This is a genomic window from Bdellovibrio sp. NC01 (genome assembly GCF_006874625.1).
GTDB lineage: Bacteria > Bdellovibrionota > Bdellovibrionia > Bdellovibrionales > Bdellovibrionaceae > Bdellovibrio.
In genome coordinates this window covers 3,511,040-3,624,380 of record NZ_CP030034.1, presented here as the reverse complement: position 1 = coordinate 3,624,380, position 113,341 = coordinate 3,511,040, and the positions used below count along the sequence as shown (strand labels likewise).

Genomic DNA, 113,341 nt, shown 5'->3' with positions numbered 1-113,341 from the left:
GAATTTGTTCCCCCAATGATTTAAGCAATGTCGATTTGCCCGCGCCGTTCAAACCCACGATGCCAAGGTGATTGCCGCGTTCTAAACGGACATTCACGTCTTTCAAAATAACTTTATCACCGTAACCGCATTGTGCGTTTTCAAGTTCTAAAATCATTTTGCCGGTAGGACTTGCCGGAGGGATTTGAATATGTGAGTGAGTCGGAGCCGCTTTGAGCTCAATCACTTCCATTTTTTCCAAAGCTTTTAAGCGGCTTTGTGCTTGGCGGGCCTTTGTAGCCTTCGCACCAAAGCGTGTAACGAAATCCATAATGGATTTTCGTTTGGCTTGTTGGCTGAGTGCTTGTTTTTGCAAAAGCTCGTTCAACATCGCTTTTTGTTCGAAGTAGTCATCTAAGTTTCCTGCAAACTTCACGATGTCACCAGATTCAACTTCAAGAATATGATCCGTCACGCGTCTTAAAAACTCGCGGTCATGCGAGATCAAAAGAAATGCGCCTTTGAATTCTTGCAGGAAGTTTTCAAGGACTAGAAGCGTCTCAAGATCCAAGAAGTTGGTTGGCTCATCCAGAAGCAGCAGGTTCGGTTCTTGGCCGATCAAGAACAAAAGCTTCACGCGCATGCGGTAACCACCGCTGAGCTGTTTTAGGTGAGATTGAAAGTGTTGCTCTGTCAAACCAAGCTTCAAACCGAATTGTTTCAGTTCCCACAATGGCTTGATGCAATTCTTGGCAAGATATTCTTCAACCTTGTCGTCAACGTTCCAGTCTGATTCTTGTTCTAAGTAACCCAAGCGCAATTGCTGTGATTTTGTAACCAGGCCGCTATCAAGGTGTTCTTGATCGACCAGAATTTTGAACAGAGTTGATTTGCCGGCACCATTGGGACCGATGACACCGACGTGTTCGCCTTCGTTAATTGCGAACGTCGCTTCTTCAAATAGAATTTTCGAGCCAAAGGCTTTGTGGCCATCTTGGACTTGCAGCAGAGTAATTCCCATAGCCCCTGCACTTTCTCTAAGAAGCGTGCTGGGGTCAACTATTTAGGAGTGCGAGAGGCCTTCTCACTCTGAGACTGTTAGATTTGCGAAATCCTGACCTACAGATCTGTCGAGCGTTTTTCAGCTTTGGAACCTTAGTACCCGGGTAGGGTGAAATACGTTGTCTTTTAGAGCGCTATGCATGGCCTCGGCTTTGCTTCTTAGTGCGTAGTACGGAGCGCAAGTCGAAACAAGGAGTAATGATATGAAATCATGTCTCAAAAAGACACTCGTCGTTTTTGCCTTAATCATGGGAGCTTTCAGCACAGCAGGTGCTGCAGATAAAGCTATCAACATGAAAGTGAAATTGGATTTGGCGAAAACAGATCAACAGAACTTGTTGGTTTTCGCTAAACAGCTTCGTGAAAATACTCATGCCGTCCGCAATTTGGTATTTGAATTTACGGATTCCAAAGACATCAGCAGAAATATGGCACCCGCTGCAGATTCACCGAACGCGGCAGAGGTTATTTATCGTAAGAACTATCCTAACGGTGATTTCTATTATCTGATTGGCGATCTAGATGACGATTGGACGAAGAAAGATTTTTCTCGTTATTATTCTGTTGCGAAATGGTTAGCGGCTCGGGGTTTCAGAACGATTATTAATGTGGTTGCATTTACTCCTGATCTTCAAGAGGCGGTAAGTAATCCGCATACGTCAGCAATCGTGTGGAACTCGCACGGTTCGAATGATGGTGCGATTTATGACTCTTCAAAAAAAGCTTTGCCTAAAAGCGTTTTCAATAAGAATCGCAGTAAAAGCTTAAAGTATATTCTTTTCGCCAACTGCTATGGTGCTGTCAGTACGGATTATTACGGCTTAAGAAAGTCTAAGATGCAAGTGATCGGGTGGGATCGTACGGTGTCGAGCGAAGACTTGTTTAAATATTTGTTCTCCGAAGAATTTGATACTGATTTAGCTCAAGCACTGAATGTCAAAATGCTAATTAAACCCAAAGGCGAAATCACGTTGTAATCGCTAGCAAATGATGGGCTGGCACGACTCGATCTTTTGGTTTGATGATAAAAAAAGGGAAGCGGTGAAGCTTCCCTTTTTTATTTTGCGTTTCGCAGAACTATTTATTGTTCTTTCTGCTTTCAGCGCGCTTTTCTTTAACACGATTTTTTTCATCGACGAAGACGACTGTTGGTTTATGTTTTTGCGCTTCTTCGAAGCTCATACCGCAATAAGAGCAAATGATAACTAAGTCACCTTTTTGCACGTGACGGGCCGCTGCGCCGTTTAGGCAGATTTCGCCTTTATTGCCTTTGATTACGTATGTTGAAAAACGTGCGCCGTTGTTGCAGTTGTAAATATCAACGCGTTCGTTGATCAATAAGCCTGAAGCTTTGATCAAGTCAGGGCAGATGCTGATAGATCCTTCATAATTAAGGTCAGCGCCTGAAACTGTTGCACGGTGGATTTTTGTTCTAAGCATTGAAACATTCATTTGCGTATTCCTTTAAGCATTATACTGAAGAGCGATCAACATGCCTTTTAAAACAAGGTCAGGAACAATCGCATCAAAAACTTTTTCTTTTTCAAATAATGACGAGAAGCCACCAGTGCCGATGACGAAAGGCTTTTCATTGTGGAAACATTCTTTCGTTACGCGCTCGATGATCTCTTTCATTGTGCCTAAATGGCCGTAATACAAGCCAGACTGGATGCTTTCGATCGTCGAGCGACCCAAAGCTTCGTGCATCGAGATGATCTCAACCGAAGGCAGTTTTGCCGTTTTGCTCTCTAGCGCTTCCATACACAGGCGAAGTCCCGCCACGATAGAACCACCAAGATAGTCTTTTTCTTTCGTTACCGCGCAGAACGTTGTTGCTGTGCCCAGATCGACGATGATCACATTTTGATTCGGATAAAGGTGAGTCGCCGCAATAGAATTCGCAATACGATCCGCACCAACTTCCAAAGGATTGCGGTACTTCACTTTTAAGCCTGTTTTCACGCCGGCCTGTAAAATGAATGGATTAATATTGAAATACTTCATGCACGCACCACGAAGGGAATAAATCACTTCAGGCACAACACTACAGATCGCAATTTTTGTGATTTTAGAAGGATCGTAGCCGTTTTCGCGGATAGCGGTTCTTAAGAAAATACCCGTTTCGTCAGAAGAAGCACCGCTTTTCGAGTTCTTACGGAATGACAAGACCATTTTATCTTTATCAAAAAGGCCGCCGTAAATTTGCGTGTTGCCGACGTCTAAGCACAGAATCATAAAATATCCTTTGGCACCATGACGCGAATCAATTCACTCGTCAGGCGATCTAAATTTTCACAAACCACAAATCCTTCGTGGTTGTAGAGTGTGAACTTGTGGGTTCTATTAACAATATCGATTTCAGTCAAATCGTTATGAACAACAAAATCAGCGTGTGAATTTGTGAAAAGCTTATTCACCGCAGCTTTGCGCTGTTCTTCGGTTGCATGGCTTGTTAATTTAAATGCCACGACCTTGATGTTTTTATTGCGCGAATAGTCTTTCAGGCGATCTACAATCTTGTGATTGCGTTTCATATGAATTGTCACTTCATCCGCATCCGAGGAAACTTTTTTAACTTCCAAAGGCTTGTGCTTTTCGCCGTTCACTTCGATGTCAGCGACCGAATAGTCGCTGACCGCCGCAGCATGAATAACATGAGTGAAATCTTCCGTGGAAAGATAGTGTTTCATCTTTTGATCAAGGCTGTTGAAAGTGACGAACACATCTTTCTTGGCTACAAGATCCGTCTTAGGAGAAGAATGAGCTTGTAACAGAGTCACATCGAAGCCCATTTGTGTAAGATATTCAGCCAACGCAATGCCAGTACGACCCGAACTTAAATTTGAAATCGAACGAACCGTATCGATCGGTTCTTGTGTGCCACCCGCGGTAATCAAAACTTTTACTTTTGAAAGTGAAGATGATTTTGGCGCGACTGACGTTTCGCTAGCTTCTGTCGTCGCAATCTGCGCAGAAGTCATTTTCAATTTTTCTAGAACAATCTTGATAATCAAATCAGGTTCAAGCAGTTTGCCGTAACCTTCTTCGCCGCAGGCAAGAATTCCTGAGGCGGAATCAAGAATCTCAAGACCCATGTCCTTTAACGCTGCTACTGACTTCTGAGTCACGGGATGCAAGTACATGCTTGTGTTCATGGCCGGAGCTAACATGAATGGTTTCTTAAAGTCGTGAGCTAAGAATAAAGTCGAAAGCAAATCATCGCCAATACCTTGTGCCGCTTTATTGATGAAATTCGCTGTCGCCGGAGCCACCAGAATTAAATCTGCCCAACGCATAAGATGAATATGATCCATCACATTGCCAGTCGCATACATATCGCTGACTACCGGCTTTCCAGAAAGGCCTTCCAATGTTGCAGTTCCCACAAACTTCAATGCCGAGGGAGTTGCGACAACTTGCACTTCACAACCGGCTTGCACCAAGCGCGAAATCACATGGCAGGCTTTGTAACAGGCGATCGAGCCTGTCATCATAAAAAGGATTTTAGATTTGGACATTGTCAATCAATCTCACTTCCCCAAGAAAGGCGGCTACGTAACGGCGATTGTCGATGTCAGTCACATAATCCACTTTAAAACCTTGTGCAGATAAAGCTTGGGCCGCTTCGTCCGCCGTTTTACTTGTGGTAATCGCTTTGTAAATGGCCGGAGCCAATGCACGTTGTTCTTGAGTCAAACGCACATTGCGTGAACTCTTCGCAAGACCGTCGCTTTCACGAACTGTCGCAACCGGTACGATTTCAAGATTCATAAAGAAACTTTCAACCATGCCTTGGATTAAACGCATCTGTTGGAAATCTTTTTCGCCAAAATAGGCTTTCGTTGGAGAAACCACGTTAAACAGTTTCATCACAACTGATAGCACACCATCAAAGTGACCTGGACGATGAGCTCCGTCCAAAGTTTTTGAATATTCATTCTCTGTCACTTTGTAGCGATAATTATCAGGGTACATGTCAGGCGCGTGCGGATAAAAAATCGCATCGACTTTATTATTTTGCGCCATTTTCAAATCAGCGTCCCACGTGATCGGATACTTTTCAAAATCCTTCGGATCGTTGAACTGAGTTGGATTTACAAAAATAGACAAGACAACGATATTATTTTCGGCACGTGCAGTTTTAAGCAACTGCTCGTGTCCCGAATGCAAAGCACCCATTGTTGGTACGAAACCAACGCTGCCGCTTTGTTTTTTGCGCCACTGTTTAAATTCTTGTGGCGAGCGCAAAACTACTGTCATGAGTAGCTCTCTTTCTCGCTTGGGAATTTTCCAGATGTCACTTCTTGGTGATAGCTGTTGAATGCCGCTTTTAAATTGCCGAAGCCGTCATAGAAATTTTTAACGAATTTCGGTTTGAAACCTGGATTCATGCCAAGCAAATCTTGTAAGACCAAAACTTGGCCATCCGTCGCAGAGCCCGCACCGATACCAATTGTCGGAATGTCCAAAGAGTTTGTGATTTCTTCAGCCAAAGCAGAAGGCACACATTCAAGCACGATACAGAATGAACCTGCATCTTGCAGGCGCAAAGCTTCTTCTTTGATTTTCGCTTGAGCTTTTTGATCGCGACCTTGCACTTTGAAGCCACCCAATTGATTGACGGATTGTGGAGTTAAGCCCAAGTGCCCCATGACCGGAACGCCAGAACCGACCATGTGGCGAACGATTTTATAGTTGCCTTCGCCACCTTCAAGTTTCACGGCGTGAGCGCCCGACCGCATGATGATCTCTGCCGAAGTCATGCTGGCAGTAAGACCTTTGCGGTAGCTCATAAATGGCATATCAGCGACAACGAATTTTTTATCGCCAGCACCGCGAACCACTGAACCTGCATACAAAGCCATGATTTCATTCGTGGCATTTAAAGTTGTCGAGTGACCCAGCATTGTATTCGACAAAGAATCGCCAACTAGAAGGCAATCAACATCGCTTTCCGCTAGAATACGCGCGAACGAGTAGTCATAGCACGTGCACATAGTGAATTTTTCTTTTTTGATTTTCTTTTCGTGGAAATCGAGGATGCTTTTCATAAGCCCTCACTTTCTTTGTATTCGGGCCAGTAGTTCTTCAAGAAAGCTTTGTAGATATCCGCCGCGGGATCATTGCCCAAAGCCGTTAAATTTTTTTGCACTGTTTTTGCGTCTTTGCGAATCAGTGGGCCGGTTAAGGCTTTTTCTGGATTTGCAAAAGTGTTTTCCACGACCTTCTCAATATAAACCCTTGCTGCTTCAGAGGGAATTTTCATATCAGCAAAGCCTGACAACATCTTGGCAATCAGCAAAGTTGAAAAGTTTCCGCCGATCACACAGAAGGCGTGATACAAAGCTTTTTGTTCTGCCGGAAGAAGGCTTGAAGGATTTGGAAGACCCGGCAAGGCTTCGCTTAAAGATGCACCGGTCATCGTGAAGTGGATCTGTTTATAAAAATCTAATTCGTAAAGCTCTGGCCCAAAGGTCATAAGTGGGTGAGCCGCGATCATGTCATCGAAATTAAGCGCACCAGAAAAATGCACAACGGTTTTTTCATGACCTGCTAAGTTCTGACGATAAAACGCTGCTAAAGAGTCGTCGCTAATCGCAAGCAGAACATGTGTGGCATTCGCGATCTTTGTGCGTAGCAAATGCGGATCTTGGGCGCGGTCCCATGTTTGATGACTGATGTTTAATAAATGAAAATAGTGGCCAAGGTGTCGGGCGACGCGGCCAGAACCAATGATCAGATAGCTTATGGAAGATAGTGTATTCGTCGCCTTCATATTTTTCGGTACCTGTCTGGTTAAAGATCAAGTCCTCTGTAATGATCGGAACTTAGCACAATTCTAACAGAATACAATGAGTCTTGCCATGATGGGTCAGGGGTGATAGGTCGATAGTCCTATGAAGTATCTTTATTGGTTAGGCGCCATCGCTGTTATCGCTCTAGGTATCTATTTTTCCACGCAAATTTCCGTGCAACCTGACACGCTTCCAAAGATCAAATTTACTCAAGTTGCAGTTCCGGAAGATTTGGGTAAAGAGATCGCAGAAAAGCTGTCTTATGAAATTCAAAAGGCACCCGTAGTATTCTTGGGTGTGACTCCGAATAAGATTGAAGATCTGGAGTTGTGGAGAGGTTTTCTTGAAGCAAATCAAGCTCCAGGTTCCAAGTATGACGTTATCGTCGTTGAAGCGCAGTTGCCGTACGTTGAGATTTTCAATAACAGCATGCACTTGGATTTAAAAGAAGATCTGCCACGCTTGGTAGAGGGCATTCAAAATGCGCGCGCACAGAATCTGCGTGTTGCGATCATCGGTCCAAACATTTACTCAACGCAGCTTGTGAAAGGCAATCCAGTAACGCGTTTGAAGGAAGAATTCAAACTCGACATTACAAGCTTATCAGTTGGCAAATTTCCACTAACGCGCGATCAAGAAAATGTATTTGAGCCGAAGTGCATCGACAGCGGAGAGGTTGATCCTTCAGGCACAAGCGCCTATGGTTGTATGATTCGTCAAATGGCACGCAAAACTTATAAAGAGAAGTTTGAGGCCAATAAATATTCGGGCTTGATGGATCAAACGGGCCCGAAAGACTTTACGATTATTTTTAATAAGAACTAGTTCTTTTTCTTGGGGGAATTATGAAAAAGATTTTCTTGTCAGTAGTAGCGACAGCATTGGCTTTGCCAGCATTCGCAGGTCCACTTGAAGGTTTGTATAGAAATATCGATGGAACTAAAGAGGTTCGTGTGACTCAGTTCGATCGTTCTTTGACGTTAAATACCGTCAGTTACTATTCAACGGGCCAAGCAGTGAATTGGTTTTTTGAATTTATCTTGCCGCAAAACGGAAACGTAGCCGTTGGTCAAAAAGTCACTGGGCGTGTAAGAAGCCTTGATGGATACTACAATTGCGTGTTCGATGAAAAAGCTTTCTTATTAAAAGAAGCCGATGGCACTTTGAAAATTCATCACCCACTTTTGACTTATCACCGCGAAACTCGCTCTGTGCGCTACAATCAAGGTCGTGGCGGTTACTACTACGGTCGCCAAGTTGATTGGACTGGTTGGGGTTGGGTTGAAACGGGTTACTACTTCCCAATTGAAAGATGGAGAGTCGTCTCTTCTGAATGCGTGATCGACCAACGTAATTGGACGACGGCAGTGCTTGTTCCAGTTGGTGGTCAACCACTCCCAATTCCATCTTCAGTTAAAAAATAATTTCAGGAGTATCGGCCATGAAGAAACTTGCCATCGTTACTGGAGCCAGCCGCGGATTAGGACTAGCTACGAGTGAAGCGCTTGCGCAACGAGGCTATAAAGTTGTCATGGCCATGCGTAATCCAGAAAAAGCACAAAAGGTTATTAACAACTTGAAGATGAAAGATCTTGATGTTGTTGCGATGAAACTGGATGTCGCGCAGGAAAAAAGCATCAACGACTTTGTTGAGGCCTTTCGTCGTGAATATGGTTTCGTGGACGTGCTTGTAAATAACGCTGGCATCTTCATCGACAACGAAGAAGGCGGCGATAAATCTGTTTTCAAAACTAAAGCTTCGACTATTCAAAAGACTTTAGCGACTAATACCATTGGTCCATTCTTACTGACGCAGAAATTATTCCCATTGATGAAGCAAGAAGGCTACGGTCGTATCGTGAACGTTTCCTCTGGCATGGGACAGTTGGGCGAAATGGATGGTGCTTATGCCGCTTATCGTATGTCGAAAACAGCATTGAATGTTGTGACTCGTGTATTCGCTGCTGAAGCGGGTGGCGCGGATGTTTTAGTAAATTCGATTTGTCCTGGTTGGGTAAAAACCGATATGGGCGGGCAGGGTGCCAATCGCACCATCGATCAAGGGATTAAAGGCATTCTGTGGGCGGCCACTTTGCCAAAGGGCGGTCCTAATGGTGGCTTCTTCCGCGACGGCGAGCCGATTGAATGGTAGTGCCGTCGGCGCTCGCCGTTTGCTGACTTAGTAAAAGCTCGCAGTTGCTGAAACGTTATTTTCTTTTACTTTAAATTTACCACAACCTGAATAAACGATTTGATAGCTTACGTCTGCGTTCGACAAAGCTAAAATGCCACGGTCAATTCCGCACGCTGACTTATGTAAACTGTAAGTCGCAACATCAAAGTATTTCAAATCCGCTTGGTCTTTCGAAAAATAAACTGTGCTTTCAATGGAAACGTCACCAGCTAACGCATCTTCAGACTCTTCATCAGGCGTGAAGACGTAATTCGAACTGCCACTTAGTTCATATGATTTGCCGTTGGTTTTAAAGACTTCAGAAAAATCTTTATTAATATACTCTGTTTGATCAGCAGAAATTTTTATTGAATAAAAGCTGCTATCTACACGCGATGTGTTCACATCATCCGAATAAGTTAAGTCCGTCGTAATCTCGTAAGTTTTTTCATTATTTGCATTATCCGAAATCACTTCGATGGTGCCTTCGATATTTGTGCAGCCTACACGAAATATTTTATCTTCATGGATGTCTGTTTTTAAATTGTAGTCGACGTTAACACAGGTGCCTTGTTGAATTGCCATCAATGATTGGCGATCTGAAGTAACAACATTTGCCAGGGACTGCGCGATTTGCAGATTCTCTGCTGAGCTATATGTGGTAGTTGTTTTTGCTGAAGACGTTGCAGAAGAGCTTGAAGCTTCCGTGCTTGCACGTTTGCCCGTGCAGTCCATCAGAACTAAGGAGATACCTAGAATAAGTAGAGATGATTTGTGTTTCAAACTAAGACTCCTTTAAAAAGCGGACTCTTCTGTGATGAGAAGTTGCTCGCTTTGTTAAAGTCATCTTAGGGATCAATTATTGAAGCTTGATGCAAGCTTTGAAGATTCTGGTCTCAGTTTGAAGTGTATTCAGCCTATAGACGATTTACGCGTACTTGGCCTGCAAAATTATACTGACCCATTTTCACTTTCTCATAATAGTTCCCGACCCAGTGATCTTTATCGCCCACTGGATAAATCTGGATGTAACCATCATCACCGTAAACATTAATGATAAATGCGTTACTGCCGGGAGCTCGCACGAAATCCTTCAAAGTGTTTGTGCCGGACGAGCGGCTGAAAGTTTTGCCATCGGATTTGTTCGTCAAAGTGATAAGGGCGCGACCACTGGCTGGTTTGTTGTTGCTAGTGCCACCATTAAGGTTCACTTCCCAATAAACGATCCAATCTGTTTTGTGTTTCTTTTTGTCAAAGAAAGAGATTTCACCTTCAAAGCGTCCATCGATATCCACGGCCTCTTTGCGATTCATTACCGTTGTCGATTTTAAAGTATCAAAGATATCTTCGATGGGATTTTTTCTAAGCTGTTCAAGAACTTCGTCCTCATTTGTCATGACTGCGATTTTCTTTTCAGTCTGAATCCATGCAGGGGTCGAAGGCTTTGTTTCAGGTACGGGCGTTGCTGTTGCTTGTGCCACTGACATTTGGCTTTGTTCAGGCGTGGCGACAGGTGTTGGCGTCGTATTCAAACCCGGAATCGCACAAGCACCTTCAAGCATCGCAGGATTGGAAGGCTTGTAAGCAAGTTTAACGCTTAAATCCGCAAGGAAAACAGTCACAATCTTGCCAAGAATCTCGTCCGCTTTTTTGTAGCGATCTTCCATGGTTTTTAGATTCTGATATTCTTCAAAATCCTTCTTCGTCAGATTGATCAAATCTTCTTTCACCTGGGTTTCGATCGACTCAGAAGAATCATTGTGAATCACAGAACGTTGTCCTGCTTTGTACGAAGCAAAACTCGTGACAACCAAAAGCACTAAGCCGATCAGAACAGACTTTTTCATATAGATCTAAACTAACAAACGGTAGAAAAAAGAAAAGCCCCTATTGCTAGGGGCTTGACGCGATTAGTAGATTTCGTGGGCTAGTGGGCGGCGTGGGGCACGGAAATATGTGCGCGGAGATAGTTCGACTAAGTCCGCTAGTTTTTCCATGTACACGCAGGCGTAACGGTCTAACTGGTAAGCGAAGTAGCTTTCTTCGTTACCGGCTCTCATCAATTGGCCCCAGTTTCCGTTGTACATCGACTGTTGCTTTTTGATGTACTGGCTGATCTGCGAATCGATCTCTGAAATAGTTTTTTGCAAAGTTTCGATTTGGGCTTCATTCACGTCACCCGCTTTTTCAATTTTGCGAGTCATGATGTCAGTCAATTCATCTTCAAGAGGTTCTTTTTTCTTCATCAGAACTTCGATCTCTTGATTGATCGGCTCAGCTTTTTTGTTGTTTTCAACTTCAACATCAAGCTCTTCGATCACCATTGCCGTTCTCCAGTTACAATCCTTTTTCAAACGAAGGATGTCGCCGTAGATATGGTCACCGATATAAAGAATATCATCACCCGCAAGATCTAGATCCGCAGTGAATTTCTTAGCATTTCCACCTTGGTAAATACCAGGTGTCAGTTTGCCTTCCATGTTCGTCATCGTGCCGTCTGCTGGGTTCACACGAAGGTACTTCTGATTTTCATAGAAGAACTTCGGTTTTGAAGCGAACGTGATCACGATCTCGAACAAGTCTTGCCAAGATTTGTGTTCTTTCAAGAATGGCTGGATCGCGTAATCCAAAAGCAATTTCGTGTAGTGGTAATCAGAGTTCGTCAAAACGAAAATCTTTTTACCGTGACGACGGAATTTTTCAAGGCTTGCAACCAAACCGGGATCTTTCACGATGTAGTGATCCAAGTTGTTCTTAACAACTTCTTTCAAAGAGCCATCTCTGTGCGCTTCATCCAAAGCATCCAAAACGTCATCCGCGATTTGCACATACTCTGGATATTTGTTGGCAAGATCTGTGTCTTTCAACTCTACGATTTGCGCGATCAAATTCGCCAAAGAGATAGAGAATGACGTATCGACAGCCAAGTAGTCTGTGTTCGAAAGATCGATGTAAGTCGATTTGTACAATTTTTGGTGCGTTTTGAAATCAAGCGGTTTCAAACCATGGTAGCTTGCACGAATCGCCGTGTAGCGATTCAATTTCAAAAGATTTCCCATTTTACGGTCGATCACAAGGCCGCGAATCGCGAAGTTGTAATCGAAAGTCAGCTTACGCAAAGTTTCTGGGTATCCGCGCTTTACCAATTTATCGATCATCGTTGTATGCGACAGACGCTCGAAGTTTTCGCTATTATAGCGAACAAGCGTGTGATCCATATCGACGCCGATATAGCGGATTTTTTTCATATTCAAAGTTCTGTTAACAAATACTTTTCCTGGCATATTTTCTTTTCTTATCTTTCAACCGGCAGCTGAAGTTGGCTCCACGCCATCATGCCGCCGCTCATATTTAAAACGTTCGTAAAGCCATTCATCGTCGCATAAGCAGCCGCTTTAGCAGAGCGCACTCCGCCAAGACAGATGAATACGATTGTTTGGTCCTTCGGAAGGTTATTCAAGTTATCTGGCAAGGTCCCGAGTGAAATTAACTCAGAACCAACAATGTGACCAAGTTCACCAACATATTCATGATGTTCACGAACGTCGATGACCTTCACGTCATTAAGTTTTTGTTGAAGTTCGGTTGGAGCAATGTCGAAGACATTTTCGAAATGTGGGTTTTCTGTCTTCGTAGCGAATTCAACTAGTGCCATAGAGCCCTCCTTAGGTGGAGCCAAGACTCTAAGAATATCAGAAATTGAATTGCGCTTCAATAAAGAGCCCCTCGTATTTCGATGTTCTCGACGAGGGGCGTAGGGTGTTGGACGCGCTAAAAAGGCTCAAACCTACCAGATTTGAACTCGCTCAGAATCAGGCAGGGTCATCTTGTCGCCTGCTTTGCACTGGAAAGTTTCCGCGAACGCTGGCTGCTGCTTCACTTGCTCGTTGATACGGGCTGTTCCGGAAGAGTGCGGGTCGGTTTTTCTCATCAACTTCTCAAAATCCGGGCGAGTCACCGAGCACCACAGACGGCCGTAAGCGATGAAGAATTTCTTTTTATCTTCAACATCACCTTTGCCGCCCGGGAAAGCCGCATTGTAAGCGAAAGTGACGCCTACCAAGTCCGCGGTATTTTCACCAAGAGTTAACTTGCCGTCGTGTTCTGCTTTGTTGAACTGCTCAACCAGTTTGTTTTGGCGAGACGCGAATTCTGTGATGTCTTTTTGGCTCATCCAATCTTTCAGGCGACCTTCAGAGTCATACTTCGCACCGTTGTCATCGATACTGTGACCTAATTCGTGACCGATCACGGCACCAACGGCACCCAAGTTTTCAATCAAAGTTCCGTCTTTGTTGTAGAACGGATATTGCAGAATACCAATTGGCAGAACGAATTTATTTTCGTTTTCGCTGTAGTAAGCGTTCACGGTCAAAGGACCCATGCCCCAAGCGTCTTGATTGGCTGGCTCATGAAGCTCTTTCATCATTTTGCTGAATGAAGCTTCACGGTAAAGGTGTTTATCCACCAAGATATCCGTTTTCGTGTATTTACGAATCGGCATGAAATCCCATTCTTTATCTGTATGAGGTTTCACAAGTTGCAAGCGCGCCGTTTTGATTTTTGCGATCGCACCTTTTCTGCCGTCAGAAGAAAGCCATTTGTTATTTTCTAAGCCTTTCAAGATGCTGGCGCGAATGTTTTCAGCAACTTCAGTGACTTTCTTTTCATCAAAGTTCGGGAACACTTGATCAACCAGTGCCGCATCAAGTTCTTTCATGAAGTAGTTTGTAACTAAATCTGTGCAACGCTCTTGACGATCAGGGCGCTTTTCAGGTCCTCCGAAGTATTTCTTTTCGAAGTCGAAGTTTTCTTGGAAGAACTTCGGATAAGCGTCATCCATTTCGTCAGACAAGTTTCTGACGAGCAAAAGATCTTTCCACGTTTGCAAAGGGCGTTTTGCAAGTTCGTCATTCAAGAATGCAGCCGTTTCAGGGATGGGCATACTGACCAAAGCATCCTTAGGAGTTTTCTTAAACAACATATCCAATTTCAGATTCGGATATTTTTTGATCGTCTCGTCTTGGGGAGTCAAATGACGTTCGCTCCAGCGTTGACGACGAGTCGAAGCGACCGGGTAAACCTTGATAAAGTCTTTTTCCAAATTCACCAAGGCCTGCGCACGAGTATCAGCGTCAGAAGCCTTTATTTTTGGATCAATTGCTTTGAAGAATGAAATCAAAAGCTTTTTGTAATCAGCCATCAATTTTGCATCTTCATAATATTTATGATCAGGCAGACCCATAATGCTTCCGCCCAGTGCAATATTCAATTTTTTAGCGTTATCCAAGTCAGGTGTGTTACCCATCCACATGAACGGACCAAACATTCCTTTAGAGGCTTGGTTGTTATTGAAAGTGATAAGATCGTCGACAGTTTCAATTTTACTAAGATCTTTTTGGAATTTTTTAACTTCGGCTTTTTCTGAAGCAGCACGGGCTTTGGGGTCCATGCATGCCATATAGAAATCACGAAGTTGTTCCGTTCTTTCATTCAAATCTTTTTTTGTGGGAAGTTCCGACATGAATTTCTTTTTTGTCTCTAACAATCTTTCGCGCGAATCGCTAAATGCAAAAAGATGGTGACTGCGATCAGGACGAAGTTTGAAAGACGCTTCTACTTCAGAGCACACGTATTTATGAAAGTCTTCACACGGATTTACTGACGTATTCAGAGGAAATTCACGTTTCTCTGGAATCTCTGAAGAAGGCGCCTTGGCAAAAACTGGTGAAGTGAACAAAGAAGCGGATAAAAGCAATACCGTTAATTTCGGATGAGCCATTGTGTCGAATCCTTTCGAAAGACCCTCCTATTTCATGACTGAAAAAGGCGATTTGCAATAGCTGTCTTGCTTATGGTCTAGGTGAGTGGCATGATCGAACGACTAATGACAAATTCTACTCCTTTCGATCTTTCCCCAGAACAAGCAGGCGCTCTAGATCTTCTAAGATCTGGAGAGAACGTCTTTTTGACGGGCGGTGCGGGTAGTGGCAAAAGTTTTTTGATCCGCCAATACATGAAAGAGATCGATACGAAAGAATTGCCCATTCTTGCGAGCACAGGTGCTGCGGCAGTTTTGCTTGGTGGCAGAACGTTCCACAGTTTCTTCGGCTTAGGAATCATGGACGGTGGTCCCGACGCCACTTATGAACGCGCTTCAAAAGATAATAAGTTGATGGCGCGTTTGCGTAAGGTCGAAGGCGTGATCATCGATGAAATTTCAATGATCCCAGGGCAAGCCTTGATGATTGCAGAAGCTTTGTCACAACGTGCGCGTGAATCGAAGCTTCCATGGGGAGGCATGCGTATTATCGCGGTTGGCGATTTCGCACAGTTGCCGCCAGTCACACAAACCGGTAATCGTGATTGGGCATTCATTAATGGCGTGTGGGAGCAAACAGGCTTTCAAACGGCGATGCTGTCACACAACCAGCGTGTTTCCGATAATTTATTTTTAGATGTGCTAAGTGATGTGCGCCACGGACTTTCGACTCCGCGTGTGCGTGAGTTTTTGAACGAACATATTCAAACTCACGATCCAGATCATCCGGGCACGCGCTTGTTCCCTCGTAAAATCAACGCTGAAAATTTCAATCAAATGAAATTGAAAGAACTGAATGAAGAAGAAGTCACGATTGACTCCATTTATTTTGGTTCGGAAAAGCATATTGAGATTTTGATGAAGTCTGCACCGGTGCCGGTGAAGCTTGTGTTGAAGCTTGGCTGCCGCGTGATGTTCTTACAAAACGATCCACAAAAGCGGTGGGTGAATGGCACTCGTGGTGTTGTGACGGATATTGCTGACGATAAAATTATTGTTAAAAAAGACGGAGGTCGCGAAGTTCAAGTCGATAAGACACAGTTCGCTTTGCAAGACGCCGAAGGCAATGTCATGGCATCCGTCATTCAATTTCCGTTAACACTTGCTTACGCTACGACAATTCATAAAAGCCAAGGTGCGACTTTGGATGATTTGTGGTGTGACCTTAGCAATCTGTGGGAACCAGGACATGCTTACGTAGCACTTAGTCGTTTGCGCAATGCTGAGGGTTTGCATTTGATTGGCTGGAATCCACGCTCTATCATCGTAGATCCTAAGGTGTTGGAGTTTTATAAAAAGCTTGAGGGATAATTTGAGATTTCTTAGCTGCTTACTTCTTTTGATTTCGTCACAAGCTATGGCTTTTATTTATCCGTTCCCCACAGGCAACGAAGAAGCTTTGATGGCGAATACAGGAATCGCATTTGAGGATTCACCGGGCAATGTTTTATATAATCCCGCAGGTCTTGCTTATTATAATTCCCACAAATTAAAACTCAGCGTCAGCGGCAATGCGATCGAACAGCAACGTTTCAAGTTAGATGAAATGTCTGACAGTTCTGATCCTAATATTCGTCCCATGTTGGTGACAGGAATCTATCCATCGGAGCGTGGTACGTTTGCATTGTTCGTTGGAAATCCACTTTCGTACAACGTGATTCAGGGAAGCAATTCTGTTATTTCCGGCTTTGATGTTAAAACTTCTGTGACGGCACAGACGAATGTGATCTTGGCGGGCATCAGTTACGCCATTTTCCTGAATGAAAACTTAAGTGCGGGGATCAGCACCGGAGTAACCAATCAAACTTCATCAGTGCATTCGATTGGTTCTGCATCCAGCGGTGGCGTGGTGAAGTCGTTGGCGGTTTCGCAAAGCCACACAAAAGAAATGCATTACTTTTTGAATCCTGGCGTTCTGTGGAAAGTAAATGATAACTACAAAATCGGATTCACGATTTTTTCACTGCCCTTTAAAATTAGCTCTTCCGGTGATTATTACGCCTCAACGATGAACGCGAATGATCCAACGTTAAACAAACAAGTCACATCAAGTTACGACCCCGATGGCAGAGACGCTTTTTCATTCGGTCTTGGTCAACAGTTCAATGTGAATGATCAGAAATTCTTTTTTGATATCAACTATTCTATGAGCGCCGATCAAAAAGATAGCGACGGCACAACAACACAACTGCCAGAGCAAACCAGCTACGGCGTTGGCTGGAAAGGCTTCAACTCGACATCGTGGCACCCACTAGCAGGCTTCGCCTATCTTGATAACAGAACTTCAGAAACCTACTCAGGCACCGGCGGCATCACACGAGTCGACGGCAACAGCGAACTCAGTCTTGGTCTTTACTACAATAAAGGCCTAACAAAAGGAAACAGCCAAAACTCTCCGTTCGACGCTTACGGAATTATCTTCTCTTCAAACGTCGGCTACTAAAAAAATATTAAACAGAGTACGCCATCTTTAATTTCAAAAAAAATTAAAACAATATCGAAGGCAAAATTTGCGAAAGACTTAGAGATTCGCTGCTACGTAGGCGGCCTTCGTCGGCGCCACGATGGCGCGAACCGCAGCAAAGCTGCGGCGACGATTGAGCCCGGATGGCGTGCCGCCGAAGAAGCAGTGAAGCTCTAAGGCTTTAGCAAATCCCCGCACTACGAAAAACCGTCTTAATAACTTTTTTGGGAAATTAAAGAATCCACATGAGGTCTTTGAGCATTCCGATGCCCAAAAGAATGAAGAGACACTGCAGAACTAACACGAAGTAAAACCAGCCTGGATTTTTTGCTTTGTTTTGTGCTGCCATAACGTGCCCCTCTTAGAAAACTCTTCGGAATAAATGTGACTAAACAACATTTAACTAATGTATTAGTTCGATAATTTAAACTATGTTTACTTGGAATTAATTTTCGCACCTCAAAATGGAACATTGTTTATACCCCTTTGATATGTTTCCTTGTCGAAAGCCACATTAGAGCATCGAAGAGTTTGAATGATTTGTTTAGACTTTGTTCAGCGATTATGAGTACTTATCTCTCCATTTGAATCACAATTGTTGCAAAAGACGAGCGCGATGCTTGCGCGAGCAGTTTCAGCAAAAACCGCAAGAGCAGCGTGAGTTGCGTTCGTGATCCCACAGTTTTAAGATGAGTTCCGCACACTCGATTGATTAAGCAAGGGAGCCCACAGTGGAACAAATCAAATCTCTTCCAATACCTGCGAAGGGAACACCTCTAACCACTGAACAAGCTATGCAACTGGCAATTAGCGAGGCTTACAAAGGTGGGCCTCATGTCAGTCCCAATCCTTTAGTAGGCAGTGTTGTCTTAGATGCAAATGGCAAATTCATTCAAAGTGGTTATCACCAAGTTTATGGGGGCCCGCATGCGGAAGTGAATGCGCTGAAAGGTTTAAGTGCTGAAGATCTTAAAGGCGCTCACGTGATTGTGACACTTGAGCCGTGTGCGCATGAAGGAAAAACTCCGTCTTGCGCAAAGATGATCGCAAAACTTCCAGTGAAAAAAGTGACGTTCGGGTTGATTGATCCAAATCCATTAGTCGCGGGACAAGGCGCGCAGATTCTGAAAGACGTTGGTATTGAAGCGGAAGTATTTTCTTCGCCAGATAAAAAATTAGAACAAGAAATCAAAACGCAACTTGAAGAAGTTTGCGAAGCATTCTTGTGGAATTTCCGTCATAAAAAAGTTTTTGTCGCAGTCAAAATGGCCAGCAGTCTTGACGGTCAAGTGGCTTTGAAGTCGGGCGAAAGCCAATGGATCACGGGACCTGAATCGCGCGAATATGTTCACTATCTGCGCTCTTGTTACGATGGAATTCTTGTCGGTAAGGGTACTGTTGAATTCGACAATCCATCACTCAACATTCGTCATCCAACAATTGAAAAGAAAAATAAAATTGTCGTGATTGATGGTGAAGCCGAATTGCTCAACAAGTTTTCGGATTTAAAACTTTCGCAAGTAAACGAACCCCAAAATATTTTCTGGTGTGTATCTGCCGATATGATGGAAGAAACACAGAAAAAAGCGGCGAAGTTAAAGAATCCTCCGCAATTGGTATTCGTCAAAACGGAAGTGACGGGCGAGTTGGATCTTAAAGATTTACTGGCGCAACTTCACAGCAAAGGTTTACGTTCGGTGATGGTTGAAGGGGGCGCGATGACGGCGAGCTCTTTCATTTCTCATGAGTTGGTGAATCGTTTGTACATGTTCCAAGCTCCGATCATCATGGGTTCGGGTGGCTCGCGCTCCTGGACAGAGACGGTCAGAATTGAGAAGATGGCGAATAAAATTCATGTGAAGAATCCGCGCTATCTTACTTTCGGCGGCGACTTTATGATTACCGGAACTTTGAAATAGGGTTGAAAATGACGACTGAAACGATGAACGAAAATACGACGACGACTCCAAAATCGACTCCACATTATCGTTGGACTCGCGCTTCTGATGGCGCTTTGGCAGGGGTTTGTAAGGGTCTAGGTCAGTCTTTGGGTATCGAAACTTGGATACTGCGCGTCATTTGGATTGTATCTGTTTTATGGTTCGGAACTGGCATCCTCTTATATTTGATCTTGGCGATCTGTCTGCCCCGCGTCGATAGACTAGACCAAGCTCTAGATAGAAAGCTCCTGGGCGTGTGTGCTAGAATTGCTAAGAGATATCAACTTGAGGTCGGTATCGTAAGAACAGGCGCTGTTCTGTTTTTATTTGTGACCTTCGGAGTTGCGATCTTGGTTTATGGGCTTTGCTACTTCTTAGTACCGACTGCCGATGAATCTGCAAAGTCGCTTTGATTAGCGCAGGAGTATTTCACTATATATGGGTGATGACAGTAGTAGGTCGATCGTAAAATCCCTCAAAAAAGAATGGGCCTTGTTCCTTGAAGCATTTCAGGGCGATGACGAGGCAGACAAAAACGACGCTTCTTTCGAAGATTCAAAAGTCGAGGCGATGAGCCTTGATCGTGTCCGTCAAATCACAAAAGGTTTAACGGAAGACCGTAAGAAACTAAATCAGAAACTAGAAACGCTTTCAAAAGAGTTGGATCTAAATTCCGCAAAACTTGAAAGCTTGCGTTTAGTTGGTGGCGACGAAGATGAAACTTTGAACCGCATTCACGAACTGAACGATCTTGGTCAAAGCATGGCCGAGGCACTGGCGAAGTTGGATAAAAAACTTCGCGAGGTTCGAACGAAAGAATTAGAGATTCAAGAAGCATAATGAACAAGGGCGCTGTGAAAGCGCCCTTTGTTTTTCTATCTTAAGAAAAAGAAGCTGATAAAGCAGCCCAGTCCAATAAGACCCGAAGTCGATCCCATATAAAAGAAGAACTTCTTACGAGTTAGTACACCAATCGCAATGACTGCGATGGCAACTTGGAAGAAAGTCACGGCCATCGCTAAACGCTCGTGCCATTTCAGAAGCTTTTCGCTGGCTTCCTCTTTTTCTTTAGCGACTTCTTGGATTTCTTCTTGGTCTTTTTTGTATTTTTCAATGCGCTCTTTGATCTTTTCGATCTTCTCTTCACCTTGAGTCGTGTTCATCTCTAGACGGAACTCTTGAAGAGCGCCTTTGATACCTTTGGCTTGATAGTACGACCATTGGTCTGAAGATTTGATTTGCTCAATCATCGCTTCATTCGAATAGTGACCCGCAAGCAATGCGCAGATCGCAGCGAAAACCGCAAGGATCGCAGACATCACCGCACCTAGATTGATGAGGCTGAATCCGCCACCACCGCCATCATGACTGTGGTGAGCCGCGTGTTGCAGATGTTCTTGTGTTTGCTCTAGGGGGACTTCGATTTCTTCCACGATAACTCCATGCTATTCACTTTTGTTATCACGTTTTTGATATTCTTTCCACTCTCTCAATTTGCGTGTGGCTTGCTGCAAAACGGTTTCTAAAATCACCAACTCTTTTTTAGTCGGCGTGTTTTGCAAAAGCATACGACGAAGTACTGTGAAGACGTTGATCTTGCGTTGGCGAGTCAGATCAAAGCCCATTTCTTCCAACCAGATTTTTAAAGTTTGTTCAGGATTGATGCCTTCAATTCCTTGAGGCGCACGACGAGCTTTGCCACCATCCAAGCGCGTGCGGTTTCCACCCCAAGCGCGACGAAGTGAAAACATCGTAAGCAACGCTGCTTGCGCCAAATTCAAACTCCAGTTTTCACCGTAAGTAGGAAGACATGCGCAGAAATTCGCATGTTCAAGGTCTTCGCCCGATAAGCCCCAGTCTTCAGGACCAAGGATCAAATGCACGACGTAAGCATCATCGCTGGAAATTTGAAATTGCGGGGACTTCGTTGCAACGTCAGCTAAGACTTCATCAATGTCACGAACCTGACGACCTTTACCATCACGTGCGGTCATGGCGATCTTAATACTTTCCGGTTCTTTCGCGAAGAATTCATCCCAGTCTTTATAAGTCGTGCGATTTTGCAAACCCGTTTGACCAGTCGCCGCCGTTTGTTGAGCCTCGTAAGTGATTTCGCATTTAGGGTCGACAAGAATCAACTTATCAACACCCATGTTGCTCATAGCACGTGAAGTGGCACCGATATTTCTTTCATAGATTGTGCGCACTAAAACAATGCGCACTTCAAAAGGACGTTTCATCTACAGAGTTCCTGCTAGTGCAAGTCCATCCTGGATAAGATTTTTAGTTTTTTCATCTTTGGCAGACAAAACTTGAAGATCCTTCTCAAGTTTCGCTTTCAAAGCAGATGTTGCAGCACGCGAGTTCAACAATTCAATCGCTTCCAAACGAAGCAACCAATCTTGTGGGAACTCTTTATCATGAATAGCGATGATGACAGAAAGTTTTTCTTCCAAAGCAGGGCCATTCAGTTTTTGTTCACGAACTTCACGCAATGATCCGTATTGTTTCTGAAGTTTCAATTCAGTTTCAGAATATTTCGGAGCAGGAACGCGTTTCGCAACAAAATCGTCAGTTTCGCCGTAAGCTTCACGATCAGCAGCACCACCAAATACCGATGGGACCGAGCAACCAACAGCCATGTCGAACATGCCCCATTCAGGAGCAAACAACACGCGGTCGCCCAGTTTCGCACTGGCATTTTTCAAAGTCAGAATCAAAGTTTTACCATCACGAGCAAGTAGACCCGTTACTTCGCCAGTAACAACAACCCCTGAAGTGTATTCCAACTTCACAGAGCTGCCTTGTTTTACGCCCAGTGATTCCCACTCAGACGCCGTGAATTCTGAAGGACATTTGCCAGGCAAAGCCTTCAAATGACCGACAGGAGTTCCAAAGCCTTCCGCGTGATAAGATTTGTCATGACCAACAAGCTGTTTATCTTTGTAACAAAGTTGTGTTGGGCCTTGCAGACGAAGATAAGCAATATCGCCTTTGTTATCCGTGATCGCTTCAATGATTTGACCAGAAATTTGAATTCCTGAATTCAGTTCGGCCGTATTCACAGATTGCGCTTCGATCGCTTTATTCAAACCTTTAAGACCGCCAAGACGGAAAGCCATTTGTTCGGCCATGTCTTCAAGCACGCGACTTAAAGTTTTAAAATCTGGAGTTACATACAATTGCGGTTGTGGTTCCGTGATGTCGTACCCTTGTTTGATACAATCAACCGACAACGGAATCTTTTTAACTTTCGCATCCAAGCACCATTTCGCTTCACCGACGCTTGAAAGCAAGCCCGCGCCGAAAAGTTTTGGATTCGATAAAGAGCCAATCAACCCGTATTCCGCTGTCCACCAATTCATACGACCCAATTCAGTCGCTTCAGAAACATGGGAAATACTTTTGCTGACTTTATCCAAGTTTTCTTCCGCCGCTTTAATTTCAGCAGCAGACGATGCTGGATTTTCTTTGATGTCGGAAAGTTCGCGAATCGCTTCGTAAAGATTTAAATCTTCTTTACTGATAATCGCTTTCTTTGCAACTTGGGCGTATTCAGTCAGGTATTTTGCAAATTCAGGATGCACCAAAATCGGCGCATGTCCCGCAGCTTCGTGAACGATGTCAGGAGCTGGCGTATACAACAAGTGTTCAAGTGTGCGCATGTCAGAAGCGATGGGCAATACACCCAACGATTGCAGCTCCATGAAAGCTGCAGGAGGAATAAAGCCACTGACAGGGTAGGCGCGCCATCCGAAAGCTTGTAGCTTTTTGCTGATCTCATCGATTTTTGGAATGCGCTCGACATCAATGCCGGTTTTTTCCAAACCTTCAAGATAGCATTCGTGCGCGTGCTTTCCTAAAAACGCACGCAGTTGGCGCAAGATATAGCGCCACACAGCCTGATCAATCGGAGTGTATTTTTCGTAGTGTTGTTCTACGACGTATTTTCTTAAGTGCGGGGGTAGAAACTCAGTCTCCATAAATTACGCTCTCCTTAAAGAGTTGGGTCCTCTTTTGAGAGATAATTTTGCACATAATCAGTCACTGCTTTTTCAAGCGGCCATTTAGCGGGGCTCATGCCTGCTGCCAACCACTTATCTGTTTTTGCTTCTGTGTAGTACTGATATTGACCACGAATATTTTCTGGCATTTCTAGCCAGTTGATTTTCGTGTCTTTGTTCATGGCTTTGAAAGTTGCATTAGCAAGATCCAACCATGTACGCGGTTGACCGAAGCCCATGTTGTAAACGCCATTCTTAGGCATTTTATCCATCAGCTCTGCCATCCAACCTGTGACATCTTTCACGTAAACGAAGTCGCGCATGAATTCGCCGTCTTTGTATTTTGGATTTGCAGATTTGAATAAGCCCAATGAACCAGATTCTTTGATTTGGTTGAAAGCTTTGAATACCACGGAAGCCATCGCTTCTTTTTTGTGTTCGTTCGGACCAAACACGTTAAAGAATTTCAAGCCATACCAGTGTGGAGGAGTTTTAGTTTGTTTCAAAGCCCAACGATCGAACAAAACTTTCGATTCGCCGTAAAGATTCAACGGTTTCAACAATTCAGGATCTGTTGTGTCGTCAAAGCCAAGTTCGCCAGCGCCGTATGTTGCAGCACTTGAAGCGTAGATCATTGATTTACCGTACTGAGTACACCATTCAAAAATTCTTTGTGTGTAGTAAGTGTTATTTTCCCACAAGAATTCTTTGTTTGTTTCTGTCGTTGAAGAGCATGCACCCATGTGGATGATCCACGTGACTTTAGATTTTGCTTCTTCAGTTTCAAGGAATGGCCACAACTCATCTTTCAAAAGAAATTTTGAGTACTGACGTTTCTTAAGAAGGTCTCTTTCCTTCAAAGAAACAGTGTCCACAGCCACGATGTCGGTAACTCCTTTTTGGTTGAGTTGCCATACCATCACACTTCCAATAAAACCATTCGCGCCAGTTACAATAATCATAGTGAAATCACCCTATCCCAGGCCCCCAAAAACCTCAAGAAATAAGCCCTGTGGAAGCTCTGTCCAAACCTGCATTTTCTTCATAAAACCGCCCTCTAGACCTAACCAGTTCGTTCTGAGACGGTACGACCCTTGCTCAATACCGTCACTATCGGGAGGCGATGAGTGCTACGTTCACCGCGATTGACCATCATTTCATTGTTAATTTTCACCATGGGGATCAGCCTTTCCTTGTCGCGTACGCATAGCGGCTCTTCCAAGGTTAAATCAGTGGATGCCTACTGGGCCGAGACGGGGCTCGGTCCAGCGGCCTTGGAAGATCTTATCCAAGACAACACGTGTGGCAGTTCAGAGCGCTACTTTATCGCGTGTGCAAACTCAGTTCTAAATATCGCAAATCGTTTCAACATGACTGTGACGACAGAAGGCAAAATCGTGCCTGTTGACGTGAACATGTCTGCCGACATGAGCTCGGAAAAAAAGCAGCTTGATGTGTGGAAGGAATATTTCACGGCACACACAGCGCAAGCGGTGAAATTGTCATTCATGAACGTGTGGAAAACTCTGCAAGAAAAATACGTGAAGCCAGAACAAGAAGCGATGATGGTCGGTCTTGGTTTGAATGGTTTCATTTCTGCATTCCGCGACCCACATACTTACTTAATGCCAGTCGCAATGTTCAAAGAGGTCGTTTCTAAAGCAGATAACCAAAGCACGTCTTTGGGAGTCACTTTAGGAAAATCAAATGGCCAATACGTTGTACGTAAAGTTTTAGAAGGCAGCCCTGCGAAAAAAGCTGGTCTGGAAAAAGGCGACATCATCGTAGAAATCAATGGTCAAAAAGTTCGTGGCTTGTTGCAAGCGCGCATTTCTGAGTTGTTGAAAGGTGATGTTGGCACGGAAGCGACCTTGCGTGTGAACCGTAACGGCGAAAAATTGAAATTCAAAATGGTGCGCGCTGAAATTACGGTGGCGACTGTTTCGACGCGAGTTATCGATGGCATTAAACCAATCGGCGTGATCGGTATTAATAAATTTGCCAAAGGTGCATGTGATAAAACTAAAGAAGCTATCTCTATGGTAAAGAAAGCTTCAGTTCGTGGTTTGTTGCTTGATCTGCGTGACAACCCAGGTGGCCAAATGGAAGAAGCGGCGTGTATCGCAAGCTTGTTCGTTGGTGGCGATAAAAAGATCTTTGAACTTCGTTATTTAGATCCAGGTAAAAAATCAGAAGCTTATTTCGGTGGCGAAGACAAAATCTTCGATAAACCGATGGCCGTACTTATCAACGCCGGTTCAGCAAGCGCATCAGAAATCGTAGCAGGTGCCTTGCGTGACTTCGGTCGTGCGGTCCTAGTTGGTGAAAGAACATTCGGTAAAGGTTCATTCCAAGAGGGTGAATACTGGACACAAAATAAGAAAGTCGCTTTGTTTGAAACAAAAGGTTTCTACTATCTTCCATCGGGCCGTTCGCCGCAGATGAAAGGTTTGACTCCTGACGTGGCGGTGACTTTCGATAATATTTCTGTGGGTCGCGAGGAAGATCAATTCATCAATCCTTTGCGTGCACCAGAAAGACAAGTGAAGCCACTTGTGACTGCGATTTCGACTCAAGATTGTTTGGATATGGAAGACGGTTCCAAATCTGAAGACATGCAACTTTCAAAAGCTCGACAAGTTTTATTCTGTAGCAAAACTGTGTCGAAGGTGAACTAAGATGATGATCAGCACTGAACTTTTTAAGCATAAATTTATTCCTGCAAAGAAAAAATCAGAATATCTAATGATCGTGTTGCATGGTCGTGGCGATAGCATCAAGCCGTTCTATGAATTTGACGACGAAATGAAGATGCCTGAAATGAACTACTTGTTGTTAAACGCACCAAGAAAGTTTTTGGACGGTTACACGTGGTATGGAGAGCCTCCGTATCAAGCGAATGGCGTGATGAAAATCCGCGAAAAACTTTTTGATCTTTTAAACGATCTTGAAAACCAAGGTTGGAAGAGTGAAAACATCTTTCTTTTTGGTTTCTCGCAAGGTTGCTTAATCAGTGCCGATATCGGTTTGAACTACCCACGTAAGTTGGGGGGAGTTGTCGGTATCAGTGGCTATTTCAATTTCTACCCACGGTGGAAAAACAATCTTTCGCCGGATGCGAAACAGACGCCATGGTTATTCACGCACGGTCATCAAGACGATATTTTGCCGTTGGAAGAAACTAAATACGGCGTGGAAAAGCTTAAAACCGCTGGCCTTGATGTTGAGTGGGTTGAAATGGATAAAGATCACTCTTTAAAAGAAGAAGAGTATCCCATTATTAGACGCTGGGTTCGCGAGAAACTTTCTGATCTTCGAAAAAACTAAAAACAAAATTTAGAATCATGATTCCCATCATGTAGTCGCTTACATTAAATCCGATGAGTTGGTTGAGACTAACTAGCACCTTCCACAAAAAGGTGCCGACCGACCGAGGTAAAAAATGGGTGACACTTTCTTTAAATGGGACAAAGAGCGTTTAACAACACACGTAGATGCCATGGACAATGAGCATAAAAAGCTTATTGATATCATGAATCGTCTGTACGAACGCCACGAAGCTAAAGCGACAAAGAATGAATTAGGTTCCATTGTTCGCGACCTCGTATCGTGGACAGTGACCCACTTCGATCATGAAGAAAAATTCTTTGATACTTTGGATTATTCACAAGCTTCAGTTCATAAAAAGATCCACAAGGATTTGATTCAGCGCTTGAAAGATCATGGGGCTGAGTTTGAAAAGACCGGTCAGTTGACGCCAGCGTTCTTCCAATTCTTGAAGACGTGGCTAACGGCCCATATCATGGGTATCGATACGAAGTACGGTGTGATCGCAAGTCAAAAAGCGAGCTAATAAAAAAGCCCGGTATAAAACCGGGCTTTTCTTTTTCTGCATTCAATTTTTTTAAAATTCAACTATTGGCAGCGTCTCCATTGCAAGTGGTAGATCAAACCAGAAGAAACGTCAGCGCTATCCACAGTTGCTAGAGTTTGTTCTTTGCGTGCGTTCGTTTGTGCAAGCATAGATGTGTTCACACGAAGATTCACGCTCGCTCCGCATGGAGTCCACACCATTGTGTTCGCAAGCAATGCATCCGTCAGAGTGTAAGCATCGTTGTATGGGCCAGAGAAGATACGAGAAATTCTGAAACCACGGCTGCCTGCCCAGAAGTATTCTGCATCAAAGCGTGCCTGTGCTCCGCGAGGAACCGCAGTGAAGCCGCGATAGTCCACTTGGAAAACAGCAACGCTATATCCATTTGGTACAGCTACTGGGATTGAGATGTTACATGATTTACGATCAATTGTTTTTCCAGTTGTCGCACCCGCTTCAGAGACGTAGCTATCAAACAAGATACTTAGTGCCGACTGATCAGGGCTGACAGTGACGCTTGCAGATCCTGCAGGACATCCTGTTCCACCGTAAGCTGGTTGGCCTAAGCGAAGTGCATCTGCATGAGCAGAGACTGCTGAGAATGTTAAAGCTGCTGCGACAATTTTCAATAGGATACCGGATTTCATCGTTCCCCCTTATAGTAGTTGATGAAGTTTCGTTGTTTTAAAAAATCAAATTTAGTTTCTTATTAATTATGGAAATCTTGGTGGACGCCCTGGGTTGCCTGGTTTGACAGGGCCGGGGTTTGGATTGCCAGGATTTGGTCCGGGCGCAGGCGGTGGAGTGGGATTCGTCGTCGCACATCTACGCCAAGCAAGTTGGTAGCGCTGCGATTGCACAGATCCGTCAACACTGTCTAAAGAAATTTGGGCTTGAATGTTTGAGTTTAAATTGAGATTTCGAGCCATGATGTAAGTCGTTAAGAACAACGTTTGTGTGTCGCTGTTGTTACACGGAGCCCATGGCGCCACTCGAGGATCAAGTTCTTGGTGAATTGTGTAGTTGTTATTATAAGGACCGCGGAATTCTGAAGCGCGGAAAGAATATTTGCCGTTATTTTCGTAACCAGGTCTTTCATTAATTGGTTTGCTACCATCGAAAGAATAAAGAGCTTGATGAACGACTGTCGTATTGGCTTCGGCATAAGCATAGCCACGATAATCCGCAGTGACGACAGTGAATTGCCAACCACGCGGAACGCGGAAGTTCACTCTTAGCTCGCAATTAAGACGAGAAATAGGATTGCGCATGTCAGAAGCTGCGACGTAATTATCCAAAAGAAGAGAGAAGGCTTGACCGTCCGGTGAGATATTCGCTGAATAAGATCCTTGTGGGCATCCTGTTCCATTAGCATTAAGTCCTTGAATTGAAATTCCCGACGGAGTTTCCGCCAGAGCTGAAGTTGATAAAAGAAAAAACGGTGCGAATAGAAAGAAAATACTTCTTCCCATGGGTCCCCCTCCAATATGTGGTGATCAATGATCACTGCTGAAGGAGTAAAGCAAACGTTAGGCCAGGTATTTTTGGATGCGAAATGATTCTGGTGTCAGAAAATTTTCTGCGAGTACAAATAAAAACACCAGCGACCAAAAGGTCACTGGTGCATTTTATTTTTAACTAATTGCGTAACGGTGTTAAATCGACTCTGTTACATCGAGTTCTTAAATAGACTCTTTATTTTCTTCGACAAGACTTAGAAGTTTTGCGAACAAATCCATTTTTACAGCAGCAGTTGATTCTTTCTCTTTATAGAATCTGCTAACTGGAACTTCTGGCATACCGATGTGATCGAAAACCAAACGATCGATGATCTTTTGAATTTGATCGAGCGGCAAACCGCGTTTTTTCTCGGTGATGATTTCATCAACCATTTCGATAAGCGCGTTACCAGTGATGCGACGATCAGAATTTAATTTCTCTGCTCTTTCGCAAATGCCTTTCAATACGCTTTCAGGTTTGTTGCGACCTGCGGCGACAATGACAAGTTCACGGTAAAGCTGTTGGAAGTAAGCGATGTGCAAGCGCTGTTTTTCACCCATGCGGGCATCACGGCTTTTGGCAAAGCTTGAAAGGATCGTTTTAAAGAAGTCTTTTTCAAGCATCCAACGTTTTTCAAATGGCAAAGGGCTTTCCATTAAGAACTTTGGAAACTCTTTAAAGATATGGCGCATATTATAGAGGGCAGGGTGATTTACACCGTCGGCCACTTTTTCTTCGTTGCCGCTGACCTTGGCGCGCTCAAAGAACGAAAACTCGCGGTCGAATTTCAAGAACAATTCTTTTTCTTCAAGGATGTTGCGACGTTGTGTTTCGTTAAAACCCATACGGTACAACAAACGTTGTGCGCGGAACTGATCAAACTGAGTATTGAACTTTTGAATCACTTCATGGTGCGCAAACGAACGAAGAGGTTTTTTCTTTTTCGTTTTTAAGTAGTCAACCATTTGCGCGAAGACTTGCACGATCAAACGAGCCTTTGATTTTTGCTCGTTCAAATTAGTAGAGAATCTTTCAACGTCATCGTAACGATATTTATCGTGACGAATGCCGAACTGACGAACACTACCGTAATCGATGATGCCCGCGTCTGCTAAAACGTTGTCACCATCCCAATCAAGCCATGCAAAGATGTAGTCGATGTCTAACTGGGCTGTGAATTCCGCAAATGATTTGCAGACAGCATCAAGAAGCTCATCATATTTTGCGTTACCTTTGCCTTTGATGTCCCAAACTTTGTTTGAAACCTGGCGGTCGATCAAATAGTCAGTAGCTGCTTTTAATTCAGGGTAACGTTCTTGTTTCAAATACAAAAATAAATGGGCAGGGCGGATTAAGTTCTGACCAGCGCGCACGCCGATGCCATAACCTTTACCTAAATCGATAATGCACAAGACGCGTTCTGTGCGAATCCCTTGAAGATGCATAACTTCCGCAAGAATCGATGCACCCAAAAGTTCATCAATTTCTGCAAGGCCGCAACCGTAACCGAATTCAGTGCCACCTGTTTTTAATGGTTTGTTTGCTTCCACAGATCCCGGTGATAAACGAGTCACGCCAGTGCCACGTGAAGAAACGTCCCACGTTGTGCCCTTATGGTAAACTGTGCCATTCCAAATACCACGACCGTCGCCCGAAGTTTTCCCCTGCTTGTTGGCGTGTTGCAGTTGCAAGTAACGAGTCGCCATAAATTTATTTGGAAGGATGGTTGCGGGATCGATGCGACGATTTGTTAACTCGTCATATTCATTGATAATTTGGATGGAAAAAGTTTCGATGAGTTTTTGTTGAAGCTCTTCAGTCATTTGCTCGGGATGATTTGGAGCGATCAGTCCCATTTCTTTAGCAAGAGCGAAGTTGAAGTAAGCGATGTTGCCGGTATTCAGTTGGCGAACTCTGTAAGCTACAAAACCTTCTTTGACGGCATCCATCCAAGGATGCACTCCATTGAGTTGTTCAAAGCCTGAATAAAAGTTCGTCAATTGCGAATGCTTTTTAGCGCCATTGTGCTTCATGGTCATGTTGCTTCTACGCTCCTTGTAGAAAAATGAGACACTCTCCTCATCGGTAAACAAACTCTGTACTTTAATATTAAGCCCTAAAAATTTTATTCCGAATACTAGACTGGACATAATGAGGGGCACATAAACGATGAAAACATCTGGGATTTTACTTCTTGTACTGCTTTCGACATCATCTTTCGCGGTGAAACGCGATCCTGCAGGCCGTTTGCTGATGCCGGAGTTGCGCTCAGCACCTGTTTGCCAAGATCGTCCCGAATTTCTTACGGAGCTTCGCAGTGACTTGCTTGGAAGTATCGCGCAAATCCCAGAAACCGTGCTGGTAGCGCGAGACGCGGAAGTCTTTGTTGATGGAACAGTGAATGGTGAGGCCTTTAAAATCCACGCGTATCAGTCGTTTTTGAAGCCAGAAGGCAGTTCCGCAGAGATTTTGTGTGCAACGACGCCGGCTGATTTTAAAGAACGCTTCTCGATTTATGCTCCCACGTTGATTGACACGAAAAAGGTGCCAAAGGTCGGGCATAGTTTATGGCAATTCCAGCTCTTAGCGGATTCTGGCAAGTTTGCGTTCTGGAATTTTAAGAGCACTTCGTTGAAACCGAAGCAAAATTTGGAAGATTTTTTGAAGACTTCGGGTGCGACGTACAAGATTTATCAAAAGACACACACGGAATTCGAACTGATGTTAGTTAAGAAAACGGGTGAAACGACAGAGTATCTGTCGATCACGTACGACGCTGTTCCTCGATTAAAATAATTATTTGAATAAAACGCACGCAAAGCCACCGTATGGCGTGCGTAGATTCGTAACCTGTCCTTGATAAAGGCGCGCAACGACAAGCTGTAAGCGCCCTTGATAAGCATAACAACGCAAATCGAATTTGAAATCTTGAGGACCGTCAGGAGTCACGAACTGTTGTTCGCTGGCTGGGACGTATTCCATCGCGATCGTATCTTCTTTCATAAGTTCTTCAAAAGCTTTACGGCTGATAGAAGACCCACGGTACGATTGTTTAGAACCAAAGGCGTTCTTAGGTTTAAAGAATAAGGTTTTACGTTTCGCCCACACTTCTTCGGATGAAGATAAGTTGACGTCGTAAGAAGCAGGAACCGCTTTGCGCAATAAGGCGATCGTCTTTTCATCCAAACCGTGTGCTTCAAAGAAACCTTCTTGGCTCCATTCGATCAAGCGCTGCTTATCTGCCAGCATCAGGTATTCGTAAGGATTCGGTGACAAGCACACATCACGGGAAAGATATTTTTCGCGTAAAACTTGGCTGCTGCTATCGCTTAAGAAGAAATCAGTGTAGCGGTTATAGACAAAGTCCGGATTAAAATCCTGGAACAACTCGCGGTAATCGACGATGCGCGAATCCCAGCCGAACGATTTGAACATTTCGTTATACACCAGGAATTCCACAAACAATCTTTGCTCAGAAGGTTTGTCATCGGTGATCGCCACTTTCAATGGTGCCGGGATGTCTTTCCCTTGCAGTTGCATTTCGTTTAAAATATCCAAACGCACTTCTTCGAAAGAAAAATTAGAAACAGGCAGCGGATGACCTTTGGCGCGATACATCTCGTGACCGAGTGCTAAGAATGAAGCGTTGGTGTTCACTTCGATCAACTTCAAATCTTGATTTTGATCCAAGTGAAAATCATAGCTCATCATGATGGATTTATTGCCCGGGTCTTTAACGCCCTTCATGGCAGCTAATTCCAAATAATGTGTTTGATAGGATTTCTTTTCGCGTAAAGAAAACAGCCCCGCCACGATATCTTGCGCTTGTTTTAAAACGCTTGCAGGCAGAACAACGTCGAACGGTGAAATCAAATTGTCAGCGACAATAGCTTCAAGGGGCTCTTGTTCGAGCCCCTGAAAGGATTTTCTAAGTTGAGAAATAAATGCGGCTTTCTGATCCATCTTACTTCAATGGAATGATGTGAACGTCGCCTTTTTTCCAACCAGCAGCACAAAGTTCGCCAGATTGGCAGCCTTGAAGGACGCGCAAGATTTCTTTGGCATCACGACCTACAGATGTGTTGTGGATGCCCATGTATTGAATTTTACCATCGGGATCGATAATGAATGTACCGCGAGTTGCGATACCACGATCTTCGAACAATACGCCGTAATCACGAGCGATGCGTTTGTTCAAATCCGAAATCAACGGATAACCCAAGTTGCCAAGGTCATCGCGCAACCAACGTTTGTGCGAGTGAACTGAATCCACACTGCAACCCATAACAACCGCGCCAGCCAATGCAAAGTCAGCAAGGTGTTCACGGAATTGAGTTAATTCTGTTGGGCAGACAAAAGTGAAATCAAGAGGGTAGAAGAACAGTACAACCCATTTTCCTTTGTAGTCGGCCAAATTAATATCACGAACTTCACCACCGTCGAAAACGGCTTGGGCAGAGAATTGCGGGGCAGCTTGATTAATCATAGGCATAGACACTGTCTCCTTGTATCTGTTATTGATAGCCTTTTAGAGTCGAAATACAAGGAGAAACTGTGAAAATCATCTCTTGGAATGTGAACGGAATTAGAGCTTGTCACAAAAAAGGTCTGGTTGATTTTGTGAACAAAGAAAATCCTGACATTTTCTGCGTGCAAGAGACGAAAGCTCATATTGATCAAGTTGAGACAGAAGCTCGTCAGCTTCATCGCAATTATGCGTACTGGTCATCAGGCGTGCGTAAGGGTTATTCCGGTGTAGCCACTTTCTGTAACGTCGAGCCAGCGCAAATTGCTCACGGTATGGGAATTGATAGATACGACAGCGAAGGTCGTATCGTTATTACCGATCATGGTCCCTTCGATCTTTATAATATTTATTTTCCAAATGGCGGTTCCGGTGATGAACGTCACGCTTTCAAACAAGAATTTTTAAAAGATCTGAACATGCACTTGCGCGAAAAATTAAATAAAGGCCGCGAGGTGATTGTTGTGGGTGATTACAACGTGGCTCACCAAACGTTCGATGTCTTTGATCCAATTCGTCTTTCAAAAGTCAGCGGTTTTTTCCCAGAAGAAAGAGCGTGGTTTAATTCGTTCCTGGAATTAGGCTTCATCGACACCTTTCGTTATTTTAATCCAATGGCTAAAAACCGCTATACGTGGTGGTCCTATCAAGACTTCGCGCGTGAGAAAAACCGCGGATGGCGTATTGACTATGTTTGTATCTCAAAAGGACTTGAGAAATATCTGACTTCCGCAGATATTCTCGACACGGTTGAAGGCTCGGATCACTGTCCGGTGGTTGCGGAGTTAAGCTTTCCGTAAAGGATATTTATGTTAACGATTCCATTGCCATTCATTATCGCAGAATTTGTGATTTTCTATTTTGCTGTGCAAGAGTGGGGCTTCTTTAACGCTGTTGGAATTTATCTAGCTCCGTGTTTATTGGGAATGCTTATCTTAAGCACGGTCGGTCGCATGGCGATGATGACTTTGCAAAGCACGATGACTCGTGGGCAGGTTCCTGGAAATAAAATCTTGCACTCGGGCGCGATCTTTATTTCAGGTTTCTTGTTCTGTATTCCTTCATTCTTTACTCGTGTGCTTGCGTTGGTTTTATTGTTACCAGGTCTTCGTCACTTGGCTGTATGGAGATTTAAAATCTTTATGGCGAAACAAATCGCCAAAGGCTCGGCCCGCGTTTTCAATTTCGGCGCAGGCGGTCCGTTTGGCTTCGGCACGGGCATGGGTAACGGTCCTGGTGGTATGGGAGGAATGGGCGGTATGGGCCAACAAGGCTTCCGCTATTACGAGTTCCGCAATGACGGCACTGGTTTCCACGATGTCAGCGAAGAGCGTGAAGAGCGCGAGATTCAGGCTGAAGTCGTCGACGTGACACCACTTGAAATTACTCACGAAGAAAAGAAAAAGGACGAATAAAAAAAGCGGAGTCGAAACTCCGCTTTTTTTTATTTTCAAAATTTTTAAGAAGAACTAGCGCGAAGAAACTTTACGCATTTGTTTTTGCTGAGCCACGATCGGCGTAAAATACTTTCTAAACATACTTTGTCCAAGATGCGCTGATTTCACTGTCCAGAATTTTCTGTTCACAGTGATCGCGGCAACTGCGATCTTACGATCTTCATCCAAAGCGTAACCAACGAACCAGTCAACACGGCCACGAGGGTTGTCACCCGTTAAGTGACCTGTCTTACCGCCCATTTCGATCTCTCTAAACTTGCGGTCCTTCATGATCGGACGGAATGAGCGGCGAGAAGTTCCTGCTAAAACCGTTTGTGACATCAACTCACGGATTTTCACAGATGACTCTTTGCTCATCGTTGTACCTTTGTTCATTGTGGCACCTTGATAAAGAGTTTTGCCAGCATCGTCTTGCAAAGAGCTAACAAGGTAAGGAACAACCACTTGGCCATCGTTTGCAACTGAAGCTGCGATCATGGCACCTTGAACGGGGCTCATGCGGTTTGACTTCGTGTAACCTGAAGCGGCCTCGGCCATTTCGAAACCTTTGCCAGGCGGGATGTAAGCAACACCCATCTCAACCGGGAAGTCCGCTGGGATTTCTTGGTTGAACATGAAACGGTTTGAGTACTCGTTCAAATCTTCAGGGTGAAGGTTTTCGATGCTCAAACGACCAAATGCGGTATTGATCGAGCGAGCAAAAGCATCCTTCAATGTGATCACATTCGTCCAACGAGTCACACGTTCAGAAAGAACGTTTTTCTTGTAAAGAGTGTGGGCGCCACCATTGTAGTGAATTTTGTGTTCAGGATTGACCCCAGCCTTATCAACCGCCGCCGTTGCAGTCACAACTTTGAAAACGGAAGCTGCTGGAAACGTCGCTTGCAAGTTCATGTTCGGAGCGTGGGCATCGTCACGTTGGAAGCTCGACATCGCCAAAACTTCACCGGTCGAAGCATCCATCACGAAGATCGCGCCGTAGTCAGGCTTATAAGATTTCAAAAGGCGGTCTGCTTCTTTTTGAAGATCATCATCAAGCGTGTATTTAACCGTAAGATTTTGGTCTTTGCCGTCCCAGTTCAAATTCGTTTTTGAAGGAAGCTCATTTGCCTTAATCTTCTCGCCAAAAAGTTTGGCGATATGTTGGCGTTCTTCCAACTGAGTTGCAGATTTCTTCTGAGCTGTAGTTTCAGTTGTCTCTGAGGCAGTAAAGCCCATAAGAGAGTACAAAGCGACAACTGAAGCGCCAGAAAATACGAATAGTTTTAGTAACTTAGATTTTGTTTTAGACCGCATCTCTAAATGGTAGCATCAACAAATTGGCAGTTTCAAGGCCATTCTCAGAAGAAGTCGCAGGAAACTCGCTCTGGACGAGCGTTTTCAGTTACGGTTAATTCGTGACTCAAGGTGAAACTTAGACTAAAGACTATAAGACATGAAGACTAAAGAACGCATTCTCCTTACTTCAATCGAGCTCTTTAATCGCAGCGGCGTCGTAGCAATCACGACAAATCACATCGCAAAAGCGATGGAGATCAGCCCTGGAAATCTGTATTTTCACTATGACAACAAAGAAGAAATTCTGGTTGAGCTTTTCAAGAGAATGGCGAAAGACACCTACGCTGTTTGGCATCCACGCCGCACTAAAAAGGCGTCACCTTTAGACTTCATCAACGACAACTTCGAACTTTATTGGAAGTACCGTTTCTTCCACCGCGAGATGTATGCTCTTCGTCGTAAAGATCAACAGCTTGCGAAAATGTGGAGAGCCCACATCCAAAAAATGATGAAGTTGATGGTCATCCTTTACCGCCAATGGGTAAAGGACGGCAAAATGGCTAAGATCGACCAAGTCAGCGAAATGCAATACATCGCAGAATCTTTGCTAGCGATGGCGACAACGTTCTTGCAGTTCTTCGAATCAGCGGAAAAGCAACCGGGTAAACGTACAATCGAACGCGGTAAGCACCACGTAGCTCGTCTTCTTTTGCCTTACACATCTGGCGAAACAAAGAACGAGTTTGAAAAATTTCTTAAGGCCTAGCACAAAACGTCACCTCTAGTGTCGATTAATTCGATCTGAGGTGGCAAAGCCCTTGCTTTAGTTCTAACCGAATCTGAAAGGTTGAGAACTATGAAAGCACTTCTTTGCACATTACTTCTGGCTACGGCAACAACGGCGCACGCCTCTACAAACTGCGCTGAACTTAAAAAAGAACTGTCTGCTATGCAGGAAGCTCAAGCGCAAATCATGCGCAGCCTTGTCAGCAATCACGAAACATTCGCTTCAACGATGGAAGAATATTCTGAAGTTCTTAGCGATTCTAAAGACTCAAAATCCGTTTCTAAATCTATGGATCAATCAGCAAAGGCCTTTCGTGCGCGCGGGGTTCAGGGCAAGCGCATGTCAGACCGTTTAAACAACGCGACCGAAGATCTTTTCGCTCGCGTGTCTGCCTGTCTTAAATAGTTATTCCGCTGGGGATCTGACGTAGAAACGGGGATCAAGGGTTACGGGGCGTCTTTCGGGGGAGAGAGCATCGTGACCAGGCTCGAGGCGACCGAAGTAAAGTAGGTCGCCTGTCTTTTTATAAATACCAAATCTTTGTGAACCGACGTCTGCCATCTTCATGGCTTTAGCGCCTGTGATGATCGCACACCACATGCCGGTTACGATCTTCTCTTTATATAATGTCCAATCTTTGAATCCGCACACTTCGCGTCCGTTGAAGTCGTCGATCATCATTTGATCCTTCAGCGTGATACCCACTTCTTGGAACGTGAAATCCATATGCTCTTCCGTAATCACGACATCGCCCGAATTGCGAATCGACATCAATGGCTGCGAGCAGTCCTTCTTATAATAGTAGTTTTCCGTCAATACGGCCGTCGTGGCGGCGAAAACCTCTTCCCGTTGGGTTTGGAGCTGGCAGGGCTGAACCCAGCGCCCAGCAAGGCTTTGCGAGCTTTCAGAAGCCCATAAAATTTGGCTCAAAAAGAGAAAGATAAGCATCCAAGTGGCGTAACAGTTTCCTTTTCAATCGCCAAGGTCTAGAATTTAACGCTACGCATGTTTAGTTGCGGAAGGCCCAAGAGCGGCGAGTTAGAATTTAAGAAACGTGTAAGATCCCGACATTTGCATCGATTTTAGAGTCATTAGCCTAACCGCAGCATTGTCCACGGTCATGAATTTGTCAGGATTTTCACTAGTTTAGTTACTTTTAAGTTAATGTAAGAATATTTACTTGCAATATTTACATGCATAGAACTTAATAGGTCAGTTCCAAATTGGCACTTAAGCTCGGAAGGAACGAGGGGGCAATTATGGCTATCTCTGAAAAGCTTGTCGGCGAATGCAGACAAAGACTTTTGCAAACGAAGCAAGAAATCCTCAATAGAGTGAAGGAAGCTCGTTTGAATCTAGACCAGAATGAGGAAAAGGGCGGCGACGAGGGCGATCAAACAATTCGCGTCTTGGCTGAACAAGAATTCCTAAGCATGCACGAAAGACTTCGTGGTCAGCTTATGGAAATCGAAAGCGCTCTAGCTCGCATCGAAAATGGTTCTTTCGGTTACTGTGAAGAAACTGAAGAAGAAATCGAACCAGAAAGATTGCGCGCGATTCCTTGGACACGTTTGAGCATTGAAGGCGCGGAAATCCGCGAATCAGTGAACAAACGCTACGCACGCGGCTAGATCACAGTTTGATTTGAATATATCTCGAGGGGTTTAAAGGGGATGGGCTGAAGGGCTTCGTCCCCTTTGTTATTTAAGGCTGCATGTGTGAAGTCACATAATATTTGTTCAGACTATCACGATGCTCTTTCATCAAGAACACTTCGGCACAACTGATCAGGCTCAGTAACGTCATGAAATAGATCAGGATCCTCATTGCACCCTCCCTGGGCTTCGTGACAGCAACGTCGGTGCCATTCCAAACTGACACTGATTTATAGACGATCTTTTTACTTTCCGCGGTTCAATCTTTACGAAGTCTTAATGCTCAAAAATTTATAACAGTCTCAAAGAACGTGGTGGTTCGCCGCCCGAAACAGGAGACAGTTATATGATCAGCAAAAGATCATGGCTTGCGCTTGCGTGCGCGTGCCTTATCGCGCCTTACTCTGCAAAGGCTGAAGATGCAGAGCCGTTTAGTTTTGCCGACTTCACTTGGATGAACGGGAATAACCGTCAGCATTCTTCTTTGCTCGACACAAAATATTTCACCGGTTCATTCATGGCCGACACGAATTACGTTTACGATTTCAATCGTCCTCAAGATCACACCCTGGTTGGTTCGACTTCTTCGGGTCGTACTAGTGAGTTTCAAGTTACACAATTAGGTGTCGGTGGAGATTTCCACTATAAGAACGTGCGTGGTCGTTTGATGACTCAGTTTGGAATGTATTCAAGCATGACTCCGCGAAATGATGCTTCAACGGCGCGTGGGCAGTGGGATATGAACACCGCTTATCGTTATGTCAGTGAAGCGTATGGTGGTTATCACTGGGATAAAATGAACGGCATCAATTTGGATGCTGGTATTTTCATGTCGTATATTGGTTTATTCAGTTACTACAATTTTGAAAACTGGGCTTATCAAGCGTCATACACTTCAGCGAACACACCGTGGTTCTTTAATGGTTTGCGTTTGCAGGTGTTTCCAACAGATCGTCTGAAAATGGAATTTTGGTTGATCAACGGTTGGCAATCATACGGCATGTTTAACGAAGCACCAGGTGTAGGTTATCAATTCGCCGGTCGTCCCACAGGCGATTTTTCGTGGGTGACGAATGGTTATGTCGGTTCTGATACTTTGGGTACGCCAGGCAGAACTCGTTATCACAGTGACTCTTCTGTGCAGTATAAATACTTAGACACGCCTTCGAAGTTTTTAAGCAAAGCTGCGTTTTCTATCACAGCTGACATCGGTTGCGAAAGCGGCGGTGGAGTGAAGTGTTCCGGTGGTGATGCAAATACTCCAAGTCAGTATTTCTTAGGCTTGATGGCATACAACCGTTTCTGGTTCGATCACGACACGTTTGCGTTGACGTTAGGTGCGGGTATGATCAACAACCCAGGTCGTTACTTGGTTTTGATTCCACCAATTCAAACATCACAAACAGGCGCCAGTGGCGGAGCCAGTGCCACAAATCCAGCATTGGATAGCAATGGCAATCCCTACTTCTCACAAAACCCAGGTGATGATTTCCGCGCATGGGATGCATCCGTTACGTTCGACTATATGCCTGAAGAGTTCATCACGTTCCGCACAGAATTTATCCACCGCGAAGCCAACGTAAACTATTTCGCAGGAGCAGGCGGCGTAACCTCACCAGATAACTTGAATACAACAGCGCACCCAACAAGCTGGGAACCGGATCTTCGCAAACACGAAGACCGCATCAACCTAGCAATGATGGTCCGTTTCTAGGGGTGCCTGCCACTTTCTCCGCAAAAGTGCCTGGCACTTTTTTGGGCCCATGGTGCGTTAGAAAAAAGGTGTCTGTCGTTTTTTTGGTAACGCAATGTAGACCCAAAAAAATGACAGACACTTTTTATGTGAAGTTTGGTGGCCAGATTGTTTTTTCTAGAAGGATGTCGACGATTTTTTTTAGGCCGTCGGCATCTGCTTGGTCGAAACGGTTCAAGATGGGTGAGTCGATGTCTAGGACGCCGATCACTTTGTTGTCGCGAATAATTGGCAGAACGATTTCCGAGCGTGAGGCGCTGTCGCACACGATGTGACCAGGGAATTGATCGACATCTGGAACAATTTGAATTTCGCGAGTGGCAGCGGCTGTTCCACAGACTCCTTTGCCGAAACGAATTCTGGTGCAGGCAGGAAGTCCCTGGAACGAACTTAGGACAAGTTCTTCTTTGTGATTTAAATAGAATCCAACCCAATTAATTTGCGGTAAGTGCTGCTTCAAAAGTGCAGACACGTTGGCAAGATTCGCAAACCATTCTGGTTCGCACATACCGATCACCTCGGATTGAAGTTCGCGGTAGAATTTAGATTTGTCTGAATAAGAAATTGCGCGTGTCGATGCTTCCATAACATTTGTATGTATAGCACATTCTTTAGACCAGATCCGAATTTTATTCATGTGACCCTGAGAACAGGACTGATTAGCATCAAAGCATGATCAAACCACTGTTATTTTGGAGCGTTTTGGCACTGAGCTTTTGTCTATCTGCGTGTGGAGACATGCAGTCGCTTATTTCAAATTTAGGCGAAAATAATCAGAATCAAGAAGTCATCGCTAAATCCATTCCCGACAATTTCTTTTATCACACTGAAGGCACATGTAATGACGGCACTTTGGTTTTCGCAAATCTAAGTGGTGCAGGTTTGATGTTGTGGGATGATCCAGCCGCCGTGCTAACGGGGCAGATCGAGTTGTATTTGAAAAAAGACGACGGCAGTTATCAATTCCGTTATCGCGAATTTGATTTCGACGGCAACACGATGTTCGATCAATATTATAGCGGCCACTACGCCATGGATTCAGACACTGGAAAAATTCAGATGGATGATCTGGGATATGCGTACGTAAAAACGACTCCGAAAAGAAGTTACTACGACATCACCTTCGATAAGATTTTGAACGATAGCAAAATCAAAAACCAAACTCTGCGCTTCAGAGTTTTCAAAGGACATAAAGGTCTGCACACAGATATGCCGACCTATTGTAATTTATAATTAGAATTTACGAATAAGACCGACGACGATACCGCGGATTTCTACCTCGTCAGGGGAGAACCACATTGATTTCATTGTCGAGTTTGCGGGACGAAGCTCTACTTGCTTTGTGGAATCGCCAGAGTCCGGGCGCGCGCGCAAGTAGAAACGTTTTACTGTTGCTTCGTTGTCGACAGTCGCAACGATAATGTCTCCGTTCGTTGCGGCTTTTTGTTCCTGAATCAAAATAATGTCTTCATCAAAGATTCCATCTTCAATCATCGAATCACCTTGAACCTTTAAGGCAAACGACTTTGAAGGATTTCTGACCATAGAAGGAGGAACGTCGACGTATTCGTCGTGTTTGATATTTTCAATCGGCTGTCCCGCTGCCACCTTACCGAGAAGGGGAAGGGACAGGATCTCATCACGAGCCTGGAGGAGCTTAGTGCGGTGAGATCCCGTCGTCGTCGAGACTTTTGCTTGTAGATGCTCCTGCACTGCCGAAGCAGAGTGAAGAATCTGAATGGCCCGCTTCTGGTTTTGCGGATTCGAGATGTATCCTTTGTTCGTCAATTGCTTCAGATAATTCTGAACCGAATTGAAAGAAGCCAACCCGAAGTGGTCCTTAATTTCCTGATATGACGGAGAAACTCCTGAACTTAAGAGTTGCGCCTCGATATACTCGAGGACCGATTTTTCTTTAGGTGTCAGTGGGGGGAGGGGCAATTTCTTTGTCATAACTTACATATGAACTTACAGTGTAAATAATATGTAAGTCAAACAGGAAAATGCACGGTCCAGAAAGATTTTTTTGAAGCTGCGCGCGACTTTCAAGGAGTTCAGGCGATTCGCATACTTACAAGCTGGGGTCTGGCGTCACACGCGACAAAAACAAAAGGGGCTTCCGAAATGGAGCCCCTTTTTTATCTCTTCTTTTTCTATTTAAACTTGGTCAGTCTGACTATTGAAACTTTTGAAGGCAAGATGCGATCGCTGATTGAGCGTAAGGCGCAACGTGCACAGTTTTATCTGCAGAAGTTGTGATCAAGTCCGATGAATCCATCACACGATCAACTACACATGCGTTAGAGTTTGAATCCATTGTTAACTTCACGATGCACAAGCGGCTACGGCCTGAGCAGTGCACGCCAGTGAATGTTACGCCATCGTCAGCGCTCAATTTATTCAAAGCAGTTACAAACGCAGATTCCTCTTGCGGAGTCAGAAAAGCAAATGCTGATGGAGAGAAAATTGTAAGAAGAGTGATGAGAGAAAGAACCTTACTTTTCATAGAAGCCTCCTTGTAACGAACTATGCTTCAGGCATTAGTTCTACAAGGGGATCTATGATTAGTAAAAGGCATATAAAGAATTCAGATATTCGCAAAACGAATAACGACTACTCGGCTTTAGAGCAGTCTTTCTTATTTTCTTCGCACGCGGGCTTAATCGTAGCTACCACTGGTTTTGATTCAGAAGCGACTTGACGAATAGCTGGGGTGATATTCTTAGCTTGGCTAACAGGTGCCATTGAGCAGTTCTGATAAAAAAGTATCACGATGGGATTGATCACCAACATCGCCACAAAACTAAAACCACCTCTATTGATCATACGTCCCTCCTACACTGAGTCTGAAAATCCACACCCAATGTCTAACGGACGAAAATCAGCAAGACTTTAGTCGTTTTGTAAGTATTCTCAGCTTGATTCAAAAAAAGGCGATTTCTCATCTTGAGAGATTTGTCAGGTGCGGTGATAATAGACATGTGATGATGACAATTCGCCAACTTATAACAAGTTTTGCTTTAGTGTGTGCTGCCACGACGGCGCATGCTGAGTTTTCCAATCTACAAGAAACTTGCGTGAACGATCTCAGAAAATTTCCAGGCGTTTTAGATGAGAAGCTTTTAAGGCAAGCATGTGAAAAGGCTATCGTGGATGCTCAATGTGTCAGCGTTGAGGGTCGGCCTATATATCACTACGAAAAATTAGCTCCAGAGCCAGGTGCGAAAAGAGTTTTGGTGTTCAGTCTTATCCATGGTGACGAAACTCCAGCGGGAGCTGTGGGTCGTTATTGGATGGAAAGACTTGAAGCTATTGCGCCAAGAAATTCTTGGCGTGTGGTTCCGGTGTTGAATCCTGATGGTGTGAAATATAAAACTCGCACGAACGCGAACAAGATCGACGTGAATCGTAATTTTCCAACAAGAGATTGGGATACAGCTGCGATTCCAAATTGGAAGCGTACGACAGGCGCAAACATTCGCAGATTCCCAGGTAAAGAAGGTGGTAGTGAGCCAGAAACAAAATGTGCTCTTCACCACATCGAGGATTTCAAGCCTGACTTCATCGTTTCAGTTCATACGCCGCTTAAAGTTTTAGACTTTGACGGACCGAAAATGATGGCGCCACCGAAATTTGATTATTTGCCGTGGAAGAGTTTGGGAAGTTATCCAGGAAGTTTAGGTCGTTATATGTGGGTGGAAAGAAGTACACCTGTATTGACGATGGAGTTAAAAGAAAATCTTCCACCGAACTACGGCCCGTTTGAAAAACTTCAAGATATCATCGGAACACTGGTGAAACTTGAAGCGAAGAAATCAACGGCTGATACCAGTAAAACGAAATTTCTTCCTCTCGCATTAGATATCAATAAATAAAGAAAAAGCCGCTGTTCCCAGCGGCTTTTTTATTTGTTGCTGACGTGGAAGTGTAGACAGATTTACTTCGTTATCGACTCATCGTTGCTAGCTTCTTTGGGGCTCTTATTTAAATCAGCCATTGGTTTCCCAAGGGGAGTGACTTGTCGTGGCTCTACAGGCGTCACCAGATTGAAGGCGCCATCGAAATTATCAAGTGTCGCGACCAAATCTGAAATGGCTCCACGGTCGCCAGAAATTTTTAACGAATCTGAATTTTGCATTTCGCCTGCCTTTGCAGTGCCACCAAAAAGTTTCCCCAATTGCGCAGAGTTGCCTTCAATCATCGTGTCAAATTTTTCTTTTTCGCCCGCAGGGACTGCGACCAGAACGGAATTTTCAACAACAACATTCATACGCTCTTTTGTATCCGTGTTCATCACGCCAAAATTCATTTTCTTATTTTTTGATTTATCTGGATTCATACGCAACGCCGTATAGTCCATCAACATCGCAAGCGGTAAGCTTGTTGGATCGACAAGGGGTGGTGCATAAGTCGCTTTGTTTTCACGAAGTTCTTTTGCGCCCATCAAATACACGTCACGCCATGGACCTGATTCAGCCTGGAAGCCCATTTGTTCCAGAGCAGCGGCTTGCAACATGCGTGCATCTTTATTTTTTGGTTCAGCATACACTAAGTGATTTACGACTTCTGCAGCCCAACGATAGTCACCGGAATTAAAGGCTTCACGACCAATTTTTAGAACCTTTGCAGATCCGCCCATTGCCTTAACATATCGTTGTGCGACCTCAACCCGAGGATGTTCATGCAAAGTCGCTGGATTGCCATTGTAGAAACCTAAGTACAGCTGATACGTCGCTTTCACGTCATGATTTAACGAGCCGTAGTAACCGCGGTTGTAAAACTTTTTGCCCAACGAATCGGGAAGTTTAATTTTTTCTGCAATTTCTTCAGCGTCATAACCCATGTTCGCTAAGCGCAAAGTTTGATCGTTGATAAACTTATACATGTCACGTTGATCTTTGATGTGCTGAGTGATCTTAGCATTTGTCCAACGTGGCCAGTGATGGGAAGCGAAGGAAACTTCTGCATCTTTGCCGAACATTTGCAAAGTTGTTGTTAGTGCGTTTGACCAAACCAAAGGACTACGTACTTTGGCACCACGTAATGTGTATAAGTTATGCATTGTTGACGTGGCATCTTCAGACAAGCACAAAGCTTTCATTTGCGGGAAGTAGAAAATCATTTCAGATGGCGCTTCGGTTCCTGGCGCCATTTGGAAAACAATATCGACACCATCAATCGTCATTTTTTCGCCAGTTTTTGTAATGAGCTTATTCGGCTCTGCGATTGAACGAGTGCCGACAGAAAGTCCCGAACCTAAACCCGTTCCTAGGTTTCCTTTAGGATTATTATCCAAGCCCACGCCATACATATAAGTGGCCCTGCGGTTCATCGCGTTGCCTGCGTAAAGGTTTTCACTGACAGCCTCTTCCATGAAGCCTTCAGGTGCAATGATCGGAATCTTTTTATCTTTAACTTCTTGTGGAGTCAGTACACCCATAACGCCGCCGAAATGATCGACGTGACTGTGGGTGTAGATGACAGCTGAAACTTTGCGTGCGCCGAGTTTTTCATTTGCAAGTTTTAAACCAGCGGCTGCGGTTTCGACTGAGGTCAGTGGATCAATAATGATCCAACCGTTTTTTCCTTCAATCAAAGTCATGTTCGCAAGGTCAAAGCCGCGAATTTGATAAATTTTGTCGGCGACTTTAAATAATCCGTTCAGGGATGTCAGTTGTGATTGGCGCCACAAGCTTGGATTGGTAGTGTCGGGTGCTTTTTTTCCATGAGTGAATTCAAAAGCCTTGGTGTCGTAATTATAGGGAGTCGCTTTGATAACGCCATCTGGAAGCGTTGCAATCAACCCTTTTGTCGCATCATCGAAGGACTCTTTATCGTTAAAATTAAGTTCTTGATAAACGGCGTCGTTCGCTTTGCGTGTAAATGATGTTGCAGTACCTTCTGGAAGTTTATCTGCGGCATTCGCAAGCGTACTTACAGAAAGCAGTGTGATCACCGCTGTAGAGAGTGTTTTCATGTTTTTCCTCCTGAAGCCCTATTGTTTACCAAACAATGCTTCAAGAGGATCTGAAGGTCATAACACTGAGCAAATACATGCAGGGTTGCTTTAAATAAACGCTTAGTAGGCAAACAGTCTTTTAAGCTCTTTATCAACTTCCGGATTCATTTGCACTTTCAATGCACCTAGATTTTCTTGTAATTGCTCAATATTAGTTGCACCAAGAATGACACTTGTCATTCCCGGCTGAGCTGCAAGCCACGCTAATGCGAGTTGAGTGCGCGAACAATCAAGCTCGTCAGCAATTTTCTTCATGGAACGAACACGTTCGATATTTTTTTCGGTGTAAAGAGTTTCCTTCAGCCATTCCATTTTTGCCAAGCGACCTTCGCTAACGCCATTGTCGTATTTGCCGGTCAGCATACCGGAAGCTAACGGAGACCATGTGACCAAGCCCATTCCATGTTGCGAAGCTTTCGGCTGAACGTAGCGTTCCACCTTTTCACGTGCAATCAGTGAATACTGCGGTTGTTCGACTTGGGGTTTGTAGTAACCACCTTTGTTGCAAATATCGATGGCTTCTTGAATTTCTTCAGCAGTCCATTCGCTGGTGCCCCAATACAAAATTTTTCCGTGATGAATCAAATCATCCATGATGCGCACGGTTTCTTCGACAGGAGTTTCCGGATCGTAGCGATGGCAGAAATAAATATCCAAATAATCGGTGCCGATGCGTTGCAGACTTTTGTTGACCGATTCGATGATGTGCTTGCGAGAAAGACCGCGATCATTGACATCTTCACTCATCGGCCAAAAAACTTTGGAAGAGATGACCAGCTCGTGACGAGGAAAATCCTTAAGTGCTGCACCCATAATTTTTTCCGACTCACCTTTGGCGTAAACATCGGCGATATCAAAAAAATTAATTCCGGCTTCATACGCCAGACGCAAAATGCTTTTGACTGTTGTGAAGTCACTGACAGATCCACCGTACGTGGTCCATCCGCCTAAAGAGTATTGTGAAAGCTTAAGGCCGCAACGACCCATGTTGCGGTAGGGCATATTAGGATTGGACATGGAAAGCTCCTTATTGGAAAAGCTTCCCTCGTGAAGCACTCCATGTCCAGTTTCTGATTAATGCAATGTCGAGTTCTGCATGACGTGGTTGATCTCGATGATTCGGTCTTGTTGGCTAATGACAGAATCTTGAATCTCAACCAATTTTTTTAGAAGGTTATCTTTGGCCATGCGAATGGCGTCATAGATATCCTCACTGACTCCTTCGGCCTCTACCTTCGCGTCGGCTTCGGTCAGAACAATCGCGATGCGGTATAGCTTTTTGAGATCAGCTTTATTGAAATCTCGGCCTTCCGTTTCATACTGGAGCGCGAGTTTTCTTGGATCTCTGGCCACGACGGCCACGACTGTTTCCGGTGTTACGAAACCATCAAATTCCGCGATTTGCTGGTAGATGAAGGACTTAACATCCGGGTTTTGCTCGATAAGTTCTATTGTGGGGTTTGGAAGGTTCGTCATAGGCGTCCTCCTTTTCCTCTTAGTATTAGTCTAACAATGAGGCTTAAATTTGTCTGGTCAAGTTGAGGTCGGCATGAAAAATAAATTGAAAACCAATACGCTTGATTTAGAATCCCGGTCCTAGACCAATGTCATGTATCAGGATGAGATGGAACAAATCAAAAGCGAAGTAAAATTACATTCTTCTTGGAAACAAAAACTGCAACCGGAATTCGACAAAGATTCAATGGTGAAGTTGAATGCATTTCTCAAAAAAGAAAATGCAGCAGGTAAAGTTATTTATCCAAGTCATGACGATTATTTCGCAGCGTTGAATTTAACTCCGCTTGATAGGGTGAAAGTTGTTATCGTAGGGCAAGATCCTTATCATGGCCCTGGTCAAGCGCATGGACTTTGTTTTTCTGTGCAAGATGGCGTGCGTTTCCCTCCGTCGCTGAAAAATATATTTAAAGAACTGCATTCGGATCTTGGCATCGAGATTCCAAAATCAGGTTCATTAAAAAAGTGGGCCGAGCATGGCGTGTTGTTGTTGAATGCAGTTCTGACTGTTGAGGACGGCAAAGCAGCTTCGCACCAAGGTAAAGGCTGGGAAGAGTTCACTGACAAAGTGATTCACATCGTGAATGAAGAAAAAGAACATGTGGTGTTTATTTTGTGGGGCTCGTACGCGCAAAAGAAAGCAGCGTTCGTTGATCGCAAGAAACATTTTGTTATCGAGTCGGTGCATCCGTCACCACTGTCTGCGCATCGCGGATTCTTCGGTACCAAACCATTTTCACGAGCGAATGCTTACTTAAGATCCCAAGGCATTTCAGAAGTGGATTGGTCTCTTTAATTCTCAACAAAAGACATTTAAGTTAGGCAATTTGCTCTAGCAGCAGTCGACAGCGGCCGATAAGAACTATACTCTGATTAAAGAAGGAGTTGTTATGAAGGCCGTTTTGTCAGCTTTGCTTTTAGTGACCTCCGCATTTCTGAGTGTTCCAGTGCACGCCGGTATGTCGATTCGAGTGATCGCGTCTGATGGCGTTGAAGATACCGTTAAAAATATTAGCGAGGACAAAGAGGGAGCGAGCATCGCCTTCGCGCGCACTGCTGGTAATTACCGTTTGCGTCGCACAGTGGCTGGCTATGATGCTAAGAAGAAAACTCTGCAAAACAGCCTGAGCAATAAAAAGCCTGTAAGCGTCACAGTTGATTCTTCGCAGCTCAATATTCTTGATGTGAAATAAGCCCGTAAGATAAACTGGTTTCCTTAGAAGGAGACCAGCTATGAAGGCTATTTTAATTGCATTGATCGCATTGTCATTCTCACCAGTTTCGTTCGCGACAACGAAAGAAGAAGTTCAGCAAAAAACATCTGAGGCAGCATCCGCAGCTGCCAGTTACACAAAAGAACAAAAAGAGCAGTTTGAAAAAGACATGCAAGCAAAGTATGACTCTTTGAAAACTGAAATCGCTGAAATGAAAGCAGAAGCTGCTAAAGAAACTGGCGAAGCTAAAAAAGCGATGAACGAACAAATCGCTATCCTTGAAAAGAAACAAGCAGAAATGAAAAAAGATATGGCGAAGCTTAGCAAAAGCTCTGGCGCTGCTTGGGCTGAAATGAAAACAGGCGTAAGCAACGCTTGGAATTCATTGTCTGCGTCTTATGAAAAAGCGAAAGCTCATTTCAACGAAGATAATAAATAATGAAACAAAGTATGGTGCGCTTTGCGCAGAATTTTCCGAAGCCTCGCGATTTGGGTGAAGAGCTCTTGCTTATTCACGACAAAGTTCTTGCGCAAAAATCACCAGCGTTTCGTACCTGGAGCAAACAAATTAAACTTCGCTACGCCGTTGATGCGGGCGAAGGTTTAAAAAGTGTCGACATGTTTCCTGAACACATCGCAAAGATTATGGCGTTGTGTGAAAATACTTCCGTGAAAAAACTGACTGTGGTTGTCGTCGGCGGTGGCAGTGTCGGGGACTTCGGCGGATTCGTTGCAAGTATCTTGAAGCGTGGTGTGCGTTTGGTGCACTTGCCAAGTACATGGCTTGCGGCAATCGACTCCGCGCACGGTGGTAAGACGGCACTGAATGTCGGTGGTGCGAAAAACCAAATCGGTACTTTCTATCCGGCATCTGAAATCGTCTTGGTAAAACCATTGTTGTTCGCACAACCCCCGGCGCGCACTTTTGAAGCGTTCGGTGAGTTGTTAAAAATTGCATTACTTCACGGCGGCCCGTTGTGGGCTGAGCTTTCAAAAGAATTCGAAGTCAATGCCGACACATTGTGGAAATATCTTTCGGCCGCGATCAACGCGAAATACAAAATCGTCAATAAAGATCCGGAAGAAAAGTCTGGCGTTCGTCATGCCTTGAACTTGGGTCACACCTTAGGGCACGTGCTTGAAAGTTATTACGAACTTCCGCACGGTATCGCCATCAATTACGGCTTAGAGTTCGCGTTACGCTGGTCGGTTGAAAAGAAAATCATGGCCGTCGGGGAGTTTGATAAATTCCAACGTCAGCCGGTTGCTGCGTACTTGTTATCGGCATCTGCCGATCAATTACTTGACGTTAAAGCGAATGCTTTAAAAGAATTCCGTCGTCTGTTGTTAAATGATAAGAAGAAAACGAAATCCGAAACTTTGCGTTTTGTGTTTTTGAAAAAGCCAGGACAAGTTTCAATTCAAGAAGTTCATGTCGATGACGTCCTTGTCGAAATCATTCGCCAAAGAGAAGAAGAACTGAATGGCTAATTTTCACTTCCGCGGGGATATCCCTTCATCCAAATCTGTTTTTAACCGTGCACTGATTGTGCAAAGTTATTTTCCTGCTTTGGATCTAAAGGGCTTCGCGGGTTGTGATGACGTTAAGTACATGCGCGAAGGCTTAACAAAAATTCGTGATCGCAGCCGCATTTATTGTGGTGAAGGTGGAACTACATTCCGCTTTATGGCATTACGTGCTTCACGTCATCGTGGCGTTCACATTTTGGAAGCAGAGCCACGTTTGTTAGAACGTCCACAAAAAGGATTGCAAGATTTGCTTCTACAGGTGGGCGTACAAAGTACCATCAAAAGAAATGAAATGTATGTGATCAGCGAAGGGTGGAAAACTCCACGCGTTCCTATTCGTGTCGATACATCTGAATCAAGTCAGTATGCTTCGGCGTTGATTCTAAATGCGTGGTTACTTGATCACGATATGGAATTTGAATTGGTCGGCGATAAAGTTTCCGAGTCGTATTTCGATCTGACAATGCAGATGGTGAAATACATGGGCATGCGTTTTCAAAAAACTGCGAAAGGTTATTTGATTCCTGCAGGTCAACGCATTGAAAAGCTTTTTTATGAAGTTGAAGCTGACGTCAGCTCGACTTTCACCATGGCTGCGGCCGGGGCTTTGGCTGGAAAATCTGAAATTACAAATTTCCCCCCGCAAACCGAACAGCCCGATAAAGTTTTTGTCGATATTTTTAAACGCATGAATATTCCTGTTCAGCTGGAAGGAAATACTCTGACGGTAGCTAAAGCAGAATCCATGAAATCTGTGGATTGTGATTTATTTCAATCGCCAGATTTGTTTCCGGTGCTTGCCGTGGTGTGTTCGTGGGCTGAAGGCATTTCGAAACTGCACAATGCTCCACACTTGGTGAAAAAGGAATCGAATCGTATTCAAAAGATTGCGGATCTTTTCGATCTTTTGGGTATCAAGTACGAGATCCTGCCAGATGGCATGATCATTCATGGAAATCCTCGACAAAGTCTGAAACAAAATGTTCGCTTTAATCCTGATAAGGATCACCGTATGGTGATGGCGGCGATGTTGATGAAACTTAAAGGTCACGGCATCACGATCGAAGAGCCGCAAGTCATTAATAAAAGTTTCCCCGAGTTTTGGGATATGATTGGAATTCGTCCATGATCACAGTTTTGATTGGTCACCGTGGCACAGGTAAAACGGAACTTGTAAAGCGTTTACAAGTATCATTGCCACAGCAATCAACTGCCTTTGTTGATTTAGATTACGAGATCGAACAAAAAATCGACAAAAGCATCATGGAGCTTTTCCTTGAACATGGAGAAGCTTACTTTCGAGATTTAGAACGTCAGCTTTTTCTAGAGACTCTGCAAAAGCCCTATCAAGATATTTACCTGGTAGTAGGCGCTGGCTTCGACGTTTCGATAATTCCTGAAAACGTACGTACATTGTGGGTGCGCAGAAAATCGGATCTTGATGGGCGCATTTTTTTAGATCGTCCGCGTTTAAATCCAGAAATGGCACCGATTGATGAGTTCTTAAAACGTGCTGTCATTCGCGAAGAAAATTATTCGAAAGCGGCCGACGAAATTTATCTGATGCCAGAAGGTCTTTTTGAAAACCATCACTTTGTCTTGGGGATCGAAAAAGCAATTTTGACCCATACCTTGCAGGATATTGGTGGCTTCATCACGGTGATGCCGTCAGTGCAAGATAAAGAATTGCGCTGGCAAATCTTTAAAGACCGCTTCTTTAAAAAAGGCGTTCAGGGATTTGAACTTCGTGACGATTATCTAACTTCTGATTTCATTCAAAAGATCTTGCCTGACCTGGAAGGCGAAACTGTTTTGTATTCTTTCCGCGAAGTGAAAGATCGCAGCGAATTCTGGCAGTCTGAACAATGGAAAAACATCTTGGCGCATTGCCAGTTGTTTGATTGGCCAATAGAGCTTGGGCCTTTACCAGAAGAAGTTCAGGTGCGAATTCCCAAAGCGAAGCTGATCATTTCGTGTCATGAGCGCTATCAATTCGACGATTTGCAGTCCTATGAAAACTATGCGGGACATTTAAAGTTTGCACCGCTAGTTGAAAACTTCAGCGACATCCTTGCGTTTCATGAATGGCAACGCTCTGATGAATCACGCCGCAGTTTCTTGCCACGTTCGAATCAACAGCGTTGGGCGTGGTATCGTCTTTTACAAAAGGGTCAGCAGAAAATTAACTTCATCAAAGAAGGAGAAGGCAGTTCTGGTGATCAACCAAGTTTGTTCCAATGGATGATGTGCCCAACAAAGCCCGCACATTTCGCGGCTGTTTTGGGCGCACCAGTAGCACACAGCTTTACCCCGATTGAACATGCAGAATTCTTCCATAAGCGTGGTTTGCCGGTTTTTGCAATTCACATCGAACGTGAAGAATGGGATCAAGCAATGCCGGTTCTGCAGGTGCTGGGTTTGAAATACGCAGCCGTCACAGCTCCGCATAAAGAAGCTGCGGCGAAGTGGTGTGGTCATCCGGAATTGCATGCTTTAAACACGTTGTATTTCGATTCACAGAAATGGCATGGCACTTCGACGGACGATGCTGGTTTTTTGGAATTGATTGATGGTGTCGGTATGATTGCTCCGTTACAGAAAGAAATTTTTGTATGGGGCGGCGGCGGCACTTTAGGCATGATTCAAAAAGCATTGCCGCACGCAAGTTACTTTTCGTCACGTCAGGGCTCGGCTCGTCCCGGCACTGAAGATCTTGAAGGTGTGAAACCTAAGATCGTGATTTGGGCTGCGCCACGCACACCAGATACCGTGTTGCCTCCAGCAGAATGGCAGCCGGTTATGGTTTACGATTTAAATTATAAAGAAGATTCGATGGGCCGTGAATATGCGCAGAAATGTGCAGCGAACTATCAATCGGGTCTAACAATGTTTATTGCCCAAGCACAGTTGCAAAGAAAATTCTGGCTCGAGTGTGAGGAGAAGAAATAATGAGTGCTAATTCCTTCGGTTCCAGATTTACAATCACATCGTTTGGCGAAAGTCATGGCACCGCTTTAGGTGTCTTGATTGACGGTTGCCCAGCAGGTGTTCAATTCAATGAAAGTCTTTTGACGAAAAATCTTGAACGTCGTAGACCTGGTAAACACTCTTCAAATCAAGTCGTGTCTGGCCGTAACGAAGCGGATCAAGCGGAAGTATTAAGCGGTGTTTTCGAAGGTAAAACTTTAGGTACGCCGATTGCGATGATCGTGCGCAATCAAGATGCACGTTCACAAGACTATGCGACGATTAAGGCGGCACCACGCGCAGGGCATGCCGACGACATGTGGAAGAATAAATTTGGTCACAGCGATCATCGCGGTGGCGGCAGATCTTCGGGTCGTGAAACGGTATCGCGTGTGATGGCGGGATCAATCGCGCAGATGATGATGGCGCATGTGAGTGCACCAACAAAAGTCATCGGTTATGCTTCGCAAATTGGTTCTTACGAATTAACTCCCGATGAACGTGCGCAAGTTACTTCGCAAGACATTGATTCTTTCCAAGCGCGTTTTCCTTCTTCACGCGATAAAGATATCGCAGCAATGTTGTTAAAAGCCCAAGAGGCCGGCGAAAGTTACGGTGGCGTTGCCGAAATTCTTATTCAGAATCCTCCGGCTTCATTAGGTCAGCCCGTATTTCATAAATTGAAATCGGATTTAGCAATGGCCTTTCTAAGTGTTGGCGCAACCAATGGTTTTGAACTGGGTTTAGGCTTTGATTCGGCTGGCGTGCAAGGCACAAGCTTTCATCAAGGTGGTCAAGATGCTTACGGCGGCATTCGCGGTGGCATCTCGACAGGAGAAAGCATTTTATTAAGAGTATCATTCAAACCAACAAGCTCCATTTTAGATGTTGCGAAAAAAGGTCGTCATGATCCTTGCATTGTGACTCGCGCAATCCCAGTACTTGAAGCCATGACATGGCTCGTGTTGGCAGATCATTACCTATGGGCTAAGACAGATAGAGTTTAAAAGGGGACAACATGGTTTCAGATATTTTCAATCCAGAGTGGTGGACAGAAGTAGAAGGCTTTAAATTTAAAGACATCACTTATCACCGCGCCAAAGATCAAGGCACTGTACGTATCGCATTCAATCGCCCAGAAGTGCGCAATGCATTCCGTCCTCAAACGGTCGATGAACTTTACACAGCTCTTGAACACGCACGCATCACTCCAGATGTCGGCGTTGTATTGATCACAGGGAACGGTCCTTCACCAAAAGATGGTGGCTGGGCATTCTGTTCTGGTGGTGACCAACGTATTCGCGGTAAAGACGGTTATAAATACGAAGACAAAGTTGCTGCTGGCAAAGTCGATCTTGCTCGCCTAGGTCGTTTGCATATTCTTGAAGTACAACGTTTGATTCGCTTCATGCCTAAAGTGGTTGTTGCGGTTGTTCCAGGTTGGTCTGTTGGTGGTGGTCACTCATTGCACGTGGTATGTGATCTTACGATTGCCAGCCAAGAACATGCGATCTTTAAACAGACGGATCCAGACGTTGCATCGTTCGATAGCGGTTACGGTTCGGCTTACCTTGCACGCATGGTTGGACAAAAACGTGCGCGTGAAATCTTCTTCTTGGGACGTAACTATTCGGCGCAAGAAGCTTTCGATATGGGTATGGTTAACGCCGTTGTGCCTCATAAAGATTTAGAAAAAGTCGCACTTGAGTGGGCAAAAGAAATGAATTCGAAAAGCCCGACAGCGATGCGCATGTTGAAGTTCGGTTTCAACATGATTGATGATGGTTTGGTAGGCCAACAATTGTTCGCCGGTGAAGCCACTCGTCTTGCCTATGGTACTGAAGAAGCAGTCGAAGGTCGCAATTCTTTCGTAGAGAAACGCCCGAAAGACTTCACGAAGTTCCCTTGGCACTATTAGCACTTCGGCTCCGCCGAAGTATTTCCTAAAGCCGCCTGCAGTAGCGGGCGGAGGCAGACTGTAACAAAACATCTAGGCGGAAGCCTTTCTAAGAGAGAAAATAAGAGCCATGAAAAGGCAGTCTTGTTTTCTCCTTTTTATTGCGGTCCTCTTCCTCTCAGGTTGTCCTGAGAAACAGAAAGTACCGCCTCCTCAAAAACCGCCTGAACCGCAAGTTGAAAAAGTAAAGGTTCAAGGTGAGATGGCTTATGAGATGGATGACGTCGTAGAGATTTTAAAAGGAATGGCGCCTCTGGTTGGTCCAGCCCCTTATTTCTATCGCATGTTGGCCTAGTATCCTTTAGACTTGAGCAGTGAACGAAGAATTTCAGCAACAATTCAAACAGAATCTAAGCACGGTCATGGAAGCAATGCCCATCGACTTAAGCTTCAGCGTTTGGGCCATCGTTGCTGGCATTTTATTTAGCACCGTCGGCTGGTATCTGTATCGTCACGGCAAAAAAAATGTCAATCCCCGCAACGTCTATTCTGGCTTAGCTTTGATGATCTATCCCTATTTCGTTTCGGGTGCGCTTTACACTTGGGTAATCGGCCTTTTGATCTGCGGCTACGTGTTTTACTGGTGGGATTAAATAAAAAAAGCCGAACGTTCAGTTCGGCTTTCTCATTATCGAAATTTTAAATTTCAAAATTATTTTACAGTGCCTTTGTAGATATAAGCGATTCCGCCAGTCAAAGAGATGTATTCCATCTTCGAGAACTGACCGCTTTCTTTCATCAAATCGATGAAACCTTCGCGGCATGGGAATGCTGCTGAAGATTTTTGTAGATACTCGTAAGCATCTTTTTGACCTGTCACCAAGCCACCGATCTTCGGCAAAATATTTTGTGAATAGAAATTGTAAAGTGGACCGAACACAGGAATGTTCACTTGGCCGAATTCAAGAACCATCACATGGCCACCTGATTTCGTAACACGTCCCATTTCTTGAAGAGCCTTCACAGGATTGCCAACGTTACGAATACCAAAAGAGATGCTTGTGATATCGAAGTTTTTGTCAGCGTATTGAAGTTGTGTCACGTCAGCTTGTTCAAACTGAATCTCAAGACCGCGCTCTTTGGCTTTGCCTGGAGCAGGGATCAACATCTCTGCACAGAAATCAGTACCGATAACCGCGCCATCAGCACCCACAGTTTTTTTGAATTCAATCGCAAGGTCACCAGTACCAGTGGCGCAATCCAAAACTTTTTGACCTGGCTTTGTGCCAGCGTATTTCACAAGTTTTTTTCTCCACAAGTGATGAACACCCATAGAAAGAACGTTGTTCCCTTTGTCGTAGTTCGCTGCGACTTTAGAGAACATATTGCGAATGATTTCTGGATTTGGAGAATGCTTAGTGTGCATGAACAGTTACTCCAGCAGTCTGGTGTAGAGGTCTATCGATTGCCGTCAGAATTTTATCAAGCTTCTTCATCATTGTGCTGAAGTCACCCAAAGTCAGAGCCTGCATACCATCAGAAAGAGCTTCTGCAGGACGAGGATGAACTTCAACGATGATACCGTCAGCGCCAACAGCGGCAGCGGCATAAGCAAGATCCGGAACAAGAGCGCGAATACCTACCGCATGAGAAGGATCCACGATCACAGGAAGATTTGTATTTTTCTTAGCAAAAGCAACGGCGTTCAAATCCAAAGTGTTGCGAGTTGCAGTTTCGAAAGTACGAATACCACGTTCACACAAAATAACATTCGGATTGCCACCGTTTGTAACGTACTCTGCCGCTTTGATCCATTCGTTGATGTAAGCAGCCAGGCCGCGCTTCAACAAAACAGGTTTGCGTTGTTTACCAAGCTCACGAAGAAGCTCGTAATTTTGCATGCTGCGCGAACCGACTTGGAAGCACTCAACAACGTCATAAACTTCAGCGATCTGACGAGCGTCAGTCACTTCAGAAACCAAAGACATATTCACTTCTTTGCAGATATCTTTGACGAAATCGAATGCCGAAGGACCCAAGCCTTGGAAATCTTTAGAAGACGTACGCATTTTCCAGATGCCACCACGAAGAAGGTGAGCGCCCGCGGCTTTCACTCCTTGTGCTGTTTCCAAAAATTGCGAAGGACTTTCGATAGAGCAAGGACCTGCAATCACCGTGAAGTTAGGACCACCGATATCAAACCCGCCGATATTGACTATTTGGGTTGAGGGACTTGTTTGCATAGTTTGAATTTCCATAATACGAACTTCTTCTGTTCACCCATGAAAGAGGGGCCTTATTGTGGATCGGCAGAATAGCATAACGCTTCCAAGCTTTACAAACTTTTTGCAGTCAGGGGCACTCTTGCGACACAAAGGCCTATGGACTGTCATTGAGGGCCCTTTCGAGCCTGTAAAAAATGCCAATACCCAAGGAATTTCAGTATTTTGGCCCGATTTCTACGATCTCGACAGCAAACCACTTTATCAAGGCGTTTGCACCTATGAGTTGAACACATCACAAATCGTCGCAGTATGTGAGAGCTTTTTGCAGAAAAACAGCAGTGAAGGTCTCCTAAGTAAAGCGCCGTGGAACGAGCCAAGCAAAGACGATTTTGCCGTAGCATTGAACTCGATGCAGGAGAAAATTCGTCACGGTGAAATTCAAAAAGCAGTTCCTGTGATTTTCGCTCGCAGCAAGCAAACCGTGGCAGCTGTTGATCGCGCGCGCATGTTGCTGACATTAACAAAAGCACCAGACACTTTGTTTGTGTATGGATTTTGGCAAAACGGTGAAGGCGTGTTGGGTGCAACTCCAGAAACTTTATTTGATTTTGAAAATGATCAGTTGAACACGATGGCGTTAGCGGGCACTTGCCCAAAAAGCGAAAGCACAGAACGTGAATCACTTCTGCAAGACGCAAAAGAGATGGAAGAGCACGATCTGGTTGTTCAAGATTTAAAACAACGTTTGGCAAAATGGGGCGCGATTAAAACCAAAGGCCCTTACATTTTGGAATTGCCGACGTTGTACCACTTAAAAACCGATTTCTCTGTGCAATGTCAGACCCGTCCTGATTTTGTGGCGTTGACGAAAGAGCTTCACCCGACGCCGGCATTGGGCGTGGCACCTCGTTCAGCAGGTTATAAGTGGATGGCGCAGTATCCGGGGCAAGAAGGGCGCGGCGGTTATGGCGGGCCGATGGCATTCATTGCTCAGGATAAGGCTGTGTGTCTTGTCGGCATTAGAAATTTGCAGTGGAATAGCGAAGAAGCGATGATTGGATCAGGATGCGGGATTGTTCCAGCAAGTGAACTTGATCGCGAGTGGAGAGAACTCTTCCAGAAACGTCTGTCAGTGAAAAAGATTTTGGGGCTTGAATTATGACAAATATGGAACTAGCAGCAAAAGTTGTCCAAGCATTAGTGGACACGGGTGTGCGCGAATTTGTGTTATGCGCGGGCGCTCGTAATAGCCCATTGGTTCACGTCTTGGATGAGAATCGCAATTTGAAGGTGTACACATTCTTCGAAGAACGCTCGGCTGCGTTTTTTGCGCTTGGTAGAATTGCAAGCACTCGTCGTCCGGTTGCGATCATGACAACTTCAGGAACTGCGGTGGCAGAACTTTTGCCAGCAGCAGTTGAAGGGACTTATTCTTCGTTGCCATTGATTATGGTCACCGCCGATCGCCCGAAACACTATCGTGGTTCAGGGGCTCCGCAAACGATTGAACAAGTGGGTATCTTTTCTTACTACAACGAAGTGGCTTTGGATATCGATGCGGAAAATTCGCATTTGTCTTTCAAAAGCTTGTCGTGGAAAAAACCAGTTCACGTCAACGTGTGCTTTGAAGAACCATTGATCGACGGCCCAATTCCACAAATCAAAATTCCTCAACATCCTGAAAGAATCAGACTTCCAGGTCAGTTGCCATTGGGAACTTTGAAAGAGATGGAAAAATTCTTGAACACGCATAAGCCACTGGTGATTGTCGGTATCTTACCGGAAAAAGCCTATGGCACGGTTTTGGAATTTTTGAAACACTACAAAGCGCCAACATATGCGGAAGGTATTTCAAGTCTGCGTGGTCATCCTGAATTGCAAGACATCTTGATTCAATCCGGCGAACAAATGATTCACCGAATTTTGAAATCGGGCGAGTGCGATTCGATCTTGCGTATCGGTGGTGTGCCGACGGTGCGTTTGTGGCGTGATCTTGAAGATAAATACCGTGATATCCCAGTGTTCTCTGTCGGCTTTAATCACTACACGGGTTTAAGTCGTGAAGTTCAGCATATCAATTCATTGGATCTTTTAAGTCAGGTTGAATTCACGTCGAAACATTCTGAAAACGTGAAAATCAATTTTGACGATTCAGAAAAAGCAGCGAAGGTTCGCGCGCTTTTAGAAAAATATCCGAACTCAGAACAAGGTATGATTCACTCTTTGTCGAAAAAAGCAAAAGGTGCATCGGTGTATCTTGGTAACTCGTTGCCGATTCGTGAATGGGATTCGTGCGCAGATTTGCACAGCTTGCCTTTGCGTGTGGCTGCGAATCGCGGTGCGAATGGTATCGATGGTCAGATCTCTACATTCCTGGGTTGGTCGTCAACAGAGACTGAAAACTGGTGTCTTGTTGGAGATTTAACAGCGATGTATGATTTATCGTCACTTTGGGTAACTTCGCAGCTTGAAGCACAGAAGTTCCGTCTGGTTGTTATCAACAACGGTGGTGGTCAGATCTTCTCGAGAATGTTTAAGAAAGAGATTTTCATAAACAAACATCAGATTTCTTTCGAATCATGGGCAAAGATGTGGAATTGGTCTTATCAGCAGTGGCATAATATACCTGTGACTACTGACTTAGCTGATAAACAGATCATTGAACTCATCCCTGATGCGCAACAGACGCAGGAGTTCTGGAAGGAGCTGGAAGCTCTGTGGAAAGAGTAAATCTTTTCTTACTTCACGGATTTCTTGGAAGACCGGCAGATTGGGAGGCTGTAAAAGCGTCTTTGCCTAAGAATGATCGTATCAAGATCTATACGCCCGACTATTTCAAAGATAAAAATCTAAGTCCGACACATAACTTTGCAACGTGGGCGCAGAACTTCAATCGCTGGGTGCAGATGGAAACGCACGGAGCAGATCGCAACGTGCTGATCGGCTATTCGTTGGGCGGTCGCCTTGCTTTGCACGCGCTCGAGCAGAAGCCAGCACTGTGGTACAAGTCTTTATTAATTTCGACAAATCCTGGTTTCAACGATCACTTCGCAAACTTTGATCCGCAATCGGAAGAACGCCGTCAACGTTGGATGAGTGATTCATATTGGGCCGAAGAGTTTTTGAAATCGTCATGGGAAACTTTGATCAACAACTGGAATGCGCAGCCCGTATTCGGGGGCAGTGAAAAAGAACCCACGCGTATCGAAAAAGATTATTCGCGCGAATTGTTGGGCTTAGCGCTGACTCAATGGTCGTTGGCTCAGCAAAAAAACATGCGTCCGCTGATTCAAGAGCTAGCAAATAAAATTAGCTGGGTTGTCGGGGAGCGTGACGAAAAGTTTGTGGCACTTGCTGAAACTTTACGTGCGGATATTAAACAGCTTAAGACGGATGTGATCCCTGAAGCGTCCCACCGAGTTTTATTCGATAGCCCCAAGGATCTTGCGGAAAAGATTAAGATCTTAATTCAACAGCTTTTGTGATTGTTCTTGAATCCACGGCAAATAATTAATCACGTTCATGTAGATTGATTTTTCTTTGCAGAAATCTTTCTGTTCAATGTACGTGTCTTTTTCATCGCCGCTTAATTCGCGTGGCACTGTCCACAACGTCGCAGAAGCAATACCCATGACATAATAAGTATTACGGAAACGGATCAATGCCGGGCCGCCAGAGTCGCCATTGCAAATCCCTGTGCCGTTGCTTTGATCCACGCGAAACTGCTTGCCGTCTTGACTGACAGAATCGATTTGCAAGCCCACGTGGCGAAGAACGCCCGAACCCTGCATATCGGCTGGATTGTTGGAACGTTTGCCAGTTGTGCGACCGTAACCCAAAGCCAAGAACACTTCGTTTGTAGAAAGGCTAAAGCTTGTTGAAGGCAGCTTCACCGGGAAGAAGCCTTCTGGGATGGGTTGATCCAATAAAATCAACGCCAGATCGTTACGCGCGTCTGTGCTGGCTTTATTGTATTCGTCATGGACGATCACGTCTTTGCTGCGACGAAGATCAAAGGGACCTTGCAAAGGCAAGTTACCGAACGCCATCGTGATTTGTTTGGCCGGGCCAATACAGTGAGCCGCCGTGAGTATCAGGCGCTCATGGATAATGGTGCCCGTGCACGACATGTTGGTAGAAGAATCCACCAAGAAGGCCACGGTGCGACCTGGAGCATATGTGGGACTAGTCTCATTACCACCAACAATCGCAGGCTGCGATGCAGGCAATAACTCAACCTTGCGGTCAGAGTTGTTCTGACATCCGCAAAGGACAAAAACGACTAAAGAGCCGACGTACAACATTTTCGTTTTCATGGTGAAGGAAATAACAAAAGGGCTGCTCGTTTAGTAGCAGCCCTTTTAGATTTTGAAAAAATGTTTCTAGATCGTGTTAGTTAGCAGTTTGCGAAGAACCAAGACGATTTGGATCTGTGATTGAAGGAGCAGTGAATTGTTTCGCTACGCCATTCAACCAAGTTTTGTAAGAGTAAGCTTTTGTGTACACAGAGTATTGAGAGCAATCGTTTTTAGGATCTCTCTCTCCACGGTTTGTGATACCCCACAAGTAGATTTTGCCTTTAACAGTGATGTACGCTGGGCCGCCAGAGTCACCGTGGCAAGCACCCTCGCCTTGTTTTTGATTCAAAAGAACTTCAGTCAAAGAGAACTTAGGATCTTCGATCTTAACGTTGTCAGTTTTGCGAAGTTGACCTGCACCGAACATGTTGTTCTCTACACAGTTTGTAAGCTTCATGTTGTCATCGCAGATAACTTTACCAGTTTGGATCGCGTTGATGATGTCTGGGTAAGTTTTGCTGTCGATTGGAGTCAACGTCACTTTGTTCGCACCGTAACCAGCAAGAGTCACTTTCGCACCCTTTTGCAACACTGACATATCCGTCAACATTGTCGCAGGGATGAAGCCTTTTGGAGTCGTGCCTTTGTAGTGAAGAAGTGCAACGTCACCTGTGTCTTTATCTTGGTTTTTGCGAGATTCCCAGTAAGGAGAAGCCGCTGCTTTATCAACTGGAAGCATTTGGCCTTCAGTTGCTGTATCCATATCTGGAGCGAAAACGATCATCATGTAATCGCCTAGGCAGTGTGCAGCTGTCAGAACCAAGTTACCTGGAAGAAGTGAGCCTGTGCAGATTGCTTCGCCTTCTTCGTCTTTGTTGGCGCTGATGATGCCCACGATATTTTTAGAGATTTGATCGTCTGCAGTAACTAATTTTCCGTTAATGATTGCAGAGTCTTGAGTGCTCGAAGCGTCTACTTGAGCGTTTGTGTCGGCAGCTTTATTTGGAGAGCAAGCTGCGAATGTAAGTGTTGAAAGAACCCCTAGTACAAGACCTTTATTCAACCCCACCAAATCCCCCCGGATTAAGTTGCATTACTATATGCAATGCGTGGGTTGAATAAACCCAATTTGGAACCACTTTACAACAAATTAATACTTATAGGTGCCATAAGAGGTCTCTGTGAGACCTCTTATGTGAAAGACTTACAAGCTTCTGCAAGCGTCTGTCGCTTCTATTAGAGCTGAGCGAGTTCCGGGCTCTGCAGCTGCATGTCCGGCATCCGCAACGATTGTAAATTTTGCTTCTGGCCATGCCTTGTGAAGCTCCCATGCAGAGGTTGCTGGGCACACAACATCGTAACGTCCTTGCACGATGAAGCCAGGAATCTTACGAATCTTATCGACGTTTTCTAAAAGCCAATTGTTAGTCTTAAAGAACGCGTTGTTCGTGAAGTAGTGGCATTCGATACGCGCGAAGCTTAATGCATATTCAGGATCGTCAAACTCATCGACTGCTTTTGGATCAACGTAAAGGCGCGAAGTTGCTGCTTCCCACTTGCTCCAGGCTTTTGCGGCTTCCAAGCGGATGTTCGCATCTGCGTGAGTCAGGCGTTTGTAGTACGCTGCCACCATGTCGTGACGTTCGTTGACTGGAATTGGTTTCAAGTATTCATCCCACACGTCTGGGAAAATGTGTGAAGCACCTTCTTGATAAAACCATTTAATTTCTGAAGGACGACACAAGAAAATTCCACGCAAGACCAACGCTTTGACTCGTTCAGGATGAGTGATCGCGTAGGCCAACGCCAGAGTTGAACCCCAGCTGCCACCGAACACAACCCAGTTTTCGATTTTGAAAAACTCGCGGAGCTTTTCAATGTCGCTGACTAGATCCCAAGTTGAGTTGTCACGAAGTTCTGCGCTTGGAGTTGATTGGCCCGAACCGCGTTGATCGAACAAAATAATACGATAAGTTTTTGGATCAAAGAAACGACGATGATCGGGGTGAATGCCGCCACCGGGTCCGCCGTGAAGGAACACAACGGGTTTACCTTGGGGATTGCCGACTTCTTCAAAATATAAGTTATGAAGTTCAGAAGTTTTGAAGAAACCTTTATTGTACGGTTCGATCTCTGGATAAAATTCGCGATTTGGTGTGTTTATCATTTTTAAAATTCCTTTCAGAGTTGCTCCAGCCTGGGTCACCGGTCGGCACTGCCGGCGTAGCCGTTACGTTGTACGCCAGCCCGTTTTGTGAGTCCATTCGATAAATTCTTGATAACGTTTTTGTGGTTGGGGTGGATGATATTCTCCAGTCAACGGAGTCACCACCAAACTTTCTAACGGTTCAAGATCCATTGTTGCGCGACGCTCGTTAAGATGTTCTTCATCTTCGACGTCGCTGACTTTCATGATACCGTTTTCATCCCAATCTTTGTTGGTCGCGTAGACTTGTTTGCGGCCTTCGTAAAAACGGATGCGATCAATCAAGAAGGCGACATATTGTTTGGGAACTTTATTTGCCTTTGCTAAATCCTGCAATGTCACTTCTTGGGCGCGCATGAATTCAGGCCAACTGATCGCGTGCAGTGTAAGGCGTAACGCTGCAACCACTGCTTCTTCACTGACGTTATCGCGAGTTGGAAACGTGCCCATGTCGTCGATGATTTCTTTAAGACGCTTGGCGTGTTTCAAATGAACTTTCTCCATCGCGGGATGATAGCCGTGATAGAGCTCGCCAGTTTGGGCAAGAGCTTCGCGAACCGCTTCGTCTTCGCGGATCATGTGTAAAAGTTCTTCGTCAATCTCTTTCCAAGTTTTTGCCATTAGAAGAAATCCTGTTTGAATAGATCTTTTTGTTTTGCCGGAATGAAACTGGCGTTAAACGCATTTTGGTTGCACAGACGGAACTCTTCCTGTGTAAAACCGTGCACGCGATGTAGTACTTCGTAATCGTCGCTTAAATTGGTGGCGAAAACTCCTGGGTCGTCGGAATTGATGGTGATTTTAATTCCTTGTTTTAGAAGCTCGCGCACAGGATGTTGCTCATAAGTCGGAAAAGATTGTGTCAGGTAGTTGCTGATCGGACAGACTTCCAATGGAATTTGTCTGTCACGAATGAATTGCATCACCTGCGGATCGCGCACGATTTGGATGCCGTGACCGATGCGTTCGGCTCCTAAAATCTCGACGGAATCTTTAACCCATTTTGCTGCCAAGTCGTTTGGTGTTTCGCCGGAATGGATTGTGATGTGAAGACCTGCTTTTTTTGCTTTTTGAAACAGGGGCGCGAACGGTTTGGGATCGAAGCCTTCCTCGTTGTCAGCCAAGTCCAGAGCCAAAAAGCTGTCTTTGTGGTAAATGGCGAAATCCACAACTTTTTCCGCAAGCTCGAAGGATTTAATTCTTTGCACGATGCAGATCAGACCTACGGCCATTGGGAAATGTTTCTTGGCCTTTTCGATGCCTTTTACAAAAGCTAAATGAATCTTGTCGTAATCCAAATCTTGATGACCTTCAGCGATGAAAGTCGGTGCATAACGCAGCTCGAGCACGCGAATGCCGTCGTTATAAGCGTCCTCGCAGGCCTCATAGGCAACGCGAGTCAGAATTTCTTCGCTGGCTAAGACTTTCTGAGCGTTTAGGAACTTATTCAGAACCGAGCTCAGGTCTTTCATAGGCGATGTAATAAGAAATTGGTCCTTTTGTCCTTGCGAAGTTGGCGCTAATTCGATGCCGACTTGTGGGGCTAATTCAATCAGCGTGCTCCAACGCACTGAGCAGTCTAGGTGACGATGCAAATCGACTTTCAAAAGATCGCGAATGTTCTGGGAAAAGAGCTTTTGCATTTGAAGTTCCTCGTCTTGAGAAGTAAAACATAATCCTATGACAGAACCTATTCAAATTAAAACAAAACTCGGTGGCAACCCTACTCAAGAACCTCAATTCAAAAGCTTTGTGAAAAGCAAAGATGGACGCTCCATTCCAGTGGCGGACCCTCGTTCAACTCGTGCGCTTGTGTCTTTGATGGACATGAATGCGGTTTTGGGCGGAGCTGCTTGTCACTACGGCGGTCCTGCGGCTTTCGCAGAGTTAATGTCCGCGATGCATGGACTTGTTTTTGATGTCGCTGCTAAAGAGAAAAAGCAATGGTTCGATCTTTTCCATCTTGTGAACGATGCAGGTCACTGTGAAAACGGACTGTATGCATTGAAAGCAAACTATGGCATGGCGGGTTTGACTTTGAATTCTCTTAAAAAATTCCGCTCGATCGAAAGTGGTTTGACGGGTCACGGTGAAGTTCACTGTTTCCCTGAAGGCGTTTTTGTTTCTAACGGTCCGTTGGGTTCTGCGTTCCCACAAACTCAAGGTTTGGCGATGGCTGAAGCTTTCTCTGGCAAAAATCGTGTGACGATCACGGCGATTTCTGATGGTGCCAGCATGGAAGGCGAGGCGAAAGAATCTTTCTCTGCTATTCCGGGTTTGGCGGCTTCTGGTAAAATGGGTCCTTACGTTTTGGTTATCAGCGATAACAACACAAAACTAACGGGTCGTATTGATGCGGAATCATTCTCAATGAATCCTTCTTTCGAAGCTTTGAAAGCTTTGGGTTGGAAAGTGATTGCGTTGCCTGAAGGTAACAACTTGCAAAAGTGTTACGATGCGATTGCGGAAGCAGTTGAGTCTGCAAAAGCAAATCCTAAAGTTCCAGTGGCGATCTGGGCAAAAACAATCAAAGGTATCGGCACGAAGAAGACGGCAGAGTCTGCTTCTGGTGGTCACGGTTTCCCATTGAAATCTCCTTCTGAATTGCCAGCATTCGTTTCTGAAATTTATGGTGGCGAAGCGTATCCTGAAGTTTTCAATTCTTGGATTTCTGAATTGAATACTTGGGAAGCAGAAATTAAAGCAAATGCGGTGAAAGATACTGGCGAGAAAATTCAAGTCGGTGTTTCTTCTGCGATGATCCGTGCTCGTAAAGCGGGTCTTCCAGTTGTGTCTGTGACTTCGGATCTTCCGGGTTCAACAGGTGTTGCAGGTTTCAGAAAAGAATTTGCAGCAGATTCATTCGACGTAGGTGTTGCGGAAAGCAACATGGTTTCAACAGCGGCTGGTTTTTCAAAAATCGGTTACATTCCAGTTGTTGATACGTTCGCACAATTTGGTGTGACGAAAGGTGCATTGCCTTTGACGATGGGTGCATTGTCGGAAGCGCCAATCATCGCGATCTTCTCGCACACAGGTTTCCAAGATGCGGCTGACGGTGCGTCTCACCAAGCGTTGAGCTACATGGCGATGGTTTCTTCTATTCCGCACGTGGATGTTTATTCATTGTCTTGTAGTGAAGAAGCCGATGCATTGGTCTTCGCAGCGATTGAAAAATTCGCAGCGGATCGTAAAGCGGGTAAAGTTCCAAACAGCTCTGTGTTCTTCTTGGGTCGTGAAAACTTCCCGAAGACATTCGTCGCTGGTGCAAAATACGATTTGAATAAAGCACAAATCTTAGCTGATACAACCGCAGGAAAATCTAAGTCTGTGACAATCGCAACAACAGGTTCGTTGGTTCCACAGGCTTTAGAAGCTGCTAAAACTTTGGAAACAAAAGGTATCGGTTCAGTGGTTGTAAATGTTGCGAAAGTAAATCACATCGACGTTGAAACATTCAAAGCGGCCTTGGCGAAAACAGATGGTCGTATGATCACAGTTGAAGATCACCAAATCATCGGTGGCTTCGGTCAAATGTTGGCGCACGGTTTGTTGCAAGCGGGCGTTAACTTGAAATTGAAATCTTTGGGTGTACACGGTGAGTTCGGGCAAAGTTCTTACACAGCTCTTGAACTTTACAAAAAACACAAAGTAGATGCTTCTGCGATTGTTGAGGCGGCGCTGTGAGTTCTATTCCTGGCGTATGCTTGACTCCGGATGCGGAGACAAAAGGTTATATCTTCAATCACACAATGTTGCGTGTGCGTGATCCAAAGGTATCTTTGGATTTCTACACGCGTGTATTGGGCATGAAGTTGATTCGTAACGTGGATTTTGCTGATTGGAAGTTCTCTTTGTATTTCTTGGCCTATGTTCCTGAAGGGACCGTCATTCCTTCAGGTGCTGGTGCTGATAATGCGAAGTACGTCAACGGTCGTGAAAGCGTTCTTGAGCTGACTCATAACTGGGGCACTGAAGAAAAAGCGGAAACTCCTTACCATAATGGCAATACAGAGCCACGCGGCTTCGGTCACATCTGCGTGACAGTTCCCGATATCAAAGCAGCCTGCGAGCGTTTTGAAAAGTTAGGCGTGCCATTTCAGAAAAAGCTTGGTGAAGGCGGTATGAAAAACATCGCGTTCATTAAAGACCCGGATAATTATTGGGTCGAAATTGTGCAACCTGGTTTGCTGTAAATTTTCATTCTTATAAAGCCTCGGTCTATACCGGGGCTTTTTTCATTTTGGGTATCTAACTGATCCTAGTCTGATTGTGGAATCGTCTCCACACTGTCTTCCACAATTGCTTCCATAGTTGAATTTTCCCTCGGGAAAGTGTGGAAGTTCTTCCAACATGTTGTCTTATTTATTTTTCGCGTAACGAACGATCATCTAGCGAGTGAAAAATCCGCCCGAGAAGTTCATGGGTTGGGAGTTCACCGTGAGATTTGCGAAGTACGTTTTTAAAATTCAATTGAGATCTATCGTCGCAGGAATTGCGACTTTATCGATGCTGAGTGCGCAAACGGTTTATGCAGCCGATGCGACGGGAGCGACAGCAAGTGGTGCCACCGCGAGCGGTGATGCTTCTTCTGCGGCCACAGCTGCTGCGATTAGCTCTGATGGTTATTCTGAAGACGCTGCAAAATTGAAAGCTGAAACGAAGGCTATTCTAGCTTTTGCGGAAAAGATTCAAACGGCGGGCGGCAAAGTTTTAGTCATGGAAGTTTTAAAAAAGATCGATAGCTTTGCTTCTTATTATGCAAATCTTCATGGCACTTGTACGACAAGTCAGGCTTCTGCGAAATTCGTGTGCCGTGAAGAAACGTCTCCAAAACTTCAGGACACTTTAAATCAGGTGAATACGTTAATGGGTGCAGTAACTGCTTCGGGTGTGACGGATGCGTGTAGTACATTCGGTAAAATCATGACGATGGCTCAAGCGGGATTGACGGCTTATACGGCTGCTTGTTCTGCGGCTCGCGCGGCTTGTGAAAGCTCTTGTTCGACTGTGTATTCGAATATCAAAAACATCAACGATCTTTCTAAGAGTTTAATGAATGCTGCAGATGTTTGTGTTGGCGGCTATCCTCCGGAAGCGACGACTCCTGCGGCACAAACAGCAGCAATACAATCGACGGCATCGATGTGTGTGCAGTTTTCTAACGAATTGCACACCACTTTTAAAACCAATGTTGTGTTGGTTGCGGAAAAAGAAAACAACTACAACGATGCGAATCCTTCGAAATCAATGATCTCTAAGAACAAAGCCTGCACTTATACATATGCCAGTATGATTATTTCTGCGGGGACGGGTATTTTAGGTGTGATCCAAAGTGCGAAGGCTGCGAATGAGTGTGAAGACGAAACCGATGGTACTTCGACTTCAACCACAACATCCACAACAGATACATGCTCCGTTGCTGCGAATGCCAATTTGCCAGAGTGTATTTGTGCAGCGAACCCACGTCTTGCCGGTTGTGCGAATGCTTTAGAAAAAGCAGGTGACGCGGCAACAACAACAGTCTCTGCGTTGTCATCACCGAATGCTGCAAGTTCAACCGCAAGTGGATTAACCAGTGCGGATCTTGCCTCTGACGGCACAATGGCAACAACCTCGGGAACTTCTTCGGATTCATCGGGCTCGTCAGCAGCGGGCGCACCCGTGGGTGGTGCAAGTAGTTTAAGTAGTGGCGGTGGGAACTCTAGCGGAACGGGCACAGGCACAGAGGGGAACACTAAAAGTGCCTTGAACGCCAACATTCTTGGCGGAGGTGCCAGTGGCGGTGGGGGAGGAGGCTGGGGCTCACGCTCAACAGCCTCTGACGAATCGAAATATCGTTCGTACTTACCTGGAGGCGACAAGGATCCAAATAAGGTTGCTGGTCAGTCGAATTGGACCAAAGAAGTCACAAGCCAAGCGGGTAAATCGAACTGGGAAAAAATTCGTGAACGATACCGTGATAACACTAACACTTTGATTGGAAACTAGGGGCGGAATTTATGAAGAAAAAAGCATTTGTATTCGGAATGGTAGGCCTCATGGTGTCGACAGCTCTGGCGACCACGACTTCTTCAAATTCAGGCAGTGACGGTGTTGAAAATGGAACAACGACAACATCGACGACTCCTGCAGTAACGGATTCAGCAAATCAATCAAGTAGCGGCAATGGTTTGGCGCAAGCAGTGAACTATGTCACAGGCGGAGCCGAAGTCGTGATGGGTGGCGTGATGATTAAAACCGGAAGCGCCAGCCACAACTATGGCGAGGTTGCGATGGGAGTGTTGATGGTCAGCATGGGTCTAACAAACATAGCGCAAGGGTCTGATCATGGAGCCGCAGCAAGCAGCGCCGACACAACAGGTTTTCAAACGGACGGCTATGGTTCGTTAAGCAGCACGGGGACAAGTGGCACGACAGATGCGACAGTCGCAGCGGCTTTAGCAGACCCAAACTATCAAGCCGTGGGCTCGACATTAAAAGCCTTAGAAGCCAGCGGAGTTTACAATCCAAAAACCGGTTCATTCACAGTGGGCGATAAAACGTATTCATCATCAGACTTAGCTTCGACATCATCAATGGCAGACGCAGGCATCCCCCAAAGCACAATCGATTCCGCAATGGCCTTAAGTAACGACTTAGAAAAGAAAGCCCTAGCAAAACTAGAAAAAGTAAAAGCTAACGCCACAGCAGAAAACGGCTATGAAGAAGGCAGCGGTAGCAACAACAGAGCCATAGCAAGCTCTGAAGAAGACAATACAGGACTGGCAAACACAGGAAAAAACCCAAAAAACGGTCTAGGTAAAAACTCAGGAGTAGACCCAACGCTAGTGGCAGGCCTAACAAAAAACTACAACGGCGAACCAATAGGAGTAGCAGCCGACAACATATTCTCAATGGTAAGCAGAAGATATAAACTAAAAGAAAGCCAAGAAAGCTTCATCGACCCCAAAGCCCTAACAACAACAGCCCAAAACTCAAAATAAAAAAAAGAAATCCAATGAAGTTCCGCCACCAAACCCCAAAACGTCGTGGCGGTATTTATCTCACGAATCCAAATGGAGCTAAAACACTCCATCTAAGTTTCAAAAAGCGATGGTCCTTCCATCGCATTTTCTAATTTGAAATCAGTTCAATAAATAAACTCGAAGGCAAAATTTGCGGAAAGGTCCGTAAGGCTTCTGCGTATGAGGCCTTCGTGGGCGCCACGATGGCGCGCACCCGCGAGCCAAAGGCTCGTGGGCCACGACCGAGCCCGGAAGGCGTGCCGAAGAAGCAGAAGCCTTACGGATCTTGCCGCAAATCCCCGCACTACCGAGATCATTCTTAGTAAACTGAATCCAAAAAAAGAAAAGGCGCTTGGAACAAACCAAACGCCTTTAAGAAAACGAAAGAAAGGAGCGAGATTAAGCCGCTTTTGCTTCGTCGTGAGAGAAATGAGCCATTGCGCCCATTTGATCTGCCGAGAAAGCAGAAACGATATCCACAAGGATAACAACTTTGTTATCAACTTTACCCATACCACGAACGAACGACATTGCGTTTTCGTTGCCTAGTACTGGTGAAGGTTCGATTTGTGATTCTTGAAGATCAACAACCTCTTTCACAGAGTCTACGATCATGCCTACTTGACCGATTTCAGTGTCGATCACGATGATGCATGTGTCGCGAGTTGTGTCTTGCGAATCCATACCAAATTTAATGCGAAGATTTACTACAGGGATGATCTTACCGCGAAGATTCATAACACCTTTTACGTAGTCTGGCGTGCGCGGAACAGGAGTGATCTCACCAAATTGATTGATCTCACGAACTGTTTCAATAGCGACACCATATTGTTCAGACATCAATTGGAAAGTTAGATACTGACCTGGTTTTGCTTTCAAAGATACATCGCTCATTTGTTTGCCTTTCACAGTGGAAATAAAAGCTGACATTTACTTTTCGAATTTTTGGGCAGGAGACTTAAGGGATTTTTGCCTATCTGTTAAAAATTAATAAAGTCCCCTGTGTCCGCCTCAGACTGAGACAACTCCACCCTAAGGAGAGGGGAAGAGATGAATAAGGCTTTCTTTTTTAACTAAAGACTAGTTCACGTGGCTTGGTTGCTTCTCTGGACTTAGGAAGTAAATAGCAAACACCCATTGGTGCCGATACTTTCAATGATTAAAAGCACTTAAATGCGTTCACGGAGCATACACAAATGAGCGATAATTCTTTCTTTGAAGAACTGCAGATGGATTTCTTGAATGAATCAGCTTTCATGATGGAGACATATGAAGAGTCGATGATCAAACTTGAAACCAGTCAAGAACCTGCAAAAGATCTGACGGATATTTTCCGCGTGGCCCACTCTGTAAAAGGTGGTGCAGCAGCCGTTGGCTTGATGGATCTTGCGAAGTTCGCACACGTTATGGAAGACCTTTTGGATCTTCTTCGTTCTCGTCCTGAGCTTGTTAATTCAACAGCGATTTCGTTGTTGTTGCAATCAGGTGACGAATTGAAAAATCGCATCACGTTCCTGCAACAAGGTAATTCTTCAGAGTGGGATACTTCAAAATTGAAAGCTGAATTGATTGCTTTGACAGAATCTCTGTCAGGTAAAACTTCAAAACATAGTTCTGCAGAAGCAGCTCCCGCTCCAGTTGCGACTGAAGAAGTAAAAGAACAAGCTCCTGATGATTTCTTTGCAGCGGCTCCTGCTGCGGAAGCAAGTGCTGAATCTGGTGAAGATCACACGAATCATGATTTGCTAGCAGAGCTTTTGGCGCAATTGTCTCCGGAAGATCAAGCAGAGTTCCATGCGAAAGAAGCTGCGGAAGCTGCGGCATCGGCAGTAGCTCCCACGCCAGCTCCGGTAGCAGCGGCTCCGGTTGAACCAACTCCAGCGCCAGTGATGGCTGCTCCAGAACCAGTCGTTGAAAAACCAGCGCCGGCTTTGAAAGTAGTTCCTAAAGCTCCAGCAGCAAGTGAGCCTCCTGCTGCAAGTGGTGGCGGTAATGGTAAAGGCAAACCTGCAGTGGCAGCAATCAAAGTTGATACGGGCCGTGTTGACTCAGTATTGGATGCAGTGGGTGAGCTTGTTGTATTAAAAAATCAGCTTGTACACGATGAAACTGTTCGCAGTGGTGTGAACTTGCGTTTAGAAGCTATCGTTGATCAATTGGATAAAGCGGTTCGTGAGTTGTACGAAAAAACTTTGAGCATCCGCATGACTCCGTTGAAATCAATGTTCGTAAAAATTCAACGTATCGTGCGTGACGTGTCTTTGACTCTTGATAAACCAGTGGATTTGCAATTGATCGGTGAAGAGACAGAGGTTGAAAGAACGGTCTTTGAACTTTTGGGTGACCCTTTGGTTCACTTGGTTCGTAACTCGATGGACCACGGTATCGAAAAGAAAGAGACTCGTCAGCAACGCGGTAAACCTGCGACGGCGAAAGTGACTGTATCTGCAAAACAAAATGGCGGTAACGTTATTATCGAAATCGTCGACGACGGTGGCGGTATCAACCGTGAAAAAGTTTTGGGTAAAGCGATCGAGCGCGGCTTGGTACCACAAGGTGTGGACCCTGCGACTATTCCTGACGAAACTGTTTTCCAATACATCTTCCAACCTGGTTTTTCGACAGCAGATAAAATTTCTGACTTGTCAGGCCGTGGTGTTGGTTTGGACGTCGTGAAATCGAACTTGGATAAAATCAACGGTAAGATCAACATCCTTTCTAAGGCAGGTGTTGGTACAACATTCCGTTTGACGATTCCACTTAGCACCGCGATCACTGACGGTATCATCGTGGCTTTGGATGGCGCTCGTTACATCTTGCCGATTCACTCGATCCGCGAAATCGTTCGTGTACAACCGAAAGATTATACAAACGTTTCAAAAGCAGGAAAAGTGGCAAGCATTCGTGGTCACTTGTTACCGGTGATCGATGTTTCGAAAACATTGGGTTCAATCAATTGGACACTGAATAAGAAAGACCAACAACTTGCTCAACGCCGCGAAAACTCTTTGAGTGCGCGTCGTGAAGAAACAATGCTTGTGATCATCGAATCTATGACAGGTCAAATGGCCTTCCCAGTAGACGACGTTTTAGGTCAAGCGCAAGTGGTCGTTAAACCTATTACAACAGGCCAACACATTCCAGAGGTCGCAGGTGCGGCAATCCTAGGTGATGGCAGAACTGTATTGATTCTTGAGCCGGGAGCATTGGTCAGCAATGTTTCTAAAGGCAGGGAGATGGCAGCATGAGCGCAGTAAAAAAGACAGACGCAACAAACGCGCTGTATGATTTCGAAGAAATTAAGTTATCAGACAAGATGTTCGAAAAATTCGCGGCTCGTATGTACGAACTTGCGGGTGTTGATCTTCCGCTGACTCCTAAAAATCATGCGTTGATTCGTAATCGTATCGTGAAGCTTCTTCGTCGTCACAACATGAAGACTTACGAAGAGTATTGGTCAATGCTTGAAAGAGGTTCGAACGACGTGATTCAAGAGTATATCTCTGCACTGACGACGAACATGACTTCATTCTATCGCGAATCGAATCACTTTGATTTCTTGCAAAAAGCTTTGCCTGATCTTGCGAAGAAGTTCGGCAACGATCTACGCATTTGGTGTGCAGCTGCAAGTACGGGGCAAGAGCCATATACTTTGGCGATGACGGCGTGTGAAGCGCAACCAGAGATGCCAGGCGCAAAAGTGCGTTTGCTTGCGACGGATATCGATTTGCAAGTTTTGAAAAAAGCTTCAATCGGTACTTACGAAGAGCGCGAAATGCAAGGTCTTCCACCTGTGCAACGCTCTAAATATTTTGAAAAAGTAAAACTTGATGGTGACGAATACTTCCGTGCGAAAGATCAATTGCACAACATGATTCGTTTTGCGCCTTTCAATTTGATGAATCCAAAATACGAATTCCAGCATAAGTTCCACGTGATCTTCTGCAGAAACGTATTGATCTACTTCGATGAGCCAACGACAAAGAAGGTTATCGACAGTTTGACATCTTGCTTGGCTCCAGGTGGTTACCTTGTATTAGGTCACTCCGAGTCAGGTAACGTAAAACATCCAAACTTGAAGCCACTCTCCAGAGCGGTTTATCAGAAAACATAGAGGCGAATCATGAGTTCAAAAATTAAAGTTCTCATCGTTGATGACTCCGCTGTGATTCGTAAGTTGTTAGAGAAAATTTTCTCTTCAGCTTCTGATATTGAAGTTGTTGGGACTGCGTCTGATCCTTATATCGCACGCGATAAACTGGTTGCGTTGAAGCCAGATGTGATGACTTTGGACGTTGAGATGCCTCGTATGGACGGCATTTCATTCCTTGAAAAAGTCATGCAACACTTTCCAACTCGTACAATTATTTTCTCTTCCCTTGCAAAAACAGGTTCTGAAACTTATTTCAGAGCTCTTGAAGCAGGCGCGATCGAGATCATGGAAAAACCATCGATCGACGTTTCGCAAACTCTTGAAACTTTGGGTCGCACCATCGTTGAAAAAGTGCGCGAGGTTGCAAAAGCTCGTATTAATCCAGTGAAGAAAGTGGTTTCGCCTTCAGGCCCTGTGCAGAAGATAGCGACAACTTCACTTGCAAGAACAACCCATCAAATGATCGCTGTAGCCTCTTCAACAGGTGGTACAGAGGCATTGAAAGTTTTCTTGTCAGGGATGCCAGCGGATATTCCAGGTACGGTTGTGGTGCAACACATGCCTCCTGGTTTTACGAAATCGTTCGCTGATAATTTGAATAATATGTTTCCGTTTGAAGTGAAGGAAGCGCAAGAAGGCGATCAGGTTGTGCCGGGTCGTGTGTTGATTGCTCCGGGTAACTATCACATGGAAATCACTCGTAGTGGTGCCTTCTATTACGTAAAGCTTCATCAAGGTCCTCAGTTGCACAGCGTTCGTCCGGCAGCAGACTATTTGATGAAATCAGTTGCGAAATACGTGGGTAAAAATGCCTTGGGTGTGGTCTTGACTGGTATGGGTAAAGACGGCGCAGAAGGTTTGCTAGAGATGAAAAACGCAGGCGCTTACACTGTCGCACAGAATGAAGAAACATGTGTGGTGTACGGTATGCCAGCAGCGGCAGTGGCGTTGGGTGCAGCAGATAAGGTTCTGGCACTTGATAAAATCGCTGGTGACTTGTTGAAGCAAGTGAATCAAAGAAACGCCGCTTAGTTCGTATACAAAATACAGAAATAAAAAAGCCGCTTCGAAAGAGCGGCTTTTTTTATTTATTAATTCTTTTCTTGTGCAAGCTTATTCAAAGCTTCCGTGAAGAATCGCAAACCTAAAGTCAGTTGCGTATTTTCAACGTCAGTCAAAGTGCTGTCTTCCGGAGCTTCTTGGAAAAGTTCCGCGATGATGTATTTGAAAATTTCTGGTTGGCAGAAGTTTTCAACATCTTTGATCAAAGAAACAAACCACTCTTCAGTGATGTTTTCATCGTCTGGCATTGAAGCTTCAAAGGCTTCGTAATTTGCAGCCACTTCATCTTCGTTCATGACACGCAATTCGCCGTAGGTAGCGATCATAGCGCGCCAGATGATCAAGCCCATGATCACGATCAGATCTTGCGCTTCTTCATTCAAATCTTCTGCGAAGTCGACTAGGAATTGTGCCAGGTCCGGTTGGCCTTCAAACAAACCGTCAGTCAGTTTGATCATGTTTTCATCGCTATCGATTGTAGAGACAAGTTCGATAGCCGCATCTAAAGTCTTAAAAGGGACTTGTTTCAAAGGGAACTCCTAAAAAGGGACTAGTGAGTTGGAGCGGGTTGCGCGCCAGAGTATTTTTCGATTTGTTGAAGCCAGTAGTGAATCTCGCTACCAGACAAAGAGTAATCCATGATCGAAAGTTTCAAAGCCAAACCAAAGCAATCGTTCATCACGAAAGCCATTTGACGGCGTTCACCTTTACGAGAGTAAAGATCAATCTTGCGAAGACCCGCCATCAAGTGCATCGCTTTCATCAATACGGCTGCTTCTTGTTTAAAGATGCCCATCTCTTCACGCATGAAATACGCAAGTTTTGGATCATCGTAAACCGCAGCATTCGTCCAAGGCTCTTCACCGTATTGCGCTTTCATAAACGCAAACATGAAGGCTGCAAACAATTCCGTTGGATCTTGTTTGTCGATGCCGGCTTGATTGATACGCGCCAAGTGCATTTCAAAAATTTCCATTTTTGTCGGATCAACGAATACAGAGTGAAGGCCCGGCAAGATTTGCTCCAAGATATGCAAATCAAAAAGCTCCATGAAGGCCAAGTGCGGTTCTTTCAAACGCAAGAACTTCAACCACTCTTCACGGCGACGAGGCAAAACGGCTTTCTTCAATTCAGGACTGCATTCGGCAATCGCTGCACGCATTGTCGATTCAATCGAGAAATGCAATTTATGGGAAAGACGAATCGCACGCAAAATACGAATCGGATCTTCGATGAAGCGCTCTTTGGGGTCGCCGATCATACGTAAAACACGGTCGTTGATATCTTGAATACCACCGCAGAAATCCAGAAGTTTGTGTTTTACAGGATCATAGAAAACAGCGTTAGCTGTGAAGTCGCGGCGTTTCGCATCTTCTTCGCAAGTGCCGAAGTAGTTATCGCCTTCAACAGTTTCGCCTTCGTTCAAAGTCGCAAGTTCTTCAGTTGTAACGTTACGACGGAAAGTTGCTACTTCAAATTGCTGATCGCCACGTTTAACCAATACCAGTTTAAAGCGGCGGCCGATCACGTAAGCATTCGAAACTTTTTTGCGAACTTGATTTGGAAGAGCACTGGTCGCGATGTCGAAGTCTTTAGGATGAATACCAACAAGCAAGTCGCGCACGCAGCCGCCCACCAAATAGGTTTCGAAACCAGATTCTTGGAGGTTTTTTACGATTCGAAGGGCAAAGGAATCAATCCAGTCTTCGTGTAGCTGTGGCTTCTGTGTTGGACTCATCGTCGCTGAATCTAATCTCTTTCGGCCTAAAATTCAAACTTGAAATACCCGATTTGAGGGCGCAAGATGCGGAAATTATGTCATATCTAGCAAACTTCCATCACCAGTTCTATGGTCCTGAAAATGGCCGAAAATGGATCTTTATTCACGGGCTTATGGGTTTCGGGCAAAACTGGCGCCGAATTATTTCAGGCTTAGAGCAAACTGAACGCTGCCTTGCTTACGATCAAAGAGGTCATGGCCGCTCGTTTAAACCAGAGACAGGTTACTCGCCAGAGGATTATGCCGATGATCTTAAGAAAATCGTGGATGAGCTTGGTTGGAAAAAGTTCATCTTGGTTGGTCACTCCATGGGGGGCCGAAATGTTTTGGTTTTTGCTGCCAAGTACCCGCAGTATGTTGAAAAATTGGTGATCGAGGACATCGGGCCCGAAGCTGCCGCTAACGCATCTGAGTATTACGAGTATTTGTTGAACTTGGCGCCAACGCCATTCCCGAATCGTGATGAAGCCCGTCGCTTCTTTGCGGAAGATTTCGTGCAAAATGCCAAGACCCGAGAAAACGTCGAAGTCATGTCGAAGTTCTTTTATAGCAATATGGAAGAACAGCCAGATGGCACATTGGATTGGCGTTTTTCGAAAAATGCGATCATCGAGTCTGTGAAAGCGGGTCGCAACATCGACCGTTGGCAAGAGGTGAAGGCCCTGAAAATGCCGACCCTGTTGATTCGCGGGGAGCATTCGAAAGAGCTCAGCCATGAGACTTATCAGGAAATGTTAGCTAGCAACCCTTTGATTAAGGGCGTCGAAATCGCAGGTGCGGGCCACTGGGTCCATTCAGATCAAGTTCAGGCCTTTGTACAGGCGCTTAAGAGCTTTGTTGGTGACTTTCCGGCCTCTGAAAAGTAGTTTTGGGGCTTAATACCGGAGTAAGAAAAGTTGAAATTCGCAGAGTTAAATTTAGAACCGAGTTTGGCGTCAGCAATCGAGAAATTGGGTTTCTCTGATTGCACACCGATTCAAGAGCAAGCCATCCCTCATATCCTTGATGGCAAAGACGTCGCCGGCCTAGCACAAACTGGTACAGGAAAAACAGCAGCCTTCGTTCTTCCTTTGATGGAGCGCATTTTGCGCGCTCGCCCAGCACCAGGTGACGTGACAGACGAACAAAAAGAGATCATCGAAAAACGCGCTTTCAAAGATTGGAAACCACAAAACTTTATTTTGATTTTGGTTCCAACTCGCGAGCTTGCAGAACAAGTTCAAGATAACATCATCAAATTGAGCGTTGATTCTGGTCTTAAAGGTTTCGCGATCTACGGCGGCACAGGCTACGACAAACAAAAAGAAGCATTGAAAAATGGCGTAGAGTTCATCGTTGCAACTCCAGGTCGTTTGATCGATTTGTACAAAGAGCACCTTGTTGATTTGAAACAAGTTCGCGCAGTTGTTTTCGACGAAGCCGATCGCATGTTCGATATGGGCTTCAAAGACGACATGAAGTACATCTTGCAAAGAATCCCACGCGAGCGTCAGCTTTTGGTTTTCTCTGCAACATTGAACTTCGACGTGTTGAACACAGTTTACCAATTTGGTTCAGAGCCAGTTGAAATCAACATCAGCCGTGACCAAGCCAAAGCAGAAAACGTGAAAGACCAAATCTTCCACGTGGGCAGCGAGGAAAAACCTCAGCACTTGTTGTCACTGTTGAAGTTGCACAATCCAAAACAAGCGATCATCTTCACAAACTTCAAATTGAATGTTGAGAAGATCACGAAGTTCTTGGTTGATAATGGTGTGCCGGCAATGGCGATCTCAAGCTTGTTAACTCAAGCACAACGCAATCGCGTGATTGAGCAATTCAAAGCTGAAAATCATTTGAACATTCTAGTAGCAACAGACGTTGCAGCTCGTGGTTTGGACATCAAAGGTGTGGACCTTGTGATCAACTACGAACTTCCAATGGACAGCGAATCTTACGTTCACCGTATCGGTCGTACAGGCCGTGCAGGAACAACAGGCCAAGCGTTTTCATTGGTTGGCGATAAAGACATCGAGTCTTTGGCACGCATTGAAGAATATTTGAAACACAAAATTGAAGTGGGCTATTTGGAAAACGAACAGCTTCTTCAAGAATTCAAACCGTTCCCTTCTCACTTCGATGGTCACTATCCAAAATCATTGGATCGTGGTGATCGTGGTCCACGCCGTGAAGGTGGTGGCGACCGTGGCCCTCGTAAGGGTGGCGATCGCGGACCTCGTCGTGAAGGCGGCCGTGATAATCGTGGACCTCGTGATAACAACAGAGGCCCTCGTGGTGAACGTCCTGAACGTGGCGAGCATAAAAATGCTCAAGGCCAAGGTGGTGGACAAAATCCACAAGGTCAACGCAATGACAACCGTGGTCCTCGTCCAGAGCACAAGCACAGCGGACCACGTCCTCAAGGTCAAGGCGGTCAAAGACGTCATGACAATCGTGGTGGTCAAGGCCAAGGCCAAAACCAAAACAGAAGACACGATAACCGCAAAGGTGGTTACGTACCTAAGAAAGCTCCAGCAGCACCAAAATCTGTGGGACAAAAAATCGCGGGATTCTTCAAAAAATTGTTCTCTTAATTTTAAGACGACAGATTTAGAAATAAAAAAAGGGACCTTGTGGGTCCCTTTTCTTTTTTGATCTAGAGCAAATTACTTTTTCAAGATTTTGATAGCAGCATCGTTCTGAGCTTTGATTGCGATATCCAAAGCTGTTTTACCGTTTTGGTTTTTCGCTTTCTTATCCGCACCTGCTTTTAGCAGCATGTTGATCGTCTTTTCAGTTCCGAAGCGTGCAGCCTCCATCAAAGGAGTCGTGCTTGAAGAGCTTGCTTTGTTCACAAGCGACTTGTCTTTTTTAATCAACAAAGCCATCACATCATTTTGATTCGCAGTTGTTGCTATCAACAATGCCGATTCACCTTCGCCGTTTACATCTTGAATGTTGGCGCCTGAGTTAATCAAATCAATCGCCACTTCAGGATGTTCGTTAATCAAAGCAAAGTACAAAGGCATTTCGCCATCATCATTTTGCTCGTTGATGTTTGCTTTGTTAGCCAACAACAACTTCGTAGCTGCTTGGTGACCGTTTGAAGCGGCAAGCATCAAAGCGGTGAAACCTTTTTGGTCTTTCGCGTCTACTGCAACCTTAGACTTCAAAAGAGCTTCTAAGGTCTTAACATTCCCCTCTGCCGAAGCAGTCATTAGGGGAGTCGTCGCAGCTTCTTTCTTGCTTGTGCTAGCACAAGCAGATTGTGCAACTAAAGCCAGGGACAAAGAAACGATGACTGCGATTTTTTTATTCATAAGAATTCCTATTTCAAACTTCCTGCTGGTGTTTGTTTTGGTTCTTCAACTAACGTCGATTGATCGTCAGTCGCATTCATATCGCCAATTTGTTTGTATTCAAACTTCTTCAGTTTTTGTCTTTCAGCCAAAGTCTGAACCAATTCACGGATGATTACACGCGCCTTCGTCGTATCCGCGCCACCGTATGTTTCGGGGCTTGTCAAAACTGCGAAGTACATGTCGCCATCTGCAGTTGAAAGCATACCACCGAAAGTAATCGCTTTGTCAGCAGAACCTGTTTTAGCAACCATTGTATTGTCGTAAGTACCACCGGCGTACAAACCTTTGAACGTCGAGTAAGATTCGCCTGGACCACCAACAGCCATCACGTCTGCCATTTGGAACTTGCGAGTCCCTTTGTAAGCCTCAAGCGTTTTATCCAAGTCTTGCATGATATGCACAAGGGCACTGCATGATACAAGGTTGTACATTTTTTTACCGTCGATCATCGCTGGGTAACCAGAACCGTTGTACATCTCAACGTCCTCGCCATCCAATTTCAAGCGATCCGCAGCAAATTTCTTATAAGCTTCAGCGCCACCCAATTTTTCGAAAAGAACATTCGGTGGGTAGTTGTAAGAATACTTATTCATATCTTTTGCGATCATGAACAACGGACGAGATTTAACAGAGTAAACTTTTGAAGGAACACCCTTTAAATATTCTTGGTAACGATCTTTCGTCACAACGCCGATGTTAGAGAAATCACCTTTAAGACCTGATTTCACTTTCAAGAACGCCGCAAGATCGTTTTTAGTTTTCGTTGAATTGAAGTAACGAGCTGGATCTTCCCAACCCAAATCATGATTCGTTTGATGTTTCATCGCATCCAAATAAACAGGGAAGTACTGATCGTACGAGAATGTCTCGATGTACTTACAGCTTTGTGCCGTCAATTTTGGTTTAAGCTGAGTGAAGATGCGCGTAAGCATCTCGCGACCCATATAAGGATCCATGTCACCTTCGATATGCAGATTGCAATTACCTGCCTTCGTTCCTGGCGTAACATAAATCTTCGTTTTGAAGCGGTATTCAGGTCCCAACTTCGCAATAGCCCAATCAGTCGTGATGACTTTAGATAAAGAGGCGATACGGAATTTCGCATCGACGTCTGCATCAGTAACGTTCGTAGGATTCTTTTTCAGAATCGAACTGTCGGCGATCTCTTCTTTTGTGGGATTGAATGCGTGCGCAGTGCTTTCACTTTGTTTCATGAAACACATAGCATTCATTTCTACCTTGGCCATAGCGGTAGACGCTAACAAGCTCAAACCCAAAGAAAGGGAAGCAACATATACCAACTTACGTGAAATCATCATAGGCTCCTAACTTTCAAACTCGTGGTGCGAAGTCCAAGTTCTATACCAGCTCCAAGTGTGTTTCCTTCAGTTACAGCTGTATCATTGTTAGACAGTGCCAAAATTTGGGGTTCAAAATGAGACACAGCGTCTTTTCAGCCCCTCAACACGGGTATAGGTTTTAAGCATGCTTTTGGCCCTATTTATACTGCTGAGCTTTCAATTCCTAGGAGAAGGGACCGTGCGCCTCTTCCACCTGTTTATTCCTGGCCCCGTTTTAGGAATGGTGTACTTCTTCGTGGCGTTACTTTTATGGAGACCTCTAAAAGGACATGTCGATGATTTAACGAAGTTCATCACGACGCATCTGTCTTTGTTCTATATTCCTGCTGGGGTGGGGATGATCGAGTACTTCGATCTGTTTGGAAAATACGGCGTGGGCATGGTGATCACTATTATAGTCAGCACCTTCATCACTATCATCGCGACGGCGCTGATATTTCAGTGGCTGCTTCGTATAACAAAAAGCGGTGAAAGCCATGATTGAGTTATTATCACTCCTTATGACCCTGGGAATTTATTTAGCGTCACGCAGGGCCAGTTCCCGTTTGAACAACCATCCGTTATTAAGCCCTGCAGTTCTATCTATATTAGTGATCAGTGGGATTCTGCTTTTATTCCACATTCCTTACCAAGAGTATTTTCAGGGAGCACGTCCTATTCACTATATGTTGGGACCTGCAACTGTCGCTTTAGCATTGCCGTTGTATGAACAGCTCTCACGACTTAAAAAAGTTCTCGTGCCGTTGTGTGTGTCACTGGTGATTGGTTCGATCATTGGTATTTTTAGTGCGGTGTTGATTGGTGCAAGCTTTCATTTGCCGCATGATATTTTATTATCACTAGCGCCAAAATCAGTGACCACGCCGATTGCGATGAGTGTATCTGAAAAAATCGGCGGTATTGCTTCTTTATCGACAGTGTTTGTGATGATCACGGGATTGTTCGGTGCTGCGATTGCGACAACAGTGTTAAGTCTTGTGCGAGTGCATGATCCCGCGGTACGCGGTTTTGCGTTAGGCTTGTCGTCGCACGGTCTAGGAACTGCGCGTGCCTTTCAGGTGTCGTCAATTGCGGGAGCCTTCGCGGGACTTGCGATGGCCTTAAATGGATTAGTAACAGCGATTATTATTCCGCTGTTACTGTTTCTGATTCCTTAACTTGCGCTTTCAATAAAGAAGCGAAGCCTGTCACCCAGCTATTGTTTTCGTTCACACATGGAATCATATAAAAACCTTCACCACCGGCGTGTTTGAAGGTTTCCTGTCCACCGATAGCGATCTCTTCAAGGGTTTCAATGCAGTCGGCAACGAAAGACGGGCAGATAACAGCAACATTTTTCTTACCGGTTTTCGCTAAGACTTCCAACGTGTGATCCGTTGCTGGTTTTAACCATTCCGCACGGCCAAGGCGCGATTGGAATGAAACGCTCCAGTGCGAAGGCGCAAGATTCAAGCTTTCAGCGATCTTTGTGGCTGTGGCAAAACACTGCGCGCGATAACAAGGTTTATCACAAGCGGATTTTTCAAAGCAGCAGTCCTCGCTGCGCAAGCAGCCTTCGTTTTTACGAATATGGCTTTCAGGCAAACCATGGAACGAGAACAAGTAATGATCGATTTTTTTGTTTTTTAAAGTTTCATCTAAAATTTCCACTGATGGAGTGATGAAGCTTGGATCGGCATAAAAGTCGCGCAAAGTTTTAGTCGGAATTTGCACGCCGTACTTTTTGCGAACACGTTCAAACTCTTTCAACACCGAACCCGTAGTTGCTTCGGCGTACTGCGGGAACATCGGTACCAGCAAAATAGAATCGACCTTCGCTTCCGCAAGTTCTTTCAAAGAATCTTCAATACGGGGCGCACTGTAGCGCATGCCCATCTTCACAACGAACTCAGATCCCAATTCGTTCTGCAATTTATCCGCGAAGTGTTTGGAATATACCCACAGTGGTGAGCCTTCTTCCATCCATACTTTTTTGTAGTTTTCGGCAGAGTTGGGCGCACGCTTCGGTACAATCAAGCCATGCACCAGTGGGTAGCGTAGCACGAACGGCAGATTGATAACGTCTTTATCCATGAGGAAATCCAGAAGATAGGATTTTACATCTTCAACTTCATAAGATTTTGGAGTCCCGATATTAAATAAAATCACACCTGTTTTAGCCATGTTGTCCTGCGATTTCGTCTGCAATAATCTCACTGCGTTCTAAAATTTTACTAAGGCCAATGCCACTTAAATAATTGCCATGAAGAACAAATCTGCTTTTAGGCAATTGAGTCAGCTCTTCTTGAGCCTTTTCAAGGTTTAAATCGTAATACGGCAAAGCTTCGTGCCAACGGTTGATGCGATAATCAAGAAGGCCTTCTTTGTTGCCAAGAATTCTGAAGCGCTCTTCGGCGATAAGCTTTAAAAGCTCGGCATCGCTCAGATCTAAAAGTTGCGCCTCTTTCACGCCGCCTAGGATCCATGTTTCGTTATAAGTCTTATCGCGATCTTTAAAGATGTAGGAGTTCATCAAGACACCTAAAGCTTTCAGATCAAAGCCCCGCGGGATCAAGCAGCCAAAGCCTTTGTAAGTCTCTTGCGGCTTTTTGAAGAACATCGTGACACTCATCAATGAAGACATGCGGATTTTTTTAAGAACGGACGAAGTTTCGGGCTCCGCTGTTTCTAACAACTTCGCAGCCGTTGATGCAGAAGTCGCGACTATCACGGGACCGTCAAGTTTCGCCACATTGACTTCCGAATTCAAATGAATATGAACACCCAATGCACGCAGGCGAGTTTCCAAGTGATTCACAAGATCCTGCATACCGCCGGGACCCGTTAACAGTCCTTTGTAACCGTCTTTTTTCTTTTTCGTGAATAGGGGAGACAGGATCAATTTAGAACTCAAACCCGAGATATCGTTGCCATAAATTCCCTGCATCGCAGGTCCCAAGATGTGCTCGGTCGCAGTGCCACCCAAGATGCGCTGACCCCAGCTTTCTAAAGTTTCACCTGCAACCGGCTTCATGGATTTTTTTGCAAACAAGGCGCGTGGAACAACTTTGCCAATAAAGAACAAAGTCTCAAGGAATGTCAGCGGCCATTGTTTCGGAGTATAACGATAAATAAAACGACGACGGGATTCTTTCAGGGGCAGACTTTTTTCAACACCCAGTTCGGTAAATAAGTCTTCAGACTTTTTTGTGCGCATCAAAGCATTCGCAGCTCGCTCCGCAATACCGTACTCGGTTTGATCAGTCCCCAAAAGTCCACCCACACGGGCAGACTTTTCATAAAGATCGACAGTGAATCCTTTTTGCGCAAGTCGAAGCGAAACCGTCAGGCCCGCAAAGCCAGCGCCAATGACGCTGACTTTTTTCATATAGATTGCGAAAAGATTTTTGTCTGAGGTTGTTTTGTTTTCAAACGTTCATCGAAGAACACACACGCATTGCGAAGGAAAGGACGGCCTTCCTCTTTCACAACAAGTTTGTGATTGTTGATTTCGATCAAATGGTCGTTCAACATTTCTTTCAAGAATTCTTTTGAAGCTTGTTCTTGATCGGCGTTAATGAATTCAACTTCATATTGAGTCATCAAGTTCAAGATTTGCTGACGGCGAACGCGATCTTCTTCAGTTAGAACGTGCCCACGCAAAGTCGGCAAGCGGCCTTCGTTCAAAGAAGCTTCGTACAACGGCAAAACTTTTTCATTTTGGTGGAAGCTGTACGGAGTTTCAGAAATAGAGGAAACACCCAGGCCCAACAAAACGTCCGTGCGTTGATCCGTGTAACCCATGAAGTTTCTGTGCAGGCGCTTTTCGTTCATCGCGATGCTAAGGTTGTCCGTCGGCAAAGCAAAGTGATCCATGCCCACTTCCACATAACCTGCGTTCAACAAGATTTCGCGTGCGATATTATAAAGCTCACGCTTTTCGGCTGCCTTAGGAAGGTCTTCGTCTTTGAACAAACGCTGTTGTGGTTTAATCCAAGGAACCAGGGCAAAGCTGTACAAGGCAATACGATCCGGACGAAGTTTCACCGTCAACTCAGCCGTTTCGCGAATGGATTCTGCTGTTTGTTTTGCCAAGCCATAAATCAAATCAAAGTTCACTGACGTATAACCCATATCACGCGCAGCCTGTGTAAGGCCGGCTGTGATTTCGTAAGGTTGAATACGATTTACCAGACGTTGCACTTCAGGGTTGAAGTCTTGCACGCCCATGCTGACACGTGTGAAACCTAATTCGCGCAATGCCTTTAATTGCTCGGCATTCGTGCGACGTGGATCCACTTCGATAGAGCCTTCAAAATCATGTTCCGCGATTTTTACACGCGATAAGATCGGGCGAAGAAGTTGCGTTAACGCTTCCGCTGACAAGAATGTCGGCGTACCGCCACCCAAATGAATGTGCTTCAGTGGTTTTTCCAAAAGCTCTGGCACTTGATCAAGATACAACTGCCATTCTTTAAGAATCATTTCGACGTAAGGATATTCTTTTTTGTGATCTTTCGTGATGATCGTATTGCAACCGCAGAACGTGCACAAAGATTCGCAGTAAGGAATATGCAGATACAAAGAATAACCGCCGTCACCGTCCTTCAAAGTGGCACGAAGGTGATTCACCCATTGATCTGTCGTTGGGTTTGTTTCCCAGTAAGGAACCGTTGGATAAGACGTGTAACGTGGTGCTGGAACGTCGTATTTTGCTAAGAGCTCTTTCTTCATGACAACACCTCGCGAACTGTATCTACGAAGAGTTTAACATTTCTTTCCGGAGTTTTAGGCAGAACACCGTGACCTAGACCGCAAACCCAGCCTGCACGTTGTTCTAATGACATATCTTTCATTGGTGCCAAGAAAGTCATTAGGTTCTTTTTAAATTGCGACTCTTCCATGAAAAGTAAGCTTTGGTCGAAATTGCCTTGAACAAAACCTTTGTTTTGAACTTTGAAGCAATCTGGAATGAAGCAACGGTGGTCAAAACCTTGGCCCGCCCACGGAAGTTCCGTGAAGGCTTTATTGAAGAACACAGGTTGTGTGCCCTTCGAGTAGTAACCGATCTTACCAGGGAATTCTTTTGCAAGATTCGTCAATACCGGTTGAATCCATTCTTGGAAGAACATTGGTGACACTTCACCAGCAGCCGTATCGAAGATCATCACAACTTCAACACCACCAGCCAATTGCAAAGCGATGTTAGCTTTAATCAACGGATACATTTTTTCCAAGAATTGAGGGAAAAGATTAATTTGTGCTTTTGAAGCGATCAAAGAGCCCGCGTGAGAACCTTCCATCGCATACACAAACAATGTCCACAAGCCGCCAACGAAACCGATCAAAGATTTATTTTTAGGAAGAACTTTGCGCGTTTCAATCACCGCTTGTTTTTGGAATGACATAAAGTCGATGGCTTGATCAACGTCGCCCAATTTGGAAATAGTTTCTTGATTCAGGCGGAAACCCAATTGTGGGCCGTGATCTGTGTAATCCAAACCCATACCCAAAGCTTCAAGTGGGAACAAGATATCGCTGAACAAGATTGAAACGTCGAAATCGAATTCTTCAACCGGGCCTAAAGCAACTTGTGCTGCCAGTTCTGGATTTTTACAAAGTTCCATGAACGAGTGTTTCGCACGAAGCGCTTGGTAGTGCTGGTGATAACGACCTGCCTGACGCATGAACCAGATCGGAGGAGTTTTTTGTGGGGTTCTGTTCAAAGCGTTTTTAAAAAGTTCATTCATGGTGTTTCCTCCGTAGCCCATTGATAGCCCACACCGCGAACAGAGCGGATGTATTTTTCTCCGTCGTCACCCAAGAGTTGTCTTAGGCGGACAATTGTATTGTCGATGGTGCGAACGCTGGGATTTTTATCAACGCCCCAAATCTCATTCATGATTTCATCACGGCTGAGTACTCGGGGCGATTTATCAATTAATAACTGCAAGATCTTCATGTCAGTCACAGGCGGATATTCAATCTGACCTGATTTTTTCTTTACCGACATGTTTGTAAAATTAATCACACAATTGTCCAATGCGATTTCACGAACGGGTGCATGCGCATCCAAAACGTGTTTCACACGAATCAGTAATTCCTTAAGATGGAATGGCTTCGGAATATATTCTTCCGCACCCAACTCAAACCCTTGTAAGCGCGACTCGGCGTCGGCCTGTGCTGTCAGGAATAAAAACAACACCGGGGAAACCTCTTTGATTTTAGCGGCTAATTCAAAGCCACTGCCATCAGGAAGGCCCACATCTAAAAGCACAAGATCAAAATCTTTGCCTTTAGAAAACAAGTTCCACGCGTCAGCCAGGGTCTTACCCCATTCGACGTCATAGTCTTTACGCAGACGTTCTGTCAGCGTTTCACCCAGCGATAAATCATCTTCAACTAAAAGGATCTTTCTTTTCACAGACGACCCTCCACTTGAATGATAGAGCTAAAGCCAGCATTTTCTTTTGATTCAAATTTTACGTCACCATTCATCTTTTCAAGAAGACGTTTGGTGATAAGCAGACCGATACCGTTGCCGCGTGAATCTGTGGAAATTAAAATCTCGGAACCTAGTTTGTTAAGATGTCCCTTAAAACCTAAGCCGTTATCAGAAACCACAATTTCCAAACGGTGAGAGTTTAAGGCACGGACCTTAATACGAATCGTATCCGCTTTGCCATGCAAGACAGCGTTTTGCAGAAGATTTCTAAAAACACTCATCAAAGCGCGACGATCGCCTTTGATGGAAGCTTCTTTTTCGATTTCTAACGACAAATCAGGGAATTCGTTCTTCAAAGACCCGAAGAGCGTATTCAAAGAAACGTCTTCGCGAAGCATGTGGCCTTCTTCAAGGTTTGCTAGCAGCAAAGAGTTTTCCAGTTGCAGGTCTAAACGCTGAATATCTTGAATCAAACGTTTCATCACCGGGCTGTTGTTGCCATTAAGATCTTCTTCCAGAACTTCCGCTTGCAGGCGCAGGCGAGCAATCGATGTCTTGATATCGTGACTGAAAGTTGAAAAGAAGAAGCGCAAACGCTGATGACGTTTTTGATCGCGGTAACTGAAGACGATCAATGCGATACCGCCGATCAGGATGGCAGCAATCAAGATGCTACCTTCCCAAGCGAACATGCGGTGTGAAGCAGAAGATTGGAAACGCAAAAGGAAGAAAATCCACCACCATGTTACAAGCGAAAACGTGAATGCGAACCAGATGATCGCAAGCAACGTTTTCACATTAGGTTTAAGGAGTTTCTTCATCATGCTTCTTACTCTGCTGAATCAATGATGATGTGGGCAGCTTCTGCCAAAAGCTCATCCGAGTGAGCCATTGATACGAAACCAACTTCGTAAGCGTTTGGAGCCAAGTAAACACCTTTATCCAAAGACTTCAGGAACAACTTTTTGAAAGTCGCACCTTGGTCCGCAGGGATTTGCTCGATCGTACGGATTGTGTTTGTTGAATTACCGTGAATCCAGAACAACGAAGAGTGCTGTTCAACTTTCAACGGCAAACCTTTTTTCGCAAAACCATCACGCAATGTTTGAACGAATTTTTGCGTGCGTTTTTCTAGAACATTCCAACCGTCAAGGCGTTGCATTTTCTTTAAAGTCACAAGACCTGCACGCATACCGATTGGATTTGCTGACAATGTGCCGGCTTGGTAAACGTCACCGCTTGGTGCAACCATGTTCATCAATTCCGCGCGACCGCCGTAGCAACCTACTGGGAAACCACCACCGATGATTTTACCGTAAGTCACTAGATCCGGAGTGATACCTGTTTTTTCAACCATGCCAGCCAAGCCAACACGGAAACCAGAAATAACTTCGTCAAAGATCAACAATGAACCGTTCTTTTTGCAAAGCTCAGAAACTTTTTGCAAGAATTCTTGGCGTTGAATCAAAAGACCATAGTTCGCTGGAAGTGGTTCGATGATCACCGCAGCGATATCTTTACCTTGAGCTGCGAATACTTCAGCTAATTTCGCTTCGTCATCAAGTGGCGCAACAACAGTTGTCGCCGCAACTTCTGCAGAAATACCTGCCGAAGAAGAAGCCGATGCACCAGCAAGACCTGAACCTGCTTTAACAAGCAAGTTATCAACGTGACCATGATAGCAACCTTCAAATTTCAAAATCTTGCTACGGCCTGTGGCTGCACGTGCCACACGCAATGCTGACATCACAGCTTCCGTACCCGAAGAAACGAAACGAAGTTTTTGCATGAATGGCAAAGTTGAAGTGATCCACTCTGCCAGTTCCAAAGAATAAATTTCTGTTGCGCCGAAAGTCCAAGCGGTATCAACCATGCGATGAACTTCTTCAGCTACTTCAGGATCGCGGTGACCCAAAATCAATGGACCAAAGCTTTGGCAGAAGTCGATGTACTTTTTGTCTTCAACGGAAGTCAGGAAAGCACCTTCAGCTTGTTTAAAGAAAACAGGTGCACGATCAAGGCCTTTAAAAGAACGAACAGGAGAGTGAACACCACCTGGTGCCACCTTCAGGGCGCGTTGGAATAATTCTTCAGATGTTACTTTGTGCATTGTTTTCTCCAGTCCTCTTGATCCAAAAACACTTGCAGGTGTTTTGCATCAAACTTATTTTTTTCTTCAAGATACTGACGAATCACTTTGTAAGTGTTGCCAGGCCCGCAGGCATGATGTTTGTTCAAAATTTCTGGCGCTTGTTCTGCGGCTTGCAAGAACTGGCTGCCACTGGCCCAGAAGAAGCTTTCGGTTTTCGCAACTTCAGGCAATTTCATTTCCGCACTCAGCGAATAGGTTGCAACCAAAGGCATCACCGCTGCGTTTTCTTGGTAACCTGTTTCATGAGATAATTTCGCCCATGTTAATTTGCCACCAAGAACATCGATGCGCGCTTCTTCCTGTTCACCAAGGCTTTCCGAGCATCCGTGAACCCATATACCTTTTTGCGCTAAGTTTTTCCACGTTTTAAGCCCCGCAGTCCACACAAAGTAATCTTGTGCGTTTGCGGTCAATTTTTCCGGCCAAGCTTCACTGCGCGCCACATACAAAGCGTTTGTGCCAGCAGGCAAAGACCAATTATTTAAAGCCTGACGTTGTGAAGAGGCCTCAGAAGCCCACATTTGTTCGGCAGAGAATTTAGGAAGTGCAGTCGAGGCCGCAAGTTCATGTTTGTCTAAAACAACACCCGCATCCGTCAAACCCTTCAACATCGTGATGTGACCGTAAGGGCGAGATAAAACCGCAATACCGATCTTCTGATGGCAACCGCCACCGAAGCTTGCCAAAGTTTTTCTTTCGCTTTCAGCGCAGGCGAATGTCACTGGATCATTGATTTCAGCAAGCATCGCTGCCAAATCAGAACGACCATTTTTAATTTCAACCGCCAACGCACCTTGGGCTGCGGCGTTTGGATTCACCGACAATGGCAGAGCTACCCATTCCACTTGTGCTAAGTAAGAACGAAGTTCGCGTTGGCTTTCTTTGAATTCATCTTGCGGCACACTCAACAAACGATCGAGTGCGGCTTTCGCAACGATCAAGCCGTCGACTTCAGGATTTTCCAAAAGCTTACGCACGCGAGTCGCGATATTGCCACGCACGCTTTCAAAGCGCACCGATTCCAAAGCAAACGGCAAATGCGTTTTAAAGAAACCCGTCAGGTTGTATTCTCGACGAGGCGAAGAACTGAAAACACGCATCGCTTTTGAGGAACGCAATTTTTCGAAATGAGATTTTTTAACCAACAACAAATCACGCTGATCCGCGCGCGGTAGAGTCGCAACGATCGCAGATTGTGTTTTAGGCTCCGTTGGAAGGTCTTTCCATGAATGCACGACCATGTCCGTATCGCCATTCAGCAATTCGTTCATGAAGTCTTCTGTGAAAACACCTTTTTGGGGAATTTTCCACAAAGGGTCTGTCAGATTTTTATCGCCCAACGACTCCGTAAAGCGATATTCGATTTCCAATTGTGGGTTCTTAGATTTAAGAGCGTCACCAACCATGTAAGCCTGAAGGCGTGCAAGGTCACTTTTGCGTGCAGAGATCTTTAAGCGCATATGTCGTCCCAGCCAAGTGGACGAAGCTCTGTTCTGTGAGTGAATGACAGAGCCTTTTCAAGAAGATACTTCTTGATGGCTTGAAGTTTGGTTTGAGTATCCTTCTTTGTTTCTTCGATTTCTGCGAAGAACTGTTGAAGACCCATGACTTGAACTTGTGGAAATTGTTTTTCTGACAAAGCAGGAAGAGCATTTTCTTCGCCACGCAAATCAAAGATCGCGTGAGGACGGTTTTCTTGCTTGCCCATCAATTCCAAAATACGTGCATCACCAACTGGAGCGGCGATAACCATCGCTTCTCCGTGAACATAAGCTTCGTTGTAAGTAGAGATTGTGAGGTTGTCGTATTTTTCCGCGAAAGCTTGAAGCTTCAAAGGATCACGACAAATAATTTGCACAGATTTTTTATGAGCAAGCCAAGGAAGGATCTCTTGCGCCAATTGACCTGAACCGCAAATAGTCACGGACTCAAGATCTTTTGTATGGCGGCGGATAAGACTGCCGTAGCTTTGTGAACCGATACCAACCAAATGCTCAGAGCGTGTTTTTTTGACTTCAGCGATGATGAAGTTCAACCACTTTTGGTTATCAGAAAAAAGTGTATCGTTAAGTTGTTTGCGAGAATCGACGAAAGCTCTGAATTGTCCGAACACTTCAGTCTCTCCAACAACCGGAGAGTGAAGGCCGCACAAGATTTCTAACAACAATGACAAAGCTTTTTCACCACGAAGAATTTGGTCATCTGCTTCAAGATAATCCAAATAATTGTTCACTTCATCTTCACGGCAGAACATGATTTTGCGCAGGCAAGTTTTGAAAATGGCTGCGTCTTGCAGTGCCGCCGAAAAATCTGGAGCAGCAAAGTTTGAACTGGATTTTCTGTGAACGAGGAGTATATCTTCCATGTGGTATTAGATGTATCAGTTCTCTTTCAATAAAGTGTCATCGAATTGTCATAACTGCTGCTGGTCATCTGCAAAATCTCAAATTCAACCCACGGGTTGGAGGTATTATGAAGCTCACTCAAAGACCTAGAAGAAATCGCAAATCTGAAGCCCTGCGCCAAATGATCGCAGAGACAGAATTACGTTCTTCACAGCTAGTTTTGCCCCTGTTTCTAGTCGAAGGAAAGGGTGAAAGGCAAGCGATTGCCTCGATGCCTGGAATTTTTCGTTTGAGTCCCGATCTGATTCTAGAAGAAGTTGCAAAAGCAGTCTCGTTAGGAGTGAAAACGTTCGATTTGTTTCCAGCATTGCCTGAGTCAAAAAAGGATAAAGTGGGAACAGAATCCCTCAACTCAAATGGATTGCTTCCTACGACTTTGAGAATGATTCGCGATAAGTTCCCAGATGTGACTTTGATTACGGATGTGGCCTTGGACCCGTACTCTTCGGATGGTCATGATGGCGTGGTTCGTGACGGTATTATCGTGAACGACGAGACGGTCGAGATTCTTGCAAAGATGTGTATTGTTCATGCACAAAACGGTGCCGACATTGTATCGCCATCTGACATGATGGATGGGCGAGTGGGTGCCATTCGTGAAGCCCTTGATAACGAAGGTTTCACAGATACAGGCATCCTTTCTTATTCAGTCAAATATGCTTCAAGTTTTTATGGTCCATTCCGCGAAGCTTTGGATTCAGCTCCGAAGTTTGGCGACAAAAAAACTTATCAAATGGATTTCAGAAATTCACGCGAAGCACTTCGTGAAATTGATTTGGACGTTGAAGAGGGTGCTGACATGGTGATGGTGAAGCCAGCGTTGAGTTATCTTGATATCATCGCCAAAGTTAAAGCCCACACCAACGTTCCTGTGGCAGCCTACAATGTCAGCGGTGAATACGGCTTGATCAAACTGGGCGCGAAAGCCGGCATCATCGACGAAACGCGCGCGATGGTCGAGACGTTATATTCAATGCGCAGAGCCGGTGCGGATGTGATTTTCACATACTTCGCTTTGCCAATGGCCGAATGGTTGCGTAAGAACACAAATCAATAGTTTGTTTTTTTCCAAAGCACATATCCCCCACGAAGATCTGTCCCTAAGATTTTCAGGTGGGGGAAATTATGAGATGGCTTGTCATAGTTCTGCTGACACTGTCGTTTACGGTAGCTCAAGGTGCTAAAAAATCTTCCGACAAAGCTTTAGTTTGGCCGAAGGATTATAAACTCGGCGAGCACGATATCACGGTCTTTCAACCACAAGTTGAATCACTTAAAGAAGACGAGCTGCTTGCGACCTCGGCCTTCAAATTCACTCAAGATAAAAAAGAATATTACGGAAGTTTTTCAATTAAAGGTCGGGCGTTGGTCGACAAATCGAAGGATTTGGTATCATTAAGTCAGATCAAAGTCATCAATGTACAAGTTCCTGCCGCAAAAAAAGATCCCAAGGAATTGCAGGCGCAACTGCAAGGGCTGTACGACGGGAAAAGTTATGACATTCCCTATCGCGCAGTCATCAATAACATGCAAGTTCAGGTTTCAGAAGGGGAACGCCCTAAGCCTGAAATCAAAAATGACGTACCAAAATTTTTCTATGTTAAAGAGCCCGCCGTTCTTGTGATGATTTCCGGTGATCCCCAATGGGCCGAATCAAAAGGCGCTAAAGAAGTTAAACGTGTCATCAACACCAGCGCTTTAATTCTTCACGAAGAAAATAAAGAATTTTATCTGTGGGCTTTAGGCAAATGGTATGGAGCTAGTAATTTGATGGGCCCATATAAAGCGGGCGCAAGTCCGTCGCAAAAATATGGAATCATCAAAGAAGATTTGATTAAAGACAAAAAAATAGATCCTATTAGTGGCAAAACGGCAGACGGAAAATCTATCTACCCGCCACAAATCAATCCAGAAATTATTATCTCTACGCGCCCATCAGAACTTCTGCAAAGCCAAGGTGAACCGCAGTTTCAGGCGATTGCGGGAACTGCTTTGTTATATATGTCGAATTCACCGAATTCGATTTTCTTAGATTCAAAAACACAAGATTACTATGTCTTGGTAACGGGTCGCTGGTTTACAGCAAAAAATCTAACTCAAGGTCCTTACTCTTATGTGCCGGGAAGAAATCTTCCGCATGATTTTGCCAAAATTGGTGCGAACAGTCCTGTCGCTGATGCCTTGGTATCAGTGCCGGGAACAGCGCAAGCCAAACAAGCGGCGATTGTTAGTAACATTCCGCAAATGGCAAAGGTCGACAAAAGTACTCAGCCGAAAAATATCGACTGCGATGGCGCGCAAAAATGGACAAACATTCAAGGCACATCGTTGAAGTATGCAGAAAACTGCAACACGCCAATCATCCAAGTGAATGAAAAACAATTTTATGCCATTCAAGATGGCGTGTGGTTCACGTCAACATCGGGCGTAGGTCCTTGGACTGTTGCCGTCGCAGTTCCGCAATCAATTTATAAAATTCCATCGTCATCACCGATTTATTACGTCACTTACGTGCGCGTGTATGATTCTAACGATCAGTTTGTGACCGTTGGATACACGCCTGGTTATCAAGGCACATTCGTGTCGGCTGATGGCACGATCGTGTATGGCACGGGCTACGCCTACAGCTCTTACACTTCGGGAACCACGTGGTACCCAGCACCCGCAACTTATGGATTTGGTGCGGGATATGGTTATGGCTACGACGAAGGTTATTACATGGGCTTTTCAATGGGTGTGATGATGTCGCCGTGGGGCTGGGGCACTTGTTGTTGGGGCGGATATTATCCTCCACCAATTCACGTCACAAATATTTATACGAATTGGGGCAAGCACACGATTGTCACGGGCCCGGGTGGCGGTTTTAACGTGAACACGATTGGCGACACGAAATTTGCGCGCGCTCACGGCAGCGGTGAAATTTATGCGGGTCACGATGGGCAAATTTATCGTCGTAATCCCGGTGGCCAGTGGCAACAGTATCAGGGTCCTGGAGCGTGGGATGATATTAACAGAAAAAATGCAGGTGAATTAGAAAACTTGCATCAAACTCGCAACGTCAGCGAACGAGTGCCCGCGAATAGCAGGCCGCCCGATCGCGGCAGCGCACAGCAATTGCGTGGCGGTGGCGGAATGCGTGCTGGAGGAGGATTTCATGGCGGTGGTTTCCGTCGATAACAATCATAATGAGGTGGATGCGTATGAAAAAATGGTTCTTGATGACAGTGCTAAGCCTTGTCACTGCTGCTGGCACAGCCCAAGCAGCCTTCGATTACGGTCTGGAGTTGGGAGTTCGTCAACAGGGCGGGGATGTGGCCGGGGGGGCAGCGATTTCAGCGAATTCCCAGACGGGGATGCAGGCGGGAGCTTATCTGCACTATCCTTTGCAAGGTGGGGTCGCCCACTTCCGTACGGGACTTCTGTACACGCAAAGACCTCTTCAGAGCGAGAATGACGGCACCGGTGTAAAGATCAATTACGATATGCAGTACTTGGATATTCCCTTGGATGTTTTGTTTAAACCTTCAGAGTCGTTCGGCTTATATTTAGGATTTAACGTTTCAATTAATATTGCTGCGAATTGTTCCGGTGATGTTAGTTGTAATGTGAAGGATGTTGAAACGCCGACATTCCCTTTTGTTTTTGGTGCAATGTTCAACTTCACACCGAAATGGGGTATCGATTTTTATCTTGAAGGTGCGAACTCATATGTGGCGCGTGGACTGTACGACTTTAAAGCGGTCGGTTTGAATTTAACGTATTCGCTTCCGTAAATTATTTTTTCAGAGCTGGCGCTTGCGCTGGCTCTGAAGCCCAACGGAAAGTTTTGATGATCTGATTGCATTGTTGCACGGACTGACCAAAGCTTTCTTTGTTATCCATGCATGTCATGATCGCCACTTTGTCTTCGTTTTTCAAAACGACTTGGCGAATTTGTTTTCCTTTAGAGCGTGAAGCAAGGTCCACGATCAAAGCCGGTTGGCCATTTAAAGAAAAGTTCTTCGTCGCTAAGATCTCAAAGCCATAGTTTGGATAATCACGCATCCAGCGGCGTGTGTAGAGCTCTAATGAAGCGCTTTTTGCGACCTTGTCAGTACGTACCGTCAAATATCCTGTGGCATCTTCTTTCGCTGCAAAACGAACTGTATCAAGAACCGTCGTGCTGGTATCAGCAACGGGCTTCCATTGACTGCCGTCCGTTTTTAAAGTGAAACCTTTGTGCAAGAAATAAAGACCGTTTTCAGGAGCTGTGAACGCAGAGCTGCTTGTCGCCGGATGAGGCGCCGCAAATGAAAGAGCTGGAAATAGAAGAGCAAGACAAAGCGTTTTCACCCTTTCAGGCTAACAAGTCCCAATGGCCCTAGCAAGAGCCAAGGAAATTATTTCTGAGAAGGGGCGTTAGGACCACCAGGATTGCGTTGTTCAAGGCAAGGGCCCAGATCTTCAGGTAAATTCACCATATAAAGCTGTTTTTTGCCTTGGAAATTACGCGCAAAAACCAATCGTTCATTACTGTCATCCGAGATCACCGGATGAGTCAGCGAATCGGCGCCCTTAAAGACAACCTGGGTGCACTTGTCATCCAGGTCATACGATTCGATTTGATATTGTTTTTCGCCTTTTCGAAGCACGCTGTAAAACAGACGCGCTGGCGAGCGAGTTGTGAAAATCAAATCGCGATATTGGCCTTCGCCCGATTTCAATACTTCCGATTTTTTGGTTTTGATGTTGTAAAGCACCAAACTTTGTTCCGAAGTCTTTTTATCTTTTTCTAAGAATGCGATTTGTTTGTGATCAGAAGTGATCGCTGGAAAACGACGTTCTTTTTCTGGATCAGCACTCAATACGGTCACCATTAGCTTTTGCAAATCCATACGCGAGACACCCATCACTTCGTTACGATAAGTCGTATACAAGATGAAAGGCTTCGTAGGGTTTTGTACGAAAGTGGGTTCAGCATCAAAACCAGGTGCATTTGTTAAACGCACGATTTCACCACCAAAGCGATCGCTCATGTAAAGATCTGAAGGCGGAAAATCTTTATTGTAGTTTTTGTTAATGAACGGACTTTCTTTAATTTCGTCTGTTGTCGAAGCGTAAAGAATTTCTGAATCGCTCACGTAGCCGGGATCAAAAGCATCGCCATCTGAAAACGTCACGCGACGTTCTTTATTGCGAGTCAAATCGACTTCGTAAATTTGCGAACCTTTATGCGTAGGACGATTGCGACTGGCGAAGATAAGCTTTGTCCCATCCGGAGAAAACCTTGGATGTTCGTTATCACCTTGGAAAGTAATCTGCTTCGTACCTTTAGTCAGAAGATAATCGGGAGTCAGAAGATCTTTTGTGACACTTAAATGGGAGCAGCCGCAAAGCACTCCCGCAATTGTCACGATCTTCCAGTTCCACTTCATATATCAACCTTGTGCAGTACTTTCTGTAGGAGCGAAGATGGATTCACCTTCTTAAGTTCTTTCAATTCTACCCACTGAATGTTTCGGCCACTAAGGCTTTTTTTCTGAGTGATTTGAATAAAAATATCATGGTGAGTGATGTTGTGTTTGGCATCATAGTCCTTGGGCTTGCTTTTCTCCAAGGCGATTTCTCCAGGGAAAATCCATTGGCCTTTTAGGAATGGTGCATAGTCATTTTGAATTAATGCCACCTTACGGTCTTTGATCGCGACAAGGGGCTTCCAGACCCAGACTTCACTTTCTTTGCGAGGTTTTTTCAGCGGCAGTTTCTCTATGAGATTTTTTTCGCGAGCCACACAATCGTCGGACCACGGGCACAGCATGCACATGACTTTTTGTGGAGTGCACACAGTTGCACCAAGCTCCATCAATCCCTGATTGAGATTGTCGGACTGACCAAAGCGCGCCAGTTCATCCGAGATGTCTTGAAGTTGCGCACGAGCTTTATTATTCCACCACTCAAGCTTCAAACCATACTTACGTGATAGAACACGAATCACGTTGCCATCAAGAACGCCTACTTTTTCACCAAACGCGATGCTGGAAACCGCACGCGAAGTGTAGGGGCCAAAACCAGGAAGTTCTAAAAGTTCAGCCGCAGTTTTAGGAAAACCTTGTGCCGATAATGCTTTAGCAGCTTTGTGTAAGTTGCGAGCTCGAGAATAATAACCAAGACCTGCCCACGCTTCTAAAACCTCTGCTTCAGGGGCGTTGGCTAAATCATGAACCGTTGGAAACTTCGCCAGGAATTTTTCAAAATACGGGATGACCGCAACAACTGTGGTCTGTTGCAGCATTACTTCGGAAAGCCAAATTCTGTAAGGGTCTTTATTTGCTCGCCAAGGCAGATCACGTTTGTTTTTCTTGTACCACGTCACGAGATCTTTGTGATGGGCCGCTTTGTGATCGGATTTATGGTCGTATTTTGCAGTCATTCGCGCTAATCTAGTCCTGACATAAATCAGGAGTCAATATGGAATACAAACCACTCAGCGGACGCGAGTTTCCTCGATTTTCAGCCATTAAAACTTTCTTCAGATTGCCCTATGTGGAAATGAACGCGGACTATGAAGTCGGTATTTTCGGTATCCCTTATGATGGCGGAGTCTCTTATCGCCCAGGCGGTCGTTTTGCTCCGACAAAAGTGCGTGAGATTTCTTCCTTAGGTCGCGGGTTCCATATGACTCGTATGGAAAACTTCTTTGAAAAACTAAAAGTCGCCGATATCGGCGATTGCCCAACAGTGCCAATCGACCAATTGCAAACTTATCAACGTATTGAAAAATTCGTGGACGAGCTTCTTTCGTACAACAAGAAATTCGTTTTTGTTGGTGGTGACCATTCAACAACTTTGCCAGTGCTTCGTTCATTGCGCAGAAAATACGGTAAGCCATTGGCATTCGTGCACTTCGATGCACACTTGGATACTTATCCAGCAGCGTGGGGTCAGGAATATCATCACGGCGCATTTGCACGTCACGCCGTCGAAGAGGGTTTGGTTGATCCAAAGAAAATGGTGCAAATTGGTATTCGTGGTCCATTAGCTGGCGGGGATGATTTGAATTTCGTGAACAAACACGGCATTCGCGTGATCACAGTTGATGACCTCAGAAACCATTCGAACATCAACGACTTCTTAAAAACATTGCCGACGTTTGACGACACTCCGGCATACATCAGCTATGACATCGATAACTTGGATCCATCATGCGCACCAGGTACGGGCACGCCGGTTCCGGGTGGTTTAACGACTTATGAAGTGCAAAGAATATTCCGTGCGTTGAAAATTCCAAACTTAGTAGGTTGTGACGTTGTGGAAATTTCGCCTCCATTTGACCAAAGCGATATCACGGCTTTGGCAGGCATGGATGCGATGTTTGAAATGCTCCACTTATTCGTGAAATAGTTATTTGATTCCAGCAAGGGAGTGCAGCAGCCACTGCTGCATTTTTCCCACCAGCTGTTGTGGTTCTTTGCGCGAGCGCAGCCACCACAACGATAAATGATTCTGTGTTAGAACTTTCAATTTCCCATAGGGAATTTCAATCAGCTCATCCGCTTCAAGTTCATTCAAAACAGCTAAACGTGGAACGACACTCCAGCCATGGCCTTTAGAAACGGCAGAACGAATTCCAATGATATTGTCGACGGTTAAAGAGATGTTCGTGATCTGCTCTGGCAGATTCAAGAACTCTTGTGGATTCATGTCAGAGTGACGAACAAAGGGCTTGGTTAATAGTTTTTCGAAGCGCTCTTGTTCTTCGATTTTTTTAAATTCTTTTTGCCAAGACTTAGGCGCAATAAGAATGAATTCTTCTGGCAAAATTCTTTTATAAGAAATCAACGGGTCCACCGGAGCACCGCAAGCGATTACGAAATCGCATGTGCCTTCAATCAGCTCTGTTTCAAAACTACGATGGGGAGTTGTGACAATCCAGTTGTAGTGAGCTTCGGTCGCTTGATGCAAAGCTTGGTAATAGGGGACGATCACTTGTTCTGAAAGCCACATGGTCGTTCCAATGCGCATCTGTGGTTTTGATTCCAATAACCTCTTTTGTGAAACCAAAGAATCTTCGGTCCAACGATTTAGCAAATGACCCTTTGCCGTTAAAACCCAGCGCCCTTTTACTTTTTCTAGAAGACCATGCTCGGAAGCAATTCGTTGGACTTTGCGTACAAGGGCTGACGGATCACAGTTTAAACGCGTCGCCACTTCACGTAATGAAGCAGAGTCGCGGAATTCCAGTGTAATCAGGCAATCTTCTGGGGAAATTTCAAATTTGCTCATGTTGACAAAAAGTATGTTCGAACTTGCAAAGAAGTCAACAGCCACCCGGAGCGCTCTAATGTAGGTTGCAAATATCGGAGGTAATCATGAAATTATTTTTCGCTATGGCGATGTTTGTTGGTCTTTTAACCCAAGCTTCTTTGGCAGGAGCTGCGATCGGTTGTTTGCCAGGTGAATGCGAAGGACACAATCCTCGTCCACGCCCCAATCCAGGCTGTCAAAGCGCGCCACCGCAGACTTTTGGAATGCTTCGTCCCTTGGCGTTTCAAGGATGTGCGACCGAAGTTGCTGAAAGCTGCGATAAGTGTGGATCTCATTCAACGCAATGTTTGCCGAATTTCACTGATGGTGAGCGTAATGGCGTAAGCTGCGTGTACTGCGGGCTATAAAAAAAGCCCCTTCACACAGTCTTCATTTTGAGGAGGTAAAGACTTAGCGAAGGGGCCTGAAGGAATTCTTGATTAAGTAGGGTTCACATCGTTCGGGGGAGTCAGACCTTTCTTTTTGATCTTCTCTACCAACGTTGTTCTGTTCAGTCTTAACAGGGCCGCCGCTTGGTTGCGGTTCCAGCCTGTTTTTTCTAGCGCCTTCAAGATCAAAGTGTTTTCGAAGCTATCAACTGCTGTGTTGAAGTCCATTCCTGAATCAGGAATTTCCAACGAACCAACGTCAGTCGAAACGACTTTGCTTGATTTATATTTCGGCGGAAGATCACTGATTTCGATCGAGCCTTGGCCTTTAAGGATGGTCATGCGCTCAACAAGATTTTCAAGCTCACGAATATTTCCTGGCCAGCCGTAATTTACCAAAGCATCCAACGCGTCTGTTGTGATACCAGTCAAACCGCGGCCTTTCGTTTTGCTGAACACTTCCATGAAGTGATTCAACAACAACGGAATATCAGCTTTACGTTCACGCAATGCTGGCACCACCAACGGAATAACGTTCAAACGATAGTACAAGTCTTCGCGGAATCTGTTGTTTTCAACAGCATCTTCTAAATTCAAGTTCGTCGCTGCGATCACACGAACATTCACTGTCACGGTTTTTGTAGAACCCACTGGTTCGAAGCTACGTTCTTGCAAAGCGCGAAGAAGTTTCACTTGCAACGAAGGTTCAAGGTCGCCGATTTCATCCAGGAAGATCGTACCGCCGTCAGCCATTTCAAAACGACCGACACGGTTTGCGATAGCACCTGTGAAGGCACCTTTCATATGACCGAACAATTCACTTTCCAAAAGCTCCGACGGAATCGCGCCACAGTTAATTGGAACGAAAGGACCGTTCGCACGTGGCGAGTTGTAGTGAATCGCACGAGCCATCAATTCTTTACCTGTTCCAGACTCACCCGTGATCAACACTGTTGAATCAGAATCAGCAACACGTTCAATCAAACGCAAAACGTTTTGAATTTGTTCGCTGGAACCGATGATTTGGTCGAATTTATATTTCTTATTTAATTCAGAACGAAGTTGCTGGTTTTCTTGTTGCAACTTCTTGTGAGTCAAAGCTTTCTCGATCAAGCTCATCAGCTCTTCAAGATTGAATGGCTTAGTCACGAAATGGAAGGCGCCTTTTTGAGTTGCACGAATTGCAGATTCAATTGTCGCGTGACCAGTCAAAATGATTACTTCCGCAGCTGGATTCAATGACTTTAAATAAGTCATGAATTCAATGCCGTCTCCGTCCGGAAGATTCAAATCTACGATAGCAAGATCAACAGGCACATCGCCTTGACACAAAACTTTTGCTTCTTCGATTTTGTTGGCTGTGATGACGTTAAGTCCTTTGCGATCTAACACTCTGAAGAGTGCTGTGCGAAGTGATGACTCGTCATCTAATATAAGAACGCGTTGAGTTCGCATGAACCTTCCTTCCATGGTGGGTTCTTTAAGTAATTCGACGGAATCGAACTACCTGTTCAGGATAAGTTGATTTTGACTGGACTGTCAAAAAATCCGCGCCCAGAAAGGGTTTCAGGACCTCAAAACTAGACGGGTGAAGGAAATTTTTGCCACATTTTCGTGCTCCGGACCCGAGAAAAATTCGAGGTCCGCTTCATGATCGCGAAGGATCTGAGTAGCCACTGGAACACCTAAACCTATAGGAAGACTTGGATTTTTTTCGGGTAGGCCATTGTCTTTGATGAAAATATGGGCAAACCCTGGACCAGCAGAAATTTCTATATCGATCTGGCCTTTGAAACCTTTGAGCTGACGATTTTTTTCATTAATTCTGTCTATAGAATTCTGCAGCAGATTCTTCAAAGCTTGGGCCAACAGATTTAAGTGCCCAAGAACTTCAACATCGGTCCCAGGGAAGTGCAAGCGCACGTCCATGCCTTGTGACTTCGTTTGTAGCTCAACAATTTTAAGTGCACGCGTGCACACTTCTTTCAAACTGCAATCGCCTTCTTGATCGGCATTTGGATTGCGGGTGAAGCCCAAAAGATTTTGCACGATCTCTTTACAGCGTTGCACGCCCGCTTCCATCTCGACGATATCGGGATAAAGCGGATTGTCGGGTTTCATTTCCATCTTAATAAGTTGAGTGAAAGAAAGAATACCTCCCAATGGATTATTCAACTCATGTGCAATCGAAGAACCGATCGTTCCAAGCTCTGCCATTTTTGCAGACTCAAGGATCTGACGCTCCATTTTTAATTGCGCTGTGATGTCGTGATAAAGATTTACATAAACAGCAGGCTTATCTGAATCTAGCACCAGACTGTGACTGTAAACTTCAAACGTGCGCGGTTGTGCATCGGAAGATTGCACGCGGAAGTTGCCGCCACGTTGACAGCCAGGACATGGTTCCTCGCGATTGTACAAAGCCTGATGGCATTTGCGCGCTGGAATCATGTGCTCGCGTTCACGTAAGCGTTCGTCGGCTGCTTTATTTGATTGAATGATATTGTAGTTATGATCAATCAAAACGACAGGATCCGACATCGAGTTAAAAGTCGCTTCCCACTGTTCTTTTAAAGATTCGGATTCTTTAAGTTTTTGAATACGATCCAGTGCCAGCGCCACAGCTTCCGCCGTGCGCATTAAGAAATCGCTTTCATCCTTCGTGAAGGGATGATCGGGGGCACGCAGATAAAAAATCGAACCCACTTTTTCGTGCTGCCTAAACAGTGGCACTTGCAGTTGTGTGAAATTCAATTGCGCCGTTACTTGGCGTGCGAAAATTTCATCTTGAGGATGAAAGAAAATGCGAATCCACGAAGTCTGCACGGTCGCAGCTAAAGAATCATTTAATAGCTGTTCAATTTCACCCACAGAGCTTGCCTGATGGACCGCCATCAAAGCGCCTTTAAAGCCTTCGATCCGTGAATTCGTTAAGAACAATTTGCGACGAGCTTCCGTTAGGAAACGTGTTCTTTTCTGAACACGTTCTTCCAATTCAATTTGCAAGCGTTTCAGTTTTGCAGTCTGTTCGCGAATCAGTAAAGCGAGGTTTTCATCTTGTTTACGTTGATTGGCTTCTTCCAGTGCTGAAAACAAATGACTTTCCAGATCGGGATCTTGGAATGTCGTCATCACACGAAAGAACGTATATTCCTGATGAAGAACTGCTAACTGATTTGCAGAAAAATCCTGTGGCACGACGGCGATGAACTGTGTCGCGGGATTAGAGCGTTTGATTTCTTCATAAAACTCATCGAACTTTTTTCCAAGAACCAAAGTCACTGATAAGGCGACAACGTTGTAAGTGGAATCTTGAATCCAGTGCCATGCCTGATTCAAATCCGTGGCAACATGCGCACCTAATTCTTGAAGGCGCGCATCCCAGGGACCGATAAGCAGGAAGCTGGCTTTTAAAGTCCGCATGTCGTGATCAGATCCTTGTGATGGAAAATCGTAAAGTCAGGGTGATCTTCGGGATACTGCGCTTTTTCACCGATGTGTTCACCGTGCGCGAAGTAGCAAGTATCCGAACCTAAGCGTTTGGCGTCGCGAATTTCACTCGACAGACGATTGCCGATGCTCAGAAGTTCGTGCGCTTCGTGGCCTTCGTTATTCAAAATATCTTTGAAGGCGATTTCTTTTTTTTCGCCGATGAAACCATTTAAGACGTAAATCTTTTTAAAGAATTTATCGATTTGCAAAGCGCGGATTTTATCAACCTGCGCTTCGAAAGAACCCATCGTCACAAGATACAAAGTGTATTGTTCTTTTAAGTGCAGAAGATTTTCTGTGGCACCGGCCATCAAAGGCAACACCATCGGAATTTCAGGATTATAGAATTCCTCTAAAGCATCGTGAACGGCTTTGCCCTTCGTGTTCGTGCCATAGTGGTTCGCGATCTGCGTAAAAATTTCCGTGTGCGAAAATTCAGAAGCGAGGGCATGTCGCATCTTCATACAGTCTTCAAGAGTGCACTGAAGTCCCGCATTGATCATCGCCTGACATGCTCTTAAGGAAGCCATCGGCACCAACAGGCCCGACGTATCAAGAAGAGTGTCATCCAAGTCAAAGACGAGAGATTTATACTTCGCCATTAGATGCTCCCTCCCGTCAGTAAAAGTTCAAGTCCCTTGCGGAAATGAGGCCACACTTTATCCAGATCGATGCTCTCTTGCTCTTCAATGCAGATCACAGGAGTTTTGTGCTCGATCCAACCGTACTGTCCTAAACTTCCCGGAGTGGGGTAACCAATGTCTTCGCGACATTCGTATCCCGTGCCCGTTGCGAGGATCTCTGCGGCTTTTTGGCCCGGAGAACCCGTGTATACAACGCAAGGCTCCCATGAGTGAAAGTGTACTATAAGCTGTGGCTTTTCGTCCTCAATGAGTTTTACCAATGCCTGAACTTCACGCTCGCTCCCAGGCGAAGGGCCGGGATAGTATCGTGGGGCTTTCGCCTCGGAATTCCAGTCAGAGGAAGGGAAGTTGCGATTAAGATCCACGCCATTGGAGTTCGTTCTTTGGTTCTTCGCGAATCCATCTGGATTAATACATGGAATAAGAATCCATGGGCGGATCATTTGGCTACGAGTTTTCTCATTTTCTTGGAGCCATTTTAGAAGTTCATTCGCAAGGCGAACGCCTTCGGGTTCATCGCCGTGAACGCCACCAATCATCAGAATGGGCTGTTCGGAAAAACCACTTCCACTGTGTGTTTTTTTATACAGCTCAATGGGAGTACCGATTGCAGTCGTAGCCCAAGAAGATTGATGAAAAATGTTTGCTTGCATGACATAATTGAACCTGTTTTTTTCATAGAAGAAAAGCTTTTAAAAGGAACTTTGAACATGGCAGAACAATCCGCCCAAAAATTGACAGTGATCGCCTTAGCTGCGGGAAAAGGGACTCGTATGAAGTCACCTCTTCCAAAAGTGCTTCATCCAGTAGCAGGCCGTCCGATGATTGAAAAAGTAATTCAGGCGTCAAAACAAGCGGGTGCTGCAGAAGTTCGCGTTATCGTTGGTCACGGCCAAGCATTGGTTCGTCAAGTTGTAGAACCAATGGGTGTTGCGTGCTACGTGCAAGACGAACAATTGGGAACAGCACACGCAGTTCGTTGTGCTAAACCAGAAAACATCGAAGGCGATGTTGTGATCATGAATGGTGACCATCCATTGATCGAAGCGTCTGACATCAAAGATTTCCTAAGAATTTTCCGCGACGAAAAATGTGATCTTGCGGTTGTAACTGCCGAATTGAAAAATCCTGGCGAGTTCGGTCGTATCGTGCGTAACCGTGGTGAATTGATGGCCATCGTTGAAGCCAAAGACGCATCTGCAGAAGCTTTGAAAATTAAAGAGATCAACACAGGTATCTACATCGCTAAAGCAGAAGTGCTTGCGCAATACCTTCCGCAAATTCAAAACAACAACGCGAAAAAAGAATTCTACATCACTGATTTGATTTCTTTGTGCATTCAAGACAAATGCCGCGTGCAAGCGATCAAAGGAAATCCAAAGGTTGCTGTGGGCGTGAATAATCAAGTGGAGCTTGCGAAAGCAACGCGTTTGATTTTCAAACGTAAAGCTTTGCAATTGCTTGAAGACGGGGTGTTGATGATCGACCCACGTACAGCGTATGTGGAAGAGTCTGTGCAAATCGGCGCTGGCACTGTGTTGTATCCAAATGTCTTCATTCGTGGTCGTACACAAATCGGTTCGTTCTGTGTGATCGAATCAAATTCATTCATTTCTGATTGCGAAATCGCCAACAGCGTTCAAGTACGCGGCGGTTCGTATCTTGAAAGCTCTAAGTTGCACGATAAGGTTTCTGTGGGACCTTACGCGCGTCTTCGCCCTGAAACAGAAATCATGGAAGAAGCGCATGTTGGTAACTTTGTTGAGATGAAAAAAACCAAATTCGGTAAGAAATCTAAAGCAGGTCACTTGACGTATCTTGGCGACGCAGAAGTTGGCGAAGAAGTGAACGTAGGTTGCGGAACTATAACTTGCAACTACGCTGCGGACAGAAAGAAATATAAAACGAAGATTGGTAACCGTGTGTTCGTTGGCAGTGATACACAATTCATCGCTCCGATCTCTATCGGTGACGATGCTGTGATTGGTTCCGGTTCAACAATCACGAAAGACGTTCCTGCAAAAGCTCTTGCAGTGGCGCGTGGTAAACAATTTGTAAAAGAAAATTACGCTGTCAAGTCGACAGAGACTGACAGCAAAGAGTAGGTGAGTATATGTGCGGTATCGTAGGTTATCTTGGACCTCAAAATCCTAAAGACATTATCATTAGCGGTTTAAAAAAATTAGAATACCGTGGTTATGACAGCGCCGGTATTGCTGTTCTTGATCATGGCAAAACAAAACGTGTTCGTGCTCAAGGGAAATTGAAAGCTCTTGAAGACAAACTTGTGGGCGAAAAATTCGATGGCCACTTGGGTATCGGTCATACTCGTTGGGCGACTCACGGTAAACCGTCAGAGCGCAATGCCCATCCTCACCAAGTTCGTGGCATCAACCTTGTTCATAACGGTATTATCGAAAACTATCTTGATATCCGTGAAGAACTTTTGGCTCAAGGTGCGGATATCACGTCTGACACAGATACAGAGCTTGTTGCTCACTTGATCGCCAATGAAGTTGAAAACACAAAAGATCTTTTCAAAGCTGTTGAAAGAACTTTGACGAAACTTCGTGGTGCGTTTTCGATCCTTGTGATGTGGGAACAAGAACCAGATCGTTTGATCGCTTTCAAAGACGGCCCACCATTGGTTGTTGGTCTTGGCGAAAAAGAAATGTTCGTGGCATCAGACGTTCAAGCGTTGATCCAATACACTAAAAAATTCGTTTACCTTGATGACCGCGAAATTGCTGAAATCAAAGGTGCTGACGTGAAGTTCTTCTCTGCGAACGGTTTCCCAATTCAAAAGAAAGTTGTTGAATTGAACTGGAACCCAGAGATGGTTGAAAAACAAGGCTACGCTCACTACATGCTTAAAGAAATTTATGAGCAGCCACGTGCCGTAGCTTCTGCCATCGAACCTCACGTGAACCCAGAGACTTTCGCAGTCGCTTTGAAAAAAGTGGGCTTCGGTGGTCAACCGGTGCAAAAACTGGAAGAGCTTGATATCGCGACGGACTGGGCGAAAACTCAGGAAGTGTTCAAAGGTATCGAACGCGTCTTCATCATTGCCTGCGGTACAAGTTATTATGCCGGTACTGTTGGTAAATACTTGATCGAACAATTAGCGCGCATTCCGGTTGAAGTGGATATCGCTTCTGAGTTCCGTTACCGCAATCCTGTGATCCCAGCGAAAACGTTGGTGATGACGATTTCTCAATCTGGTGAAACGGCAGATACGTTGGCAGCCATCCGTCTTGCAAAAGAAATGGGTGCAACGACTTTGAGTATCTGTAACGTACGCAACTCAACAATTGATCGTGAAGCTCACGGTCACTTGTACATGAATTCAGGTCCAGAGATCGGTGTCGCTTCAACAAAAGCGTTCACAAGTACTTTGGCGGTATTGAATTGCTTGGCTATCGCAATGGCGCACACACGCGGCAACTTGAACGACAAAGAACAAGCAGAGCTTGTAAAATCTTTGTTGGCAGTACCAAGCCAAATGGAATCGGTTCTTGCGTTCGACAAATACTTCAATGAAGCAGCGAACGATTTGAAACAATTCCGTGGCTTCTTGTACATGGGTCGTGGCACAAGCTTCCCAATCGCGATGGAAGGTGCTTTGAAATTGAAGGAACTTGCTTACATGCACGCTGAAGGTTATGCCGCAGGCGAAATGAAGCATGGTCCTTTGGCGTTGATTGATGAACGTATGGCGATCGTGATGGTTGCACCAACAGATCACTGGTACGAAAAAACGATCAGCAACTTGGAAGAAGCTCGTGCGCGTGGTGGAAAAATTATTTCTATCGGCACAGGCGAAAACGATAAATTGCGTGGTATCAGCGAGCACTACTTGGCATTGCCGAAAGCTCACTGGACAGTGAATACGATCCTGTCAGTGATTCCATTGCAATTGATGTCTTATCATCTTGCTTGCAACCTGGGTTACGATGTTGATCAGCCACGTAACTTGGCGAAGTCAGTAACAGTAGAATAAAAAAATGAAAAAGCCCCAAAGGGAACTTGGGGCTTTTTTAGTTTATGGGTTTGTTGTGAAAGAAAATTCCTTTCACAATAAAGATCGCAGCGAGACCGATCACGAACGCGGTTAAATTCATCGCAAAATGCAGATAATAGAATTGATTGAGTTCTTCGCGCAGGCTTTGCCATTCTTGAACGACGGTATTGCTATTCGCGTATGCCATTAGCATGTCATTGATTTTATAATGCCCAAAATACGACAAAGAAGCTTCCTGCAATTGACAAAGTAAAACTCCAATCACCATATAAAATGGCAATGAACGATGTTGTCTACGTAAAGCGTAAAGCCACAAGATCGACGAACAAATCATTGTAAGATAAGTCAAAGCGACTGGTAAGCGCGTGGTTTTGCCAATGGCTCGATAGTATTCAAGGAACTCATTTAAACTGCTGCGTTCGAAATAGCGCATCATCGCAAAGACATAGATTTGCGACACGCCTGCCATCAAAGCAGAACACATAACAGAAACTCCAGCTACGAAGTAACCGCAGAATCGCCAAAACATCTTTTAACAATGAGCCTAAGAATTTAATCAAGCAAATTTAGTTTCAGAAATAAAACTAAACAAACACAGGCGTCGGCAGAATTAGCCCGCGCTATTCATCAGATTGTAGAATGACTTCACACGTTCAACAAACTCAACCGTTTCGTAACCGCGAGCAAAGCCGTATTCCAATTTTTCTGCGTAGCTAGGATCTGCCAATAACGGCAAAATCTCTTTCATATGATGCCAAGAATAGGGATTGCGACCCATTTGCTCTGCCAACTTCTGGGCGTCACGTAAATGCGCGTAACCAACATTGTAAGCAGCCAGAGCCAATGACAGGCGATCTTTTGAATTCAAGAACGTTGGCATTTTATCCATCAGATAACGAAGATATTTTGAACCGCCCCAAATGCTTTGCAAAGGATCCGTTCTGTCTTCGATATCCATGTGATCAGCCGTATCAGTCGTCAACTGCATTAAACCGCGAACGCCAGTGAAGCTGCGTGCTTCTGGGTCCCAGTGCGATTCTTGATAAGCGACAGAAGCCACCAACTGCCATGGCAAACCATGTTCACTTGCAGCCTCTTTGAAGGCCTGCTTATAGTTTGGCAGAGTTTCTTGAATGCTTCTGAAGAATTTCGAAATGTCTTTCGTATCCAATTGGCTTAACGGCGATTTATAACGGTCAATGATACGCATCACTTCGTCTTCGCGCGAAGCTTGTTGGAACCATGACTGCATCAACATCAGCAAATCTTGATTTTGCGGAGCAAGCAACCAGCTCAATGAATATGAATCAGTAAGGTCACTGACTTTTTCTAAACGCGTGTGGAAACGAACATAGAAATCGCCTGACGCATTTTCAGCAATCGCGCAGTCGTATTTGCGATTGTTTAAATCTTTCAATAAATCAGCAGCTTGAGTTGTTTCTTGTTCTTGAACAATCACTTCCGGTGACAACTGTTTCAGGCGGTATGCGAAGCCTTCGTAATTGTCCTTTTTTAGAAGTGCGACTGTTTTGCCAGCAAGATCTTTAATAGTGCCGACGCCAGACTTCTTTTGGCAGTACAGGCTTAAATAAGTTTCCTCGTAAGCCGGGCCTGTCAGGAAGCCAATACGATTTTCCGGAGTTCTGAGGCGGGCGGCGGCGATATCGCCCTCTCCTTTAGATAAAGCACGGTACACGGCTTTTTCATCAGGAAGGACTACGAACTTGATTTTCAAGTTGTAGTGTTCGGCGAAGTTTTCCAAAAGATCGTGGTCGATCCCGGAAGCTTCACCTTTTTTGGAATGACTATATATAAGAGGACTTTCAGTTGTTAGGACCGTGATCTCGCCCTTGGACTTTACGTTGGCAAGACTCTCGTTCTCATGCCAATAGATGGCGTCACAACCGTTCATCACGATTGTGGTAATTGCCAAACTTCCGAAAACGAAGATCTGGCCTAATTTCTGTCGAAATCTTAAATTCATCGCCATACTGTTCGCCCTAGGTAGCCCACGGCGCGCCGCCTGTGCAAGCATTAAGCACCTTCTTTCACGCTTTAAATGTGAAAGTTTGGCGGTTTTTTCATGAATTAAACGGTGAATCAGAAAAAACTTCAGTATCCCCAAAGCCTTGATGCATGCGGGAAACAAAGCGGTAAAGCCTCAGATTTATGACGCAGACATTGTGAAAACGGCATTTAGCAGCCGCTTTGGAGCCGTCGGTTGACAGGTTTTCGAGGTCATTCGATCCTTTCAACCGTTAAAAGTCGGAGGGGTCCGTGACTGAGTTTTCCTATGTTTCACCAAGAGGGTGGGTTGAAGTTGTCGTCGGTTCTATGTTTTCAGGTAAAACAGAAGAGCTGATCCGTCGTTTGCGTCGTGCTGAATTCGCACGTTTGCAAATCCAAGTGTTCAAACCAATTATCGACAAACGTTATAACGAGATGGCCGTAACATCGCATGATCTTACGACAATCGATTCAACACCGATCAACGATGCCGAACAAATCTGGGAACATTTGAAACCAGGAACTAAAGTTGTTGGTATCGATGAAGGCCAATTCTTTTCAGCAAACCTTGTGCAAGTCGTGCAAGATTTGGCAGAGCGTGGAATTCGCGTGATCATCGCTGGCCTGGATACAGACTGGCAAGGTAAGCCTTTCGAACCAATGCCAACTTTGATGGCGGTGGCTGAAAGTGTGACAAAGCAGCACGCAGTTTGTGTTGTCTGTGGAGCCCAAGCAAGTCGCACGCAAAGAACTGCGGGTGGCGAAGCGGGTCAAGTTTTAGTAGGAACGCACGACGCTTATGAGGCTCGTTGCCGCCAGCATTTCAAACCAGAAGTCGATCAACCGACAATGGATTGGAAACTAAAACGCGAAATGGATCTT

The 113,341-nt window shown here is 45.0% G+C and carries 116 protein-coding genes and 1 pseudogene (2 of these 117 cut by a window edge); 54 read left to right on the top strand and 63 right to left on the bottom strand.

What is annotated here, in order from left to right:
• Positions 1 to 1,000, bottom strand: the 5' portion of a protein-coding gene (locus DOE51_RS17280) for an ABC-F family ATP-binding cassette domain-containing protein (protein WP_142697773.1). The gene continues 833 nt to the left of window position 1, outside the view; the window shows 1,000 of its 1,833 coding nt (coding positions 1–1,000); the start codon lies at positions 998 to 1,000; its stop codon lies beyond the left edge, outside the window.
• Positions 1,001 to 1,244: 244 nt separating this feature from the next.
• Between DOE51_RS17280 and DOE51_RS17275 the strand changes: the two genes are divergently transcribed.
• Positions 1,245 to 2,018 (top strand): hypothetical protein, encoded by a 774-nt coding sequence (locus DOE51_RS17275; RefSeq protein WP_142697772.1) that lies wholly within the window; start codon positions 1,245 to 1,247, stop codon positions 2,016 to 2,018.
• Positions 2,019 to 2,118: 100 nt separating this feature from the next.
• Here the strand turns inward: DOE51_RS17275 and panD are convergent, their stop codons facing one another.
• The 6 genes from panD to DOE51_RS17245 are packed head-to-tail and all read right to left on the bottom strand — an operon-like array spanning position 2,119 to position 6,817.
• Entirely contained in the window at positions 2,119 to 2,493 is a 375-nt protein-coding gene (gene panD, locus DOE51_RS17270; protein WP_142697771.1) for an aspartate 1-decarboxylase, read from the bottom strand.
• A 12-nt stretch (positions 2,494 to 2,505) separates the two neighbouring features.
• Positions 2,506 to 3,276 (bottom strand): type III pantothenate kinase, encoded by a 771-nt coding sequence (locus DOE51_RS17265; RefSeq protein ID WP_142697770.1) that lies wholly within the window; start codon positions 3,274 to 3,276, stop codon positions 2,506 to 2,508.
• Positions 3,273 to 4,535: a bifunctional phosphopantothenoylcysteine decarboxylase/phosphopantothenate--cysteine ligase CoaBC gene (gene coaBC / locus DOE51_RS17260; protein WP_246845166.1), complete on the bottom strand. Its 1,263-nt coding sequence runs from the start codon at positions 4,533 to 4,535 to the stop codon at positions 3,273 to 3,275. Before coaBC ends, DOE51_RS17265 begins: the two co-directional genes overlap by 4 nt.
• Positions 4,536 to 4,545: 10 nt before the next feature.
• Positions 4,546 to 5,301 (bottom strand): pantoate--beta-alanine ligase, encoded by a 756-nt coding sequence (gene panC, locus DOE51_RS17255; protein ID WP_142697768.1) that lies wholly within the window; start codon positions 5,299 to 5,301, stop codon positions 4,546 to 4,548.
• Positions 5,298 to 6,092 (bottom strand): 3-methyl-2-oxobutanoate hydroxymethyltransferase, encoded by a 795-nt coding sequence (panB, locus tag DOE51_RS17250; protein WP_142697767.1) that lies wholly within the window; start codon positions 6,090 to 6,092, stop codon positions 5,298 to 5,300. The genes panC and panB overlap by 4 nt, the downstream gene beginning before the upstream one ends.
• Complete coding sequence (locus DOE51_RS17245) at positions 6,089 to 6,817, bottom strand: Rossmann-like and DUF2520 domain-containing protein (RefSeq protein WP_142697766.1); 729 nt, start codon at positions 6,815 to 6,817, stop codon at positions 6,089 to 6,091. The genes panB and DOE51_RS17245 overlap by 4 nt, the downstream gene beginning before the upstream one ends.
• Before the next feature lie 121 nt (positions 6,818 to 6,938).
• On the opposite strand from DOE51_RS17245, the gene DOE51_RS17240 reads away from it, so the two are divergent.
• From DOE51_RS17240 to DOE51_RS17230, 3 genes are read left to right on the top strand one after another with little or no spacing between them, the layout of a single operon-like run.
• Complete coding sequence (locus tag DOE51_RS17240) at positions 6,939 to 7,661, top strand: hypothetical protein (RefSeq protein ID WP_142697765.1); 723 nt, start codon at positions 6,939 to 6,941, stop codon at positions 7,659 to 7,661.
• Positions 7,662 to 7,681: 20 nt separating this feature from the next.
• Positions 7,682 to 8,260, top strand: a complete 579-nt coding sequence (locus DOE51_RS17235) for a hypothetical protein (protein WP_246845165.1) — start codon at positions 7,682 to 7,684, stop codon at positions 8,258 to 8,260.
• A gap of 17 nt (positions 8,261 to 8,277) precedes the next feature.
• Positions 8,278 to 8,988 (top strand): SDR family NAD(P)-dependent oxidoreductase, encoded by a 711-nt coding sequence (locus DOE51_RS17230; protein WP_142697764.1) that lies wholly within the window; start codon positions 8,278 to 8,280, stop codon positions 8,986 to 8,988.
• Positions 8,989 to 9,015: 27 nt separating this feature from the next.
• Here DOE51_RS17230 and DOE51_RS17225 read toward each other — a convergent pair whose 3' ends face one another.
• From DOE51_RS17225 to DOE51_RS17205, 5 genes are all read right to left on the bottom strand, one after another.
• Entirely contained in the window at positions 9,016 to 9,792 is a 777-nt protein-coding gene (locus tag DOE51_RS17225) for a hypothetical protein (protein WP_142697763.1), read from the bottom strand.
• Between the two features lie 134 nt (positions 9,793 to 9,926).
• A complete protein-coding gene (locus DOE51_RS17220; RefSeq protein ID WP_142697762.1) occupies positions 9,927 to 10,856 on the bottom strand; it encodes a hypothetical protein in 930 nt (309 codons plus the stop codon).
• Between the two features lie 63 nt (positions 10,857 to 10,919).
• On the bottom strand, positions 10,920 to 12,293 hold the full coding sequence (locus DOE51_RS17215) for an HAD-IG family 5'-nucleotidase (protein ID WP_142697761.1): 1,374 nt from the start codon (positions 12,291 to 12,293) through the stop codon (positions 10,920 to 10,922).
• A gap of 11 nt (positions 12,294 to 12,304) precedes the next feature.
• Complete coding sequence (locus DOE51_RS17210; protein ID WP_142697760.1) at positions 12,305 to 12,664, bottom strand: rhodanese-like domain-containing protein; 360 nt, start codon at positions 12,662 to 12,664, stop codon at positions 12,305 to 12,307.
• 132 nt (positions 12,665 to 12,796) lie between these two features.
• Positions 12,797 to 14,791: a M13 family metallopeptidase gene (locus DOE51_RS17205; protein ID WP_142697759.1), complete on the bottom strand. Its 1,995-nt coding sequence runs from the start codon at positions 14,789 to 14,791 to the stop codon at positions 12,797 to 12,799.
• A gap of 90 nt (positions 14,792 to 14,881) precedes the next feature.
• Here DOE51_RS17205 and DOE51_RS17200 point away from each other — a divergent pair, with 90 nt between their 5' ends.
• From DOE51_RS17200 to DOE51_RS17180, 5 genes are all read left to right on the top strand, one after another.
• Entirely contained in the window at positions 14,882 to 16,141 is a 1,260-nt protein-coding gene (locus tag DOE51_RS17200; RefSeq protein ID WP_142697758.1) for a PIF1 family ATP-dependent DNA helicase, read from the top strand.
• Between the two features lies 1 nt (position 16,142).
• Positions 16,143 to 17,273, top strand: coding sequence for a hypothetical protein (locus DOE51_RS17195; protein ID WP_142697757.1), 1,131 nt, complete (start codon positions 16,143 to 16,145; stop codon positions 17,271 to 17,273).
• 752 nt (positions 17,274 to 18,025) lie between these two features.
• Positions 18,026 to 19,213 (top strand): bifunctional diaminohydroxyphosphoribosylaminopyrimidine deaminase/5-amino-6-(5-phosphoribosylamino)uracil reductase RibD, encoded by a 1,188-nt coding sequence (ribD, locus tag DOE51_RS17190; RefSeq protein ID WP_142697756.1) that lies wholly within the window; start codon positions 18,026 to 18,028, stop codon positions 19,211 to 19,213.
• Between the two features lie 8 nt (positions 19,214 to 19,221).
• Positions 19,222 to 19,647, top strand: coding sequence for a PspC domain-containing protein (locus DOE51_RS17185; RefSeq protein WP_142697755.1), 426 nt, complete (start codon positions 19,222 to 19,224; stop codon positions 19,645 to 19,647).
• A gap of 25 nt (positions 19,648 to 19,672) precedes the next feature.
• Positions 19,673 to 20,074, top strand: coding sequence for a hypothetical protein (locus DOE51_RS17180; RefSeq protein ID WP_142697754.1), 402 nt, complete (start codon positions 19,673 to 19,675; stop codon positions 20,072 to 20,074).
• A 35-nt stretch (positions 20,075 to 20,109) separates the two neighbouring features.
• On the opposite strand, the gene DOE51_RS17175 is transcribed toward DOE51_RS17180, so the two are convergent.
• The 4 genes from DOE51_RS17175 to rfaD are packed head-to-tail and all read right to left on the bottom strand — an operon-like array spanning position 20,110 to position 24,200.
• Positions 20,110 to 20,667: a DUF4337 domain-containing protein gene (locus DOE51_RS17175; protein ID WP_142697753.1), complete on the bottom strand. Its 558-nt coding sequence runs from the start codon at positions 20,665 to 20,667 to the stop codon at positions 20,110 to 20,112.
• Positions 20,668 to 20,679: 12 nt separating this feature from the next.
• Positions 20,680 to 21,474 carry an RNA methyltransferase gene (locus DOE51_RS17170; RefSeq protein WP_142697752.1) on the bottom strand — a complete coding sequence of 265 codons (795 nt, stop codon included), beginning with the start codon at positions 21,472 to 21,474 and terminating at the stop codon, positions 20,680 to 20,682.
• Positions 21,475 to 23,217 (bottom strand): aromatic amino acid hydroxylase, encoded by a 1,743-nt coding sequence (locus tag DOE51_RS17165; RefSeq protein ID WP_142697751.1) that lies wholly within the window; start codon positions 23,215 to 23,217, stop codon positions 21,475 to 21,477.
• Between the two features lie 14 nt (positions 23,218 to 23,231).
• Positions 23,232 to 24,200, bottom strand: a complete 969-nt coding sequence (gene rfaD / locus DOE51_RS17160; RefSeq protein WP_142697750.1) for an ADP-glyceromanno-heptose 6-epimerase — start codon at positions 24,198 to 24,200, stop codon at positions 23,232 to 23,234.
• Positions 24,201 to 24,413: 213 nt separating this feature from the next.
• On the opposite strand from rfaD, the gene DOE51_RS17155 reads away from it, so the two are divergent.
• The 3 genes from DOE51_RS17155 (at position 24,414) to DOE51_RS17145 (ending at position 27,091) form a co-directional block, all read left to right on the top strand.
• Positions 24,414 to 25,916 carry a S41 family peptidase gene (locus tag DOE51_RS17155; RefSeq protein WP_142697749.1) on the top strand — a complete coding sequence of 501 codons (1,503 nt, stop codon included), beginning with the start codon at positions 24,414 to 24,416 and terminating at the stop codon, positions 25,914 to 25,916.
• 1 nt (position 25,917) lies between these two features.
• Positions 25,918 to 26,565 carry an alpha/beta hydrolase gene (locus tag DOE51_RS17150; protein WP_246845163.1) on the top strand — a complete coding sequence of 216 codons (648 nt, stop codon included), beginning with the start codon at positions 25,918 to 25,920 and terminating at the stop codon, positions 26,563 to 26,565.
• A gap of 115 nt (positions 26,566 to 26,680) precedes the next feature.
• A complete protein-coding gene (locus DOE51_RS17145; RefSeq protein WP_142697748.1) occupies positions 26,681 to 27,091 on the top strand; it encodes a bacteriohemerythrin in 411 nt (136 codons plus the stop codon).
• A gap of 62 nt (positions 27,092 to 27,153) precedes the next feature.
• Here DOE51_RS17145 and DOE51_RS17140 read toward each other — a convergent pair whose 3' ends face one another.
• From DOE51_RS17140 to DOE51_RS17130, 3 genes are all read right to left on the bottom strand, one after another.
• Positions 27,154 to 27,759 (bottom strand): DUF4360 domain-containing protein, encoded by a 606-nt coding sequence (locus tag DOE51_RS17140; RefSeq protein WP_142697747.1) that lies wholly within the window; start codon positions 27,757 to 27,759, stop codon positions 27,154 to 27,156.
• 66 nt (positions 27,760 to 27,825) lie between these two features.
• Positions 27,826 to 28,584, bottom strand: a complete 759-nt coding sequence (locus DOE51_RS17135) for a DUF4360 domain-containing protein (RefSeq protein ID WP_142697746.1) — start codon at positions 28,582 to 28,584, stop codon at positions 27,826 to 27,828.
• 210 nt (positions 28,585 to 28,794) lie between these two features.
• Complete coding sequence (locus tag DOE51_RS17130; protein ID WP_246845162.1) at positions 28,795 to 30,645, bottom strand: hypothetical protein; 1,851 nt, start codon at positions 30,643 to 30,645, stop codon at positions 28,795 to 28,797.
• Between the two features lie 136 nt (positions 30,646 to 30,781).
• Here DOE51_RS17130 and DOE51_RS17125 point away from each other — a divergent pair, with 136 nt between their 5' ends.
• Positions 30,782 to 31,408 (top strand): hypothetical protein, encoded by a 627-nt coding sequence (locus DOE51_RS17125; protein WP_142697744.1) that lies wholly within the window; start codon positions 30,782 to 30,784, stop codon positions 31,406 to 31,408.
• Here DOE51_RS17125 and DOE51_RS17120 read toward each other — a convergent pair whose 3' ends face one another.
• Together DOE51_RS17120 and DOE51_RS17115 are read right to left on the bottom strand one after the other, a co-directional pair.
• Positions 31,409 to 32,575, bottom strand: a complete 1,167-nt coding sequence (locus tag DOE51_RS17120; RefSeq protein WP_142697743.1) for a hypothetical protein — start codon at positions 32,573 to 32,575, stop codon at positions 31,409 to 31,411.
• A gap of 1 nt (position 32,576) precedes the next feature.
• Positions 32,577 to 33,104 (bottom strand): peroxiredoxin, encoded by a 528-nt coding sequence (locus DOE51_RS17115; protein WP_142697742.1) that lies wholly within the window; start codon positions 33,102 to 33,104, stop codon positions 32,577 to 32,579.
• A 62-nt stretch (positions 33,105 to 33,166) separates the two neighbouring features.
• On the opposite strand from DOE51_RS17115, the gene DOE51_RS17110 reads away from it, so the two are divergent.
• Positions 33,167 to 33,937, top strand: a complete 771-nt coding sequence (locus DOE51_RS17110; protein WP_246845161.1) for an exodeoxyribonuclease III — start codon at positions 33,167 to 33,169, stop codon at positions 33,935 to 33,937.
• A gap of 9 nt (positions 33,938 to 33,946) precedes the next feature.
• Positions 33,947 to 34,552, top strand: a complete 606-nt coding sequence (locus tag DOE51_RS17105) for an FxsA family protein (RefSeq protein ID WP_142697740.1) — start codon at positions 33,947 to 33,949, stop codon at positions 34,550 to 34,552.
• A gap of 54 nt (positions 34,553 to 34,606) precedes the next feature.
• Here the strand turns inward: DOE51_RS17105 and DOE51_RS17100 are convergent, their stop codons facing one another.
• Positions 34,607 to 35,890, bottom strand: coding sequence for a penicillin-binding transpeptidase domain-containing protein (locus tag DOE51_RS17100; RefSeq protein ID WP_142697739.1), 1,284 nt, complete (start codon positions 35,888 to 35,890; stop codon positions 34,607 to 34,609).
• Between the two features lie 139 nt (positions 35,891 to 36,029).
• Here DOE51_RS17100 and DOE51_RS17095 point away from each other — a divergent pair, with 139 nt between their 5' ends.
• Together DOE51_RS17095 and DOE51_RS17090 are read left to right on the top strand one after the other, a co-directional pair.
• Entirely contained in the window at positions 36,030 to 36,638 is a 609-nt protein-coding gene (locus tag DOE51_RS17095) for a TetR/AcrR family transcriptional regulator (protein WP_142697738.1), read from the top strand.
• A 90-nt stretch (positions 36,639 to 36,728) separates the two neighbouring features.
• Positions 36,729 to 37,064, top strand: coding sequence for a hypothetical protein (locus DOE51_RS17090; protein ID WP_142697737.1), 336 nt, complete (start codon positions 36,729 to 36,731; stop codon positions 37,062 to 37,064).
• Here the strand turns inward: DOE51_RS17090 and DOE51_RS17085 are convergent, their stop codons facing one another.
• Entirely contained in the window at positions 37,065 to 37,589 is a 525-nt protein-coding gene (locus DOE51_RS17085) for a hypothetical protein (protein WP_142697736.1), read from the bottom strand.
• A gap of 329 nt (positions 37,590 to 37,918) precedes the next feature.
• Here DOE51_RS17085 and DOE51_RS17080 point away from each other — a divergent pair, with 329 nt between their 5' ends.
• Complete coding sequence (locus DOE51_RS17080; protein WP_142697735.1) at positions 37,919 to 38,290, top strand: TraR/DksA family transcriptional regulator; 372 nt, start codon at positions 37,919 to 37,921, stop codon at positions 38,288 to 38,290.
• 73 nt (positions 38,291 to 38,363) lie between these two features.
• Here DOE51_RS17080 and DOE51_RS19380 read toward each other — a convergent pair whose 3' ends face one another.
• Positions 38,364 to 38,486: a hypothetical protein gene (locus tag DOE51_RS19380; RefSeq protein WP_256373171.1), complete on the bottom strand. Its 123-nt coding sequence runs from the start codon at positions 38,484 to 38,486 to the stop codon at positions 38,364 to 38,366.
• A gap of 174 nt (positions 38,487 to 38,660) precedes the next feature.
• Here DOE51_RS19380 and DOE51_RS17075 point away from each other — a divergent pair, with 174 nt between their 5' ends.
• Positions 38,661 to 40,028: an outer membrane beta-barrel protein gene (locus DOE51_RS17075; RefSeq protein WP_142697734.1), complete on the top strand. Its 1,368-nt coding sequence runs from the start codon at positions 38,661 to 38,663 to the stop codon at positions 40,026 to 40,028.
• Positions 40,029 to 40,152: 124 nt separating this feature from the next.
• Here the strand turns inward: DOE51_RS17075 and DOE51_RS17070 are convergent, their stop codons facing one another.
• Positions 40,153 to 40,653 (bottom strand): GAF domain-containing protein, encoded by a 501-nt coding sequence (locus tag DOE51_RS17070; RefSeq protein ID WP_142697733.1) that lies wholly within the window; start codon positions 40,651 to 40,653, stop codon positions 40,153 to 40,155.
• Between the two features lie 152 nt (positions 40,654 to 40,805).
• Here DOE51_RS17070 and DOE51_RS17065 point away from each other — a divergent pair, with 152 nt between their 5' ends.
• Positions 40,806 to 41,300, top strand: coding sequence for a hypothetical protein (locus DOE51_RS17065; protein ID WP_142697732.1), 495 nt, complete (start codon positions 40,806 to 40,808; stop codon positions 41,298 to 41,300).
• Here the strand turns inward: DOE51_RS17065 and lexA are convergent, their stop codons facing one another.
• The 3 genes from lexA to DOE51_RS17050 form a co-directional block, all read right to left on the bottom strand.
• Positions 41,301 to 42,020, bottom strand: a complete 720-nt coding sequence (lexA, locus tag DOE51_RS17060; RefSeq protein ID WP_142697731.1) for a transcriptional repressor LexA — start codon at positions 42,018 to 42,020, stop codon at positions 41,301 to 41,303.
• Between the two features lie 223 nt (positions 42,021 to 42,243).
• Positions 42,244 to 42,573: a hypothetical protein gene (locus DOE51_RS17055; RefSeq protein ID WP_142697730.1), complete on the bottom strand. Its 330-nt coding sequence runs from the start codon at positions 42,571 to 42,573 to the stop codon at positions 42,244 to 42,246.
• A gap of 107 nt (positions 42,574 to 42,680) precedes the next feature.
• Entirely contained in the window at positions 42,681 to 42,893 is a 213-nt protein-coding gene (locus DOE51_RS17050) for a hypothetical protein (RefSeq protein WP_142697729.1), read from the bottom strand.
• 158 nt (positions 42,894 to 43,051) lie between these two features.
• Between DOE51_RS17050 and DOE51_RS17045 the strand changes: the two genes are divergently transcribed.
• A complete protein-coding gene (locus DOE51_RS17045) occupies positions 43,052 to 43,942 on the top strand; it encodes a DUF2817 domain-containing protein (protein ID WP_246845543.1) in 891 nt (296 codons plus the stop codon).
• Positions 43,943 to 44,004: 62 nt separating this feature from the next.
• On the opposite strand, the gene DOE51_RS17040 is transcribed toward DOE51_RS17045, so the two are convergent.
• From DOE51_RS17040 to DOE51_RS17030, 3 genes are all read right to left on the bottom strand, one after another.
• Complete coding sequence (locus DOE51_RS17040) at positions 44,005 to 46,044, bottom strand: alkyl/aryl-sulfatase (RefSeq protein WP_142697728.1); 2,040 nt, start codon at positions 46,042 to 46,044, stop codon at positions 44,005 to 44,007.
• Between the two features lie 102 nt (positions 46,045 to 46,146).
• Positions 46,147 to 47,103 (bottom strand): aldo/keto reductase, encoded by a 957-nt coding sequence (locus tag DOE51_RS17035; RefSeq protein WP_142697727.1) that lies wholly within the window; start codon positions 47,101 to 47,103, stop codon positions 46,147 to 46,149.
• Between the two features lie 57 nt (positions 47,104 to 47,160).
• Positions 47,161 to 47,562, bottom strand: coding sequence for a hypothetical protein (locus tag DOE51_RS17030; RefSeq protein ID WP_142697726.1), 402 nt, complete (start codon positions 47,560 to 47,562; stop codon positions 47,161 to 47,163).
• 148 nt (positions 47,563 to 47,710) lie between these two features.
• On the opposite strand from DOE51_RS17030, the gene ung reads away from it, so the two are divergent.
• The 6 genes and pseudogenes from ung to DOE51_RS19475 form a co-directional block, all read left to right on the top strand.
• Complete coding sequence (gene ung, locus DOE51_RS17025; RefSeq protein WP_142697725.1) at positions 47,711 to 48,397, top strand: uracil-DNA glycosylase; 687 nt, start codon at positions 47,711 to 47,713, stop codon at positions 48,395 to 48,397.
• Between the two features lie 94 nt (positions 48,398 to 48,491).
• A complete protein-coding gene (locus tag DOE51_RS17020; RefSeq protein ID WP_142697724.1) occupies positions 48,492 to 48,794 on the top strand; it encodes a hypothetical protein in 303 nt (100 codons plus the stop codon).
• Positions 48,795 to 48,834: 40 nt separating this feature from the next.
• Positions 48,835 to 49,254, top strand: coding sequence for a hypothetical protein (locus DOE51_RS17015; protein ID WP_142697723.1), 420 nt, complete (start codon positions 48,835 to 48,837; stop codon positions 49,252 to 49,254).
• Positions 49,254 to 50,306, top strand: coding sequence for a 3-dehydroquinate synthase (locus tag DOE51_RS17010; RefSeq protein ID WP_142697722.1), 1,053 nt, complete (start codon positions 49,254 to 49,256; stop codon positions 50,304 to 50,306). The genes DOE51_RS17015 and DOE51_RS17010 overlap by 1 nt, the downstream gene beginning before the upstream one ends.
• Entirely contained in the window at positions 50,299 to 51,474 is a 1,176-nt protein-coding gene (locus DOE51_RS17005; RefSeq protein ID WP_142697721.1) for a 3-phosphoshikimate 1-carboxyvinyltransferase, read from the top strand. The genes DOE51_RS17010 and DOE51_RS17005 overlap by 8 nt, the downstream gene beginning before the upstream one ends.
• Positions 51,471 to 51,710 (top strand): annotated as a pseudogene (locus DOE51_RS19475) (shikimate kinase); the annotation flags it as partial. The gene DOE51_RS17005 and the pseudogene DOE51_RS19475, both read left to right, overlap by 4 nt.
• 795 nt (positions 51,711 to 52,505) lie before the next feature.
• Here the strand turns inward: DOE51_RS19475 and DOE51_RS19470 are convergent.
• Positions 52,506 to 52,667, bottom strand: coding sequence for a hypothetical protein (locus tag DOE51_RS19470; RefSeq protein ID WP_371726731.1), 162 nt, complete (start codon positions 52,665 to 52,667; stop codon positions 52,506 to 52,508).
• Here DOE51_RS19470 and DOE51_RS19465 point away from each other — a divergent pair.
• The 5 genes from DOE51_RS19465 to DOE51_RS16980 all read left to right on the top strand — a co-directional run bounded on the left by DOE51_RS19465 (position 52,590) and on the right by DOE51_RS16980 (position 55,862).
• Complete coding sequence (locus DOE51_RS19465; protein WP_371726729.1) at positions 52,590 to 53,294, top strand: shikimate dehydrogenase; 705 nt, start codon at positions 52,590 to 52,592, stop codon at positions 53,292 to 53,294. The genes DOE51_RS19470 and DOE51_RS19465 overlap by 78 nt on opposite strands.
• Positions 53,294 to 54,319 (top strand): chorismate synthase, encoded by a 1,026-nt coding sequence (gene aroC / locus DOE51_RS16995; RefSeq protein WP_142697719.1) that lies wholly within the window; start codon positions 53,294 to 53,296, stop codon positions 54,317 to 54,319. The genes DOE51_RS19465 and aroC overlap by 1 nt, the downstream gene beginning before the upstream one ends.
• A gap of 11 nt (positions 54,320 to 54,330) precedes the next feature.
• Entirely contained in the window at positions 54,331 to 55,230 is a 900-nt protein-coding gene (locus DOE51_RS16990; protein ID WP_142697718.1) for a 1,4-dihydroxy-2-naphthoyl-CoA synthase, read from the top strand.
• A gap of 109 nt (positions 55,231 to 55,339) precedes the next feature.
• Positions 55,340 to 55,564: a hypothetical protein gene (locus DOE51_RS16985; RefSeq protein WP_142697717.1), complete on the top strand. Its 225-nt coding sequence runs from the start codon at positions 55,340 to 55,342 to the stop codon at positions 55,562 to 55,564.
• A 19-nt stretch (positions 55,565 to 55,583) separates the two neighbouring features.
• On the top strand, positions 55,584 to 55,862 hold the full coding sequence (locus tag DOE51_RS16980) for a hypothetical protein (RefSeq protein ID WP_142697716.1): 279 nt from the start codon (positions 55,584 to 55,586) through the stop codon (positions 55,860 to 55,862).
• Positions 55,863 to 55,921: 59 nt separating this feature from the next.
• Here the strand turns inward: DOE51_RS16980 and ubiE are convergent, their stop codons facing one another.
• Positions 55,922 to 56,635 (bottom strand): bifunctional demethylmenaquinone methyltransferase/2-methoxy-6-polyprenyl-1,4-benzoquinol methylase UbiE, encoded by a 714-nt coding sequence (gene ubiE / locus DOE51_RS16975; protein WP_142697715.1) that lies wholly within the window; start codon positions 56,633 to 56,635, stop codon positions 55,922 to 55,924.
• On the bottom strand, positions 56,625 to 57,467 hold the full coding sequence (gene aroF / locus DOE51_RS16970) for a 3-deoxy-7-phosphoheptulonate synthase (protein WP_142697714.1): 843 nt from the start codon (positions 57,465 to 57,467) through the stop codon (positions 56,625 to 56,627). Before aroF ends, ubiE begins: the two co-directional genes overlap by 11 nt.
• Positions 57,468 to 57,573: 106 nt before the next feature.
• Between aroF and DOE51_RS16965 the strand changes: the two genes are divergently transcribed.
• Genes DOE51_RS16965 through DOE51_RS16955 form a run of 3 tightly spaced genes read left to right on the top strand, consistent with a single transcriptional unit; the run spans position 57,574 to position 60,919 of the window.
• Positions 57,574 to 58,596 (top strand): chorismate-binding protein, encoded by a 1,023-nt coding sequence (locus tag DOE51_RS16965; protein WP_246845160.1) that lies wholly within the window; start codon positions 57,574 to 57,576, stop codon positions 58,594 to 58,596.
• A 5-nt stretch (positions 58,597 to 58,601) separates the two neighbouring features.
• The gene (gene menD / locus DOE51_RS16960; RefSeq protein ID WP_246845159.1) at positions 58,602 to 60,164 is read left to right on the top strand and encodes a 2-succinyl-5-enolpyruvyl-6-hydroxy-3-cyclohexene-1-carboxylic-acid synthase; all 1,563 of its coding nucleotides are present in this window, start codon (positions 58,602 to 58,604) and stop codon (positions 60,162 to 60,164) included.
• Positions 60,152 to 60,919: an alpha/beta fold hydrolase gene (locus DOE51_RS16955; protein ID WP_142697711.1), complete on the top strand. Its 768-nt coding sequence runs from the start codon at positions 60,152 to 60,154 to the stop codon at positions 60,917 to 60,919. Before menD ends, DOE51_RS16955 begins: the two co-directional genes overlap by 13 nt.
• On the opposite strand, the gene DOE51_RS16950 is transcribed toward DOE51_RS16955, so the two are convergent.
• The 5 genes from DOE51_RS16950 to add form a co-directional block, all read right to left on the bottom strand.
• Positions 60,899 to 61,750, bottom strand: coding sequence for a trypsin-like serine protease (locus tag DOE51_RS16950; RefSeq protein WP_142697710.1), 852 nt, complete (start codon positions 61,748 to 61,750; stop codon positions 60,899 to 60,901). The two genes, DOE51_RS16955 and DOE51_RS16950, sit on opposite strands and share 21 nt — an antisense overlap.
• 76 nt (positions 61,751 to 61,826) lie before the next feature.
• Positions 61,827 to 62,801, bottom strand: a complete 975-nt coding sequence (locus DOE51_RS16945; protein ID WP_168196481.1) for a trypsin-like serine protease — start codon at positions 62,799 to 62,801, stop codon at positions 61,827 to 61,829.
• A gap of 135 nt (positions 62,802 to 62,936) precedes the next feature.
• A complete protein-coding gene (gene pip / locus DOE51_RS16940; RefSeq protein ID WP_142697708.1) occupies positions 62,937 to 63,899 on the bottom strand; it encodes a prolyl aminopeptidase in 963 nt (320 codons plus the stop codon).
• Between the two features lie 63 nt (positions 63,900 to 63,962).
• Positions 63,963 to 64,559, bottom strand: a complete 597-nt coding sequence (locus tag DOE51_RS16935; RefSeq protein WP_142697707.1) for a DUF6624 domain-containing protein — start codon at positions 64,557 to 64,559, stop codon at positions 63,963 to 63,965.
• Complete coding sequence (gene add / locus DOE51_RS16930) at positions 64,559 to 65,581, bottom strand: adenosine deaminase (RefSeq protein ID WP_142697706.1); 1,023 nt, start codon at positions 65,579 to 65,581, stop codon at positions 64,559 to 64,561. The genes DOE51_RS16935 and add overlap by 1 nt, the downstream gene beginning before the upstream one ends.
• A 37-nt stretch (positions 65,582 to 65,618) precedes the next feature.
• Here add and DOE51_RS16925 point away from each other — a divergent pair, with 37 nt between their 5' ends.
• The 4 genes from DOE51_RS16925 (at position 65,619) to DOE51_RS16910 (ending at position 70,924) form a co-directional block, all read left to right on the top strand.
• Positions 65,619 to 67,625 (top strand): transketolase C-terminal domain-containing protein, encoded by a 2,007-nt coding sequence (locus DOE51_RS16925; protein ID WP_142697705.1) that lies wholly within the window; start codon positions 65,619 to 65,621, stop codon positions 67,623 to 67,625.
• A 65-nt stretch (positions 67,626 to 67,690) separates the two neighbouring features.
• Positions 67,691 to 68,134 carry a lactoylglutathione lyase gene (gene gloA, locus DOE51_RS16920; protein ID WP_371726726.1) on the top strand — a complete coding sequence of 148 codons (444 nt, stop codon included), beginning with the start codon at positions 67,691 to 67,693 and terminating at the stop codon, positions 68,132 to 68,134.
• A 244-nt stretch (positions 68,135 to 68,378) separates the two neighbouring features.
• Positions 68,379 to 69,929, top strand: a complete 1,551-nt coding sequence (locus DOE51_RS16915) for a hypothetical protein (protein WP_142697703.1) — start codon at positions 68,379 to 68,381, stop codon at positions 69,927 to 69,929.
• A gap of 11 nt (positions 69,930 to 69,940) precedes the next feature.
• Positions 69,941 to 70,924, top strand: a complete 984-nt coding sequence (locus DOE51_RS16910; protein ID WP_142697702.1) for a hypothetical protein — start codon at positions 69,941 to 69,943, stop codon at positions 70,922 to 70,924.
• 420 nt (positions 70,925 to 71,344) lie between these two features.
• On the opposite strand, the gene DOE51_RS16905 is transcribed toward DOE51_RS16910, so the two are convergent.
• Positions 71,345 to 71,875: a chemotaxis protein CheW gene (locus DOE51_RS16905; protein ID WP_246845158.1), complete on the bottom strand. Its 531-nt coding sequence runs from the start codon at positions 71,873 to 71,875 to the stop codon at positions 71,345 to 71,347.
• A 266-nt stretch (positions 71,876 to 72,141) separates the two neighbouring features.
• Here DOE51_RS16905 and DOE51_RS16900 point away from each other — a divergent pair, with 266 nt between their 5' ends.
• Genes DOE51_RS16900 through DOE51_RS16890 form a run of 3 tightly spaced genes read left to right on the top strand, consistent with a single transcriptional unit; the run spans position 72,142 to position 76,130 of the window.
• Positions 72,142 to 74,193 carry a chemotaxis protein CheA gene (locus tag DOE51_RS16900; protein WP_246845157.1) on the top strand — a complete coding sequence of 684 codons (2,052 nt, stop codon included), beginning with the start codon at positions 72,142 to 72,144 and terminating at the stop codon, positions 74,191 to 74,193.
• Entirely contained in the window at positions 74,190 to 75,059 is an 870-nt protein-coding gene (locus DOE51_RS16895; protein WP_142697701.1) for a protein-glutamate O-methyltransferase CheR, read from the top strand. Before DOE51_RS16900 ends, DOE51_RS16895 begins: the two co-directional genes overlap by 4 nt.
• 9 nt (positions 75,060 to 75,068) lie before the next feature.
• On the top strand, positions 75,069 to 76,130 hold the full coding sequence (locus DOE51_RS16890) for a chemotaxis response regulator protein-glutamate methylesterase (protein ID WP_142697700.1): 1,062 nt from the start codon (positions 75,069 to 75,071) through the stop codon (positions 76,128 to 76,130).
• A 59-nt stretch (positions 76,131 to 76,189) separates the two neighbouring features.
• Here the strand turns inward: DOE51_RS16890 and DOE51_RS16885 are convergent, their stop codons facing one another.
• Entirely contained in the window at positions 76,190 to 76,690 is a 501-nt protein-coding gene (locus DOE51_RS16885; RefSeq protein ID WP_142697699.1) for a hypothetical protein, read from the bottom strand.
• 20 nt (positions 76,691 to 76,710) lie between these two features.
• Positions 76,711 to 77,898, bottom strand: coding sequence for a poly(A) polymerase (locus DOE51_RS16880; protein WP_142697698.1), 1,188 nt, complete (start codon positions 77,896 to 77,898; stop codon positions 76,711 to 76,713).
• 77 nt (positions 77,899 to 77,975) lie between these two features.
• Between DOE51_RS16880 and DOE51_RS16875 the strand changes: the two genes are divergently transcribed.
• Positions 77,976 to 78,806 (top strand): alpha/beta fold hydrolase, encoded by an 831-nt coding sequence (locus tag DOE51_RS16875; protein ID WP_142697697.1) that lies wholly within the window; start codon positions 77,976 to 77,978, stop codon positions 78,804 to 78,806.
• A 30-nt stretch (positions 78,807 to 78,836) separates the two neighbouring features.
• A complete protein-coding gene (locus DOE51_RS16870; protein ID WP_142697696.1) occupies positions 78,837 to 80,513 on the top strand; it encodes a DEAD/DEAH box helicase in 1,677 nt (558 codons plus the stop codon).
• Positions 80,514 to 80,585: 72 nt separating this feature from the next.
• Here the strand turns inward: DOE51_RS16870 and DOE51_RS16865 are convergent, their stop codons facing one another.
• Both DOE51_RS16865 and DOE51_RS16860 read right to left on the bottom strand, forming a co-directional pair.
• Positions 80,586 to 81,239, bottom strand: a complete 654-nt coding sequence (locus DOE51_RS16865; protein WP_142697695.1) for an ankyrin repeat domain-containing protein — start codon at positions 81,237 to 81,239, stop codon at positions 80,586 to 80,588.
• Between the two features lie 8 nt (positions 81,240 to 81,247).
• Positions 81,248 to 82,597, bottom strand: coding sequence for a D-alanyl-D-alanine carboxypeptidase (locus DOE51_RS16860; RefSeq protein ID WP_168196480.1), 1,350 nt, complete (start codon positions 82,595 to 82,597; stop codon positions 81,248 to 81,250).
• A gap of 169 nt (positions 82,598 to 82,766) precedes the next feature.
• On the opposite strand from DOE51_RS16860, the gene DOE51_RS16855 reads away from it, so the two are divergent.
• Both DOE51_RS16855 and DOE51_RS16850 read left to right on the top strand, forming a co-directional pair.
• A complete protein-coding gene (locus DOE51_RS16855; protein WP_142697693.1) occupies positions 82,767 to 83,126 on the top strand; it encodes a CidA/LrgA family protein in 360 nt (119 codons plus the stop codon).
• Positions 83,119 to 83,799, top strand: a complete 681-nt coding sequence (locus tag DOE51_RS16850; RefSeq protein ID WP_142697692.1) for an LrgB family protein — start codon at positions 83,119 to 83,121, stop codon at positions 83,797 to 83,799. Before DOE51_RS16855 ends, DOE51_RS16850 begins: the two co-directional genes overlap by 8 nt.
• Here DOE51_RS16850 and hemH read toward each other — a convergent pair.
• Genes hemH through DOE51_RS16805 form a run of 9 tightly spaced genes read right to left on the bottom strand, consistent with a single transcriptional unit; the run spans position 83,768 to position 93,583 of the window.
• Positions 83,768 to 84,805 carry a ferrochelatase gene (hemH, locus tag DOE51_RS16845; protein ID WP_142697691.1) on the bottom strand — a complete coding sequence of 346 codons (1,038 nt, stop codon included), beginning with the start codon at positions 84,803 to 84,805 and terminating at the stop codon, positions 83,768 to 83,770. The two genes, DOE51_RS16850 and hemH, sit on opposite strands and share 32 nt — an antisense overlap.
• A complete protein-coding gene (locus DOE51_RS16840; RefSeq protein ID WP_142697690.1) occupies positions 84,798 to 86,009 on the bottom strand; it encodes an NAD(P)/FAD-dependent oxidoreductase in 1,212 nt (403 codons plus the stop codon). The genes hemH and DOE51_RS16840 overlap by 8 nt, the downstream gene beginning before the upstream one ends.
• The gene (gene hemN / locus DOE51_RS16835; RefSeq protein ID WP_142697689.1) at positions 86,006 to 87,355 is read right to left on the bottom strand and encodes an oxygen-independent coproporphyrinogen III oxidase; all 1,350 of its coding nucleotides are present in this window, start codon (positions 87,353 to 87,355) and stop codon (positions 86,006 to 86,008) included. Before hemN ends, DOE51_RS16840 begins: the two co-directional genes overlap by 4 nt.
• Positions 87,352 to 88,371, bottom strand: coding sequence for a uroporphyrinogen decarboxylase family protein (locus tag DOE51_RS16830; protein ID WP_142697688.1), 1,020 nt, complete (start codon positions 88,369 to 88,371; stop codon positions 87,352 to 87,354). Before DOE51_RS16830 ends, hemN begins: the two co-directional genes overlap by 4 nt.
• Complete coding sequence (locus tag DOE51_RS16825; RefSeq protein ID WP_142697687.1) at positions 88,368 to 89,045, bottom strand: response regulator transcription factor; 678 nt, start codon at positions 89,043 to 89,045, stop codon at positions 88,368 to 88,370. Before DOE51_RS16825 ends, DOE51_RS16830 begins: the two co-directional genes overlap by 4 nt.
• Complete coding sequence (locus DOE51_RS16820; RefSeq protein ID WP_142697686.1) at positions 89,042 to 89,890, bottom strand: HAMP domain-containing sensor histidine kinase; 849 nt, start codon at positions 89,888 to 89,890, stop codon at positions 89,042 to 89,044. Before DOE51_RS16820 ends, DOE51_RS16825 begins: the two co-directional genes overlap by 4 nt.
• 5 nt (positions 89,891 to 89,895) lie before the next feature.
• Positions 89,896 to 91,176 (bottom strand): glutamate-1-semialdehyde 2,1-aminomutase, encoded by a 1,281-nt coding sequence (locus DOE51_RS16815; RefSeq protein WP_142697685.1) that lies wholly within the window; start codon positions 91,174 to 91,176, stop codon positions 89,896 to 89,898.
• Complete coding sequence (gene hemC, locus DOE51_RS16810) at positions 91,164 to 92,678, bottom strand: hydroxymethylbilane synthase (RefSeq protein WP_142697684.1); 1,515 nt, start codon at positions 92,676 to 92,678, stop codon at positions 91,164 to 91,166. Before hemC ends, DOE51_RS16815 begins: the two co-directional genes overlap by 13 nt.
• Positions 92,669 to 93,583, bottom strand: a complete 915-nt coding sequence (locus tag DOE51_RS16805) for a hypothetical protein (RefSeq protein ID WP_142697683.1) — start codon at positions 93,581 to 93,583, stop codon at positions 92,669 to 92,671. Before DOE51_RS16805 ends, hemC begins: the two co-directional genes overlap by 10 nt.
• A 107-nt stretch (positions 93,584 to 93,690) precedes the next feature.
• Between DOE51_RS16805 and hemB the strand changes: the two genes are divergently transcribed.
• The 3 genes from hemB to DOE51_RS16790 all read left to right on the top strand — a co-directional run bounded on the left by hemB (position 93,691) and on the right by DOE51_RS16790 (position 97,396).
• Positions 93,691 to 94,680, top strand: coding sequence for a porphobilinogen synthase (hemB, locus tag DOE51_RS16800; protein ID WP_142697682.1), 990 nt, complete (start codon positions 93,691 to 93,693; stop codon positions 94,678 to 94,680).
• Positions 94,681 to 94,748: 68 nt separating this feature from the next.
• Complete coding sequence (locus DOE51_RS16795) at positions 94,749 to 96,800, top strand: hypothetical protein (RefSeq protein WP_142697681.1); 2,052 nt, start codon at positions 94,749 to 94,751, stop codon at positions 96,798 to 96,800.
• 23 nt (positions 96,801 to 96,823) lie between these two features.
• Positions 96,824 to 97,396, top strand: a complete 573-nt coding sequence (locus DOE51_RS16790; protein ID WP_168196479.1) for an outer membrane beta-barrel protein — start codon at positions 96,824 to 96,826, stop codon at positions 97,394 to 97,396.
• Position 97,397: 1 nt separating this feature from the next.
• Here DOE51_RS16790 and DOE51_RS16785 read toward each other — a convergent pair whose 3' ends face one another.
• Genes DOE51_RS16785 through mutY form a run of 3 tightly spaced genes read right to left on the bottom strand, consistent with a single transcriptional unit; the run spans position 97,398 to position 100,032 of the window.
• Positions 97,398 to 97,955: a hypothetical protein gene (locus DOE51_RS16785; protein ID WP_142697679.1), complete on the bottom strand. Its 558-nt coding sequence runs from the start codon at positions 97,953 to 97,955 to the stop codon at positions 97,398 to 97,400.
• 47 nt (positions 97,956 to 98,002) lie between these two features.
• Complete coding sequence (locus DOE51_RS16780; RefSeq protein ID WP_142697678.1) at positions 98,003 to 99,037, bottom strand: PD40 domain-containing protein; 1,035 nt, start codon at positions 99,035 to 99,037, stop codon at positions 98,003 to 98,005.
• Entirely contained in the window at positions 99,034 to 100,032 is a 999-nt protein-coding gene (gene mutY / locus DOE51_RS16775; RefSeq protein ID WP_142697677.1) for an A/G-specific adenine glycosylase, read from the bottom strand. Before mutY ends, DOE51_RS16780 begins: the two co-directional genes overlap by 4 nt.
• A gap of 38 nt (positions 100,033 to 100,070) precedes the next feature.
• On the opposite strand from mutY, the gene speB reads away from it, so the two are divergent.
• Positions 100,071 to 101,003: an agmatinase gene (gene speB / locus DOE51_RS16770; protein WP_142697676.1), complete on the top strand. Its 933-nt coding sequence runs from the start codon at positions 100,071 to 100,073 to the stop codon at positions 101,001 to 101,003.
• Here the strand turns inward: speB and DOE51_RS16765 are convergent, their stop codons facing one another.
• Entirely contained in the window at positions 101,004 to 101,885 is an 882-nt protein-coding gene (locus DOE51_RS16765; protein ID WP_142697675.1) for a LysR family transcriptional regulator, read from the bottom strand.
• An 86-nt stretch (positions 101,886 to 101,971) separates the two neighbouring features.
• Between DOE51_RS16765 and DOE51_RS16760 the strand changes: the two genes are divergently transcribed.
• The gene (locus tag DOE51_RS16760; RefSeq protein WP_142697674.1) at positions 101,972 to 102,274 is read left to right on the top strand and encodes a hypothetical protein; all 303 of its coding nucleotides are present in this window, start codon (positions 101,972 to 101,974) and stop codon (positions 102,272 to 102,274) included.
• 72 nt (positions 102,275 to 102,346) lie between these two features.
• Here the strand turns inward: DOE51_RS16760 and DOE51_RS16755 are convergent, their stop codons facing one another.
• From DOE51_RS16755 to DOE51_RS16740, 4 genes are all read right to left on the bottom strand, one after another.
• Positions 102,347 to 103,750 (bottom strand): sigma-54 dependent transcriptional regulator, encoded by a 1,404-nt coding sequence (locus tag DOE51_RS16755; protein ID WP_142697673.1) that lies wholly within the window; start codon positions 103,748 to 103,750, stop codon positions 102,347 to 102,349.
• Between the two features lie 111 nt (positions 103,751 to 103,861).
• The gene (locus DOE51_RS16750; protein WP_142697672.1) at positions 103,862 to 105,718 is read right to left on the bottom strand and encodes a histidine kinase dimerization/phospho-acceptor domain-containing protein; all 1,857 of its coding nucleotides are present in this window, start codon (positions 105,716 to 105,718) and stop codon (positions 103,862 to 103,864) included.
• Positions 105,706 to 106,389 (bottom strand): HAD hydrolase-like protein, encoded by a 684-nt coding sequence (locus tag DOE51_RS16745; protein ID WP_142697671.1) that lies wholly within the window; start codon positions 106,387 to 106,389, stop codon positions 105,706 to 105,708. The genes DOE51_RS16750 and DOE51_RS16745 overlap by 13 nt, the downstream gene beginning before the upstream one ends.
• The gene (locus DOE51_RS16740) at positions 106,389 to 107,084 is read right to left on the bottom strand and encodes a DUF2817 domain-containing protein (RefSeq protein ID WP_142697670.1); all 696 of its coding nucleotides are present in this window, start codon (positions 107,082 to 107,084) and stop codon (positions 106,389 to 106,391) included. The genes DOE51_RS16745 and DOE51_RS16740 overlap by 1 nt, the downstream gene beginning before the upstream one ends.
• Before the next feature lie 57 nt (positions 107,085 to 107,141).
• Between DOE51_RS16740 and glmU the strand changes: the two genes are divergently transcribed.
• Positions 107,142 to 108,536 (top strand): bifunctional UDP-N-acetylglucosamine diphosphorylase/glucosamine-1-phosphate N-acetyltransferase GlmU, encoded by a 1,395-nt coding sequence (gene glmU / locus DOE51_RS16735; RefSeq protein ID WP_142697669.1) that lies wholly within the window; start codon positions 107,142 to 107,144, stop codon positions 108,534 to 108,536.
• 8 nt (positions 108,537 to 108,544) lie between these two features.
• The gene (glmS, locus tag DOE51_RS16730) at positions 108,545 to 110,431 is read left to right on the top strand and encodes a glutamine--fructose-6-phosphate transaminase (isomerizing) (RefSeq protein WP_142697668.1); all 1,887 of its coding nucleotides are present in this window, start codon (positions 108,545 to 108,547) and stop codon (positions 110,429 to 110,431) included.
• Between the two features lie 37 nt (positions 110,432 to 110,468).
• On the opposite strand, the gene DOE51_RS16725 is transcribed toward glmS, so the two are convergent.
• A complete protein-coding gene (locus DOE51_RS16725) occupies positions 110,469 to 110,981 on the bottom strand; it encodes a hypothetical protein (protein ID WP_142697667.1) in 513 nt (170 codons plus the stop codon).
• Between the two features lie 81 nt (positions 110,982 to 111,062).
• Positions 111,063 to 112,442, bottom strand: a complete 1,380-nt coding sequence (mltF, locus tag DOE51_RS16720; RefSeq protein WP_246845155.1) for a membrane-bound lytic murein transglycosylase MltF — start codon at positions 112,440 to 112,442, stop codon at positions 111,063 to 111,065.
• Between the two features lie 287 nt (positions 112,443 to 112,729).
• Here mltF and DOE51_RS16715 point away from each other — a divergent pair, with 287 nt between their 5' ends.
• Positions 112,730 to 113,341, top strand: partial view of a thymidine kinase gene (locus tag DOE51_RS16715; RefSeq protein ID WP_142697665.1) — the 5' portion only. It continues 6 nt past the right edge of the window; the window shows 612 of its 618 coding nt (coding positions 1–612); it begins with the start codon at positions 112,730 to 112,732; the stop codon falls past the right edge of the window.

Coding starts and splice junctions, on each gene's coding strand:
- glmU (WP_142697669.1), top strand. CDS start 107,142: ATGGCAGAACAATCCGCCCAAAAATTGACAGTGATCGCCTTAGCTGCG.
- DOE51_RS17115 (WP_142697742.1), bottom strand. CDS start 33,104: ATGCCTATGATTAATCAAGCTGCCCCGCAATTCTCTGCCCAAGCCGTT.
- DOE51_RS19470 (WP_371726731.1), bottom strand. CDS start 52,667: ATGTTCAATCGGGGTAAAGCTGTGTGCTACTGGTGCGCCCAAAACAGC.
- hemN (WP_142697689.1), bottom strand. CDS start 87,355: ATGAAGAAAGAGCTCTTAGCAAAATACGACGTTCCAGCACCACGTTAC.
- DOE51_RS16815 (WP_142697685.1), bottom strand. CDS start 91,176: ATGCACAAAGTAACATCTGAAGAATTATTCCAACGCGCCCTGAAGGTG.
- DOE51_RS16795 (WP_142697681.1), top strand. CDS start 94,749: ATGAGATGGCTTGTCATAGTTCTGCTGACACTGTCGTTTACGGTAGCT.
- coaBC (WP_246845166.1), bottom strand. CDS start 4,535: ATGATGACAGGCTCGATCGCCTGTTACAAAGCCTGCCATGTGATTTCG.
- panB (WP_142697767.1), bottom strand. CDS start 6,092: ATGAAAAGCATCCTCGATTTCCACGAAAAGAAAATCAAAAAAGAAAAA.
- pip (WP_142697708.1), bottom strand. CDS start 63,899: ATGATAAACACACCAAATCGCGAATTTTATCCAGAGATCGAACCGTAC.
- DOE51_RS16755 (WP_142697673.1), bottom strand. CDS start 103,750: ATGCGAACTCAACGCGTTCTTATATTAGATGACGAGTCATCACTTCGC.
- DOE51_RS17220 (WP_142697762.1), bottom strand. CDS start 10,856: ATGAAAAAGTCTGTTCTGATCGGCTTAGTGCTTTTGGTTGTCACGAGT.
- DOE51_RS17215 (WP_142697761.1), bottom strand. CDS start 12,293: ATGCCAGGAAAAGTATTTGTTAACAGAACTTTGAATATGAAAAAAATC.
- DOE51_RS16780 (WP_142697678.1), bottom strand. CDS start 99,037: ATGAAGTGGAACTGGAAGATCGTGACAATTGCGGGAGTGCTTTGCGGC.
- DOE51_RS19465 (WP_371726729.1), top strand. CDS start 52,590: ATGTGCCCAACAAAGCCCGCACATTTCGCGGCTGTTTTGGGCGCACCA.
- DOE51_RS16805 (WP_142697683.1), bottom strand. CDS start 93,583: ATGGAAGATATACTCCTCGTTCACAGAAAATCCAGTTCAAACTTTGCT.
- DOE51_RS16865 (WP_142697695.1), bottom strand. CDS start 81,239: ATGAATAAAAAAATCGCAGTCATCGTTTCTTTGTCCCTGGCTTTAGTT.
- DOE51_RS16725 (WP_142697667.1), bottom strand. CDS start 110,981: ATGTTTTGGCGATTCTGCGGTTACTTCGTAGCTGGAGTTTCTGTTATG.
- DOE51_RS17125 (WP_142697744.1), top strand. CDS start 30,782: ATGAAAACATCTGGGATTTTACTTCTTGTACTGCTTTCGACATCATCT.
- DOE51_RS16820 (WP_142697686.1), bottom strand. CDS start 89,890: ATGATGAAGAAACTCCTTAAACCTAATGTGAAAACGTTGCTTGCGATC.
- DOE51_RS16905 (WP_246845158.1), bottom strand. CDS start 71,875: ATGTCAGCTTTTATTTCCACTGTGAAAGGCAAACAAATGAGCGATGTA.
- hemB (WP_142697682.1), top strand. CDS start 93,691: ATGAAGCTCACTCAAAGACCTAGAAGAAATCGCAAATCTGAAGCCCTG.
- DOE51_RS17120 (WP_142697743.1), bottom strand. CDS start 32,575: ATGGATCAGAAAGCCGCATTTATTTCTCAACTTAGAAAATCCTTTCAG.
- DOE51_RS16840 (WP_142697690.1), bottom strand. CDS start 86,009: ATGAAAAAAGTCAGCGTCATTGGCGCTGGCTTTGCGGGCCTGACGGTT.
- DOE51_RS17200 (WP_142697758.1), top strand. CDS start 14,882: ATGATCGAACGACTAATGACAAATTCTACTCCTTTCGATCTTTCCCCA.
- DOE51_RS17045 (WP_246845543.1), top strand. CDS start 43,052: ATGATGACAATTCGCCAACTTATAACAAGTTTTGCTTTAGTGTGTGCT.
- DOE51_RS17065 (WP_142697732.1), top strand. CDS start 40,806: ATGCAGTCGCTTATTTCAAATTTAGGCGAAAATAATCAGAATCAAGAA.
- speB (WP_142697676.1), top strand. CDS start 100,071: ATGGAATACAAACCACTCAGCGGACGCGAGTTTCCTCGATTTTCAGCC.
- DOE51_RS17005 (WP_142697721.1), top strand. CDS start 50,299: ATGGCTAATTTTCACTTCCGCGGGGATATCCCTTCATCCAAATCTGTT.
- lexA (WP_142697731.1), bottom strand. CDS start 42,020: ATGACAAAGAAATTGCCCCTCCCCCCACTGACACCTAAAGAAAAATCG.
- DOE51_RS17135 (WP_142697746.1), bottom strand. CDS start 28,584: ATGGGAAGAAGTATTTTCTTTCTATTCGCACCGTTTTTTCTTTTATCA.
- DOE51_RS17105 (WP_142697740.1), top strand. CDS start 33,947: ATGTTAACGATTCCATTGCCATTCATTATCGCAGAATTTGTGATTTTC.
- DOE51_RS16950 (WP_142697710.1), bottom strand. CDS start 61,750: ATGAAAACGAAAATGTTGTACGTCGGCTCTTTAGTCGTTTTTGTCCTT.
- add (WP_142697706.1), bottom strand. CDS start 65,581: ATGCAAAAGCTCTTTTCCCAGAACATTCGCGATCTTTTGAAAGTCGAT.
- panD (WP_142697771.1), bottom strand. CDS start 2,493: ATGAATGTTTCAATGCTTAGAACAAAAATCCACCGTGCAACAGTTTCA.
- DOE51_RS17040 (WP_142697728.1), bottom strand. CDS start 46,044: ATGAAAACACTCTCTACAGCGGTGATCACACTGCTTTCTGTAAGTACG.
- DOE51_RS16830 (WP_142697688.1), bottom strand. CDS start 88,371: ATGAATGAACTTTTTAAAAACGCTTTGAACAGAACCCCACAAAAAACT.
- DOE51_RS16790 (WP_168196479.1), top strand. CDS start 96,824: ATGAAAAAATGGTTCTTGATGACAGTGCTAAGCCTTGTCACTGCTGCT.
- aroF (WP_142697714.1), bottom strand. CDS start 57,467: ATGGAAATTCAAACTATGCAAACAAGTCCCTCAACCCAAATAGTCAAT.
- DOE51_RS17055 (WP_142697730.1), bottom strand. CDS start 42,573: ATGAAAAGTAAGGTTCTTTCTCTCATCACTCTTCTTACAATTTTCTCT.
- mltF (WP_246845155.1), bottom strand. CDS start 112,442: ATGGCGATGAATTTAAGATTTCGACAGAAATTAGGCCAGATCTTCGTT.
- DOE51_RS17140 (WP_142697747.1), bottom strand. CDS start 27,759: ATGAAATCCGGTATCCTATTGAAAATTGTCGCAGCAGCTTTAACATTC.
- rfaD (WP_142697750.1), bottom strand. CDS start 24,200: ATGATTATTGTAACTGGCGCGAATGGTTTTATTGGAAGTGTGATGGTA.
- aroC (WP_142697719.1), top strand. CDS start 53,294: ATGAGTGCTAATTCCTTCGGTTCCAGATTTACAATCACATCGTTTGGC.
- mutY (WP_142697677.1), bottom strand. CDS start 100,032: ATGACTGCAAAATACGACCATAAATCCGATCACAAAGCGGCCCATCAC.
- DOE51_RS17145 (WP_142697748.1), top strand. CDS start 26,681: ATGGGTGACACTTTCTTTAAATGGGACAAAGAGCGTTTAACAACACAC.
- DOE51_RS17015 (WP_142697723.1), top strand. CDS start 48,835: ATGAAGGCTATTTTAATTGCATTGATCGCATTGTCATTCTCACCAGTT.
- DOE51_RS16900 (WP_246845157.1), top strand. CDS start 72,142: ATGAGCGATAATTCTTTCTTTGAAGAACTGCAGATGGATTTCTTGAAT.
- DOE51_RS16895 (WP_142697701.1), top strand. CDS start 74,190: ATGAGCGCAGTAAAAAAGACAGACGCAACAAACGCGCTGTATGATTTC.
- DOE51_RS19380 (WP_256373171.1), bottom strand. CDS start 38,486: ATGAGGATCCTGATCTATTTCATGACGTTACTGAGCCTGATCAGTTGT.
- DOE51_RS17230 (WP_142697764.1), top strand. CDS start 8,278: ATGAAGAAACTTGCCATCGTTACTGGAGCCAGCCGCGGATTAGGACTA.
- DOE51_RS16910 (WP_142697702.1), top strand. CDS start 69,941: ATGAAGAAAAAAGCATTTGTATTCGGAATGGTAGGCCTCATGGTGTCG.
- DOE51_RS17205 (WP_142697759.1), bottom strand. CDS start 14,791: ATGGCTCATCCGAAATTAACGGTATTGCTTTTATCCGCTTCTTTGTTC.
- DOE51_RS17150 (WP_246845163.1), top strand. CDS start 25,918: ATGATGATCAGCACTGAACTTTTTAAGCATAAATTTATTCCTGCAAAG.
- DOE51_RS17210 (WP_142697760.1), bottom strand. CDS start 12,664: ATGGCACTAGTTGAATTCGCTACGAAGACAGAAAACCCACATTTCGAA.
- DOE51_RS17010 (WP_142697722.1), top strand. CDS start 49,254: ATGAAACAAAGTATGGTGCGCTTTGCGCAGAATTTTCCGAAGCCTCGC.
- DOE51_RS16875 (WP_142697697.1), top strand. CDS start 77,976: ATGTCATATCTAGCAAACTTCCATCACCAGTTCTATGGTCCTGAAAAT.
- DOE51_RS17170 (WP_142697752.1), bottom strand. CDS start 21,474: ATGAAACGTCCTTTTGAAGTGCGCATTGTTTTAGTGCGCACAATCTAT.
- panC (WP_142697768.1), bottom strand. CDS start 5,301: ATGACAGTAGTTTTGCGCTCGCCACAAGAATTTAAACAGTGGCGCAAA.
- DOE51_RS16760 (WP_142697674.1), top strand. CDS start 101,972: ATGAAATTATTTTTCGCTATGGCGATGTTTGTTGGTCTTTTAACCCAA.
- hemH (WP_142697691.1), bottom strand. CDS start 84,805: ATGGCTAAAACAGGTGTGATTTTATTTAATATCGGGACTCCAAAATCT.
- DOE51_RS17155 (WP_142697749.1), top strand. CDS start 24,414: ATGGGGATCAGCCTTTCCTTGTCGCGTACGCATAGCGGCTCTTCCAAG.
- DOE51_RS17035 (WP_142697727.1), bottom strand. CDS start 47,103: ATGTCCAATCCTAATATGCCCTACCGCAACATGGGTCGTTGCGGCCTT.
- glmS (WP_142697668.1), top strand. CDS start 108,545: ATGTGCGGTATCGTAGGTTATCTTGGACCTCAAAATCCTAAAGACATT.
- DOE51_RS17080 (WP_142697735.1), top strand. CDS start 37,919: ATGGCTATCTCTGAAAAGCTTGTCGGCGAATGCAGACAAAGACTTTTG.
- DOE51_RS16890 (WP_142697700.1), top strand. CDS start 75,069: ATGAGTTCAAAAATTAAAGTTCTCATCGTTGATGACTCCGCTGTGATT.
- DOE51_RS17090 (WP_142697737.1), top strand. CDS start 36,729: ATGAAAGCACTTCTTTGCACATTACTTCTGGCTACGGCAACAACGGCG.
- DOE51_RS16765 (WP_142697675.1), bottom strand. CDS start 101,885: ATGAGCAAATTTGAAATTTCCCCAGAAGATTGCCTGATTACACTGGAA.
- DOE51_RS17245 (WP_142697766.1), bottom strand. CDS start 6,817: ATGAAGGCGACGAATACACTATCTTCCATAAGCTATCTGATCATTGGT.
- gloA (WP_371726726.1), top strand. CDS start 67,691: ATGTTGCGTGTGCGTGATCCAAAGGTATCTTTGGATTTCTACACGCGT.
- DOE51_RS16880 (WP_142697698.1), bottom strand. CDS start 77,898: ATGAGTCCAACACAGAAGCCACAGCTACACGAAGACTGGATTGATTCC.
- DOE51_RS17030 (WP_142697726.1), bottom strand. CDS start 47,562: ATGACGAACCTTCCAAACCCCACAATAGAACTTATCGAGCAAAACCCG.
- DOE51_RS17180 (WP_142697754.1), top strand. CDS start 19,673: ATGGGTGATGACAGTAGTAGGTCGATCGTAAAATCCCTCAAAAAAGAA.
- DOE51_RS16990 (WP_142697718.1), top strand. CDS start 54,331: ATGGTTTCAGATATTTTCAATCCAGAGTGGTGGACAGAAGTAGAAGGC.
- DOE51_RS17095 (WP_142697738.1), top strand. CDS start 36,030: ATGAAGACTAAAGAACGCATTCTCCTTACTTCAATCGAGCTCTTTAAT.
- menD (WP_246845159.1), top strand. CDS start 58,602: ATGGAACTAGCAGCAAAAGTTGTCCAAGCATTAGTGGACACGGGTGTG.
- DOE51_RS17100 (WP_142697739.1), bottom strand. CDS start 35,890: ATGCGGTCTAAAACAAAATCTAAGTTACTAAAACTATTCGTATTTTCT.
- DOE51_RS17185 (WP_142697755.1), top strand. CDS start 19,222: ATGACGACTGAAACGATGAACGAAAATACGACGACGACTCCAAAATCG.
- DOE51_RS17235 (WP_246845165.1), top strand. CDS start 7,682: ATGAAAAAGATTTTCTTGTCAGTAGTAGCGACAGCATTGGCTTTGCCA.
- DOE51_RS17165 (WP_142697751.1), bottom strand. CDS start 23,217: ATGGAGACTGAGTTTCTACCCCCGCACTTAAGAAAATACGTCGTAGAA.
- DOE51_RS16925 (WP_142697705.1), top strand. CDS start 65,619: ATGACAGAACCTATTCAAATTAAAACAAAACTCGGTGGCAACCCTACT.
- ubiE (WP_142697715.1), bottom strand. CDS start 56,635: ATGCACACTAAGCATTCTCCAAATCCAGAAATCATTCGCAATATGTTC.
- DOE51_RS16745 (WP_142697671.1), bottom strand. CDS start 106,389: ATGGCGAAGTATAAATCTCTCGTCTTTGACTTGGATGACACTCTTCTT.
- DOE51_RS17130 (WP_246845162.1), bottom strand. CDS start 30,645: ATGAAGCACAATGGCGCTAAAAAGCATTCGCAATTGACGAACTTTTAT.
- DOE51_RS17050 (WP_142697729.1), bottom strand. CDS start 42,893: ATGATCAATAGAGGTGGTTTTAGTTTTGTGGCGATGTTGGTGATCAAT.
- DOE51_RS16850 (WP_142697692.1), top strand. CDS start 83,119: ATGATTGAGTTATTATCACTCCTTATGACCCTGGGAATTTATTTAGCG.
- DOE51_RS17070 (WP_142697733.1), bottom strand. CDS start 40,653: ATGGAAGCATCGACACGCGCAATTTCTTATTCAGACAAATCTAAATTC.
- DOE51_RS17265 (WP_142697770.1), bottom strand. CDS start 3,276: ATGATTCTGTGCTTAGACGTCGGCAACACGCAAATTTACGGCGGCCTT.
- DOE51_RS16740 (WP_142697670.1), bottom strand. CDS start 107,084: ATGCAAGCAAACATTTTTCATCAATCTTCTTGGGCTACGACTGCAATC.
- DOE51_RS16750 (WP_142697672.1), bottom strand. CDS start 105,718: ATGCGGACTTTAAAAGCCAGCTTCCTGCTTATCGGTCCCTGGGATGCG.
- DOE51_RS17275 (WP_142697772.1), top strand. CDS start 1,245: ATGAAATCATGTCTCAAAAAGACACTCGTCGTTTTTGCCTTAATCATG.
- DOE51_RS16860 (WP_168196480.1), bottom strand. CDS start 82,597: ATGATTTCACGTAAGTTGGTATATGTTGCTTCCCTTTCTTTGGGTTTG.
- hemC (WP_142697684.1), bottom strand. CDS start 92,678: ATGCGCTTAAAGATCTCTGCACGCAAAAGTGACCTTGCACGCCTTCAG.
- DOE51_RS17240 (WP_142697765.1), top strand. CDS start 6,939: ATGAAGTATCTTTATTGGTTAGGCGCCATCGCTGTTATCGCTCTAGGT.
- DOE51_RS17020 (WP_142697724.1), top strand. CDS start 48,492: ATGAAGGCCGTTTTGTCAGCTTTGCTTTTAGTGACCTCCGCATTTCTG.
- DOE51_RS16935 (WP_142697707.1), bottom strand. CDS start 64,559: ATGGCAAAAACTTGGAAAGAGATTGACGAAGAACTTTTACACATGATC.
- DOE51_RS16985 (WP_142697717.1), top strand. CDS start 55,340: ATGAAAAGGCAGTCTTGTTTTCTCCTTTTTATTGCGGTCCTCTTCCTC.
- ung (WP_142697725.1), top strand. CDS start 47,711: ATGGAACAAATCAAAAGCGAAGTAAAATTACATTCTTCTTGGAAACAA.
- DOE51_RS17075 (WP_142697734.1), top strand. CDS start 38,661: ATGATCAGCAAAAGATCATGGCTTGCGCTTGCGTGCGCGTGCCTTATC.
- DOE51_RS16855 (WP_142697693.1), top strand. CDS start 82,767: ATGCTTTTGGCCCTATTTATACTGCTGAGCTTTCAATTCCTAGGAGAA.